101 protein-coding genes and 4 pseudogenes (2 of these 105 cut by a window edge) are annotated in these 115,343 nt (G+C 60.6%); 41 read left to right on the top strand and 64 right to left on the bottom strand.

From position 1 onward, the window contains the following. The 4 genes from mtnA to AXG89_RS41105 form a co-directional block, all read right to left on the bottom strand. A protein-coding gene (gene mtnA / locus AXG89_RS41090; RefSeq protein ID WP_075357432.1) for an S-methyl-5-thioribose-1-phosphate isomerase crosses the window boundary here: on the bottom strand, positions 1-1,024 show its 5' portion. The gene continues 56 nt to the left of window position 1, outside the view; 1,024 of the gene's 1,080 nt are visible here — the first part of the coding sequence; it begins with the start codon at positions 1,022-1,024; the stop codon falls past the left edge of the window. 15 nt (positions 1,025-1,039) lie between these two features. Beyond that, a complete protein-coding gene (gene mtnK, locus AXG89_RS41095; RefSeq protein WP_075357431.1) occupies positions 1,040-2,302 on the bottom strand; it encodes an S-methyl-5-thioribose kinase in 1,263 nt (420 codons plus the stop codon). Between the two features lie 36 nt (positions 2,303-2,338). Further along, positions 2,339-3,034, bottom strand: coding sequence for a GntR family transcriptional regulator (locus AXG89_RS41100; RefSeq protein ID WP_231941406.1), 696 nt, complete (start codon positions 3,032-3,034; stop codon positions 2,339-2,341). Between the two features lie 260 nt (positions 3,035-3,294). Continuing rightward, positions 3,295-4,209, bottom strand: coding sequence for a LysR family transcriptional regulator (locus AXG89_RS41105; protein ID WP_075357429.1), 915 nt, complete (start codon positions 4,207-4,209; stop codon positions 3,295-3,297). A 102-nt stretch (positions 4,210-4,311) separates the two neighbouring features. On the opposite strand from AXG89_RS41105, the gene AXG89_RS41110 reads away from it, so the two are divergent. From AXG89_RS41110 to AXG89_RS41120, 3 genes are all read left to right on the top strand, one after another. Next, a complete protein-coding gene (locus AXG89_RS41110; protein ID WP_075357428.1) occupies positions 4,312-5,193 on the top strand; it encodes an aldo/keto reductase family oxidoreductase in 882 nt (293 codons plus the stop codon). A 327-nt stretch (positions 5,194-5,520) separates the two neighbouring features. Beyond that, positions 5,521-6,687 (top strand): class C beta-lactamase, encoded by a 1,167-nt coding sequence (ampC, locus tag AXG89_RS41115; RefSeq protein WP_075357427.1) that lies wholly within the window; start codon positions 5,521-5,523, stop codon positions 6,685-6,687. Beyond that, positions 6,687-7,082: a cupin domain-containing protein gene (locus AXG89_RS41120; protein ID WP_075357426.1), complete on the top strand. Its 396-nt coding sequence runs from the start codon at positions 6,687-6,689 to the stop codon at positions 7,080-7,082. The genes ampC and AXG89_RS41120 overlap by 1 nt, the downstream gene beginning before the upstream one ends. Positions 7,083-7,300: 218 nt before the next feature. Here AXG89_RS41120 and AXG89_RS41125 read toward each other — a convergent pair whose 3' ends face one another. Beyond that, entirely contained in the window at positions 7,301-8,275 is a 975-nt protein-coding gene (locus AXG89_RS41125) for a PDR/VanB family oxidoreductase (protein ID WP_075357667.1), read from the bottom strand. A gap of 72 nt (positions 8,276-8,347) precedes the next feature. Then, entirely contained in the window at positions 8,348-9,889 is a 1,542-nt protein-coding gene (locus AXG89_RS41130; protein ID WP_075357425.1) for a Rieske 2Fe-2S domain-containing protein, read from the bottom strand. 220 nt (positions 9,890-10,109) lie between these two features. Between AXG89_RS41130 and AXG89_RS41135 the strand changes: the two genes are divergently transcribed. Then, positions 10,110-10,808 carry a GntR family transcriptional regulator gene (locus AXG89_RS41135; RefSeq protein WP_062001677.1) on the top strand — a complete coding sequence of 233 codons (699 nt, stop codon included), beginning with the start codon at positions 10,110-10,112 and terminating at the stop codon, positions 10,806-10,808. Here the strand turns inward: AXG89_RS41135 and AXG89_RS41140 are convergent. After that, complete coding sequence (locus tag AXG89_RS41140; RefSeq protein ID WP_075357424.1) at positions 10,793-12,154, bottom strand: MFS transporter; 1,362 nt, start codon at positions 12,152-12,154, stop codon at positions 10,793-10,795. The two genes, AXG89_RS41135 and AXG89_RS41140, sit on opposite strands and share 16 nt — an antisense overlap. A gap of 91 nt (positions 12,155-12,245) precedes the next feature. Next, a complete protein-coding gene (locus AXG89_RS41145) occupies positions 12,246-13,097 on the bottom strand; it encodes a class II aldolase/adducin family protein (protein WP_062001675.1) in 852 nt (283 codons plus the stop codon). A gap of 148 nt (positions 13,098-13,245) precedes the next feature. Between AXG89_RS41145 and AXG89_RS41150 the strand changes: the two genes are divergently transcribed. Next, on the top strand, positions 13,246-14,157 hold the full coding sequence (locus AXG89_RS41150; protein ID WP_075357423.1) for a LysR substrate-binding domain-containing protein: 912 nt from the start codon (positions 13,246-13,248) through the stop codon (positions 14,155-14,157). 19 nt (positions 14,158-14,176) lie between these two features. Here the strand turns inward: AXG89_RS41150 and AXG89_RS41155 are convergent, their stop codons facing one another. Then, positions 14,177-14,704: a GNAT family N-acetyltransferase gene (locus tag AXG89_RS41155; protein ID WP_075357422.1), complete on the bottom strand. Its 528-nt coding sequence runs from the start codon at positions 14,702-14,704 to the stop codon at positions 14,177-14,179. A 306-nt stretch (positions 14,705-15,010) separates the two neighbouring features. Here AXG89_RS41155 and AXG89_RS41160 point away from each other — a divergent pair, with 306 nt between their 5' ends. Beyond that, positions 15,011-15,982: an ABC transporter substrate-binding protein gene (locus tag AXG89_RS41160; RefSeq protein WP_075357421.1), complete on the top strand. Its 972-nt coding sequence runs from the start codon at positions 15,011-15,013 to the stop codon at positions 15,980-15,982. A gap of 48 nt (positions 15,983-16,030) precedes the next feature. On the opposite strand, the gene AXG89_RS41165 is transcribed toward AXG89_RS41160, so the two are convergent. The 6 genes from AXG89_RS41165 to uxuA all read right to left on the bottom strand — a co-directional run bounded on the left by AXG89_RS41165 (position 16,031) and on the right by uxuA (position 22,646). Further along, positions 16,031-16,939, bottom strand: a complete 909-nt coding sequence (locus AXG89_RS41165; RefSeq protein ID WP_075357420.1) for an SMP-30/gluconolactonase/LRE family protein — start codon at positions 16,937-16,939, stop codon at positions 16,031-16,033. A 27-nt stretch (positions 16,940-16,966) separates the two neighbouring features. Then, complete coding sequence (locus tag AXG89_RS41170; RefSeq protein WP_083637551.1) at positions 16,967-17,980, bottom strand: ABC transporter permease; 1,014 nt, start codon at positions 17,978-17,980, stop codon at positions 16,967-16,969. Next, positions 17,977-18,912, bottom strand: coding sequence for an ABC transporter permease (locus AXG89_RS41175; RefSeq protein WP_062001669.1), 936 nt, complete (start codon positions 18,910-18,912; stop codon positions 17,977-17,979). Before AXG89_RS41175 ends, AXG89_RS41170 begins: the two co-directional genes overlap by 4 nt. Beyond that, positions 18,909-20,411 carry a sugar ABC transporter ATP-binding protein gene (locus AXG89_RS41180; protein ID WP_075357419.1) on the bottom strand — a complete coding sequence of 501 codons (1,503 nt, stop codon included), beginning with the start codon at positions 20,409-20,411 and terminating at the stop codon, positions 18,909-18,911. The genes AXG89_RS41175 and AXG89_RS41180 overlap by 4 nt, the downstream gene beginning before the upstream one ends. Positions 20,412-20,472: 61 nt before the next feature. Continuing rightward, positions 20,473-21,519 (bottom strand): ABC transporter substrate-binding protein, encoded by a 1,047-nt coding sequence (locus AXG89_RS41185; protein ID WP_062001667.1) that lies wholly within the window; start codon positions 21,517-21,519, stop codon positions 20,473-20,475. A 77-nt stretch (positions 21,520-21,596) separates the two neighbouring features. Continuing rightward, positions 21,597-22,646, bottom strand: a complete 1,050-nt coding sequence (gene uxuA, locus AXG89_RS41190; RefSeq protein WP_062001666.1) for a mannonate dehydratase — start codon at positions 22,644-22,646, stop codon at positions 21,597-21,599. A 152-nt stretch (positions 22,647-22,798) separates the two neighbouring features. On the opposite strand from uxuA, the gene AXG89_RS41195 reads away from it, so the two are divergent. The 3 genes and pseudogenes from AXG89_RS41195 to AXG89_RS41205 all read left to right on the top strand — a co-directional run bounded on the left by AXG89_RS41195 (position 22,799) and on the right by AXG89_RS41205 (position 27,038). Next, entirely contained in the window at positions 22,799-23,509 is a 711-nt protein-coding gene (locus tag AXG89_RS41195; RefSeq protein WP_075357418.1) for a FadR/GntR family transcriptional regulator, read from the top strand. Positions 23,510-23,704: 195 nt separating this feature from the next. Next, positions 23,705-24,432: pseudogene (locus AXG89_RS41200) on the top strand (hypothetical protein). Between the two features lie 341 nt (positions 24,433-24,773). Further along, complete coding sequence (locus AXG89_RS41205) at positions 24,774-27,038, top strand: two-partner secretion domain-containing protein (protein ID WP_075357416.1); 2,265 nt, start codon at positions 24,774-24,776, stop codon at positions 27,036-27,038. A gap of 26 nt (positions 27,039-27,064) precedes the next feature. On the opposite strand, the gene yghU is transcribed toward AXG89_RS41205, so the two are convergent. Both yghU and gcvA read right to left on the bottom strand, forming a co-directional pair. Further along, the gene (gene yghU / locus AXG89_RS41210; protein WP_075357665.1) at positions 27,065-27,937 is read right to left on the bottom strand and encodes a glutathione-dependent disulfide-bond oxidoreductase; all 873 of its coding nucleotides are present in this window, start codon (positions 27,935-27,937) and stop codon (positions 27,065-27,067) included. Between the two features lie 87 nt (positions 27,938-28,024). Then, positions 28,025-28,933, bottom strand: coding sequence for a transcriptional regulator GcvA (gene gcvA, locus AXG89_RS41215; RefSeq protein ID WP_075357415.1), 909 nt, complete (start codon positions 28,931-28,933; stop codon positions 28,025-28,027). 103 nt (positions 28,934-29,036) lie between these two features. Between gcvA and AXG89_RS41220 the strand changes: the two genes are divergently transcribed. The 3 genes and pseudogenes from AXG89_RS41220 to AXG89_RS41230 all read left to right on the top strand — a co-directional run bounded on the left by AXG89_RS41220 (position 29,037) and on the right by AXG89_RS41230 (position 31,998). After that, entirely contained in the window at positions 29,037-29,879 is an 843-nt protein-coding gene (locus AXG89_RS41220; RefSeq protein ID WP_075357414.1) for a DMT family transporter, read from the top strand. A gap of 108 nt (positions 29,880-29,987) precedes the next feature. Continuing rightward, positions 29,988-30,880 (top strand): annotated as a pseudogene (locus AXG89_RS41225) (LysR family transcriptional regulator). 113 nt (positions 30,881-30,993) lie between these two features. Further along, positions 30,994-31,998, top strand: coding sequence for an aldo/keto reductase (locus AXG89_RS41230; RefSeq protein WP_075357413.1), 1,005 nt, complete (start codon positions 30,994-30,996; stop codon positions 31,996-31,998). Between the two features lie 82 nt (positions 31,999-32,080). Here AXG89_RS41230 and ilvD read toward each other — a convergent pair whose 3' ends face one another. The 4 genes from ilvD to AXG89_RS41250 all read right to left on the bottom strand — a co-directional run bounded on the left by ilvD (position 32,081) and on the right by AXG89_RS41250 (position 36,612). Further along, complete coding sequence (gene ilvD / locus AXG89_RS41235) at positions 32,081-33,943, bottom strand: dihydroxy-acid dehydratase (protein WP_075357412.1); 1,863 nt, start codon at positions 33,941-33,943, stop codon at positions 32,081-32,083. Positions 33,944-34,091: 148 nt separating this feature from the next. Continuing rightward, the gene (locus AXG89_RS41240; RefSeq protein ID WP_075357664.1) at positions 34,092-34,472 is read right to left on the bottom strand and encodes a VOC family protein; all 381 of its coding nucleotides are present in this window, start codon (positions 34,470-34,472) and stop codon (positions 34,092-34,094) included. 167 nt (positions 34,473-34,639) lie between these two features. Continuing rightward, a complete protein-coding gene (locus AXG89_RS41245; RefSeq protein ID WP_075357411.1) occupies positions 34,640-35,272 on the bottom strand; it encodes a TetR/AcrR family transcriptional regulator in 633 nt (210 codons plus the stop codon). Positions 35,273-35,358: 86 nt separating this feature from the next. Then, positions 35,359-36,612, bottom strand: coding sequence for a multidrug effflux MFS transporter (locus AXG89_RS41250; protein ID WP_075357410.1), 1,254 nt, complete (start codon positions 36,610-36,612; stop codon positions 35,359-35,361). Between the two features lie 148 nt (positions 36,613-36,760). On the opposite strand from AXG89_RS41250, the gene AXG89_RS41255 reads away from it, so the two are divergent. The 3 genes from AXG89_RS41255 to AXG89_RS41265 are packed head-to-tail and all read left to right on the top strand — an operon-like array spanning position 36,761 to position 38,068. Next, a complete protein-coding gene (locus AXG89_RS41255) occupies positions 36,761-37,105 on the top strand; it encodes an ArsR/SmtB family transcription factor (RefSeq protein WP_075357409.1) in 345 nt (114 codons plus the stop codon). Beyond that, positions 37,102-37,629, top strand: coding sequence for an SRPBCC family protein (locus AXG89_RS41260; RefSeq protein WP_075357408.1), 528 nt, complete (start codon positions 37,102-37,104; stop codon positions 37,627-37,629). The genes AXG89_RS41255 and AXG89_RS41260 overlap by 4 nt, the downstream gene beginning before the upstream one ends. Before the next feature lie 25 nt (positions 37,630-37,654). Next, positions 37,655-38,068, top strand: a complete 414-nt coding sequence (locus tag AXG89_RS41265) for a DUF1801 domain-containing protein (RefSeq protein ID WP_075357407.1) — start codon at positions 37,655-37,657, stop codon at positions 38,066-38,068. Between the two features lie 32 nt (positions 38,069-38,100). Here the strand turns inward: AXG89_RS41265 and AXG89_RS41270 are convergent, their stop codons facing one another. Further along, a complete protein-coding gene (locus tag AXG89_RS41270) occupies positions 38,101-38,949 on the bottom strand; it encodes a LysR family transcriptional regulator (protein ID WP_075357406.1) in 849 nt (282 codons plus the stop codon). A gap of 195 nt (positions 38,950-39,144) precedes the next feature. Here AXG89_RS41270 and AXG89_RS41275 point away from each other — a divergent pair, with 195 nt between their 5' ends. After that, positions 39,145-40,032, top strand: coding sequence for an NmrA family NAD(P)-binding protein (locus AXG89_RS41275; protein WP_075357663.1), 888 nt, complete (start codon positions 39,145-39,147; stop codon positions 40,030-40,032). Positions 40,033-40,061: 29 nt separating this feature from the next. Beyond that, the gene (locus tag AXG89_RS41280; protein ID WP_075357405.1) at positions 40,062-40,349 is read left to right on the top strand and encodes a hypothetical protein; all 288 of its coding nucleotides are present in this window, start codon (positions 40,062-40,064) and stop codon (positions 40,347-40,349) included. Between the two features lie 44 nt (positions 40,350-40,393). Here the strand turns inward: AXG89_RS41280 and AXG89_RS44240 are convergent, their stop codons facing one another. The 3 genes from AXG89_RS44240 to AXG89_RS41290 all read right to left on the bottom strand — a co-directional run bounded on the left by AXG89_RS44240 (position 40,394) and on the right by AXG89_RS41290 (position 43,311). Further along, entirely contained in the window at positions 40,394-40,525 is a 132-nt protein-coding gene (locus AXG89_RS44240; protein WP_256701002.1) for a hypothetical protein, read from the bottom strand. Positions 40,526-40,606: 81 nt separating this feature from the next. Beyond that, positions 40,607-41,815, bottom strand: a complete 1,209-nt coding sequence (locus tag AXG89_RS41285; protein WP_075357404.1) for a hypothetical protein — start codon at positions 41,813-41,815, stop codon at positions 40,607-40,609. A gap of 431 nt (positions 41,816-42,246) precedes the next feature. Continuing rightward, positions 42,247-43,311, bottom strand: coding sequence for a sugar-transfer associated ATP-grasp domain-containing protein (locus AXG89_RS41290; RefSeq protein ID WP_178391826.1), 1,065 nt, complete (start codon positions 43,309-43,311; stop codon positions 42,247-42,249). Between the two features lie 586 nt (positions 43,312-43,897). Here AXG89_RS41290 and AXG89_RS41295 point away from each other — a divergent pair. Continuing rightward, a complete protein-coding gene (locus tag AXG89_RS41295) occupies positions 43,898-44,908 on the top strand; it encodes a glycosyltransferase family 2 protein (protein ID WP_075357403.1) in 1,011 nt (336 codons plus the stop codon). A gap of 53 nt (positions 44,909-44,961) precedes the next feature. Continuing rightward, positions 44,962-46,269, top strand: coding sequence for a lipopolysaccharide biosynthesis protein (locus tag AXG89_RS41300; protein ID WP_075357402.1), 1,308 nt, complete (start codon positions 44,962-44,964; stop codon positions 46,267-46,269). Between the two features lie 5 nt (positions 46,270-46,274). Here the strand turns inward: AXG89_RS41300 and AXG89_RS41305 are convergent, their stop codons facing one another. The 7 genes from AXG89_RS41305 to AXG89_RS41335 form a co-directional block, all read right to left on the bottom strand. Beyond that, positions 46,275-46,943: an HAD-IA family hydrolase gene (locus AXG89_RS41305; RefSeq protein ID WP_075357401.1), complete on the bottom strand. Its 669-nt coding sequence runs from the start codon at positions 46,941-46,943 to the stop codon at positions 46,275-46,277. Between the two features lie 32 nt (positions 46,944-46,975). Further along, positions 46,976-47,947: a hypothetical protein gene (locus AXG89_RS41310; protein ID WP_119024853.1), complete on the bottom strand. Its 972-nt coding sequence runs from the start codon at positions 47,945-47,947 to the stop codon at positions 46,976-46,978. A gap of 3 nt (positions 47,948-47,950) precedes the next feature. Beyond that, positions 47,951-48,994: a hydroxyacid dehydrogenase gene (locus tag AXG89_RS41315; RefSeq protein WP_236873652.1), complete on the bottom strand. Its 1,044-nt coding sequence runs from the start codon at positions 48,992-48,994 to the stop codon at positions 47,951-47,953. Positions 48,995-49,079: 85 nt separating this feature from the next. Further along, complete coding sequence (gene alsC / locus AXG89_RS41320) at positions 49,080-50,069, bottom strand: D-allose ABC transporter permease (RefSeq protein ID WP_075357660.1); 990 nt, start codon at positions 50,067-50,069, stop codon at positions 49,080-49,082. A 20-nt stretch (positions 50,070-50,089) separates the two neighbouring features. Further along, on the bottom strand, positions 50,090-51,601 hold the full coding sequence (locus AXG89_RS41325; protein WP_075357399.1) for a sugar ABC transporter ATP-binding protein: 1,512 nt from the start codon (positions 51,599-51,601) through the stop codon (positions 50,090-50,092). Positions 51,602-51,620: 19 nt separating this feature from the next. Beyond that, positions 51,621-52,568: a D-allose transporter substrate-binding protein gene (gene alsB / locus AXG89_RS41330; RefSeq protein ID WP_075357398.1), complete on the bottom strand. Its 948-nt coding sequence runs from the start codon at positions 52,566-52,568 to the stop codon at positions 51,621-51,623. A 53-nt stretch (positions 52,569-52,621) separates the two neighbouring features. Next, positions 52,622-53,764: a Gfo/Idh/MocA family protein gene (locus AXG89_RS41335; RefSeq protein ID WP_119024854.1), complete on the bottom strand. Its 1,143-nt coding sequence runs from the start codon at positions 53,762-53,764 to the stop codon at positions 52,622-52,624. A 173-nt stretch (positions 53,765-53,937) separates the two neighbouring features. Here AXG89_RS41335 and AXG89_RS41340 point away from each other — a divergent pair, with 173 nt between their 5' ends. The 3 genes from AXG89_RS41340 (at position 53,938) to AXG89_RS42710 (ending at position 56,258) form a co-directional block, all read left to right on the top strand. Continuing rightward, positions 53,938-55,179: an ROK family transcriptional regulator gene (locus AXG89_RS41340; RefSeq protein WP_062001640.1), complete on the top strand. Its 1,242-nt coding sequence runs from the start codon at positions 53,938-53,940 to the stop codon at positions 55,177-55,179. A gap of 139 nt (positions 55,180-55,318) precedes the next feature. After that, a complete protein-coding gene (locus AXG89_RS41345) occupies positions 55,319-55,834 on the top strand; it encodes a metal-dependent hydrolase (protein ID WP_075357396.1) in 516 nt (171 codons plus the stop codon). 247 nt (positions 55,835-56,081) lie between these two features. Beyond that, on the top strand, positions 56,082-56,258 hold the full coding sequence (locus AXG89_RS42710; RefSeq protein ID WP_162916249.1) for a hypothetical protein: 177 nt from the start codon (positions 56,082-56,084) through the stop codon (positions 56,256-56,258). 100 nt (positions 56,259-56,358) lie between these two features. Here the strand turns inward: AXG89_RS42710 and AXG89_RS41355 are convergent, their stop codons facing one another. From AXG89_RS41355 to AXG89_RS41390, 8 genes are all read right to left on the bottom strand, one after another. Next, positions 56,359-57,351: an ester cyclase gene (locus tag AXG89_RS41355; protein ID WP_075357395.1), complete on the bottom strand. Its 993-nt coding sequence runs from the start codon at positions 57,349-57,351 to the stop codon at positions 56,359-56,361. A gap of 43 nt (positions 57,352-57,394) precedes the next feature. Then, positions 57,395-58,549, bottom strand: coding sequence for a porin (locus AXG89_RS41360; protein ID WP_062001637.1), 1,155 nt, complete (start codon positions 58,547-58,549; stop codon positions 57,395-57,397). A 173-nt stretch (positions 58,550-58,722) separates the two neighbouring features. Continuing rightward, positions 58,723-59,430, bottom strand: coding sequence for an alpha/beta fold hydrolase (locus tag AXG89_RS41365; RefSeq protein ID WP_075357394.1), 708 nt, complete (start codon positions 59,428-59,430; stop codon positions 58,723-58,725). Between the two features lie 22 nt (positions 59,431-59,452). Continuing rightward, on the bottom strand, positions 59,453-60,238 hold the full coding sequence (locus AXG89_RS41370; protein WP_075357393.1) for an HpcH/HpaI aldolase family protein: 786 nt from the start codon (positions 60,236-60,238) through the stop codon (positions 59,453-59,455). Positions 60,239-60,301: 63 nt separating this feature from the next. Then, positions 60,302-61,363, bottom strand: coding sequence for an ABC transporter ATP-binding protein (locus tag AXG89_RS41375; protein WP_119024856.1), 1,062 nt, complete (start codon positions 61,361-61,363; stop codon positions 60,302-60,304). Between the two features lie 34 nt (positions 61,364-61,397). After that, on the bottom strand, positions 61,398-62,291 hold the full coding sequence (locus AXG89_RS41380) for a carbohydrate ABC transporter permease (protein WP_197672672.1): 894 nt from the start codon (positions 62,289-62,291) through the stop codon (positions 61,398-61,400). Positions 62,292-62,299: 8 nt separating this feature from the next. After that, positions 62,300-63,196, bottom strand: coding sequence for a carbohydrate ABC transporter permease (locus tag AXG89_RS41385; RefSeq protein WP_075357391.1), 897 nt, complete (start codon positions 63,194-63,196; stop codon positions 62,300-62,302). A 38-nt stretch (positions 63,197-63,234) separates the two neighbouring features. Continuing rightward, complete coding sequence (locus AXG89_RS41390) at positions 63,235-64,578, bottom strand: ABC transporter substrate-binding protein (RefSeq protein WP_083637545.1); 1,344 nt, start codon at positions 64,576-64,578, stop codon at positions 63,235-63,237. A gap of 165 nt (positions 64,579-64,743) precedes the next feature. On the opposite strand from AXG89_RS41390, the gene AXG89_RS41395 reads away from it, so the two are divergent. The 3 genes from AXG89_RS41395 to AXG89_RS41405 all read left to right on the top strand — a co-directional run bounded on the left by AXG89_RS41395 (position 64,744) and on the right by AXG89_RS41405 (position 68,094). Further along, positions 64,744-65,658 (top strand): LysR substrate-binding domain-containing protein, encoded by a 915-nt coding sequence (locus tag AXG89_RS41395; protein WP_083637542.1) that lies wholly within the window; start codon positions 64,744-64,746, stop codon positions 65,656-65,658. 112 nt (positions 65,659-65,770) lie between these two features. Then, positions 65,771-66,940 (top strand): cupin domain-containing protein, encoded by a 1,170-nt coding sequence (locus tag AXG89_RS41400; protein WP_119024876.1) that lies wholly within the window; start codon positions 65,771-65,773, stop codon positions 66,938-66,940. Between the two features lie 113 nt (positions 66,941-67,053). Continuing rightward, a complete protein-coding gene (locus AXG89_RS41405) occupies positions 67,054-68,094 on the top strand; it encodes a LacI family DNA-binding transcriptional regulator (protein ID WP_162916250.1) in 1,041 nt (346 codons plus the stop codon). A gap of 18 nt (positions 68,095-68,112) precedes the next feature. Here AXG89_RS41405 and AXG89_RS41410 read toward each other — a convergent pair whose 3' ends face one another. The 6 genes and pseudogenes from AXG89_RS41410 to AXG89_RS41435 form a co-directional block, all read right to left on the bottom strand. Further along, positions 68,113-69,747, bottom strand: coding sequence for an FGGY-family carbohydrate kinase (locus AXG89_RS41410; RefSeq protein WP_075357389.1), 1,635 nt, complete (start codon positions 69,745-69,747; stop codon positions 68,113-68,115). Positions 69,748-69,834: 87 nt separating this feature from the next. After that, complete coding sequence (locus tag AXG89_RS41415) at positions 69,835-70,563, bottom strand: SDR family oxidoreductase (protein ID WP_062001629.1); 729 nt, start codon at positions 70,561-70,563, stop codon at positions 69,835-69,837. A gap of 36 nt (positions 70,564-70,599) precedes the next feature. Continuing rightward, positions 70,600-71,859, bottom strand: coding sequence for a sugar ABC transporter permease (locus AXG89_RS41420; protein WP_062001628.1), 1,260 nt, complete (start codon positions 71,857-71,859; stop codon positions 70,600-70,602). Positions 71,860-71,874: 15 nt separating this feature from the next. Beyond that, positions 71,875-72,678: an ATP-binding cassette domain-containing protein gene (locus AXG89_RS41425; RefSeq protein ID WP_075357388.1), complete on the bottom strand. Its 804-nt coding sequence runs from the start codon at positions 72,676-72,678 to the stop codon at positions 71,875-71,877. Between the two features lie 66 nt (positions 72,679-72,744). Continuing rightward, positions 72,745-73,815 carry an ABC transporter substrate-binding protein gene (locus AXG89_RS41430; RefSeq protein WP_062001626.1) on the bottom strand — a complete coding sequence of 357 codons (1,071 nt, stop codon included), beginning with the start codon at positions 73,813-73,815 and terminating at the stop codon, positions 72,745-72,747. Between the two features lie 191 nt (positions 73,816-74,006). Next, a pseudogene (locus tag AXG89_RS41435) lies at positions 74,007-74,923 on the bottom strand (AraC family transcriptional regulator). 535 nt (positions 74,924-75,458) lie between these two features. Between AXG89_RS41435 and AXG89_RS41440 the strand changes: the two are divergent. The 11 genes from AXG89_RS41440 (at position 75,459) to AXG89_RS41490 (ending at position 85,938) form a co-directional block, all read left to right on the top strand. After that, positions 75,459-76,346, top strand: coding sequence for an isocitrate lyase/PEP mutase family protein (locus AXG89_RS41440; protein WP_062002332.1), 888 nt, complete (start codon positions 75,459-75,461; stop codon positions 76,344-76,346). A gap of 40 nt (positions 76,347-76,386) precedes the next feature. Then, positions 76,387-77,715 (top strand): MFS transporter, encoded by a 1,329-nt coding sequence (locus AXG89_RS41445; protein WP_075357387.1) that lies wholly within the window; start codon positions 76,387-76,389, stop codon positions 77,713-77,715. Between the two features lie 256 nt (positions 77,716-77,971). After that, the gene (locus AXG89_RS41450; protein WP_305954585.1) at positions 77,972-78,370 is read left to right on the top strand and encodes an ArsR/SmtB family transcription factor; all 399 of its coding nucleotides are present in this window, start codon (positions 77,972-77,974) and stop codon (positions 78,368-78,370) included. Continuing rightward, positions 78,277-78,705: an SRPBCC family protein gene (locus AXG89_RS41455; RefSeq protein ID WP_075357386.1), complete on the top strand. Its 429-nt coding sequence runs from the start codon at positions 78,277-78,279 to the stop codon at positions 78,703-78,705. Before AXG89_RS41450 ends, AXG89_RS41455 begins: the two co-directional genes overlap by 94 nt. A gap of 20 nt (positions 78,706-78,725) precedes the next feature. Further along, on the top strand, positions 78,726-79,472 hold the full coding sequence (locus AXG89_RS41460; protein WP_062001622.1) for a DUF899 domain-containing protein: 747 nt from the start codon (positions 78,726-78,728) through the stop codon (positions 79,470-79,472). A 270-nt stretch (positions 79,473-79,742) separates the two neighbouring features. Then, the gene (locus AXG89_RS41465) at positions 79,743-80,825 is read left to right on the top strand and encodes an ABC transporter substrate-binding protein (protein WP_075357385.1); all 1,083 of its coding nucleotides are present in this window, start codon (positions 79,743-79,745) and stop codon (positions 80,823-80,825) included. Next, complete coding sequence (locus AXG89_RS41470) at positions 80,822-81,667, top strand: ABC transporter ATP-binding protein (RefSeq protein WP_075357384.1); 846 nt, start codon at positions 80,822-80,824, stop codon at positions 81,665-81,667. Before AXG89_RS41465 ends, AXG89_RS41470 begins: the two co-directional genes overlap by 4 nt. Continuing rightward, complete coding sequence (locus AXG89_RS41475; RefSeq protein ID WP_082778932.1) at positions 81,660-82,529, top strand: ABC transporter permease; 870 nt, start codon at positions 81,660-81,662, stop codon at positions 82,527-82,529. The genes AXG89_RS41470 and AXG89_RS41475 overlap by 8 nt, the downstream gene beginning before the upstream one ends. Beyond that, the gene (locus AXG89_RS41480; RefSeq protein WP_075357383.1) at positions 82,522-83,391 is read left to right on the top strand and encodes a transporter substrate-binding domain-containing protein; all 870 of its coding nucleotides are present in this window, start codon (positions 82,522-82,524) and stop codon (positions 83,389-83,391) included. The genes AXG89_RS41475 and AXG89_RS41480 overlap by 8 nt, the downstream gene beginning before the upstream one ends. A 127-nt stretch (positions 83,392-83,518) precedes the next feature. Next, entirely contained in the window at positions 83,519-84,559 is a 1,041-nt protein-coding gene (locus AXG89_RS41485; protein WP_075357382.1) for a LacI family DNA-binding transcriptional regulator, read from the top strand. Positions 84,560-84,603: 44 nt separating this feature from the next. Then, positions 84,604-85,938 (top strand): MFS transporter, encoded by a 1,335-nt coding sequence (locus AXG89_RS41490; RefSeq protein ID WP_062001617.1) that lies wholly within the window; start codon positions 84,604-84,606, stop codon positions 85,936-85,938. Between the two features lie 56 nt (positions 85,939-85,994). Here the strand turns inward: AXG89_RS41490 and AXG89_RS41495 are convergent, their stop codons facing one another. The 5 genes from AXG89_RS41495 to AXG89_RS41515 all read right to left on the bottom strand — a co-directional run bounded on the left by AXG89_RS41495 (position 85,995) and on the right by AXG89_RS41515 (position 92,164). Further along, positions 85,995-87,197, bottom strand: a complete 1,203-nt coding sequence (locus AXG89_RS41495; protein WP_062002330.1) for a phosphotransferase enzyme family protein — start codon at positions 87,195-87,197, stop codon at positions 85,995-85,997. 7 nt (positions 87,198-87,204) lie between these two features. Continuing rightward, positions 87,205-87,807: a nicotinamide riboside transporter PnuC gene (gene pnuC / locus AXG89_RS41500; RefSeq protein WP_062001616.1), complete on the bottom strand. Its 603-nt coding sequence runs from the start codon at positions 87,805-87,807 to the stop codon at positions 87,205-87,207. A gap of 38 nt (positions 87,808-87,845) precedes the next feature. After that, entirely contained in the window at positions 87,846-90,011 is a 2,166-nt protein-coding gene (locus AXG89_RS41505; protein ID WP_442857268.1) for a TonB-dependent siderophore receptor, read from the bottom strand. A gap of 266 nt (positions 90,012-90,277) precedes the next feature. Further along, complete coding sequence (locus AXG89_RS41510; RefSeq protein WP_119024857.1) at positions 90,278-91,318, bottom strand: alpha/beta hydrolase; 1,041 nt, start codon at positions 91,316-91,318, stop codon at positions 90,278-90,280. Positions 91,319-91,339: 21 nt separating this feature from the next. After that, entirely contained in the window at positions 91,340-92,164 is an 825-nt protein-coding gene (locus AXG89_RS41515) for a methyltransferase domain-containing protein (RefSeq protein ID WP_082778930.1), read from the bottom strand. Between the two features lie 381 nt (positions 92,165-92,545). On the opposite strand from AXG89_RS41515, the gene AXG89_RS41520 reads away from it, so the two are divergent. Next, complete coding sequence (locus AXG89_RS41520; protein WP_062001613.1) at positions 92,546-93,424, top strand: crotonase/enoyl-CoA hydratase family protein; 879 nt, start codon at positions 92,546-92,548, stop codon at positions 93,422-93,424. 41 nt (positions 93,425-93,465) lie between these two features. Here the strand turns inward: AXG89_RS41520 and pdeR are convergent, their stop codons facing one another. The 3 genes from pdeR to AXG89_RS41535 all read right to left on the bottom strand — a co-directional run bounded on the left by pdeR (position 93,466) and on the right by AXG89_RS41535 (position 98,717). Continuing rightward, positions 93,466-95,481, bottom strand: coding sequence for a cyclic di-GMP phosphodiesterase (gene pdeR, locus AXG89_RS41525; protein ID WP_062001612.1), 2,016 nt, complete (start codon positions 95,479-95,481; stop codon positions 93,466-93,468). A 486-nt stretch (positions 95,482-95,967) separates the two neighbouring features. Next, on the bottom strand, positions 95,968-97,788 hold the full coding sequence (locus tag AXG89_RS41530) for a diguanylate cyclase domain-containing protein (RefSeq protein ID WP_062001611.1): 1,821 nt from the start codon (positions 97,786-97,788) through the stop codon (positions 95,968-95,970). Next, the gene (locus AXG89_RS41535) at positions 97,788-98,717 is read right to left on the bottom strand and encodes an extracellular solute-binding protein (RefSeq protein WP_075357381.1); all 930 of its coding nucleotides are present in this window, start codon (positions 98,715-98,717) and stop codon (positions 97,788-97,790) included. The genes AXG89_RS41530 and AXG89_RS41535 overlap by 1 nt, the downstream gene beginning before the upstream one ends. A 170-nt stretch (positions 98,718-98,887) precedes the next feature. On the opposite strand from AXG89_RS41535, the gene AXG89_RS41540 reads away from it, so the two are divergent. The 3 genes and pseudogenes from AXG89_RS41540 to AXG89_RS41550 all read left to right on the top strand — a co-directional run bounded on the left by AXG89_RS41540 (position 98,888) and on the right by AXG89_RS41550 (position 103,129). Then, on the top strand, positions 98,888-99,991 hold the full coding sequence (locus tag AXG89_RS41540; RefSeq protein ID WP_062001609.1) for a hypothetical protein: 1,104 nt from the start codon (positions 98,888-98,890) through the stop codon (positions 99,989-99,991). A 177-nt stretch (positions 99,992-100,168) separates the two neighbouring features. Further along, a pseudogene (locus tag AXG89_RS44035) lies at positions 100,169-101,745 on the top strand (methyl-accepting chemotaxis protein). A 391-nt stretch (positions 101,746-102,136) separates the two neighbouring features. Next, on the top strand, positions 102,137-103,129 hold the full coding sequence (locus tag AXG89_RS41550) for an Abi family protein (RefSeq protein WP_086380380.1): 993 nt from the start codon (positions 102,137-102,139) through the stop codon (positions 103,127-103,129). A 5-nt stretch (positions 103,130-103,134) separates the two neighbouring features. Here AXG89_RS41550 and AXG89_RS41555 read toward each other — a convergent pair whose 3' ends face one another. From AXG89_RS41555 to AXG89_RS41600, 10 genes are all read right to left on the bottom strand, one after another. Then, positions 103,135-104,523 carry an FAD-binding oxidoreductase gene (locus tag AXG89_RS41555; RefSeq protein ID WP_075357380.1) on the bottom strand — a complete coding sequence of 463 codons (1,389 nt, stop codon included), beginning with the start codon at positions 104,521-104,523 and terminating at the stop codon, positions 103,135-103,137. A 24-nt stretch (positions 104,524-104,547) separates the two neighbouring features. Next, positions 104,548-105,321, bottom strand: a complete 774-nt coding sequence (locus tag AXG89_RS41560; RefSeq protein ID WP_075357379.1) for an SDR family oxidoreductase — start codon at positions 105,319-105,321, stop codon at positions 104,548-104,550. Next, positions 105,318-106,079, bottom strand: a complete 762-nt coding sequence (rpiA, locus tag AXG89_RS41565) for a ribose-5-phosphate isomerase RpiA (protein ID WP_236873653.1) — start codon at positions 106,077-106,079, stop codon at positions 105,318-105,320. Before rpiA ends, AXG89_RS41560 begins: the two co-directional genes overlap by 4 nt. Positions 106,080-106,097: 18 nt before the next feature. Continuing rightward, the gene (locus tag AXG89_RS41570; protein WP_062001605.1) at positions 106,098-106,943 is read right to left on the bottom strand and encodes a MurR/RpiR family transcriptional regulator; all 846 of its coding nucleotides are present in this window, start codon (positions 106,941-106,943) and stop codon (positions 106,098-106,100) included. Continuing rightward, positions 106,933-107,655 carry an HAD-IA family hydrolase gene (locus tag AXG89_RS41575; protein WP_075357378.1) on the bottom strand — a complete coding sequence of 241 codons (723 nt, stop codon included), beginning with the start codon at positions 107,653-107,655 and terminating at the stop codon, positions 106,933-106,935. The genes AXG89_RS41570 and AXG89_RS41575 overlap by 11 nt, the downstream gene beginning before the upstream one ends. After that, positions 107,652-109,220 carry a xylulokinase gene (xylB, locus tag AXG89_RS41580; protein WP_119024877.1) on the bottom strand — a complete coding sequence of 523 codons (1,569 nt, stop codon included), beginning with the start codon at positions 109,218-109,220 and terminating at the stop codon, positions 107,652-107,654. The genes AXG89_RS41575 and xylB overlap by 4 nt, the downstream gene beginning before the upstream one ends. Positions 109,221-109,231: 11 nt before the next feature. Then, complete coding sequence (locus AXG89_RS41585; RefSeq protein ID WP_062001603.1) at positions 109,232-110,677, bottom strand: aldehyde dehydrogenase family protein; 1,446 nt, start codon at positions 110,675-110,677, stop codon at positions 109,232-109,234. 34 nt (positions 110,678-110,711) lie between these two features. Next, positions 110,712-111,725, bottom strand: a complete 1,014-nt coding sequence (locus AXG89_RS41590; RefSeq protein WP_075357377.1) for an ABC transporter permease — start codon at positions 111,723-111,725, stop codon at positions 110,712-110,714. Between the two features lie 17 nt (positions 111,726-111,742). Continuing rightward, positions 111,743-113,287, bottom strand: a complete 1,545-nt coding sequence (locus AXG89_RS41595) for a sugar ABC transporter ATP-binding protein (protein ID WP_062001602.1) — start codon at positions 113,285-113,287, stop codon at positions 111,743-111,745. A gap of 76 nt (positions 113,288-113,363) precedes the next feature. Next, a complete protein-coding gene (locus AXG89_RS41600; protein WP_082778928.1) occupies positions 113,364-114,488 on the bottom strand; it encodes a sugar ABC transporter substrate-binding protein in 1,125 nt (374 codons plus the stop codon). A gap of 433 nt (positions 114,489-114,921) precedes the next feature. Between AXG89_RS41600 and AXG89_RS41605 the strand changes: the two genes are divergently transcribed. Then, on the top strand, positions 114,922-115,343 hold the 5' portion of the coding sequence (locus AXG89_RS41605) for an SDR family oxidoreductase (RefSeq protein WP_062001600.1). Its footprint extends 346 nt past the window's final position; only the first 422 of its 768 coding nucleotides appear in the window; it begins with the start codon at positions 114,922-114,924; the stop codon falls past the right edge of the window.

Below are 115,343 nucleotides of genomic sequence, written 5' to 3' on the forward strand. Positions count from 1 at the left end.
TTTGCACGATGCCCCGCTCCGTGATGAAACCCGTGACGAGATGGTTCGGCGTGACATCGAAAGCGGGGTTGCGGACCTTCACGTTGGCCGGCGCAACACGTTCGCCGTACAGATGCGTGATTTCGTCGTCGTGACGCTCTTCGATCACGATGTCACGCCCCGTCGCCGTGTGAAGGTCGAGCGTTGACGACGGACAGGCCACGTAGAACGGAATGTTGAAGTGCCGCGCGACGATCGCAAGCCCGAGTGTGCCGATCTTGTTCGCGAAGTCGCCGTTGGCCGCAACCCGGTCTGTACCGACGATCACCACGTCGACCAGTTCCTGCGCCATGATCGACGCCGCCATGCTGTCGGTGATCAGCGTGACATCGACGCCCGCCTGCTGCAACTCGTAGGCGGTCAGGCGCGCGCCCTGCAGAAGCGGACGGGTTTCATCGGCGTAGACGCGGAATGTCAGCCCCTCGCCATGTGCCTTGTATATGGGCGCGGTTGCGGTGCCAAGACCGGTGGTCGCGAGCGCGCCCGCATTGCAATGCGTCAGCACTCCGCAGCCAGGCGTGATCAGCGGCAGGCCATGCTCGCCGATACCATCACACAGCGCCTGATCTTCCGCGTGGATCGCAACGGCCTCTGCGATCAATGCGTTCAGAAGCGCGGCGGAATCATTGGCATCGCACGCCTGCGCCGCCTGCAACATCCGCTTAAGGCTCCAGCTCAGGTTGACCGCGGTGGGACGCGCGCTGTCTATATAAGCCGCCTGCTGCGCAAGCGCCGCGCGGAATTCATGTATCGGCAGATGAAGGGACGCGCGCATCGCGACGCATAGACCGTAGGCTGCGGCTACGCCTATTGCCGGTGCACCGCGAACCCGCAGTTCATGGATTGCACGCCAGACCTGTTCGGCCGTCGTCACGTTTTCGATGATGGTTTCGCGAGGCAAACGGGTCTGGTCGAGGATCGACAAGCTGCCGTTTTCCCACGTGATGGTCGCTGGAAGGCTCGAAAACAGCGGCGCCGATTTCATGCGTGCTCCGGTTGGTTATTGATTGTTGGTGGACTGAAGCGCCCGCGCCAGACGAACGACCTGTTCGATATCGGTCAGGGATTGCCTTTCGACCAGCAGCGTCTCGGCGCATTGCAGACAACGCACTTCGATCGCCGCGCGTGCCGTGTCGTCCGGAATGTGCGCGATCTCCGCAACCTTCGCCATGCCCACGATCCGGCGGATCATCTTGCAGCCAGCAAAGCCGAGGGTATCGGCGAGAAGCCGTTGCATGAAGCGCGCCTTGAATGCATCGGCGCAGGCGCGGTCCGGATCGTTACCAATGAACGAAGTCTTGCTGCGGCCTTCGTGTTCCCGCCATAGCTTCTGGAACTTGGCGGCGAACGCCGACCAGATCGTGCTGACCTGTTCCAGCAGCCACGCCTGATAGACTTCCGGCCGCCCGTCGTGAAGCCGGCCGTGCCAGTCGCGCGAGAAATAGGCCAGCAGAAGATTGGCGAGCACCGCGCCAATGTCGAACGCCATGGGACCGTAGAACGAGAACTCGGGATCGATCACATAGGTCTCGTCCGCGTTGACCATGATGGAACCCGTATGCAGGTCGCCATGCAGCAAGGTCTCGGCGTGGTTCATGAACGCCCATTTCATTTCGGCCGCGGCCACGCGCAATGCGGGCGTCTGCCTGAGGCGTTCCAGCGCCGCCCTTGGCAATTTAGCGCTATATACGTTCGATGGATGGTCCTCGAACGGATACGTGAAAACCAGGTCCTCGGTGATCCCGCACAACTCGCTGTTCACGGCCGCGCTCATCGCCTGTTTCTTGATGTCGGCGTTAAGAAAAAGATCCGAGCCGAAGAAAAGCGTGTTCGCAAGATACGTGGACAAGTGATCCGCAAGCCTCGGATAAACGACGCCATCCGTCAGCCCTTGCCGCAGGATCCGGTGAGTGGCAAGCCGCTGCATCACCATCAGGAAAAGCTGGCTGTCCGCGTGATAGACCTTGGGCACATGCTGCGGACATAGCGATCCAAAGCGCCTGAGCGCGGCGACTTCACGCTCCATGCGCTCGCGTCCAAGCGGCCATGTCTTGCCGACCAGCCGCAGAAACGGCGGTGCCTGCTTCACCACCACGCTTTTTTCAGCAGCCCCTGCGTTGCTCGCGAAGTAGACGTAGTTGAGATTGCCGTCGCCCACTTCCGCAATATCCAGTTCCGCCGGCTCGCCCAGCAACGCGTGCACAGCAGGAATGCCCCGCAGGTAAGCCGTCAGTTCCGAAGCATTCAACGCTTCGAATTCCATGATGTCTCCTCCGTGTCCCCCGGTTCTGCCCGCGTCTCAATGACGTTTGCGAACCAGGTCGAACTTGAAGATGCTCGTGTTGTAGTAGTCGTTGCTATAACAAAGCGGATCGCCGCTCTGATCGAAATCGACCTCATCCAGAAGCAGGAACAGGCCGAAGCCATCGCCCAGTTCAGGCAGGTCGCGCGGCGTCAGGATGGTCGGCTGGACGGACGTATGCGTGTGCGACAGCCTGCGGCCGGTCCTGCCGAGCATGGCGAAGAGCGATTCGCCGAGATCGTTGCCGACGGAATCGAACACCTCTTTCGAGACAATATCGATGCAATACGCCGCAATCGCATCGTTCGCCCGCCGGACCCGTTCTATGCGCACGCACGGATGGCCCACATCCAACGCCAGCTTTTCCGCCAGGCTTTCCGATGCCTCGATATTCTCGATCTGCAGCCTGCTTGTTGAGGGCACTGCGCCGACGCTCTTGATCATGTCGGTCACGGACATCAGATCATCCAGACCGCCCTTAAGCTTCAGCGAAATTTGTCTGATGAAGGTCCCGCGTCCCTGGACCCGCGACAGCAATCCATGCGAGATCATTTGCGCCACGGCTTCGCGCAAACTCGACCGCCCCACGCCCAGCAACTCGCACAACTCGATCTCGGTCGGAATCTGATCCCCTGGTTTAAGGCCTTTTTCGCGAATCATGGCCAGCAGCGATTCCTGGATCTTGTCGCTCATCGATTGTTCGACGCTCAAGCGCATGGGAGCCTTTCTCTCAAACTTTTTTGCAATATACATCAGACGTCTGATGTTTTTCTGGGATTTACCCTGATTTCACAGGGTCGAAGGCACCCCACTCGCGAGAAGGAAAACGCAATTCATGTGGCGCAACATGCGCGGTCGAAGCGAGAGCGGATGCGGTTACGAGACTGGCTGACCTACGGTCAGCAGGCTTGATCTTGTGCGATGCAATGTGCCTGTCTCCCGTCCGGAAACGGTCAGAAATCTGGAGCGGCCAGCGAACCTTCGGCCTTCACGAAGTCGATAAACGCCCGCAGCGGCGCCGGCAAGTGCCTGCGCCCCGGATAATAAAGAAACGGTCCAGAAAATTGTGGCCACCAAGGCTGCAAGATCGGCTCCAGCGCGCCGCTATCCAGATACGGCTGAAGCATCCCCTCGAAAAGATGGACCACTCCCACACCGGCTACAGCGGTGCTGATGGCGAGTTCGACCGCGGCGCTTGGCCTGACCAGAAGCGGTCCTGACGGGTCCAGCCGCACCACCTCACCGTCGCGTTCGAAGAACCACATTGGCATGGCGCCGCCCGCGAACTGGCCGCGCAGACACGCGTGCTCGAGCAGCTCGCGGGGATGCGTGGGCCTGCCGTGCGTGTCAAGATATTCCGGCGCTGCCGCGGTCGCGAAACGCTGCACGCGCGGCCCGATCGGGATGGCGATCATGTCCTGTTCCAGACGTTCGTCGTAGCGGATGCCGGCGTCGCAACCAATCGCCAGCACATCGACGAAACCATCCTCGACCACGACTTCCACCCGAATGTCCGGATAAGCCTTCAAAAACCGCGCGATGAGCGTCGGCAACACGATCCGCGCGGCGCTCGACGGCACGTTCAGCTTGAGCGTGCCCGTGGGTTTATCGCGAAAACCGTTCAGAACGTCCAGCGCCGCTTCCATTTCACTGAAGAGCGGCGACAGCTTTTCGATGAGACGCTCGCCCGCCTCGGTCGGCGCCACGCTGCGCGTGGTCCGGTTCAGCAGGCGCAGTCCGAGCTTGGCCTCGAGGCGCCGTACGGCAATGCTGAGGCTCGACGCCGATACGCCGCTGATGCGTGCGGCGTCCCGAAAGCCGCCGGCCCGCGCGACCGATACAAATGCGGCAAGATCATTGAATTCCATGGGGCATTGTTCAAAATAGTGCACGACCTGTGCAATCTAGACCCGATTATCGAACAGCGCAATCGGTCTCATACTGTCGTCATACCTTTCACGGAGATCATCATGTCGAACCTCAACACCACTGATACCTTTTCTCTCGCGGGCCACACGGTGCGGCGCATGGGCTACGGCGCCATGCAACTTGCCGGACCTGGCGTGTTCGGTCCGCCGAAGGACCGCGATGCGGCCGTGGCCGTGCTTCGCGAGGCTGTGGCGTCAGGCGTCAATCACATCGATACCAGCGATTTCTACGGCCCCCACGTCACCAACGAGATCATTCGCGAGGCGCTCCATCCGTATGCGGACGGCCTCGTGATCGTCACGAAGCTTGGCGCCGTTCGCGGCGCGGACGGTTCATGGAACGCGGCCCTCGAGCCGGAAGATCTGAAACGCGGCGTTCACGACAATCTTCGCAACCTCGGCCTCGATGCACTCGAGATCGTGAACATACGCAACATGGGCGACATCCACGCGCCGGCCGAGGGATCGATTGCGAAGCAGGTCGAGACGCTCGCCGAGCTTCAGCGCCAGGGGCTCGTGCGCCACATTGGTCTGAGCAACGTGACGCCGACGCAGATCAAGCAAGCGCAAGGGATTGCCGAGATTGTCTGCGTGCAGAACCATTACAACCTGATCCAGCGCAGCGACGACGCACTCGTCGATGACCTCGCAGCCCAGGGCATTGCGTACGTACCCTTCTTTCCGCTGGGCGGCTTCACACCGATCCAGTCATCGGCGCTTTCGACGATTGCGCAGGGCCTGGAAGCGACGCCCATGCAAGTCGCGCTTGCGTGGCTCTTGCATCGCGCGCCGAACATCTTGCTGATTCCGGGGACATCGTCGGTCACGCATCTGCGCGAAAACCTGCAGGCATCGCAATTGAAGCTGCCGGACGATGTGCTCGCGGAACTCAATACGCTCGGTGGGGTTCAGTCCGGGCATTGAAGGCGTTTGGCCGGCCGGCCCGCCGAATGACCGACAAAAAAAAGGCGCCTGAACAAAGGCGCCTTTTGTCTTGATCATCACTTCTGTCTGCTCTAGTTCGAAAACGTGCGCACTCCCCGACCGCGCCACGATATCCGAATCATGGCAATCACGGTGACAAGCTGAGCAACGGTGTCCTTGCAATGCATATCGGCGTGATCGGCGCATTCTTTAGCGATAGTTTTTCTATTGCCTTGGATAACTTATCGTAGATGGTCGGTCACTCAGAAAAACCGGATACTCCTGCCTCACAGCTTGACCCACCCAAACCCGCCAAGGATCAGGGACATGACATTGAGAGCAGGACGTCTGTTTGCAGCAATCGTTTTTTCGTGCATGGTTTCGAGCGTCGTTCAAGCCGCCGATAACACCATCCAGAGCGAAGTGGACGGCGTCATCCAGCCGCTGATGAAGCAATACGCAATCGCCGGCGTCGCGGTCGGGGTCATCGCCGACGGCAAGCCTCATGTATTCAACTATGGTCTTGCGTCGGTGCGGCCCAGGAGACTGGTGACGGGCAACACCTTGTTCGAGCTTGGATCGGTCAGCAAGACATTCACCGCGACGCTTGCCGCCAAGGCACAAATCGACGGTGACCTGTCCTTGTCCGACCGCACGAGCAAGTATCTCCCGTCCTTGCAGAACACCCCGTTCGGCGATGTGACCCTGCTCAATCTCGGCACGCACACGCCCGGCGGCCTTCCACTGCAAGTGCCCGACAACGTCAACAACATCGACGAACTGATGCAGTACTTCAGGCAGTGGAAACCTGCGTACGCGGCGGGGACGTATCGGACGTACACGAATCCAGGCATTGGAACGCTCGGCCTCATCACCGCGAAAAGCCTGGGTCAGGATTTCGATACGCTCATGACGCAGGGCCTGTTTCCCGCGCTGGGTCTGCAGCACAGTTACATCAACGTGCCAGCCGCAAGAATGAAGGACTACGCGCAGGGCTACACCAAGGACGACGCGCCCATCAGGATGAAGCCGGGTGTGCTCTCGTCCGAGGCTTACGGCATCAAAACCACCGCTGCCGACATGCTGCACTTCCTCCAGGCGAACATGAACCTGGTCAAACTCGACCCGAAGCTTCAGCGCGCAATAACCGATACCCACACTGGCTATTTCGACGCAGGGCCAATGACGCAAGACCTGATCTGGGAGCAATATCCCTATCCGGTCGCGCTTGAAAATCTGCTGGAAGGCAACGCGCCTGCGATGATCATGAACGCGACGCCGGTCACCCAGCTCAAACCGCCGCAACCGCCGCGCGACGATGTCTGGATCAACAAGACCGGCTCGACCAACGGCTTTGGCACGTATGTGGCGTTCATTCCGGAAAAACGTCTGGGGATCGTGATTCTCGCGAACAAGAACATCCCGAACGGCGCGCGTGTCACGGCGGCGTACCGGATCCTCGAGTCGCTGGCCGATAAGGCGCAGACGCAATAATGTTCCATCGATACATGGTGGTCGTCGTGAGCGCGGCGATTAGCGTGCCTTCATTCGCAGCCGGCTCGGCGGCTGCCGCCAAAGACACGGTCGTTCTGCAACGCGTGCCTGTTGCAGGCACTGATCGCGAGATGGGCATGGGGATTTCGGAGTTCCCGCCGAACGCATCCAAGCCGAGACATAAAGCCACGGGACCGGAACTCGCTTACGTGCTGGACGGTGAAGTCACGGTGCAGGTTGTTGGTCAGCCGGCGCACGTCGTCCGCGCCGGTGAGAGCTGGGCAATGCCGGCGAATGTCGCCCATGTCACGACCGCAGGGCCTGCGGGCGCGAAGGTTTTGGCGACGTGGGCATGGGTGCCGGGAAAGCCGTTCAACGTTTCGCATTCGAAATAAGCCTTGCCCAGCCCTCACCTCTCGGCACTCTCACTCTTACGACAAGGCAGCAGCAACGGCATCGAGATCATCTACGCCTGATCCCGATGCTCGTCATCAGACCTGACAAGCGACCAGCCGGAATCACCAATCAACTGGGCATTGCCGAACGACATTCGTCTGATCACCCGGCGAATCCAGCTCAAGAACATGATGTCTCCGCCGTGGCGAATTCGTTTCTATAGATCGAGCACAAGTTCCCTGCTCGTTGCCCTCGATACACACGCGGTCAGGTATACGCGCTTTTCGTCGTCGCCGAGAATGCAGTCGTTGTGCTCGACTTCGCCCGACAAGTACCGCACCTTGCACGTGCCGCACAAACCCGCGCGGCACGATGTCTCTATCGGCACGCCGGCTTCGTCAAGTGCGTCGGCAATGCTCTGGTCGGCTGTGACCGGAATCATCTGCCCGGTGCTCGCAATCTTCACGATGAACTCGCCCACCGCGCCCGCAACCTCCTGACTCAAGTCCCGCTCGGGCGCCTTGAAGTGTTCGAAGTGAACCGTGCCCGACGGCCAATGTTGCGCCGCGGCCGCGCACGCCTTCATGAATCCGGCAGGGCCGCAGTAATACAGGTGGGTATCGGCGGCAGGTTCGCGCAACAGTTCGCCGATGTTCAATCCCGCCGATGGGTCGCCGTTGTCGAAATGAAAATGCAACCGGCCTGCGGTCTTGATGCTTGCCAGTTCATCGGTGAATGCCGTGCAGCGCGCGTCCTTCGCGCAGTAATGCATCTCGTAGTCGATACCGGCTTCCTCTAGCCGGTGCGCCATCGCTTTGAGAGGCGTCACGCCGATACCACCGGCCAGCAGCACGACCTTCTTGGCGTCGGCGGCGAGTTCGAAGTTGTTGCGCGGCGCGCTGACCTTCACGCGATCCTGAACGCGCAGCGTGTCGTGCACGGCTTTTGATCCGCCGCGCCCGGCTTCATCGCGCAGCACGGCGATCACGTAGCGATGCCGCTCGCTCGGTGAATTGCTGAGCGAATACTGGCGGACGGTACCGCCTTTCAGATGGATATCGATATGGGCGCCTGCCGTGAATGGCGGCAACGTGGCGCCCTCCGGATCGACGAGCTCATACGAGTTGATGCCTTTGCCTTCGAAGCGAATCTGCCGCACCATCAGGTCAAGGGGGCTGTCTGGACTTGCCATGAACATTCCTATTGTTTTCCCGGGCCGCGCGTGCAGACAAACGCTCATCGAGCACGCGCGGTCCCTTTGCCTTCACGCCTTCATCGACGCCTCGAGCGACTCGAACTTCTCGCGCACGAATTGCGCACGCTCCTCGCCCTTGAGCGCCTCGCTATCCGTCAGGATCGCGACCAGCTTCTTCGTCAGCGCGCGCCGGTTGGCGACTTCCTGCTCGACAGTCTCCGCTTCCGGCAGATCGAACACGTTGCCCGAGCAGTAGCTATTGGGCGAGCCCGCGTTCGCTCTGAACCAGTCCGCGAAATTCTCGGCCGATGCTGCCGGGTTCGTCCCGCGAACCGCATCGCGCAGCATCTTGCGGAAGAGGAAAAGACCGGCGTCGAACTTGGTCGGATTCTCGAGCGAATGCACGGCGATCGGCCGCTGGCTGATGATGGCCTCGTAATCGCCGGGCGCGTATTGCGCGTCCTTGTAGTGCTCGCGTTCACGATGATTCGTCGGGATCGGCGGCAATTCTTCGAGCTTGTATTTGCCGAAGCGCTCCGGACGCCGCATCGCAACCTGTCCTTCGAGGAAGTCGATCGACTCGTAACCGACCAGCGATTTATCGCCGATGCCGCGTGTATCGATTCCCGGACCCATCACGCGCCAGCCGATCATCTTCGAATTTTCATCATCGACGGGAACGGTCCAGCGAATGATGTGAAAGCGGCTGAAGAGCTTCTTCTTCGCGCCATCTTCCGACGTGTACGCATGCAAGCTCAGATTCGGCAATACCTGATGCTGAACGCGCACGAACATGCGGTCCTTGTCGACGCGGCGAGCACCCGCGCACGCGAGGCTGCGTCCCTGTTGCACCGGCGCGAAATGCATGTCGGGAGCAACTTCCATGGACTTGGCGCCGACCTCGTCGAAAGTCGTGCCCTGATACTTGCCGTTGACCACGTTCTTGCCTGCGTGCAGCGCGGTCGGATGATAGTTGTCGGCGGCGTTGTCCTGCACTTGCAGCCAGTTGCAATGCTGGAAATTGCTGTAGGGCACGAGTTCATCGGTCGGGGCTACCGTGAAATCGCCTTCCCATTCCGGAAACGGCGGCTCGTTGTCGGGTGGTCCCATGTAGGCAAACACGAGTCCGTGACGCTCGACGGCTTTATATGCGCCCTGCTGGATCGAACACGCGTATTTCTCGGCTTCCTTTTCTTCGCCGTTCGGAAACGGCACGTGGAGACAGGAGCCGTCGACATCGAAGACCATGCCGTGGTAACAGCACTTGATGCCATGCTCCTGGATCGCGCCATATTCCAGCGATGCCCCGCGATGCACACAATGCGCATGCAGCACGCCTACGGCGCCGCTGCCATCGCGGAATGCGACCAGTTCTTCGCCGAGGATCTTCAGGAAGCGCGGGGTATCGGTGAGCTCGATGGCCATGCACACCGGATGCCAGAACGCGCGCATGTATTCGCCCATCGGCGTGCCGGGGCCGGTTTCGGTCAGTTCGGGATCGTGACCCGGAACCTTGTTGGTGTAGTAACCGCCGAAGGGCACCAGTTTCTTCTGGACCGCGCCGCCAGCGCTGCTTTTCTGCCCTTCCGCCTTTTCTGACTTGATGTTCATGTGTGCCTCTGCTGGGTGTATCGATAAGGGGAACTGCGTTTTTGTCATATTTTTAAGATCGGTTTCTGAACTCCGAACTCTGTATCCAAAGATTAGTTTCGCAATGCAGCCATGTCTCTACAGGTAAACGCTTGGGCGCAGAATTTTCCTTTCCGTTTGCACCTGCCCGACACTGCCTGTACGCTCTTGAACTCTGTATCCAGAAATTACGAGAGCAATCATGGCCGCCAAACTTCTGAAGCTCCAGGCACGCACCGACTATGTCGATGAAGTCTACAAAGTGCTGCTCGACGCCATCAGCGAAGGCTCCCTCGCGCCCGGCGCACGCATCACACAGGAAGAGATCGCGGAGCAACTGGCGGTATCGCGTTCACCGGTGCTGCAGGCGCTGCGCCTGCTGAAAAAAGACGGTCTCGTGCAGGACGCGCCAGGGCGCGGCCTGCTCGTCGCGCCGCTAGACGCCACCTGGATCGCGCATCTCTACGAGATCCGCGGCGCGCTCGACTCGCTCGCGGCGAGCCTTGCGGCGCAACGCGGCGCGGTGCTCGACAAGACGCTGATCTCGAAGGGCCGGCGTGCATCGAAAGGTGACGACGTCAAAGCCATGATCGATGCGGACTGGGCCTTCCACTCCGCCATCTACCGCGCTTCGGGCAATCCGCTGATCGAACAGACTGCGCATCTCCACTGGGTTCACTTGCGCCGCGTGATGGGCGCGGTGCTGCAGTCGTCGGCGCAACGCAAATCCATCTGGGACGAACACGCGGCGATCTTCGACGCGATCACCGCCGGCGACGCAGCCGCCGCCGTCGAACTGACCAATCTGCACACGCACCGCGCCCGCGAAAACCTCGTCAGGCGCCTGGGCGAAGTGCTGGCCGACGACGCCGGCAACGCGTCCGCTCATGTTCGCGTCTGAGGACTGGCATCGAGCACCGGTCGAGCGCTCGGCGGCGTTTCCCGCCGGCGAACGTTCACCAGTTTTGCGGGCACCGTGAAGACCAGCACACTGCCTATCACGAGACTCACCGCGAGTCCCAGCACGCCATTGCCGGTCGATCCCGTCGCGGTCTGGATCAGCCCGATCACATAGGGACTGACGACGCCCGAGATGCTGCCTACCGAGTTCGCAACGGCAAGTCCCGCCGCCGCTGCCGCGCCGCTGAGGATGGCCGGCGGCAGTACCCAGAATTGCGAGATCGTGGTCATGACGCCCATGGTCCCGATGGTCAGCGCGACCATCGCGATCGGCGTGGAATGGGCGTAGGACACGCTGAAGTACAAACCTGCCGCACCGATGATCCCCGGCAAAGCAAGATGCCAGCGGCGCTCGCCGCGCAGGTCGGATGAATGGCTGACCAGCACCATCGCGATTGCTGCCGCGGCGTAGGGGATGGCGCTCAACAATCCGATATCCAGCGTGTTCTGCACGCCGCTCGCCTTGATCAGCGTGGGCAACCAGAAGCTCACGCCGTAGAGGCCCATCGTGAAGAAGAAGTAGATGAGGCTTAGCAGCAGGACCTTCGGATGCATCAGGCCGTCTTTCACCGAATGCAGCAGATCAGGCGAGCGTTCTTCATTCAGCGCGCGTTCCAGAAATGCGCGTTGCGGCGCGCTGAGCCAGCGGGCGTCGCTGACTTTATCGTTGAGATAGAAGAGTGCGATGAGACCAAGCAAGGCCGTGGGGATGCCTTCGAGAACGAACAGCCATTGCCAGCCTGCAAGAGCGTGGAGGCCGCCCATGTGAGTCATGATCCAGCCCGAAAGCGGACCGCCGACAACGCCGGACATCGGAATGCCGGTCATGAACAGCGCGGTCACCTTGCTGCGCCGCGATGCCGGAAACCAGTAGGTCAGATAGAACAGGATGGCCGGAATGAACCCCGCTTCGGCCACGCCCAGCAGAAAGCGCATGATGTAGAAGCTCATGGGCGTGGTCACGAACATCATGCCCGCCGAGATGATGCCCCACGTGATCATGATCCGTGCGATCCATCGGCGCGCGCCGACGCGAAGCAAGAGCAGATTGCTCGGCACCTCGAACAGCAGATAACCCACGAAGAAAACACCCGCACCGGCGCCGTAGACGGCGTCGCTGAAATTCAGGTCCTTGAGCATCTGCAGCTTTGCAAAGGCAACGTTGATGCGGTCCAGATACGCGCAGAGATAGCAGAGAAACAGGAATGGCAATAGTCGCCACGTGATCTTCGCAAACGTGGCGGCTTCGTCGCGTTTGCTGAGGGAAACCTTACTGGCGGGAATCATGCTTGTCTCCTGGGGGCGGATTGGAGCGGGACGCCGGCCGTTCTAGGTGGCCGTGTCGTCCTGCACTTCTTGTGCTGAAGCTTGATACGGGTCAGTCGAACATGTCCGGCTGGGTTGCCACGAGGTCGTTCCAGATCGTCTGGAAATGCAGCCAGCCGATGTACTCGCTGCCCACGTGTTCGCGGCTATAGCGCGCCCGGTCCGGCGTGACGAGCTTCGGCGTGATGCCGGTTGCATCGATCAGAAGCTGCTGCTGGCAGCAGCGTTCCAGCGCGATAAACCAGAAGGCCGCAGCTTCTATGCTGTGCCGGCTTGCCGTCAGCAAACCGTGGTTCTGGTGAATTGCCGCCTTCACGCCCTTGAACGCGTTTGCCACCTTGTGGCCCGCCTTTTTCTCCACCGCGACTTGTCCGGCTTCATCGCCGATCACGACGTGGTCCTCGAAGAACGCAGCCGCGTCCTGCGTGATCGGCTCGAGCTTCTTGCCGAGAGAGGCGTAGGCCGTGCCGTAGACCGTGTGCGCATGGCACATTGCCACGATGTCCTGATGCATCTCGTGCACTGCTGCGTGCAGGACGAAGCCAGCACGGTTGATCGCATGATTGCCCTCCACCACGCGCCCTTCATGGTCCGCGCAGATCAGGTTCGAGACCTTCACTTGCGAGAAGTGGATGGCCATCGGATTGGTCCAGTACAGGCCTGGATTTTCCGGATCGCGCACCGTCAGATGCCCGGCGAACCCATAGTCGAAGCCCTGCAGCGCGAATGCCCTGCATGCGCCGACAAGTCGCTCCTTCAAATGTTGCCGATGCGCCGCCGGGTCCGAAAACACGGGCAAGTCCGGGAAGATCAGACCCTCTTGTTCCGGCTGATAGATCGATACCTTGCCGTCCTTCACGATCTTTTCCACGACTTCCGAACCCGCTTCCATGACTGCCGCCATTTGCTTTCTCCTGTTGAATCATCAAGTTGCTTTACAGGGTTCTACTGTCGGCTTTGCAGCAGTTGTTGACAAACGATGACTGTTCATACAAAGATGAACCCCATTCATGTATCGATTAAAACCATTACAAAATTGGAGACGCCCAGGCATGCGACGCATCCCCAATTTCGTGCTGCTGCGCGCGTTCGAAGCAGCGGCACGGCTTGAAAGCTTCACGCTTGCTGCAGAGGAATTGCATCTCACGCAATCGGCCATCAGCCATCAGGTGAAGGAACTGGAAGCCTATTTCGGCGTGCCGCTGTTTCACCGGCGAAACCGCCGGGTCGAGACGACGGCGGAAGGACGGCGTCTGTTCGACAGCCTCGGCCGCGTGTTCGATGTCATTGAAAACGCCTGCAGCGAAGTTGCGCTCGCGCCCCAGGCGCAGGTGCTCGCCGTGCATTGCGCACCGAGCCTTGCTGTGAAATGGCTGGGTCCGCGCTTGCCCATGTTCATGCAGGCGCACACGGACATCACGATCAGGCTTTCTTCGGGCGCGGAGCCGGTGGACCTCACACGTCTGCATGAAGTCGATGTCGCGATCTCCTACGGCGCGGCGATCGAGCGTCCGGGATTGCAGGTCGATGCGCTCGGGGCCGAACGCATTGTTCCGATGTGCTCGCCCGCCATGGTGCGCGACGACGTATTGCTCGAGGAGCAGGCCAGGGCTTTTACGCTGATCGATTCACAATTGAGCCGGGTCACGTGGCGCGACTGGTTCGTGCTCAACGGCATGGAGTTTCCGAACAAGCCGCGGCCATCGTTCGATCGCGGTGCGCTGGCGATTTCCGCAGCGGTCGATGGCATGGGCATGGCGCTCGAAACCACGCGCCTCGCCGAGCGCGAATTTGCGCGTGGAGAACTGGTGGAGTTCGGCGCCGGGTACTTCAAGCCGTTCATGCGCGAGACGCATTTTGTATCGTTCAGGACGAGCGACAGGAACGTCGAGAAGGTCAAGACGTTCCGGGCCTGGCTGGCGGAGAAAGCGGGGATGGATGGGCAGTCGGTGACAGGCGGTTGAGACGAATGAGCCCCTTCGCTCAAACGTGCTTGTAATAGAAGGTCGTGCTGCAAAACGCGCCGTCCGGCATCAGCGCGTACTTCGGCACAACGCCAACGCGCTGCCAGCCTGCCCGCGCGTAGAGCCGCTCGGCATCGCCGCCGGTGACCGTATCGAGCACGAGCACCGACTTGCCTTCCTCACGCGCGGTTTCTTCGACAGCCGTCATGAGCTGTTGCGCAATGCCTCTGCGGCGACCCATGCGATGCACCAGCATCTTGGCAATATCCGCGCGATGCGGCTGGTTGTCCGGCTGCGCCATGATGAGTTGCACGGTGCCGAGAATGCGTCCCTCGCGATCTTCTGCGACGAGCAGCGCTCGCTCTGCGCGCACTACGGCTTCGCCCACGCTGCGCCAAAATGCAACGGCCTTCTCGCGCGACAGCGGCAGCATGAAACTGACCGAGGCGCCCCCTTCCACGCAATCGATCAGCACGTCGGCCAATGCTTCCACACAGGACATTGCTTCATGGGCGCCGATGCGTCGTACGCTCACGTCCTCGAACATAGGTTTCTCCAGGTGTTGGTGAAGGGGAAATGTTGCCAGCGCCAAAAATTTTCCGGTAATGAACGTCCGTTGTTTTCTTAGGATACGGTCGTGCAGGCGAACACGCGTTGAAAGATCAGCGATTGCCCTGCAACAAGCCACTGCTGTGCACTCAATTCCGGCAAAATGACACGGTGGCGAGCGCAGCTCGAACCATTGGCGCGCTCGAATCACATCACTAACGATAGGAGACAGCACGTGCAATCAGGCAGACCAGCTTGGAGGGTTCTCAGCGGTGCGGTTTTTGCGGCGTTCGCATTCTCGGCAGTGTCGCCGGCATCGGCGCAAGTGGCAACGGGCGATACATCCGCGCAAAAAATCGCGTTATCGAACAACTATGCGGGCAACAGTTGGCGTCAGATGATGCTCAAGAGCTGGTCCAACGTCGCAGACGCAGCGGTCAAGCAAAAGGTCGTCGCGGCCGCCCCCACCTTCACCACGGCCGAAAGTCAGGCAACCGAACAAGTCCAGCAGATCCAGAACCTGATCCTCCAGGGCTTCAAGGCGATCGCGGTCGATGCCGTCTCGCCTACCGCGCTCAACGGCGTGATCAAGCAGGCATGCGCGGCGGGCGTGACGGTCGTGTCCTTCGATGGCATCGCTACCGAGCCTTGCGCATACCGGATCGCCGTCGACTTCCAGGGCATGGGCAAGATGCAAGTGGACTACTTGGCCAAACGTCTGAACGGCAAGGGCAACCTGCTCGAGATTCGCGGGCTCGCCGGCGTCTCGGTCGATGATGAAATTCACCGCGGCATGGTGGACGAGCTGAAGAAATATCCGAACCTGAAAATAGTCGGTTCGGTACATGGCGACTGGACACAAACCGTCGCTCAAAAACAGGTCGCCGGCATCCTGCCTACCTTGCCGCAAATCGACGGCGTGCTCACGCAAGGCGGGGATGGCTTCGGTACGGCACAGGCGCTGAAGGCCGCAGGCAGGCCGACGCCGATCATCATCCTCGGCAACCGTCAGGAAGAACTCGCGTGGTGGGCCGAACAGAAGAAGACCGGCTACGAGACGATGTCCGTCACCATTCCGCCGGGGGCATCCACGTTTGCGTTCTGGGTCACGCAGCAATTGCTGGCCGGCAAGAAAATGCCGCATGACATCCGCATGCCAGTGCTCGAAGTGAAGCCTGGAGAGCTTGACGCCGTGCTGGCAAAGACGCCGCCAGGATCGCTTGCGAACAAGGAATACACGCGCGAGGAAGTGGTGGCTGTCGTGGACGGGAAGTAGTGAACGGCAGCGCCGGCTTTGACGGGCCGGCGCTGACTTCATGCAGGCTTAGCGTGCAGCGCCCCGAACGCCTACGTGCAGCGCATAAACGGATGAAGTCGCAGTAATGAACAAGCGGTTCTTGTGCAAGCCGCCGAACGTCAGGTTCGCCACGACCTCGGGAATCAGGATCTTGCCGAGCAAGGTGCCATCCGGCGCGTAGCAATGCACCCCGTCGTCTGCGCTGGTCCAGACATTGCCGTGCTCGTCGGTTCTCAAGCCGTCGGGCACACCGGTTTCCATCGATACGAAAATGCTTCCGTTGCGCAATGCGCCGTCACTCGCGACATCGAAGACGCGGATGTGGCGTGGACCGTTCTCATCGTGGGACGCGCCGGAGTCGGCTATGTACAGACGTGACTCGTCGGGCGAAAACGCGAGTCCGTTGGGCTTGACGAAATCATCGGTGGCAAGCCGCACGTGGCCATCGTCCGGGGAGATGCAGTAGACATTGCATCGTCCAATATCGCTCGGCGCGCGGAACCCTTCGTAGTCGCTCATGATCCCGTAGTCGGGGTCCGTGAACCAGATCGCGCTGCGCGAATCCACGACCACATCGTTCGGCGAATTGAGGCGCTTGCCTTCGAAATGCGATGCGAGAACCACGACGCTGCCATCGTGTTCCGTGCGCGAGACCTGACGGCCGCCGTGTTCGCACGTCACGAGCCGCCCTTCCCGGTCACGTGTATTGCCATTGCTGTAGTTCGAATTCGAGCGATAAACCCCTACGCCCATGCCCGGCGCCCATCGCATCATGCGATTGTTCGGGATGTCGCTCCAGATCAGCAAATCGGTCGCCGGAAAATACACGGGTCCTTCGGCCCATAGGCACTCGCTGGTCAGCTTTTGCAGCGGCGCGTTGAGCTGGACCAGTGTGCGAAAGCGCGGATCGTGTACTTCAAGCTCGTCAGGTTTCATCTGCGTGTCCCTTATTGAAATGTTCGCTTAGCGCAGCGCCTTGCCGCCCGCCGCGACCGTCACGGCAATGATCAGCACTCCATACACGATCGAGCGGACACCCGCATCCGCGCCGACTGCGTTGAGCACTGCGTTCGTGAGGAACAGGAACATCGACGCGCCCCACACGCCAGCGATCGTCGGTTTTCCGCCCGTCACGAGCGTGCCGCCGATCACGACCACGGCGATCGATATCAGCATGTACTCCACGCCCATGTCGAGCGACGCGCCGCCGGACACCGCCGCAAGCAGCAGCGCCGTGAACGCCGCGATCACCGATGACAACACGTACGCAATGCAACGTGTCCAATGCACATCGACACCGGCGAGCCAGGCTGCGCGTGAGTTCTGCCCGATCGCAGACAACCTTCGTCCGTAGTTGGAACGATGCAGCAGCACGCCAAGCAAAAGCGACAACACCAGCGCCGCCAGCGCAATATACGGAACATGCGCGAAGCGACCATTCGCAAACGCGCCGAGCGCCGCGGGAGGTGGCGGAAGCTGTCGGCCTTGCGTGATCGCGAGCGACTGGATGATGAAGCTCGATGACAACGTTGCGATGATAGGCGGAATGCGCAGCAGCCGGATCAGCGCGTAGTTGGCAAGCCCGACGGCAATTCCCACGCCGACCACCGCCGCCAGACCAAGCGCAATCTGGTTGTTCGATCCGTTCATGACATGCATGCTGACCACGCCCGCAAGCGCGATGGTCGATGGCACCGACAAGTCGATGTTGCCCACGCCGGAGGTAATGACAAGCATCTGCCCGAGGCCGACCAGCACCATGAACACGCCGTAGATCAGCGCCGTCTGCGCGACGTTGCTTGCAATCGAGAAGCCGAAGATGGTGACGATCGCGAACCAGACGAGGATCGCGCCCGTGAACGACCACACCCAGGGCGCCTGGATGCCTTTGAGGCGAGTCAGTAGTCCGGCGTTCGCCGTCGAAGCCGACGGCGTTTCCTTGTCGTTATGCGCTTCGCTGGGTGTTTGCAGGCTCATTGGCGGTCTCCGCGTTGCAGCAACACACGCAGCGACAGCACCACGATCAGGATCGCGCCCTGCATGCCGACCTGCCAGTCCGAGGAGATGTTCAGGAATGCGAGGAATGATGCGGCAAGCGTCAGCGTGATGGCACCCAGCACCGCGCCGACCACCGACACGCGGCCGCCGACGAATTCGCCGCCGCCGAGGATCACAGCCGCTATGGACAACAGCGTGTATCGCAAGGCGAGATTGGCATCGGCGGAAGTGGTCAGGCCCAGGAGCGACAAGCCAGACAACACGCCGAAGAAACCCGCAATGCCGTAGAGCGTCGCCTTGCTGCGCACGAGCGACCAGCCAAACCGGCGCATTGCGCGTGGATTGCCGCCTGCGCCACGAATGCGCACGCCCGCCGACGAACGCATCAGCAACAGATGTCCGATCAACGCAATCAACGCCGACCAGACGATGGGCGCCGCAATCCACGGCGTCTGGTAGTTCATCGCCGCGCCGATCCACTCAGGGCTCGTGCCGCCCGGCGACGGCAGCAACACGATCGCGAGGCCGCTCCAGACGAACGCCAGCCCGAGCGTCACCACGATCGACGGAATCTGCCGCAACTCGATCAACGCGCCGACCGCGGCATAAGCCAGCACGCAGCCGGCCAAGGCCAGCACGCCGAGCCATGGCTGCTTGACCAGCAACGTCGCGCCGATGCAAGCGACGAGACTCACGAAGGGTCCTATCGACAAATCCAGGTCGTTGACCGTGATGATCGCGAGTTGCGCGAGCGTCGCAAGAACGATCGGTACGGCAAGGTTCAGCAGCAGGCTCGAACCGAAGTAGCTCAGCGTGGCTGGCTGCAGGAACAGGATGGGCACGAGCACGGCGACCAGCGAAATGGCCGGCAGCAGCGCGCGCAATCGCGCCTGGGTGATCGCAAACGTCATGCGGCTTGCTCCTCGAAACTGGCGGCCAGCAGCGCTTCTTCCGTGCATTCGTCGGCGTGGAGCACGCGTGTGACGGATGCCGAGCGAAACACGTAGGTCCGGTCGCAATGCGACAGTTCTTCGTTCTCGGTCGTGTACCAGATGAAGGTACGGCCTTTCGCGGCTTCGTCGCGTACGAGCTGGTAGATGTCGCGCTTGGTGCCGACGTCGACACCCCGGGTGGGATCGTCCATCAGGATCAGGTCGGCATCCGACGCCAGCGCCCGTGCGAACAGCACCTTTTGCTGGTTGCCGCCGGAGAGCGAGAGAATGCCGGCGTTCATGGATGCGCCCCGGATACCGATCTTCACGCGCCACGCTTCCACGACCGCGCGAGCGGCGGCAAAGTCGACCAGCCCGAAACCCGGCCGGCGTCTGGTTCCCGTTGCCGTGCCGCCGCTCAGCCAGCGCAAATCGAGATTCTGCGCGATCGACCAAACGGGGAATATGCCGTCGCGTCCTCGATCGCCGGCCACGAACGCCACCTTTGCGTGGCCCGCTCCGCGGCTCGTCGCCGCTTCGTAGATGGCAAGCAGCGCTTCAGTCTGTCCCTGCCCCGCGAGCCCGGCAAAACCAATCACCTCGCCGTGCGACGCATCGATCTTCGTGCGGCGTCCGGAGCCGAGCGTCCACTGATATTGCGGACCGGCCGCGCGTTCTACGCGTGCGCGCAAGGCGTCGGGCGTCTTATCGGCTTCGAGGTGCTGGCCCATGGCGGTGATGATCGTTTCGCGGCTGAGATTCTCACGCCCGAGCACGCTCACGATACTGCCGTCGCGCATCACCATCACGCGGTCTGCAACCCGCTGTATTTCGCCGAGCATGTGGGTGATCAGCAGGCACGTGATGCCGCGCTCCGCCGCCTTGCGCACGAAGGCGAGCAACTGTTCGGCGGTGTGTGCGTCGAGCGAGGACGTGGGTTCGTCGAGAATCACGAGGCGCACCGGGGCGTCGGTGACGGTAAAGGCGCGTGCAATCTCGACCATCTGCCGTTGCGTCAAGGTGAGATCGGACACGAGCTCTGTGCCGACCAGACCGTTGCCGGGAAAGATTTCTTCGAGCTTCTCGCGCATGAGCGCAGTCGCCTGACGCCGCCAGCCTCGCCCACGCAATTGCGGATGCACGATGCACATGTTCTCCGCAATGCTCAGGTTCGCGCACAGCGACAACTCCTGGAACACGCAGCGCACGCCCGCGTGGCGCGCGACGTTGGCGTCATAGCGCGGCGATGGCGCGCCATCGACTTCGATCTTCCCTTGCGTCGGCTCGAATACGCCGGCAAGCACGGCCATGAGCGTGGATTTTCCGGCGCCGTTATGCCCCGCTATCCCCACGCATTCGCCCTGCAAGAAGCTGAAATCGATGTCGGTCAGCGCGCGAACGCGGCCAAACGTCTTGCTGATTCCGTGAAAGCGGATCAGTGCCTGGCCGCCTGTCTCTGCCATTTTTATTTCGCCCATTCACATGCTCCGCGTGTCTGGTTACGACATGACGCGCCCGCCGCAGGCAGGCGCGTTCAGCTTACTTCTTGTCGAGCAGCGCGACGGTCTGCGGCAACGTGTAGGTCACGTCGCTGATGCCGCCTTGCGGTGTCGCCTGCAGCTTCGCCTGCAACTGTTCCTGGGAGATCTCGAGAAGCGGCACGTTGATGGTCACGTCCTTCGGGATCTTCTTGCCGGCCAGCACCTGCTGCGCCACCCAGAATGCAAACGATACGGCGCCCGGCGGATTGGACAGCGAACGCGACTGGTAGCCGTTTTTCGACTGTTCGTTCCACCAGTTGAGCTCTGCATACGTGCTGCCGATGATCATCGCTGGAACCGGACGGTTGGCGGCCTTGAAAGCCTGCGCAATGCCGAACGACATCTCACCTTCGGTCGCCACGCCATCGACTTGCGGCAGTGTAGGCAAAATGCCGGCCACGGCTTTCTGCGCGACGGATTGTGTCCAGTCGCCGTTCACAGATCCGACCAGCTTCAACCCCGGATACTTCTTCAGTCCCGCGAGCACGCCTTCGTGCATGAGGTTATCCACGGATATACCCGCCACACCCCGCACTTCCAGGATATTGCCCTTGCCGTTAAGCCGCTTCGCGAGATAGTCGACACCCGCTTCACCCCAGCCCTTGAAATCGAAGTTGACACGATAAGCGCAAGGTTCATCGACAATGCCATCGAACGACACCACGACCACGCCGGCCGCGCACGCTTTCTTGATGGTTCCGTTGAGCGCGGTGGGCGAGACCGCGTCGATCACGATCGCGTTATAGCCCTGGAGAATCAGGTTCTGAACCTGCTGGGCTTGTTCGGTAACCTGGTTCTCAGCGGTGGTGAAGGCCGGCGCGGCGGCAACCTTCTTGTCCTGCACCGCCGCCGTCGATACCGCGCCCCAGCTCTTGAGCATCGACTGCCGCCAGGCGTTGCCCGCGAAGCTGTTGGACAGCGCAATCTTTTTCTGCGATGTATCGCCGGTCGCCACTTGCGCGTGCGCCGCCGAGCTCATGCACGTCGCAACGGACGCGACCGCCAGCGCAACCGCGCCGAACCGCTGTTTTCCTGAACCGATCATCGATTTTGTCTCCTGTTATCACAGCGTTTTTGATTTTGATGCTGCGTGCGTCATGCGCTACGGTCTTGCGTGTTCTGCTAAGCCACTCCCTTCGCTCGGCGAATGCCTTCCCACAGTCCGTTCAGATAAACCGCGCCGAGCGCCCGGTCGTAGAGGCCGTAACCCGGCTTGCCCGTCTCGCCCCAGATCATGCGGCCGTGGTCAGGGCGGATATACCCGGTGTAATCGGCATCACTATAAGCCTGCATGATCGCCGCCATGTCGAGCGAACCATCCGCTGAACGATGCGCCGTCTCGTGGAAGTCGCCCTTGTCGTTCACCTTGACGTTGCGCATGTGCGCGAACGGAATGCGGCCGCGCGCCGTGAATTCCCGGACCATCGCGGCGACGTCGTTGGCGGTGTCCGCGCCAAGCGAGCCCGAGCATAACGTGAGCGCGTTCGCGGGACTATCGACAATAGCGAGCACGCGCTCCAGGTCTTCCCGATTCTTGACGATGCGCGGCAGGCCAAAGATGGGCCGCGGCGGATCATCGGGATGGATCGCCATCCGGATTCCCGCCTCTTCCGCCACCGGAATGATGCGCTGCAAGAAGTATTCGAGATTTTCCCAGAGACGGGCTTCGTCGCACGAGGCGTATTCGGCCAGCAGCGCGCGCAGCTGGCCCGCGTCGTAGCTCGTATCCCAGCCGGGCAACTGGATGCCATCGTCGGGATTGATGTTCGCGACTGTATCGACGTCGAAAGCAAGCGTGGTCGAGCCATCGGGCAGACGCTTTTCAAGCGTGGTCCGCGTCCAGTCGAACACCGGCATGAAGTTGTAGCAGACGACCTTGATGCCGGCCGCGCCGAGATGGCGCAGCGTCTGCGCGTAATTCGCTATCAATGCGTCGCGCGATGGCTTGCCGAGCTTGATGTCCTCGTGCACCGGCACGCTTTCGATCACATCGAGCGCCAGACCCGCAGCATGAACGGTGTCACGCAACTCGGTGATCTTCGCGAGTGGCCAGGTCTCGCCCACGGGCACGTCGTAGATGGCGGAAACAATGCCGTACATGCCGGGGATCTGGCGGATATAGGCAAGCGTCACCGGATCGTCAGGGCCGAACCACCGAAAAGTCATCTTCATGTCTGGTCTTCCGGGAATGCAACGTGAACACTCGAAATGCTATGCTCGCGGACGGTGCGTTGGTCAGGTGGTCAGGTGGTCAGGCCACTCGACCGCCGAGGCAGTATAGCGACTCGCTTTTGAGCGCGCAATTCAATTGATGGAGTGACGTGATGGACCTGCCGAATCTCAAAGCGGAGCGCTTGTACCAGAAGATTTCGGCGCTGCTGACCGGGCTGATCAAGGACGGCACATTCGCACAAGGAGTGGCCTTACCAGCGGAGCGCGAACTCGCGAAGCAGCTCGGCGTTGGCCGCTCGTCGGTGCGCGAGGCACTGATTGCGCTCGAGATAGCGGGCTGGGTCGAGATCCGCACGGGCACCGGCGTGTTCGTCCGCCAGCCCGATGCGACCCGCGCCGAACCCGCGGCGGCCGATGCAGAGTTCAGCGCGGCCGACCTGTTGGCGGCACGCGCGGTGATCGAAGGCGAGATCGCGGCGCTCGCGGCGAAGAACGGCACGGATGTGCAACGCGAGGCGCTGACGCGAAACATCAACATGCTGGAAGCGCAGTCAGTCAACAACGCCGCGTTCCTGGATGAAGACAAGCGTTTCCACCTGCTCATCAGCGAGATGACCGGCAACGCGGTGCTGACAGAAGTCATGACTGTCCTCTGGAACAAACGCTACAGCCCCATGTTCACGCACCTCGAAACCTTCTACGCCGACAAGCACATCCCCGCCGCCATGAACGCGGATCACAGGAAGATCGGCGAGGCAATCCTGAATCGCGATGCGCGCGCCGCTAAGAACGCAATGCGCGCGCATCTTCGCCACGTGCATCACAAACTTTTCGCGGACTCGCCGGATGGAGATGCCGCTTAGAGACTCAGGAACAGGCGACATCGATAACCGGAGCAGCGAACGCTTTCGGCGATGCTGACAACAGCAGCAACGATCATCGATCGAATGACTTTCATGATCTTCAATTATTCCAGCAACTGCGGCTTGTGAAACGCTGTATAACGCCCGGCGCGGCAGATGCAGTGGCATACAATTCGATGGATTTACAATGCCCGGATGAACCACATCACCCGAAAACAGCGGCTCACATCCTGGTTCTGGAGCGACGAGGTCATCCGCAGCCGGTATGTGAGTGACGTCGTGCTGACAAGCACCGTCGAGATACCCGCGCCGCCTCCGCGCCTTGTTGCCGATTGGGAAAGGGAGATAGCGACGCGCCTGATCCTGGAACCCGGGGACGTCGAGGAGATGCCGTTAGCGCGGGCCCGCGCAAGGTGGCCGGAGTACAGGCAGTGCGTGCAGGCAGTCGCCGACTGGACCGGCGTGCAAGGACTGCCTGGGGTGCTTGCTGCAAGCGACGTAGCCCTCATGGCCTGCCGCGGCGCACGCTACCACCACGATGGCGAGCAATATGGCAGCGCGGTCTTCTGCAATCTTTTCGTGAGCGACGACAAGGGTCTGGATCTGCATTTCCCGTCAGTGGATCTTCGAATCCCGCTGACCCAGGGCACGTCGTGATCTTTGATACGTGCCAGCCTCACGGCGTCATCCAGCGCCGTAGCAGCGGTTTCGACAACGCCGACTTCCCGGCAGAACAAGACTTCACCCAACTGTTCCTGACATGGGAGCTTCCTGTTGAAGACGAACACGTGACCCGTGCTCTCAACGTGGTATTCGACATCGCTCCATCGACTTCGAAGCATCCCGACGAAGAACAAGTCTGGCTGAACGGAGCAAGCGTTGCGCTGTGCCCCAATTCCGGCCAATGGGTCGAGGCTCAATAAATCGCCTCACGACGATCACAATCAGGTGATCAACCAAATCGGTCAAGATTTCAAGACTTTCGGCCCTTGCAAAATCGTCAGCCTGCTTTCGTTTACTCTTCGCGAGGGCTGCAGATCAACATCACGCAAGCCGTGAAACTTCGATCATTCGAGCCAATGCAGCGTGCAGCCGTGGATTACCGACGCCCGCACGACACAGCGCCTTTTGCAGCACAACACCAGATGCGTTCTCCGGGCTTTTCAGCCAGGCGGATGAGTGTGTCCGCGTGTTTGAAACATCGAATGAGCCACGCGTCCCGCGTTGCGGTCAGCGTGTTCCCGGCACTCTAATCGGAGACGTCATGGCGCGTCTTTTATCTTTGAAACTGGCTACCGCTCCCGGGCGCTTGCGGCCTTTGCCGCTCGCGCTGTGTGTATCCGCGGGACTGAGCGTTTTATATATTCCCGTGGCCTACGCGGCCGGACCGCTGCCGAACGGCGGCCAGTTCGTGGCGGGCAGCGGCACGATCAGCAGCAGCGCAAATGCGGTCACGATCACGCAGGCCGGCGGATCGCGCACAGTCATCGACTGGAACAGCTTTTCTATTGGCAACGGCAACAAGGTCAAATTCGATAACGGCAACGGCGCGACCCTGAACCGCGTGACTGGCGGCAACCAGTCGGTGATCCTCGGCACGCTCAGCGCAACCGGCAGCGTGTACCTGATCAACCCGCAAGGCATTCTTGTGGGCCAGAACGGCGTGATCAGTACGGGCGGCCGCTTTGTCGGGTCGACGCTGGACACGACTAACGCCGCGTTCATGCAAGGCGGCGCGCTGACGCTGTCAGGCACATCGAACGCAAGCGTGATCAACCTGGGCAAGATTGCATCGAGCGGCGGCGATGTCTTCCTGATCGCGCGAAGCGACGTGACGAACCAGGGCACGATAAGCGCGCCGGAAGGCACGGCCGAACTCGCCGCCGGCGCGCAGGTTCTGCTGCAGGATTCATCGACTGGCAAGCAGACGTTCGTGCAAACGGGCAGCGGCGGCACGGTCATCAACAGCGGCACGGTGCGCGCGGCCCAGGTGAATCTGGAAGCAGCGGACGGCAACGTCTATGCGCTCGCGGGCAACCATAGCGTGATCCGCGCGACCGGCACTGCCACGCGCGATGGCCATGTATGGCTCGTCGCCGATACCGGCACCGTGCGCCAGACCGGCACCGTTCGCGCGGCAAATGCAGACGGCACGGGCGGCACAGTCGACACAACTGCGCAAACGTTGTCCTTCGGCAATGCCGATTCAAGCAGTCCGGCCGTCGTGGCGGCCCAGTGGAATGTCACGACGCCGGCCTTCACCGCAGGCGATGCCGCCGCCGGCGCGCTGTCGCGCAGCCTGAACAAAGGGACATCGGTGAACGTAGGTTCAGCCGGCGATATCACCGTGAACTCGGACATCCGCTGGCAAGGTCCGGCGTCGCTGACGCTCGCCGCCTACCGGACGTTGACGATCGGGCAGAACACCACTGTGAAGAACAAGGGCAGCGGCAACCTGACGCTGCGCAGCGATGCATCGGCAATCGACAACGGCGGCAGCGTGATCAACCGCGGGGTCATCGACTGGTCGGGAAGCACCGGCATTGTCAGCGCGCTTTACGACATGAACGGCAGCTACACGCCCGGCACGCTGCGCAGCAATACCGCATGGAAGGCGCCGCAATACAGCGGCCTGCTCACGCAGATCACCGCGTACAAACTCGTCAATTCGATGGCCGATCTGCAGAACGTATCGCTCGATCTCGCAGGCATCTATGCGCTCGGCAAGGATATCGATGCAGGCGGCGTCGCCTCCGCGCCGATAGGCAATCACAACACACCGTTCACCGGTCAGTTCGATGGCATGTGGCACACCATCGCCAACCTCGCGCCGCAGGTCATGGATTTTTCGACCGACCTGAACGCGGGGCTGTTTGGTGTCATCGGGCCGGCGGGCGTCGTGCGTGATGTCGGCGTCGTCACGAGCAAGGTAGGGATTTCTTACGGCGGCAGCGGACTGCTCGCCGGTGACAATCAAGGCACGATCGTCAACTCGTACACGACCGGAAGCGTCTTTGATCCGTCTCAGGACGGCAATACGTTCGGCGGACTCGCTGGCAAGAACGAAGGTCTGATCGCTCGGTCCTGGAGTGGCGCGAGCGTCTCCGGCGACAGCATCAACGGCGGACTCGTCGGCTACAACACCGGGACGATCACCCAGTCGTATGCAACCGGCGATGTCACGCCGCAGTACTCGACCGGTTCCGGTGGCGGATTCGTCGGCTTCAACGAAGGGACGATCAGCCAGTCGTTCGCCACCGGGAAAGTGGGCTTCGGCTCGCAGGGATCGGCTGGCTTTGCGTTTGTCAACAACGGAACGATTGCGCCCGATTCGTACTGGAACACGGAGACGACAACGCAAACGCAAGGCGTTCGTGCCGGCACGCAACTGCCGGCATCGAATGGACTCACCACCGCGCAGATGAGCACGGAGGCGTCGTTCGTGTCGTATGACTTCAGTCCTACCGGCGTGTGGGCATTGCCAGCAGGCGCAACGCATCCGGTGTTGCGCTGGCAAGTTGCCAACTGAAGCTGAAGCTGAGTTGAGCCGGACGCCTACTTCGCGGCGAGCTTGTCCTGCGTCTTGGTATCGAAGTCGCTCGCGTCGTGACGCTCGTGAAGTTGGCTCGATGGTTCGCCGGAAACCCGGTTGACCATCCGGCCGCGCTGCACGGTCGGACGTTCGCCTATGGCGTTGGCCCATCGCTGCACGTGCGTGTATTCCTGCACCGATAAAAACTCGCCCGCGCCGTACTGCCAGCCCTTGACCAGTCCGCCGTACCACGGCCAGATGGCGATATCGGCGATCGTGTATTCGCTGCCCGCCATGTACTCGTTGTCCGCCAGCCGTTTGTCGAGCACGTCGAGCTGACGCTTGGTTTCCATGGCGAAACGGTTGATCGCGTATTCGATCTTCGTGGGCGCGTAAGCGTAGAAATGGCCGAAACCGCCGCCCAGATACGGCGCGCTGCCCATCTGCCAGAAAAGCCACGACAGACATTCGGCGCGCGCAGCCGGCTCTGTCGGAAGGAATGCCTTGAATTTCTCGGCGAGGTACAGGAGGATCGAGCCGGACTCGAACACACGAATCGGCTCGGCGCCGCTGTGGTCCACCAGGGCGGGGATTTTCGAATTGGGGTTCGCCGCCACGAAGCCGCTGCCGAACTGGTCACCTTCGCCGATCTTGATGAGCCACGCGTCATACTCCGCGCCGCCGTGACCCAGCGCCAGCAGTTCTTCCAGCATCACGGTGACCTTCACGCCGTTCGGCGTGCCCAGCGAATAAAGCTGGAGCGGGTGCTTGCCGACCGGCAGGTCCTTGTCGTGCGTCGGCCCGGAAATCGGCCGGTTGATATTCGCGAAGTGGCCACCATTGCCTTTATTCCAGGTCCAGACTTTTGGCGGCACGTAATCGGACGAATCGCTCATGTTCAAGGCTCCTTGCAGCTATTGGGATGTTTGTCTCGAAATATTGGACCGAGAATAACAAACCCATGCAGATGTTGCCGGGACCGCTCAAGGTGCCGGCTGTGAATCCGGACGCGCCCCTTCGCGCTCGAGCCATGAGCGAAACAGCATGACGAGACCGTCGGCGAATTTGTCATCGGGCACATAAGTGCAATAACTCCGCGATGGCAGACGCGGCCCCGCAAACGGCGTCACGAGCCGGCCCGAAGCAAGATCGTCGGATACAAGCGCCGTCGGCCCCATCGCAACCCCCATCCCGTCGATGGCAGCCTGCAACGTCAGGTAAAAGTGATCGAAGGTCACGATCGCCGCCGGCCGCAGCGCGGGAGTCTGCGCCTTTGCGAGCCAGTCCGGCCAGAGCCGCGGGAGGCTTGCCGTATGCAGCAGCGTATGCCGCGCCAGATCGTCCGGCGCCCGAAGCGGCAGACGCTGCAACAGCGCCGGACTGCAAACGGGGAGCCGCTCCTCGGACAGGAAAGCTTGCATGGAATAGCCATAGAACGTATCGGGACCGCCGCGGATCACGATGTCATGGACATCCTTGAGACTCTCCACCGACTCGTTCGATGTCACCACGCTCACGTCCACGTCGTGATGCCCGGCGTGAAACCGGGCCAGCCTCGGCACCAGCCAGCGCAACGTGAACGTGGCAGGCGCGTTCACTGTCAGTGTGCGTGAAACCGTGCCTGGGATGCCGTATCGCGTGGTGGCCTGCGATAGCTGCTCAAACAACGGGCCAATCTCCGCCAGATAGATGCTGGCTGCCGGCGTGAGCACCACGCGCCGGTTGTGCCGTTCGAACAGCGGCGCGCCAAGCCACTCTTCCAGCAGACGCACGTGCTGGCTCACGGCGCCGTGCGTCACGTGCAATTGCGCGGCGGCATCTTTAAAGCTGCCAAGCCGGCCTGCGGCCTCGAAGGCTCGCAAAGCATTGAGCGGAGGAAGGGTTCGTTTCATTCAAAAGAGTTTATCTAACGCGATGATCCAATTTATCTGGTTTGTTCGCCGGCAACAAGATAGATATCCTGCTTACTGAACCCTTTCTGGCGTCCAGTCCGCAATGCTCAGCTATACCGGTGGTCTTGTCCTCGTTGCTGCCGTGCTTCATGCGAGCTGGAACGCGATGCTTCACGGCAACCACGACCGCTTCCTGTCCATGACATGGATGAGCATCTCGATCGCGGTCGTCTCAAGCGTCGTCATCCTGTTCGTGCCCTGGCCGGTCCGGGCGGCTTGGCCCTACCTCGTGACGTCGGGGTTCCTGCATGTTGCCTACAACATGAGCCTCGTGCGCGCGTACCGGCGCAGCGACCTGGGCGAGGCGTATCCGATTGCGCGCGGCTCGTCGCCGTTGCTCGTGACGCTCGGCGCGGCGCTGTTCGCGCATGAGGCGATCGGGCCGCTGCACGTGTTCGGGGTCGTATTGATCTCAAGCGGGATCATCGCGCTTGCGCTGGAAGGCGGGAAAGTTTCGCGGGCGGGCGTGCTGGACGCGCTGATGACCGGCGCAACAATCGCGCTTTATACGGTGGTCGATGGTATCGGCGTGCGCTCGTCCAGCGGCGAGCCACTCACCTACACCGTGTGGATGTTCCTGTTCTACTGGCTGATGCCCGTGCTGTTCATCGCGATGCGCGGGATCACGGCACTCTGGGCACCAGTACGCGATGCGACAGCGGCGGTCGTGTCATCGATCGGGGGCGGCCTTGTGTCGATCGCGGCGTACGGCATCGTGATCTGGGCGATGCAGTCGGGCGCCATGGGCGCGGTATCGGCGTTGCGCGAGACCAGCGTGGTGTTCGCGGTGCTGATAGGGCGTGTGTTTCTGCGCGAAACGGTCAGTGCGAAGCGCTGGATGGCGTGCCTGGTCGTCGCGGCCGGGGCGGTTTGTTTGGGGCTTTGACGTATCTTTTCACCCGCCGCGTTTCCTATCGAACCTTCAAGTGATGCGGCCGCCGTCGATCATGACTAGCCGGTAGAATCAGCAGGCACCCATGAGCCGGATTCATCAATGCCTCGTGAAAATTTCAATGACCTGCTCGCCTTCATCACTGTCGCGCGCGCGCAGAGCTTCACTAAAGCGGCGGCTCAAATGAGCGTGTCGCAATCAGCGCTCAGCCATACGATCAGAGCGCTGGAAACGCGGCTCGGCGTCCGGCTGCTCACTCGGACGACCGCAGCGTTTCGCCGACCGAAGCGGGAGAACGGCTGCTCAATACCGTCGCGCCGCGATTCGACGAGATCGAGACCGAACTGAAAGCGGTCACGGAACTCAGAGACAAGCCGGCAGGAACCATCCGCATCACGGCGACCGATCACTCGACCCGCACGGTGCTCTGGCCGAAGCTGTCGAAGGTTCTGAAGAAGTATCCGGATATCAAGGTCGAGATCATCACCGACTACGGTCTGTCCGATATCGTCGCGGATCGTTACGACATTGGTATCCGCAACGGCAATCAGGTCGCCAAGGACATGATCGCCGTGCGCATTGCGCCGGACATGCGCATGGGGATCGTCGGTTCTCCCGCGTACCTGAAAAACCGCAAGCCGCCTGCAAAACCCCAGGACCTGACTGCGCATGACTGCATCAACCTGCGGTTGCCCACGCATGGTTCGTTCTACGCATGGGAGCTTAAAAAAGGGGCGCGCGAGGTCCAGGTGCGTGTTGAAGGTCAACTCGCGTTCAACGGAACCTATCAGATGCTCGACGCCGCGTTAGCCGGTTACGGCCTGGCGTACCTTCCAGCCGATATCGTGCAACCCCACATCGCAGCCGGCCGTCTTCAATGGGTGCTGGAGGACTGGAGTCCTACGTTCCCCGGCTTGCATGCTTATTACGCAAGCCGCCGCCAGTCCTCGCGTGCGATGTCGTTGATCATCGACGCCCTGCGTCACAGCAAATGAATGTCACCCGTTCATTCATGAACCACGTTCATGAGGGCATGCCGTTTATGGGCCTTTATCGATTAAATGTCTCTCTTTATCATCTGCAATGAACCACTCATTCGGAGAGACCCATGGACTATCGTTATCTGGGGCGAAGTGCCCTTAAAGTTTCACCGCTCTGCCTCGGAGCAATGATGTTCGGTGGCGAGACTGACGAACCGGCGTCCAAGCGCATCATCAGCAAAGCATTCGACCAGGGAATCAACTTCATCGATACCGCCGACGTCTATCATGCCGGACGCTCCGAAGAGGTGGTCGGTCGCGCGATAGCCGGCAAGCGCGACAATTGGGTCGTGGCGACGAAGTTCGGCTACCCGACACAGCAAGGTCCCAACGAACAAGGCCAGTCGCGCAAGTGGATCATCCAGTCCGTCGAGGCGAGCCTCAAGCGTCTCGACACGGACTACATCGATATCCTTTACTTTCATCGCGCCCTGCTCGACGCGCCGCTGGAAGAAGGCGTGCGCGCCATCGGCGACCTGATCCGCCAGGGGAAAGTGCGGTATTTCGGTTTATCGAATTTCAAGGGCTGGCGGATCGCCGAGATCGTTCGTCTCGCGGATCAGCTCGGCATCGACCGGCCGGTCGCGAGCGAGCCGCTGTACAACATGGTGGATCGCACGGCCGAGGTCGAACAATTTCCGGCCTCGGCGCATTACGGGGTGGGTGTCGTGCCATACAGCCCGCTCGCTCGCGGTGTGCTGACCGGCAAGTACAAGGCGGATTCCGCGCCGCCGGACGATTCCCGTGCCGGTCGCGGCGACAAGCGTATTCACCAGACCGAGTTCCGGCCGGAGTCGCTGGAAATTGCGCAGAAACTCGCTGCTCATGCGGCCGAGCGCGGCACGAATTCGATCGCCTTCGCGCTCGCCTGGGTGCTGAACAACAAGATCGTCAGTTCCACGATCGCGGGGCCGCGCACCGAAGCGCACTGGGACAGCTACATGGACGCGCTCACCCTGAAGCTCGATGCCCGGGATGAGGCGTTCGTGGACAGTCTTGTGCCGCCTGGACACACATCGACGCCGGGATACACCGATCCCGGCTATCCGGTCGAAGGACGGCGGGTGGATTAAACCGCCCTCGAATGTTTGCGCCGGGCTTCGGGCTCCGATTGCCGGGCTCCAATGTCTTCACGCAACGGAGCCCTGACGGCGCTTACTTGCGCTTGAGTTGCGACAGATCGCGCACGGCACCACGATCGGCCGATGTTGCAAGCGCCGCGTACGCCTGCAACGCGAGCGACACCACGCGCTCGCGATTCACCGGCATCCAAGCCTTGTCGCCGCGTGCTTCCATGACTTCGCGACGGCGCGCCAGTTCCGCATCCGGTACCGCCAGATGCATCTTGCGATTCGGGATATCGATCTCGATCACATCGCCCTCTTCCACCAGCCCGATCGTGCCGCCTTCGGCCGCTTCCGGCGATGCATGCCCGATCACGAGCCCCGACGAACCGCCGGAGAACCGGCCATCGGTGAAGAGCGCGCAGCTCTTGCCCAGGCCCTTCGACTTCAGGTACGACGTGGGGTAGAGCATTTCCTGCATGCCCGGACCGCCCTTCGGACCTTCGTAACGGATCACGACTACGTCACCCGCCACGACCTGGTCGCCCAGGATGGCTTCGACGGCGTCATCCTGGCTCTCGAACACGCGTGCGCGACCCGAGAACAGCCATTGCGATTCATCGACGCCCGCCGTCTTGACGATACACCCCTTCTCCGCCAGATTGCCGTACAGCACGGCGAGGCCGCCGTCCTTCGAATACGCGTCCTGCTTGCTGCGGATACAGCCGGTCTTGCGATCGGTATCGAGTGAGGCGAAGGTCGCTTCCTGGCTGAACGCTACGGTCGTCGGAATGCCGCCAGGCGCCGCGCGGAAAAACTTCTGCGCTTCTTCGCCCGCGCCGCCCGCGATGTCCCACTTCGCAATCGCGTCGCCAAGCGTCCCGCTATGCACGTTGCCGCACGAGAGGTCGAGCAGCCCGGCGCGTGCGAGCTCGCCGAGAATGCCGGGAATCCCGCCCGCGCGATGCACGTCCTCGATGTGGTACTTGTCGGTCGCGGGCGCCGCCTTGCAAAGACACGGCACGTTGCGCGAGATGCGGTCGATATCGGACATCGTGAAATCGACGCCGGCTTCCTGCGCGGCTGCCAGCAGATGCAGCACGGTGTTGGTCGAACCGCCCATGGCGACGTCGAGCGTCATGGCATTCTTGAACGCCTGCTTGGTCGCGATACTGCGCGGCAAAACCGATGCGTCCTCTTCCTGGTAATAACGGCGGCACAGGTCCACCACGAGACGCCCGGCCTGTTCGAACAGCCCCTTGCGCCATGCATGCGTGGCGACGATCGTGCCGTTGCCCGGCAACGCCAGACCGATTGCTTCGGTCAGGCAGTTCATCGAATTCGCGGTGAACATGCCCGAGCACGAACCGCACGTCGGGCACGCGTTGCGCTCGATCTCCGCCACTTCGGCGTCGCTCACCTTCGAGTCGGCGGCCTTGATCATTGCGTCGATCAAGTCGATCTTCGCGATCACCTGACCGTCGGTCGGCGATTTGACCTTGCCGGCTTCCATCGGACCGCCGGAGACGAACACGACCGGGATGTTCAGGCGCATGGCGGCCATCAGCATGCCCGGCGTGATCTTGTCGCAATTGGAGATGCAGACCATGGCGTCGGCGCAGTGCGCATTGACCATGTACTCCACCGAGTCGGCGATCAGTTCGCGCGACGGCAGCGAATACAGCATGCCGCCGTGACCCATGGCAATGCCGTCGTCCACCGCGATGGTGTTGAATTCCTTCGCGACGCCGCCGGCCGCTTCGATTTCCTTCGCGACCAGCGCGCCGAGATCGCGCAGATGCACATGGCCCGGCACAAACTGCGTGAACGAGTTCACGACCGCAATGATGGGCTTGCCGAAGTCGCCGTCCTTCATGCCGGTGGCGCGCCACAAGGCGCGGGCGCCGGCCATGTTGCGGCCATGAGTCGATGTGCGTGATCGATAGTGGGGCATCTGTACCTCTGTATTGTGGTTATCCGAATCTGTGTTACGCCCGGGCCGGTTCATCGGCCGCAGGGAAACCCGGATTTTGCGAGACCACCGGTAAGACGTCCAATATCTTTTTTCGGCGAAATTAGGTCGTGAAAAGTATCAATCCTGCCTAGAGGCCGAACGTCCCGCGATACTGCTCGTCGGCATCCGAGCGCGTGTTGATTTCGACCAACACACCGCCCGGCACTTCGCAGAAAAACCGCGAGCCGCGTTCGTACTTGAACACGCCGGTTTTCATCCCGACGCCCGCTGCGATCATCCGGTCGTGAAGCGCGCGAACTTCGTCGAGCGTCGCCAGTTCGAAGCCGATGTGAAAGTTGTGGGGCCACTCGACCGGATGGTCGCCGTCTTCGATCACGATGTCGAAGCCCGGGCGTTTCAGGATCCAGCTCGCCCCGCGACCGGCGACAGTGCAGCCCAGATGCGCTTCGAAGAAGGTTGCCGTGGCGCTGACATCGGACGAAGGGAAGCTCATGTGATTGAGCTTCATTGCCGTGCTGACAGAGGTGGTGGTATTTGCGTTGGTGGTAATGGTGCTCATGTCGATCTCCGTTGATGCGGAGCGCTCCTTGCGTTCCGTACGGAAATGTTACGAGTAAAAGCTCGCGTTTTATACTCGCGTCGCCGCCTGGGCCTTAGGAGCCGCCGAGGCCCGTACTACGGGCGTTTCGGGCCGCGCGGCGCTGGCTTGCGTGCAGGCTGCTCGCGTTTATCGGCGGGGTGCGGGTCTTCTTCGGCGGGCGTGGCGGCCGACATCATCGTCAGATAGCCCTGCACGGCCGCACACACGCGGCGAGTGAGGCCGGCCGTATCCGTCTCGCCGCGCTCGCCGGCGGCATCGACGAGACCACGGATCATCGCGAACACATCGCGTGCGGCGACATCCGTGTCTGCTTGCTGAGGCGAATCTTCCCGCGCGAGGATGTCCAGAAGCAAGGTGCGCATCGAACCGGTGCTCGGCAGCGCCGCGCGCAATTGCGGCCGGCTTTCTTCCACGTCGAGAAGCCGCGCGAGCGTCGGCCGCGCAAACTGCTGCCACACGGCGACGCGAATCAGATGATCGAGCGCGGCCGATCCGCTCGCGTGATCGAGGGACGCGAGCGCCTCCTTGTAAAACCGCGCGTTCTCGCGTTCCATCAACGCAATGGTTAGCGCATCCTTGCTCGGAAAGTACTGATAAAGCGAACCGATACTGACACCCGCGCGCTCGGCGACCGCGTTCGTATTGAACCCTTCGAGCCCCTTCGTTTCGAGCACTTGCGCGGCGGCTTCGAGCAGGGTCTCGACCATGCGCGCCGAGCGAGGCTGGCTGGGTGCCCTACGCGGTTTGAGCGGCGACGGATTCGGCTGTCGAGGCATTGGAACGTATCGAGCGGTTATGAACGAACTGCCGACGCCGCGACAGGCGGAAGTTGCGCCAGGTGCCGCAACAGTTTCGTCACCATCGCGACAACACCGAACGCGAGGATCACGAAAAACACCGCGAGCGGTGCAAGGATCTGCACGGAAAGGAAGCCGACAAGCCCCATCGTCGCCGATGAAACCAGCAGCAGCGCACAGCCAAGAATCGCGCTCGTCAGCCCCGCGATATGCGGAAACAGCGAGTTGCCCTTTGCCATCAAGGTCGGATACATCGCGCCTGCGCAGAATCCCATCACGAGCACGGGCGTCGCGAGCGTCCACACGCGCAGGCCGACGGTCAGCGCGAGCAGGAGCATCGCAATCGATGTCCCGGCCATCACCCGCGCGCCCAGCAGCAGCCGTTGTTCCGCGCTCGGCAGACGCGCGCCGTGAATGCGATTCGACAAGCCGCCGAGGAAATACATCATCCCGATACCCAGCGCCAGATAGCCGAAATACGTCGGCGGCTTGTGCAGCGTGTTCTGCACCATGAACGGCCCGACGATGTTGAATACAAGCAGGATGCTGTAACACAAGCCTTGCGCGAGGAAGCAACTCTGGAACACCGGGCTTGCCAGCACCTTGCCCGCGTTGGTGATCAGGGTGCGCGGCTCCAGATGCACCGGACGCCGCAACGTTTCACGATACCGCCACCACAATGCCCACATCACGAGCGAGTAGATGAGCAGGAACACGAGGCACGACTTCCAGCCGAACCACGTCTGCAAGTGGGCGCCAATCACTGGAGCCACGATCGGCGCGAGTCCCCACGCAATCGACATGTAGGTGAACGCGTGCAACAGCGCCTGGCCCGAAAACGAATCGGTGATGATCGCCTTCGCAAGAAGATTGGTCGTGGCGATGCCGAAACCCTGCAGGCATCGAGCGAGAAGAAAGGTCTCGAGATTCGGCGCGGCGAGCGACAGCAGGCAGCCTATCGTGAAGATCACCAGCCCGAACGCCAGGACGGGCTTGCGGCCGTAAGCGTCGGCTATGGGACCGAAGACGAGCTGGCCGAGCGCGTAGGCCACCATGTAGCCGGACACGCTCGACTGGATCGCCTGGGGCGACGTTGCGAAAAACGTCGCCATTGCGGGCAGCGCGGGCACGTAGATATCGATTGCAAGCTGTCCGGCCGATGCAAACAGGCAGATCACAAACAGCAAGAAACGCGGCGAATTCGGTACAAGCGCGGCGGGAACAGAGGGATCAGAGGTCGTTTGGGTCATGAAGGCCTGGAAGGGGCTGCGGCAGCATCGCCGCGTATTGTGCCTGTCGTCTCATAAATCGACACGATGCCCACTGCGAGTGCATGGTCTGACCAGGCCGTGCCATCCTTGCTTGACACGTATATTCCCCATCAGGTATATAAACACCATGGAATCGACCTTTGCCGTTATCGCCGAGCCAAGCCGCCGCGCAATCCTGAGTCTGCTGGCAACGTCCGAGCAGACCGTGGGGGATATCGAGGAGAAGCTGAAGCTCTCGCAACCCTCGGTCTCGAAGCACCTTCGAGTGCTTCGGGAAGCCGGATTCGTCGAGGCACGCGTGGACGCACAGCGGCGCGTGTACCGGATCAGGCCGGAACCGCTCGCGGAGATCGACGCGTGGCTCGAACCCTTCCGGCGCTTCTGGTCGGGCCACCTCGATGCGCTCGAATCCCATCTCGACCGCATCGACCAAACTGAAACTGCACTGGGCAAAAAGGAGAGAAAACGATGAGCAAACGCGACGAATACAGGCCGGGACCCGCTGCGGGCGCCGAAATCCAGAAGGATGGGGAGAAGTGGACGCTCGTTCTGGTGCGCGAACTGCGCCATGCGCCCGAGAAAGTCTGGACCGCGTTGACCGACCCGGTCAGCCTGCGTGAATGGGCGCCCTTCGATGCCGACCGGAGCCTCGCGTCTGTCGGCCCGGTCAAGCTCTCGACGGTCGGAATGCCCACGCCGATCATCTCGGAGACTGAAGTGACGCGCGCCGAGGCGCCCCGGTTGCTTGAATACCGCTGGGGCGACAACGACCTTCGGTGGCAACTCGAGCCGCTCGGCGACGGAACCCGTCTTACGCTCTGGCACAACATCGACCGCAATTTCATATCGATGGGCGCGGCCGGTTGGCATATCTGCCTCGATGTGCTGGCGCAGTTCGTGGCTGGCGATCCGGTCGGGCGCATTGTCGGCGGTGAAGCGATGAAGTTCGATTGGCCGCGTCTCAAGACCGAGTACGAAAGGCAATTCGGCATTTGAAGCATGAACGTTTCAGGAGGAGAAGATGAAGAAAACGAGTGCGGTAGATGATGTACTGGCGCCTGAACTCATCGATAAAAAAATCGCCGAGCTTGGCGGCTGGCGCGGCAAAACTTTGAGCAGGATGCGCAAGCTGATCAGGGACGCGGACCCGGAGGTCGTCGAGCAATGGAAGTGGATGGGCACGCCCGTCTGGTCGCACGACGGAATCATTTGCACTGGCGAGTCGTATAAGTCAGTGGTGAAGCTGACCTTTGCGAAAGGGGCTTCGCTGAAGGACCCCGCGAAACTTTTCAACTCGAGCCTGGATGGAAACACAAGGCGCGCAATCGATATCCACGAGGGTGAGGAAATCGATTCGGTTGCATTCAAGGCGCTTGTCGGCGAGGCGATTGCCCTCAATGTGTCGGGCGTGAAGGCAAAGAAAAAACCCGGTTAAGCCTTCCTGAGCTCTTCCGTAACAAAGTCGACTTACGCCCGCGCCACTTTTCGCGCGGAGCGCCCCAGTGGGAAATAAGCGTGGACGGGCAGCCCCGTCGTCTTCCAGTCGGCGAGGACAAGCACGAGCGACCCGCGCTCCAGTTCGTCCTGGCAACCCCATGACGGCGCCGATGTGATCCCGAGGCCGCCCGTCGCGCACGCGATGGCGCCGGCTATCGAGTTGGTCGAGATGTTCGGATGAAGCTCGACGTCCACCGTCTTGCCGTCGAGTTCGAATTGCCAGGAGGCCGCCCGCGTGGCGGCCGGCCCGCCGACGATCCTGTGCAGAGTCAGGTCTTCCGGCACAAGCGGCATCCCCGCACGTTCAAGATAAGAAGGCGCGGCAACGACAACGCGCGGAATCGTCGTGATGAATTTCGATGTCCCCGATGCATCCGGAAGATTGCCCACGCGCAACGCTACATCGACACCTTCGCGAACCACGTCCTGCCATTTATCGTCGAGCAGTAATTCGATGCTCAGGTTCGGATGACGCTCGGTGAACGGCGCAAGACGTGGCATCACCATACGCAAGCCCATGGTCGTAGTCATGCCGACCCGCAGCAAGCCCCGCAGTTCGCCGCTTTCACGCACGCTGTTTTCTGCGTCTTCGAGCGCCGCGAGGATGGGCTCGACGCGAGCCAGGAATTCCGCACCGGCCTCCGTCAGGACGACCGCGCGCGTACTTCGCGATAACAGCCTGGCGCCCAGCCCCGCCTCGAGGTCCGCAACCATTCGCGACACCTGTGACTGAGCCAGCCCGAACTCGCGCGCCGCAGCAGAAAAGCTGCCGAGATGCGCAACGCGCGAATAAAGCTTGAGGCTCAGGATGTCTTTCACGTTTTAAGCCCCTTACGTCTGATGTGACCCAGGCCGTCACTCATGCTGACCGAGCATAGATATTAGCGAAATCCAATGGCTACCGCCCTTTTGCGAGAGGCCGCATTCTTCACTCACCGGCAGCGACGCGCAAATCAACCAAGGCGCACCGCGAACCGACGAGCAAACCCTCTCTTACGCAAAAGGATGATGATCATGAACCGCAAAGTACTGATTACCGGCGCTACAGGTGACACGGGCCGCGCTGCTGTAAAGGAATCCATCGAAGCCGGTTTGACGGTGCGCGCGCTGGTGCGTCGTATCGATGAACGGTCCGCCGCACTCGAAGCGCTTGGCGCACAAGTCGTAGTCGGCGACCTGCAGAATATCGACGAGGTTCGCGCTGCAATGGAAGGCGTCGACGCAGCCTATCTCGTGTATCCGGTCGCGCCGGGATTGATTACGGCGACCGCTTATTTCGCACAGGCCGCGCGTGAAGCCGGCGTCGCCACCATCATCAACCTCTCGCAACGCTCGGCAAGCCGCACATCGAACAGTCCGTCATCGAAAGATCACTATGTTGCCGAGCAACTGCTCAGCGCGTCGGGTCTCGACGTGATCCATCTGCGCCCCACCTACTTTCTCGAATGGCTTCTCTACCCGTGGCAACTGCCGCTGTTCCGTGAGAAAGGCATCTTGCGCATGCCGGTCGGCAAAGGGCGGCACGCCGCAATCGGTACGGAAGATCAGGGCCGGGTGATCGCTGCATTGCTGAAAAATCCCGACGGGCACATCGGCCAGACGTACCCGCTCTTCGGACCGGTCGAAATGGATCACGAACAAATGGCGGCGGAACTCAGCGAAGCACTTGGCCGCAGGATCGTCTTCGAAGATGTCTCGATTGACGAATACCGCCGTTCGATGGAATCGGCCGGTGTACCGGAATACGTCGTCAAGCACCTGTCTGCCGCAATGGACGACTACCAGCACGGCGTGATGTCCGGCATGAACGACAACGTTGAAAAGCTGACCGGCCGCAAGCCGATGAGCGTCAGGGAATTTGCGCGCGCCAATGCGGATCGTTTGAATCCGAAAGTGTCCTGACCTTACCCGCTTTTCATACTGGAAATATCATGAAAGTCATGGCCGTTGGAACGCTGGTTCCCCTTTCCCCGGAACAGCTTGCGCACTACATGCCGACCGAAGTCCCCGCCACCTTGCAGTTGTACCTCGACGGCAAGATGGAACAATTCTGGATGCGGGATAACGGTGTTGGCGTGATCTTTCTGATGAGCGTCGATTCCGTCGAAGAAGCTGATAGCCTCTTGAAGGCACTGCCGCTTGGTGTCGATGATCTGCTGACCTTCGAGCTTTATCCGATCGTCCCGCTCGCACCGCTAGGTACTTTGATCGGGCGTTAGCACCATGACACGAGGTCTGGAGGCGGACCTCGCGTATTTCGTTTTCAAGCGTCTCGATCTTCCTGGTCGTCCGCTGCGGCGTCCAGGTTCGCGTGCACGCTAAGCAGCAGCACCTCCAACTGTTCGTTTTCCTCCTGACTGAAACCGGTCAGCGCCCGGCGGCTCGCTAAATCCATGATGGATTTGCCATGCGGTAGCTGCCCGATAGCGGTGTGGGTGAGAGATATCAGGCAGGAGCGAGCGTACGCAAGCCCCTATCAAGTGTCCGGATTAGCGAGGATGAAGTTGCGCATGGCGCTGTACTCAGGGTCGACGATCTTGCCGTCGATCAAGATGCCCCACGACGTATTGCCGCTGTCCAGGACGTAGTACATCACCGACTCGATGTTGTCCGTCTTGCGCGCCGCGTAGAAGCGGGTCAGCCGCTCGGTAATGTACGACGCGCGAAATGCCTGGCTGTCCTCGGGATTGGCGTTCCACTCCGTGATCATGAACGGCACGCCGTAGCGCTTCTTGCAGTACGCAGGAAGATCGAAATTCGGGCCGCCACCGTTCACGCCGATGTTGAAGATATCCCCGTAGACCTCGTAGTTGTGCCACGTCGTGATGTCCCAGCGCAGTTGCGGATGACCTGTGGTGCCATCGGGTTGGGTGCCGTCCCAGAGTGCATCGGACGCGCCGATATCCGCCACGCAAAAGTTGATGCCGCACTTCGCGCCCGGCTGCACCGACCTGACGCCATCCATCATGCCGCGCATCACGCCGCGCATTGCCGGCCAGTTCGTGTTATTGAAATCCGTGACCCTGTTGCCCGCCGACGATGAATCAATAACAGTCTGTGAGCGCCGTGTCAGTTCATTGCCGCATTCGTACATGGTGACGCCATATGGCATGAGCGCGGCGGCAATGGTCGATCCGGATTGAAAACCCTGGTTGTACGCGGCGGCCTCGCTGGTCCAGACCACGCCGGATGCATCAGTCAGGCTTTCATCGATACAGACAAACAGGCTGATGCCAGTACCGACAAACGCCTTCGCCATATTCACCAGCGCATTCAGCGACTTCGCGTCGAAGCATGTCAGTCGATACGACGTGCATCCCAGGGCTTGCAGGATCGCGACAGTTTGCGACGGCGTGTACAGGTAGTCGTAGTGCCCGTTCATGCCATAGAACATGCCCGATGCAGCCTTGACCGCCGAGTCATCGGGAACTTCGACCGGCTCCGACGCTGCGGCGTCGGGTACAGCGACTTCCGATGCAGCGCCGCTGGCGGCTGCGGGCGCGGCGGCAGCCGCCGGAGGCTGTGTAACGGTGACCGCGCTGCTCCCGGTGGGCGCTGCGGCAACACTTACGCCCTTAGAAGCCGCTGAGGAGTCCGAGCCGCCACCGCCGCCTCCGCATCCGGCGAGCGCATAGCTGCCGCCGAAGGCGCAAACACGACTCAAAAATGAACGGCGACTGAGCATGACGAGTTTCTCCAACGTCGGAGTGGTCGACGAAAAGTTTTTGTATGACGAATTACGAGCCAGACACAGCTTGGCTTCGATGGGGTGCCGACGAGCTCGCCTGCTGATAAATTGCATGGCGGTCAGCCGGGATGACGGCGATAATCCGCGCGCATCTTCAACCGCATTAACGGCAATGACGTCCGAATGTTTAGCGTCTGCTTAAATTTTTTTTAACGGACGCGCGAATGAATAACTGCGGGCGGCGTTTTGAAGAGGATTGGGAGAGGAGGATGCGGGCGAGTAATCTGCCTGCACTCCTCGCAGGCGAGCCCGGAAAACGGGCCGATTGCCCACAATGGTAGCAATCCTAACTAATTAAACAATGATCTTCGCCGCGCGGAGCGCGAAGATCAACAGATAAGATGAAGCCTGAAAGCGTGTGCTTTGATTCAGCTCTTCCGGGAGGGTTTCAACCGCTCCCATCGCAAGTCGGAGAAACAGGGACCTTGCGTGGCCTCGCTGAACTTGACGTCGTTATGTTCGGCGTTCCATTCCATGACCTGAACATTGCCGTTCATATCGACGGTCAAATCCCATCCGACGCATCGGGCAAAGGGAATTTTCTTGTGAAGTTCAAGCACGGTGCTGACGCATTTCGAAAAGGCCGGTACGCTCAGGCCATCGAACTTGATTCTGGAATCCGGATGCTCATCGAGCGCCATCCAGTTCGCCAGGTAACCTTGCGCGTACAGTTTGCCGTTAGCCAGATCCACGGGCACGCAAATCTCGCTGTCCGGTTGAATGTGAGTATCTGCAACCCGGCCAAGGCGTAAAAAGCATGCACGAATGGAAATCAGCCCGGCATCATCTACGACTGATGTAATCCTTAAAGTCGCCACAGCATTCGATGCGAAATCATTAAACAATTGATGTTGAACAATGAATCGCTGAATTACGCCATTTCCCAACGACTTTATGCTGCCGACACTGAAGGTTTCCCGGTCGAAAAAGAAAACGCCCTTTCCTTGGAACGAACTGTCGACTTTAAATACGATTTTTTCCGTGTTTCGGAAAACAAATGTTTCGACCTCCGCTTCAGGAACTGCAACATGATCAGAGGTAAAGAACAGCCCATTAACAAAGTAAGCGATATCCGGAAAAGTATCGCTGCTAAAAATAATGCCGGATAAGGGCTTGAGGCTGGATATCTTTCCGTACGATCCTTTCATTCGGGGTACGACGACGCTCCCATAATAATTATCGGGAATCCAGCCTTCCTTGAACGTTCCAGTGAACGCGGCATAGACGCGGAGCCAAGGTGCATAACGGGCATTGCCGAGTACCTCCTGCGCGTAAGCATCAGCCAGCCTCAAGTTGACCGGGTCGGTCTTGCCGTTTTTCTTCTCAAGCGTCTTGAATATGATTCGGGCCTGCGACTCATGATCCTTGTCGAACTTGTGGCGTGCCGCTTTTTTAATGGATTTTCTGACTAATGTCTCAACATCAACGCGCATCGTGCATTTCCAGAGTTTTGTATGGATTTATTTAGGACGCCAATACTACCCCGGGCGCCCCCTTCTTCCCAAGCATACCCGGAATCCTCCGTCGGCAGGCGCACGGTAAGTCACGAATTACCCGTATTGGTCAAGATACATAATGAAAATGTAAGGCAATATAATGTAGTTGTTAAGAATTACTGAGCATATGCGGATACCACCATTTCGTTACAAGCTTATTGCAGAAAAAGATAAGAAGCCGAACGCGAAAATCCACCGCTAATTCCTCAGCTTAATCGGCCAATAGCTCCGGACTTTGCGCCGGGCAAAGGCGTCTGACGTTCTCGGCGGTTTATGCTTCACTGCAGCATAGTCGTTCGCTCCAAGCACGAATTTCGGGTCCCAGGTCGGCTTGTTGCAAGGCTGGGCGCATCGCGCAAAATCGCGTCTCAAGTCCTGATCCTGACTTCCAACCACAGTCCTTCAATCACCTGCACTTTCGAGATCTGACGAAATTGCGACGTCGCATGGGCCGATTTTGTTGAATTGGCCTGACAGACTCTCTCGATTGCCGCATGGAATCTCTAGCCAGCACCGAGGCCCTATGGAACCCGTCACGATCGTCATCTGCAACTACAACTACGAGCGCTTTCTCACGCAGGCAATCGAGTCGGCGCTTGCCCAGGACTATCCGGCCACGCGGGTCGTGGTCGTCGACGACGGTTCGACCGATGGCTCGCGGGCGCTTATCGATGGATATGGATCGCGTATCTCAGCGGTCTTCAAGGAGAACGGAGGCCAGGTCTCGGCCTACAATCGCGCCGTGGATATCATTGAAACGGACCACGCGATCCTGCTGGATTCAGATGACCTTCTCTATCCCAGTGCCGTGTCTGACGTGATGCGCGTCTTCCAGAGCGGCGACTATGCGAAGGTCCAGTTCCGCCTGGACGTGATCGACTCCGCTGGCGGTCTGATGGGAGTACACGTACCGCATTCGGAGCCGCCGGCGGATTGCGGCACGTTGCTAAAGCGCGGCTGGCTGTACCCGTCGCCGCCGGCATCGGGCAATGCGTATCGCGTCAGTGCCTTGAAGCAGATTTTTCCGGTGCCCGAGTCAGCCATCAACCGCTACGGCGCTGATTTCTACGCCATATACGGTGTCGTGTTGCTGGGTTCCGTCGCAACGATTCCCAAGTCGCTCGGTGGATATCGGGTGCATCATACGAGTGCGCCCAGCGTGTCGTTTGCAAACGCAGAGAGCATGGTCAAGGGATCGAGCGCGCTCAGCATGCGATGGGCGACCTTGCAGAACATTGCACACTCGCGCCTGAAAGTCGATTTACCGGTATCGTTTCACGACTTCTCTCACGAGAAGGCGCATTTTTGCTCCCGCGTGTATCAGGCGCCGCTTGCAACTCGCTGGGGCTGGATGATGAGAGAGTCGCGCAGTTATTTGCATTCGATTATTGCAAACCCTTTCTGGAGCCTTAAAAAGAAAGTCGGGACGCTCGTGTTGTCGAGCATGTGCCTCGTACCTTATTCACCCTTGTCGGATTTCGCGGTCCGTTATATTGCCAACCCGCTAGGTCGCCGTCGCGCAGCAGCACGCTAAGCTTCGCAACAAGGCGATAAATTACGCCGCCTGGCGGGCTTAAACAAAGAAGTATGGATAAAAAAGAAAACGCCAAGATCCTAGTGTTCGTGTACGGCGGTTATGTGATGAGGTATCTCTATCTCATCATCGTCATTCCGTTTTATGGGCGGGTGCTTGGCGTGACGGAATATGGGCGCGTGCTTGCGGCCATGTCACTCATGAACGTGATCTGGATGCTTGCAAGCTACGGGTTCACTTTTGTCGGCATGCGCGATGTCGCGAAGTCTCCGGAGCGCAGCCACCATAACGATGTGTTCTCCCTGCATTCGAGCGCACGGATATTGACCGGCGCGGTCGGTCTGGCCGTAGGTGTCATCGCCACGCTGTGCTCGCCTACGCTCTCCGAGCGGCCTCTCATGGGGCTTTTGGCTACCATGCTCGGGCTTGTGTCCGCATTGAACCTGGGCTGGCTGTTTCAGGGACGCCAGCGTTTTCGCACGCCGATCATCATTGAGGTCATCGGCTTTGCGATCAGCCTCGTTCTCATTTTATCGATAGTCAGAGGACCGCAAGACTCGGTATGGGTCGTCGCGAGCCTGCTGATTGCGGGCGTGATTTCATCAGTGATTTCGTACGGTCTGACGTTTGCACATGTGGGCTTGCCGAAATTCCGGGTGAGCGGCGTGATGGACCTGATGCGCGGGTCCACCATGTTGTTCGCTTATTCAACGGGGTCGGCGGTGCTGACGGCGTCGTCGACTTATTTGCTTACGTTGCTGTCTTCGCCGGATCAGGTGGGATATTTCGGCGCCGCCGAACGTTTTGCGACCATTGGGTTGAGCTTGATGGGTCCGGCCGCCCAGGTATTTATCCCGACCATCTCGCGGCAACTCGCACAAGGCGACACCGATGGCGCCCGCGCCAGCAGCCGGCGCGGCGCGACGTTGTTGATGGGGTACGGCGTGCTTGCGCTGCTGGCCGCATTGAGCCTGTCGCCGTTCCTCATGCCGTTGATTCTCGGCAAGGCCTTCACTCCAAGCGCACACGTCTTGCAGTGTCTCGCCGTGATGTTTCCGTTCGCCGCGTTCAACGAGTTCGTCGCGTTCTATGTGTTCGTGCCGCGCCAGAAAGACCGCTTGCTTGCCATAGCCGGGATCACGTCGGGTCTTGCCAACCTGGCTGCGGCGCTGTTTCTCGCGCCTTTATATGGCGCCATGGGCATGGCCGTTGCGCGCGTGATCGGCGAAGCCACCCTCACCGTCATGCTGGTCGGCCTGATGATTCGATCGGACATGATCGGACTGCTTCCGGGCGTTGGCCGCGCGGCGGCAATGGCGCGCGGCGTCTTCCAGCATGCCGGAAGCGGCAAGGATAAATGACCCGATCAGGCTATCCGGAACAGCAACTGGCCCTGGTCTTCGAACACTTTGACGCCAAGGAAATCGTGAAGATAACCTGAAGGCCCGAGGGCATCGATCTGCGCCACGTCAAGCGTAGAAGTCAACGCGATCACCTTCGACGCAGCCGCGAGTCCCGATGCAATCCCGGCTGCCGAATCTTCGAACACGAGCGCTTGCTCCGGCTCGGCTCCCAGCGCCTTCGCACCCGCGATAAACCCATCCGGCGCAGGTTTGCCGCGCGCAATGTCGTCGGACGTAAAAAGGAAGCGGGGAATGGGCAGTCCTGCTGCCTGCATGCGGCGTATCGCAAGCGGCCGTTCAGCGGACGTCACGACCGCCCAGCGATCGTCCGGAAGCGATGCCAGCATAGCAAGTGCGCCCGGTATCTCGACAATGCCGTCCACGTCGTCGAGTTCACGCTGCTTCAGCGCGGCGGTATCGGCTTCCACATCCGTTCCCGGCGGCGCCAGTGCGCGAACCGTATCGATCACGCGCCGCCCCTGGCATTCGCGCAGGACCATGGCGGCGTCGAGCCCGTGGTGCGCCGCCCAGTCCGTGTACGCACGAATCACGGGCGCATGTGAATTGATCAGGGTTCCATCCATGTCGAAGAGAAGACAGGAGGTGCGGAATTCGACTTGAGTGAGCAGCATGAGGAAGATGAATGATGTCCAACCGGCAAACGCTAACGATGTTCCTCAACGCCGCCCGTGACCGCTTCGACCACGCTCAAAGTGGTCGACTCACGCGGCTGCAAGACGACCAGCGGTCCGTGCGATTCGATCTCGAAATAGGGCAGTCGCGGTGCGTTGAAGACTTCTAGCGGCGAGCCATGAGCATACCTTGCATCGGGGAACACCGGGAAGCGCCTGCTCAACGTATGCCTGCCCTCCGGCAAATCGAACACTACGTGCGCTACACCCGGCGAATTATCGATGCCCAGTTTGAACTCGATTGGCTCGGTGCACCGTGTCGTGACGTGCTTGCTCGAACCCGTCACGAAACCGGATTCACGGATATCGCCCAATGGGCCTTTAGCGAGAAACGGCGTCACCGATTCCCACCAGTCCCGCTGTGCGTTTTCGATAACAACGTCAACCCGGCCAGGCCGCCGCAACATCAGCACGTCCCAGATTGCACATGGCCGCGCCACCTCGCTGCGGTTGCTGAGTTCATGCAACGTTGTCCATGAGCCATCGCGTGCTGACAACACAATGCGGCGCCGGACCTGCAAGCCGCTTTGCCGGCATACAGGGCTCAGCAACTCGACGCCCATCGACCGGCTGTCGAACCACGTGCTCACGACTTCGTAGGAACCGCTGTCCAGATCGCGCTGTGGCGCGCGTTCGGGCCAGTCCGACTCCGGCGCAACCCAGGTCTTGCCGCCACCCCATAGTGGAAAATCCCATTCGCCGCACAGCGTGCGCCATTGTTCCGCACTCCAGTCGGGCACGTGGCCGGCAAGCGCGTCGTTGACGTAGGCCAGCTCGACGCCCTCATGCCGGATGCTCATCAGCCTTCCGCCAATGGCGGGCACAACAGTCAACTCGACCGCGCCCTGGCGCATCGATAACGCGTTCCACCCGCGATAAGCGGTCCATTTCAACTCGCGGCGAGTATCGGAGATTCCTGCAAAGTGCGATATGCGGCTCAGCATCGCTCAGCTCTTCGCCACCGGTTTGCTGCGCATCAGGCCGACTGTCTCGGGCTGTGCGATCTTGCACATCACGGGGGGCAAACCGCGCGCGATCAGTTCGATATCCGCCAGTGCACGACGGCCGATTTCACGCAGCACGGCACTCAGCGCGCCGGCCTGATGCGGCGAGAGCAACACGGTATCGATGGAACGCGCCCGATGTCCCGGCGCGAGCGGCTCTTCGGGAAAGACATCGGTCGCCACACGAATATGCCCTGACGCGGCTGCGTCGAGCATCGCATCGAAATCGACCACGCCGGCACGGCTCACGAGCACGAACGCGGCGCCTTGTTTCATCGATGCAAATTCATCGCGCGTGAGGAATCCCTGGTTCTGCGACGTCACGCCCGCCACCACGAACACGACCTGCGACTCGCGCAAGACCGTCTCAAGTGACGCCGCCTCGCAACCGAGCGACTCGAGGTACGCCGGCGGCAGCCACGGATCGAACGCCTTCACCACGCCACGAAACGGCGCGATGAGCGGCAGGATTGCACGCCCGAGATCGCCCATGCCAATAAACCCCACGGGCGCGCCATAAAGCGAAAACGCGTCCCGGTTGGCATCGAGTCCATATTGTTCGGTGCCGTTGCGAAAGCGCCGGTCCGCATGGCTGATCCCGCGAGCCAGATCGATTGCCATGCCAAGCGCGGCTTCCGCCACCGGTTCCGCGAACACCGGGCTCACATTCAGCATGCGCACGCCTTGTCTGAAGCACTGCGCATAGTCCACATTCGGAAGAAAGTTGCCCTCCACATTCACGATCGCGCGAAGATGCACGGCACGCGTCAGACGTTCGGACGGCATGTCGAGCTGCCCGACGATGATGTGCGCATCGGCTGCGTGCTGGTTGAAGATTTCATCGGTCACGGGGCCATCTGCGTGGATGAACACTTCGCCAAGCGCATGAAGACGTTCCAGATCGGCGGGGCTGAAAATGTCTTCGACGTTACGCGGGGAGGGCGCGATGAAAAGACGGATTTTCTCTGCGGCTTGAATCGAGGACACGGGATGCTCCAGGAAGGGAATGGCTGAAGCGGGAACGCGGTCAACGTCGACACGCGTCCACCGCAGATCTGATTGATTGGGAAACCTAGCGGAACTTCCGGGTGAACAGCTTGTCGGCCGTGACTGCCGCAATGATCAGCGCGCCCATCACGATCTGCTGATAATAGGTCTCGACGTTCATGATGTTCAGGATGTTGTTGATCACGCCGATGATCAGTCCGCCAATGACCACGCCCGTCACCTGCCCTCGCCCGCCAAAGAAGCTCGTCCCGCCGATGATCGCTGACGCAATGGCGAAGGTCTCGAACCCGACGCCCGCGTTCGGCTCGGCCGCAGCGGTCCGCGCGGTCGTGACAATGCCCGCGATACCCGCGCATGTCCCCGCGATGATGAACACCACCATGGTATGCAGCTTCACGCTGATGCCTGAATAAAACGCGGCTTGCGCATTGCCGCCGAGCGCGTAGATGTTGCGCCCGAGTTTCGTAAACTTGGTCAGGAACAACAGGAAACCCGCCACGACGACCGCAATGATGATGGGTACAGGTACGCCGAAAACACGCCCGGCGACGACATCGGTGAATGAACGGTCGAAGCCGAATACCGAACGCGAATCCGACACGATGAGCGTCACACCGCGATAAATCGCCGCCGTTCCCAGCGTGATGATGAAGGGATGCAACTGCGTGAGATTGACCAGGGCGCCGTTGATGGCGCCGAGCAACGCGCCCATGCCCACGCCGCCGATCAGCACCGCGAGCCAGACGGGCAAACCCGCCATCATCAGCTTGGCCATGACCATGCCGGACAGCGCCAGCACCGAACCAATCGACAAATCGATCCCTGCAATCAGAATGGTGAAGAACACGCCGCACGCGAGCAACACCATGACCGAGCTTTGCAACAGGACCTGCACGAGGTTGTCGCGGGTGAGGAAATATTGTGGCGATGCAATGCTGCACAGGATCAGCAACACCACCAGGATGCCGAAAGTGCCATACGTTTGCCAGATCGTCGCGAAATCGCGGCGCGGTGCGGCCGGCAACGGCGCACCCGAAGTATTCGATGGGTTCATTTTGCCTCCTTCGTGGTCGCTCATGAGGTGGCGACTTGCATGATCGATTCTTCCGTGGCGTCGGCGTTCGCAAGCGTGCTTGCCACCGTGCCGTCCTTGTACACCGCAATGCGATCGCACACCGCAATGAGTTCCGGCAACTCCGATGAAACCATCAGGATCGCCTTCCCCTCGTTCGCGAGGCCGCGCATGATCGAATAGATTTCAGCCTTCGCGCCTATGTCGATACCGCGGGTGGGTTCATCGAAGATGAAGAGGTCGCTTTGCGCAGCAAGCCACTTTGCGATGATCGCTTTTTGCTGATTGCCGCCCGACAGTTCGGTGATGTTCTGAGTCGACGAAGCACAGCGGATGCGCAGCCGCTCCTTGTAGCGCAGGCCGAATTCGCGCTGGCGTGCGCGGTCGATCAAACCTAGCGACAGCGCGCGCCGCGTGCTGCGCAAGGCAGGCGCCACGAAGATGTTTTCTTCTATGTTCAGGTTTTGGAAGAAGCCGGTCGCGCGCCGGTCTTCGGTCACGAATGCAAGCCCTTGCTTGACCGCCTGATACGGCGAGTCGATCGTGATCTCGCGCCCGTTCAGCGTCATGCGCCCCGCCGATTTTCGCCGCACACCGAAGATGGTTTCCATCAGTTCGCTGCGCCCGGAACCCATCAGGCCCGCAAAGCCGAAGATCTCGCCGCGATGCACGTTGAACGAAACATCGCGCACCCAGCCATCGCGGGAGGAAAGATGATCGACGGAAAATACGATGTCTCCGTGCGTGGCATCCTCGCCTTTCGGCCTGCCGTGAACGATCTCCCGGCCAACCATCAGCGCGACGAGGCGATCCGTCGAAGTCGATCTGGCATCGTACGTGCCCACGTACTTGCCGTCTTTCAGGACCGTGACACGGTCGCCGATCAGCGCAATCTCCTTCAACTTGTGCGAGATATACGCCACGCCCACGCCTTCGCGCTTCAGATCGCCGATCACGTTGAAGAGCTTCGCAACTTCGGTATCGGTCAGTGACGAAGTCGGCTCGTCCATGATGATGAGCCGCGCTTCGCTCGCGAGCGCCTTGGCAATCTCGACCTGCTGTTTCTCCGAGATGCCCAGATCGCCCACCAGCGTTCGCGGATCACGCGCGAGGCCGACACGGGCAAGCACCTCACGCGCCTTCGCGTTCATCTTCCGGCGATCGACCACGGGAATACCAAAGCGCTTGATGGTCGGAATGCGCCCGACAAACAGGTTCTCTTCAATACTCAAGTAGTCGATAACGCTCAGCTCCTGATAGATCAGGCAGATGCCGAGCTGGGCGGACAACGAGGGCGACAACCTGGCGTACTCGTTGCCGCCCGCGATGATCGCGCCCGAAGTCGGCTCATAGATGCCGCTCAGGATTTTCATCAGCGTCGATTTCCCGGCGCCGTTCTCGCCGAGCAGGACATGCACCTCGCCGGCGCGAACGTCGAAGCTCACGTCGCTTAGCGCTGTCGTACCGGGAAACAGCTTCGTGATGCCGCGTACGGCCACCAGTGCTTCGTTCATCTGATCCTCGCGAGGCGGTTTACTTCGTGATCAGATGCGACTCGATTGGCAGAAACTCCGGCGTCTTGTTCGGATCGATAGCAGGCTTGTTTTTCAGCGCATCGAGCAACAGGTCGACGGCCTTTGCGCCCATCGCCGCGGAGTCCTGCGCAACCGTTGCGGTCAGCTCACCGCGCTTGACGGAGTCGAGCGCTTCGGGAACGCCATCGGTGCCGACTACAACGACTTTGCCGAGCTTGTCCGCATTCTTCACAGCCTGGGCCGCGCCCAGCGCCATGGTGTCGTTCGCCGCGTAGATAGCTTTCAGATCGGGGTTGCGTTGCAAGATGTTGGTCGTGACGTCGAGTGCTTTCGAGCGATCCCAGTCACCGGGCTGGCTTGCAACCAGCTTGATGGACGGCACCTTTGCGAAGGCCTGCTTTGCGCCATCGCGGCGTGCATCGCCCGACACGTTCCCCGCCTTTCCTTCGATGATCGCGACCTTGCCGCCCGAGCTGCCAAGTTTCTGGGCAATGAAATCGCCCGCTTTATTTCCAAGCGCCACGTTGTCGCTCGAAATGAAAGCGATCACCGCACCGCCCGCCGCTTTCAACTGGCCCTGATCGATTTTTTCATCGATGTTGACCACGTAGATGCCTTTCTTCGTCGCCGCGCTCACGGCTTGAATCAGGCTCACGGGCGAGATCGGCGCAACACCGATCGCCTTGTAGTTCTTGTTCAGCACGTCTTCCACCAGACGTTGCTGCCCCTGGATATCTTCTTCGCTGTTGCCCGCAAGGATGTCGACCGTGACGCCCTTCGCCTTCGCCTCTTTCTGGATGCCGTCGCGCATTGCGACCCAATACGGGTTGGCGAGCGTCTTCAAGACGATCGCGATGTCTGCGGCTTGCGCCGGCGTCCACGCTGCCAGCGTCAATGCCGCTGCTGCAACGCCCGTTGTCGATTTGAGCCAGTTTTGTACGTTCATGCTTCGTCTCCTGTTTTTCCGCGCAAGCGGATTTTTATGTGATGACACACCCACTAGATTTGTTTCCACGCACCCGCTTTCGATGAACCCAGCACCGCATCGATGATCTGCGCCGAGCGATAACCATCGTCGAAAGTCGGCAGGCCTTCGCGGGTCTCGCCGCGAATCACCGCGTATGTATCGGCAACGAAGGCTTCGAAGCATTGCGCGTAGCCTTGGGCGTGACCCGCCGGCAAGGTCGCGAGACGCCTTTGCTCGGCGCTACCGCGCGATGGATCGCGCACGAGCAGGCGCGTCGAGTCGCGCTCGCCGAGCCATAATTTTTCGGGTTCTTCCTGGTCGAACACGAGGCTTGCGTTGGCGCCATCGATTTCGAACCACAAGCGGTTCTTGCGACCTGCCGACACCTGGCTTACGGTCAGCGTTGTCAGGACGCCTGTGCTCGTGCGGAACAACCCACCGGCTATGTCCTCGGTCGTCACCGCTGTTCTCGGCGCCGATGCATCTGGCGTCACCGCTGAAAAGGTCGTGACCGATCCCGCCGGCCTGTCCTTCATCGTGGTCTGGAGCGTCGCGACAACGGATTCAAAACGCTCGCCGCTGATCCATTCAACCAGGTCGCACCAATGCGAGCCGATATCGGCGAATGCGCGCGACGGGCCACCTAGCGTGGCGTCGACGCGCCAGTTGGTATCGTCGCGGCCGAGCAACCAATCCTGCAGATAACTCCCGTGCATCAGTTGCAGCGCGCCCACCGTGCCGTCCTGCACGAGCGCGCGCGCTTCTCGAACCATAGGGTGATATCGATAAACAAAGGGGATCGCCGCCACACGCTGCGCCGAGTGCGCAGCATCTGCCAATGCTTTTGCATCGGCGAGACTGGTGGCAAGCGGCTTTTCGCAGACCACGTGCTTGCCGGCAGCGAGCGCCGCCATGGCAATCGGGTAATGCGTAGAGTTGGGCGTACAGATATGAACGACGTCGACCGACGGATCAGCGATGGCTTCCTCGACACTCGAATAGGCGCGCTCGATTCCCAGTTGCGCCGCAGCCTCCTTTGCGCGCTCCGGGCTCGACGTTGCAATGCCCTTGATCTGAGCGCCGGCCAGACGGCTCGCCCTTGAATGAACGGCGCCCATCATGCCGGCGCCGACGATTGCCACACCCGGCGCGCGCGCCAGTTTTGTCTCAGCCATTTTTTTAAACTCCATTTGGTTGACTGGGACAATACCGAGGCGCGTCTTGGCCGGACATTTTGTATTATTTAATTCGATTTCCGACATAAATACTTTGCCTATCGGCTTGAGAATCTCGCTTGTGGCCAATGCTCGGATTAAAGTAAGCTCGGTTCCCCGAGGCCTCAGCCGCTATGCACACTCAAAGCAATCAACCCGCTCCCTCTCGCCTCGCCACGTTCGACCGCGCTTTCCGGCTCGAAGAGTTCGAGGTTCATAGCAAGCTCGCGAGGCTGATTGCGTCGTCGCAGGGCGTGAGCCGCGCGGACCTTGCGCGCAATACCGGGTTCGCGCGCTCGACCGTCTCTCAATTGATCCAGCCGCTGATCGAATGCGATCTCGTGAAGGAGCAGGCGCAAAGCGCATCGGCGAGAGGACGTCCCGGAACCATGCTCGTGCTCAATCCGCGCGCCGGCGTGATCCTCGTGGCGGACATGGGGGCGACGCACGGGCGTCTCGTGATCTCGGATCTTGCGCAACGGCGGCTTGCCGAGCGGGTCTTTGGCGTCGATGTTTCACTTGGACCGGAGCCGGTCCTCGAATCGATCATCGAGCAATTCCATCAATTGCTGCAGGAGCACAGGCTGCTCGATCAGTCCGTGCGCAGTGTCGTGGTCGGCTTGCCGAGTCCCGTGGATTTCAGCCGCGGCGTTTGCGTGAGGCCGCCGATCATGCCGGGTTGGGATGGCTTTCCGGTATCGGAATATTTGCAGGCGCGCCTCAAGACGCCGGTGCTGGTCGATAACGATGTGAACCTGATGGCCCTGGGCGAAGCACGCACGCGGCCTGCCAATCAATCGCCGCTGCTCTTCGCGAAGGTATCGACCGGAATCGGCTGCGGCATCATTACGTCCGAAGGCATGCTGCACCGCGGCGCCGATGGTTCTGCGGGTGACATCGGGCATATCAGGGTGCCAGGCCGCGACGATGTCGTTTGCCGTTGCGGCAATATCGGTTGCGTTGAAGCCGTTGCTTCGACCAATGCGGTGCTCGCCAACCTGCAGGCGCTGCCCGACTCCGACGCGCAAACCGTGGATGACCTCGTGCGTCTCGTTCGCTCCGGCGATCCGCAAGCGGTGCGCTTGATACGCGCGGCGGCAGAGGAAATCGGCGAGATCATCGCCATGCTCGTGCATATGTACAACCCTGCGGCCATCGTGCTTGGAGGGCGCATGGCGAGGATCAGCGACGATCTTCTCGCGGGGGTGCGTGCAGTGGTCTATCGAAGAGCGTTGCCGCTTGCCACGCGCAGCCTGCTGATCCAGAACACGGCGCTGAATCAATATGCCGGAGCGATTGGCGGCACTGTGCTCGGAATCGAAAGCGCGCTTTCGTCGAAGGGCATTGCTTCCATCCTGCATCCGCTGCACGGCTGAACGGCTGAAACGCTGAAAGGCGGCGCTCGGGTCTGACGCCCGCTCCCTTCACGGAAGTGAAAAAGACAGTAACAGCGACTGTCAATTTCCTCGCGGTTCTGCAAACATGGCGGCCCGTCTTCCAGGCAGTATCGTTCCAATGGCATCAAGCAAAGCACATCACGCCACCGGCTTCGCGGCGGGCGTCATGGCGGCGAGTATCGTCGCTCACAGCGGCACCGTCGGGCCGTTTCACGTGTGGGTCTTGCTGAGTTTCATGGCTGCGGTTGCGGGCGGCACTGCCCCCGACTGGCTGGAAGTGGCGTGGTGGTCACGCACGCGCCGCCTGTGGATCACGCACCGTACTGTGACCCATTGGGGTATCGGCTGGATTGCGCTGCTGGCGGTCTCGTACCATTGGCTCGGGCATGACCGGCTCGCCGCGCCGGCATTTGGATTCGCGTGCGGCGGCCTGATGCATCTGCTCGCCGACTGGCCCAATCCGCTCGGCGTTCCGTGGATCGCCTCGCGTCATTCGCTCAACTGGTGGAATAGCGGACACTGCGACCTGCTGGTGGTCGGCGCGTCGTGGACCGCAGCGTGGTTTATTGCAGGCCACGTCGGGCTGCACGACATTCACGGTCTCTCGCATCTGACGCACTGGCTCGCGCGCTAAAACAACTCCTGCTACGAAGCCTCGTTCTAAAACCGCCACATCGTCGTGTGGCTGATTCCGAGTTGCTTGGCCGCGGAACTGCACCACAAGTGGCACTGGAAAGTATCGTCCATGGGCTCGCCGCAAAGAGAAGATACAACCCGAGAAAAACCGCATCACATGTTCGCCCTCAGTAGCGGCCATTGTTCAACTGGCGCGCGATGGATATGGCGTCGGCGGCATTCCCGGCCTTTTCGTCGCGAACGAGATGCAAAGTGGCGAGTTCGTAGAGCTGCCGTCGAAGCCCGTTCCACCGCCGATCGTTATCTCCCTGTGCAAGCCGGTGAATGCAAGCGCGATGGTGAACGCTGCCGCCAACGCAGCCGATATCGCGTGCTCAGCTTATTCCCACTCGATCAAGAAAGATTTTTTGGAAAGCCTTTGAGTTTTGGATCCTGTGTGGATTTTCAAAAAGGCAAATCAAAAGCCCGAGCTAACTGCGATTCGGCACGAAGCAGGTTGGCGCATTGCTTATAAGTGGCACGCTACGCACCATTCTTGCCTTCCATGTGCGCAAAAATCTGCTTCCAGATCGACACCTCGTCGGTAACGAAAAATTCCGTCATTACCTTGTCTTTCGTGAGATTCGCGTGCGACATGCCCATGACGTAGACAGGCGCGCCGGTCGGTTCTCCAAAATGTCCGAAGCCGCAATGCGTGCCCGTGAGCGACCAGCGCACCGCAACCCTTACTGGCTGCTCAGGATCGCGGTTCACCCGTGCGCTTTCTACTTTGAGCACCGCATCGGGAAATGATGCGAGATAACCAAGCGCGAATGTATCGATATCGCCATGCCCGTAGAGTACGTCCCCGCCGGGTGCATGAAACGCGGCGCCGTGGAAATACATGTCGCGAATCACGGCCGTTTCCTTGTCGTGCCAAAGACGTTGCATGCCGCCGAGATAACGGTGAACGGTTTCGTCGTCGCTTTGCACGGTTGCCTTATAGCGGCTCGGCTTGTCGTGCTCAGGCGTGAAGAAGGAAATCGGCACGCCCTGCTGCAATTCCCGGTCGGTCATGCTGCGGGCGAGCGCGCGCGCACTTGTGCCCAGGCACCGCGCGAAAGCAGCCTGGTCCCGCACGAGCCACTCCTCGATCACGACTTGATCCCGTACCCAGCAATCCGCGATGATCCGGCTGCGAACCATGCGTCCCTCGGCGCGGCCGAGAACGCCGTCGCCGGTATGACGCATCACGGAGGTCAACCTATGCGACGAAAGAAAGGTGCCGTCGCCATACGGCGTCCAGATCACATCCTCGCCAACGAGCTGGCGGTCAGGGAACTGATGCAGCGTCTGCAGTGTCTGCGCCGTGACACCCTTGTTGCTTCCGGTGAATCCGGTCGCGGCGCGCAGCAGGATATCGGGCGCGTAATGCTTGTCGAGCTTCCCGCCGATTCCCCGGTCCTCCCAGATTTCACGCGTGATTCCATAAATGAAGTCCGGGACATCCTTGTACGACCCTAGGTCATAGCTCACCTTATGCTCCTCTCAATTGAAAACTCAAAAAGCTCGCCCACGCTCAGAAACGATGCCGGATGCCGGCTACCACGGCAAGTTGCTTGTCGGTGGAGGAAGCCGATGTAAAGGCAAGCTGCGCAACGGCCGGCCCACCCACGGAATTGGTCCCACTGGCGTTCTGACCATACGCCCACACATACACATCCGTGCGCTTCGAAAGACTATATGTCGTTCCGATATCGATCTGGCGATAAATCGCGCCGGGTGCGCCACCCGTCGAATTCACACGTGTGTAGATAAACGCAGTGCCCGCACTGAATGCCGGCGTGAAATGGTAAAGGTAGTTGATTTCGCCGGTATTCAAGACGCCGGTACCGGAATACCCTTCGGGATTCGGCCCCGAACCGCTGCCCAGCTTGCCAAAGTCGACGTTGCTGAAAGTCCCGCCAATCGTCGAGTTTCCGAACGTGTATGAGGCGCCGAGCGCGCTGATTTGCAGGCTTTTCGCCGATACGAAACCGGAGTAGCTCAGCCCCGACACGGTCACGCCGGTAGTGGTGTTCGTTCCGTCGTACACGGATGTATTTGGATGATCGATATGCGAATACGACGCCGCAGCCGCAAAGCCGCCGATTGTGTAAGTGATGCCGGCGCCGTACGTGCTGTTGTTGGTGACCGACCCGGGCGTGCCTCCGAATGAATACACCGCACCGACAGTCAATCCGTGATACGGATTGCTGACGAACTTGACGGCGTTGTTCAAGCGAAAGCTGGCGTTCATGTTGTTGTTGTCGCCGGGCTGCGTGCCGGGACCGCCCGACCATGCATAACCCGATTCGAACGGCCCCACGAAGGTCGTTTCGAAATCATATTGACGACCCAGCGTGACTGCGCCGTAAGGCGTCGAAATGCCCACCCACGACTGGCGGCCGAACAGACGGCCGTTCTGCCCGAGCTTGCCGGTGTTTGCGTTGAAGCCGTTCTCCAGCTGGAAGATGGCCGCATATCCGCTGCCAAGGTCCTCACGCCCCCTGAAGCCAAAACGCGAAGCGCTCAATGTTCCGCTGGCCAGTTGATAAGCGTGGCCGCCCGCCTGGTTCGTCGTGTACTGGAAGGCTTCGTCGATAATGCCGTACAACGTCACATTGCTTTGTGCATGAGCGCTGATAGCAGCGCAACAGCAGGCAATAGATAAAAGCGCGCGGGTCGGTTTCATTTCACGTGGCTCGTAAAGGTCGTGTTGACGTGCGGAATGTCTTGCGTGGGTTCGGGTATCGGCGCCAAAAAGACACTGACGCCTCAACAGTTGATCTCTCAGCGTATTTTTTATATCGGTTTCCTAACTAATAAGTAATCTATTACTTTCGGCGATCAATCTCCATCAAACGGCTAGGGAATCATTCTCAGCAGCCATTGCTGCATGGCTTGATTACATGCATCAGATGACTCGAGCGTTGCAAAATGGCCGCATCGTGCAATGAACACCGTGCTCGCTTGCGCAAGCTCTTGCGCCATTTCGTCCTGCCGGTCGCGCGGCGTCAACACGTCCGAATCACCGCAAATCAATAGAACGGGCACGGTTATCGATTTCAGCATCGGCCTTGAATCCGGACGATCGCTTGCATAGCGCGACTGGTTCGCAAAGTTCGCCGCGCTCGAATACGCCATCGCCCTGATCAGAGCGGTCAATTCACCACGGTGCCCACATTCAGGCGAAAAGTAATAGGGCAACAGAGACTCATCCAGAACACTTTCCAGCTCGCCTGCATCGACCCGTTCAACCAGTTTCCGGCGTTTCTCTTGGCTTGATTCCGGATCGGGTCGTGCATTGGTCGACACAAGGATCAAGCCGGCCACACGATCCGGCGCCTGTCTGTAAAGCTCCAGCGCAACAATTCCGCCGAGTGAGAATCCGCCCAGCACGAACCGCGGCGGGAGTATCGCAAGATACGAGGCCACCTCGGCCTCCATGGTTCGCTCGCTGCCCAACTCGCATACGACGACTGGCCGCTGCACCGACAACGCGTCGACCTGTGCACGCCAGACACGCGCGTCGCACAGTGTTCCCGGTAGCAAGACAAGCGGAATGGCGGCCACTGCCCTGTTCCTTCAGCGAGTTTCAGTAGCCGCCGCGGGCTGTCGTACCGCCCGCGCCGCGCGCTGCCAGAAGGCGCGACGTGCTTGCGACTGCAAGCGCGTTGGCATCATTGCCAGGTGTCACTAGATGAAACCCCTCCTCCAGCCGGCTGTGCGCCGCGGCGCCGTCGCTGCAGAATATGCCGGCAAGCAGGCCGCGATCACGAGCGCCGCGGAGGATCTGCCCGATCACCTCTTCCAGCCTCGCGTTCGTTTGCATGCCGGGTTTCATGCCAAGGCTCAACGCAAGATCGTTCGGGCCGATGTAGATACCGTCGAGGCCGGGTGTATCGAGGATTGCATCGAGTTGATCGAGCGCTTGCTGCGATTCGATCATGGCAAGCGTCACGACAGTGTCGTTAGCGCAACTGAAATAATCAGGTCCGCCATAAAGCAGTCCGCGCGCCGGACCAAACGAGCGCTGCCCGGCGTCCGGATAGCGGCATGCAGAAACGAATTGGCGCGCCATCTCGGGGGTATCGATGGAAGGACAGATCACGCCGTAAGCGCCTGCGTCGAGCAGCTTCATGATCTCCGGCGGATTGAGCGAAGGACAGCGGACCAGAGGTGTTGCAGGCGTGATGCTGACCGCTTGCAACATGGTCAACGCAGATTCGAAACCCATCATCCCGTGCTGCAGGTCGACTGTCACCGAATCGAATCCTTGGGACGCCACGACTTCCGCCGCATAACTGCTCGGGATGGAAAGCCATGCATTGACGATGGGTTCGCCTGCGAGGAACTTCTGTTTGATTAAGTTGGGACGCATGGTGACTCGTTCTCCTGGTTCAAGCTTCAAGCTTGTGCAACTGAATTGGGGCAGCCCCGACCGTCAGCCGGTTTTGATGCGCTCGCCGGTCGTGCCGTCGAACCAGAACATCTTCGATGGCTCTGGCCGCACGATGATCCGGTCGCCGTCGGTGTATCGAATGGATTTGTCGCCTTTGACCACAAAGTGCTGGCCGGCAAGTTTCAGCGTGATGAGGGTGACGTCGCCGAGCAGTTCGAACGCGAAGATATCTGCTGAAAAAGCGCCTGGCTGATCGCCCGTGCCGACCACCACGTCTTCCGGGCGCACGCCCAGATAAAGCGGCCCGTTGCGTGGAGGCGCGATGGGAAAAGCAAGCCCGTCCGACATGACAAACTGACCACCCCTGCCTTCCCCTCGCAGCAAATTCATGGCCGGCGAGCCGATAAAACCCGCGACGAACGCATTGGCCGGTTCGTTGTAGATCTTCTCGGGCGCGTCGATCTGCTGAAGCACGCCCTCCTTCATGATCGCGACGCGCGAGGCGAGTGTCATCGCTTCGACCTGATCGTGCGTGACGTACACCGTCGTGACGGCAAGCTCGCGTGCGAGGTGCTTGAGCTCCGCGCGCATCGACCCGCGCAGCTTGGCATCCAGATTCGACAGCGGTTCGTCCATCAGGAAAACGCGCGGCCGCCGCACGATGGAACGCGCAAGCGCCACACGTTGACGCTGACCGCCGGATAACGCCGCGGGGCGGCGCGTGAGCAACTGGCCGAGTTCGACCCGGTCCGCCGCACGCCTGACTTCGCGATCGCGCTGCTCGCCGGTCACACCCCGCAGCTTGAGCGGATACCCAATATTGTCGTACACGCTCATGTGCGGATACAGACCGTAGTTCTGAAATACCATCGATACATTGCGTTGCCGTGGCGGCACGCCGTTCATGCGCTCGCCGTCGAACATCAGTTCGCCGCCGGTGGGATCTTCGAGGCCCGCGATCATGCGCATGGTCGTGGTCTTGCCGCAGCCGGACGGTCCGAGCAGCACGAGGAACTCCCCTTCGGCAATACTCAGGTTCAAGTCCTTGACGGCGTGAAAGCCACCCCAGTTCTTGTTGATGCGATTCAATGTGACCGTAGTCATGAACGTCGCCTTAAATAAAGAGTTGGAGCACGGATCAGCGGACAGCGCCGGCCGTCGTACCGCGAATCAGATAGCGCTGCATGAACGAAGCGAACAGGAACATCGGCAGCATGATCAGAATGCCGGTGGCGGAAAGCAGCTGCCACAGATCGCCCTCTTCGCGGTTGAACAGGCTCATGGCGACTGGCAGCGTGACTGCATCTTCCGAAGTCAGGATCACGGCGATGATGAAATCGTTCCACGACAAGATGAAGCAGAAGATGCCCGCTGTGACAATGCCCGGCAGCGCGATCGGCATGATCATCTGGTAGAGGACCTGGAGACGGGTCGCACCGTCTATCAGCGCGGACTCTTCAATATCGATCGGAATCTGATCGATGAAACCCTTGATCATCCAGATTGCGAACGGCATGACGAGCGCGGTTTGCACCACGATCAACGCCAAGCGCGTGTCGTAGAGTCCGAGATCGCGGAACATGAGGAAGAACGGCAACACGATCACCACTGGCGGCAGGAACTGCGTGGCGAGCACGGCAACCAGCATCGACTTGTGCGCGAAGAGCCTGAAGCGCGAGAACGAGTACGCGGCGGCAGTCGCGATCGGCAGCGTGATGACGACCGTGCTCATGGAAACAATGATCGAGTTGATCAGTTTGTCCTGCACGCGAAACGGCTCGCGCATGATCTCGAAGAAATTGCCGATGGTCGGCGTAAACGTCACGCGCAACTTGTAGATATCCACGTAGTGCTTGAACGCGGCGGACAAGATCCAGAGCAGCGGCAACACGATCACCACGAACAGCAGGGCCATTGCAACGCCGCGTCCAAACCAGCCCAGCGAAGCGCGAAACCTGTGCGGTGCGGTGTAGCCGGCGGGGGATGCGGATTGCGTATGCGGCAACATGTCGGGAATGGATTTCGAGTTCATGTCGTTCCTTATTTCCCACGCTGTGAAAGACGGACATACAGCACGGTCAACGCCATCATCGGTATGACGAGGAGCCAGCCGAGCGCCGACGCATAACCCATGTTCAGGTACTTGAAGCCCTGGAAATAGATGAAGTGCGTGAGTGTCTGCGTTGCCTGCCCGGGACCGCCATTCGTGATCATCACGACCTGGTCGAATACTTTCATTGCGAAGATGGCCTTGAGGACCATGGCAACCGCCAGAACCGGCCACAACTGCGGCAGCGTAATCGAGAAAAACACTTGATGCGGGGTTGCGCCGTCTATCTCGGCCGCTTCCTGGCTTTCCTTCGGCACCGACGCGAGCGCGCCAATGAAGATGAGCGCAAAGTACGGCGTCCAGTGCCACACATCGCTGGATAAAACCAGCCAGAACGCCGCGGTTGCGTTGCCAAGAATGTCGATATCTTTCAGATGCAATGCGCGGCTGATTGCGCCGGCCACGCCGAAGTCGGCGTTTGCCATGAAACGCCAGAGCGCGCCGATCAACGCGGGGCTCATGGCGAACGGCAGGATCAGCATGGAGCGCAAGACCGCGCGAACCAGACCGCCGCGAAACAGCAGTACGGCGATTGCGAGCGCGAACCCGACGGTCAGCACCACGGAGGCCACCGTGAAACGCGCGGTGACCCACGCCGAATTCCACATTGACGGGTCGGTGAGAGCACGCGTGTAGTTATCGAAGAGATAACCTATTTGCGAGAAGCCGTCTGAGGGCAACCATAAGGACTTCGATTCATTCGCGCGGCCGAGATTCCAGTCGCGAAAGCTGAGATAGAAGGTCGTGACCAGCGGATAAAGCGCCGTGCCGAGCACGATCAGCAATCCCGGCGCAACCATTCCATACTTGGCGATACGTTCAGACATGACACATGTTCCTCAAGTGGACCCGTTCTGCTCGAGCTCTAGCGAAGCGCGCGCTGCACGACATGATTCGCGCGCTGCGCTGCCGTATTCATGAGTGCATCGACGTCGCCTCCCGACGCCGCCTGGTTGATCGCCACCGAAGCAAGATCTGCGACCTCCGGCCAGTAGACGACTTCGGGCATCGGCGCGGCATTGCCTTCGAGCGCCGCTTTGGCCGCCAGCAAGATGTGATCGTTTGCTGCATTGACCTGGGGGTCGCCCATGCTCGACCAGCGGTTCACCACACTGTTCACAACGGCAAATCCATTGACGTTGCGCTCGATCGCATTGCGTTTGTCCAGATCGGAATTCGTGACCCATTTGAGGAACTCCCACGACGCGTCCTTGTGCTTCGAGTAAGCCGAGATGGAAACCGGCATCACGTTGATGACCGTGCTCGGCGGATCGCCTGCTTTGTAGGCCGGCATGGGCGCAAAGCCAACCTGATCCTTCGTGAGCGTCGAGTCTTTAGGATTGGTGGCGGCTGAATAAGCCCATTGCCAAATTGGCAGCACCGCGCTTCTGCCCTGCTGGAAGGCGACGCGGCTGTCTTGTTCCACATTCGACGTCGCGCCCGCCCCGCACAGGTTGTTCTTGGTCATCAGGCCGACGTACTCGCGCGTGGCTTCCATGGCTTTTGGCGAGGTCCATGCCGGATAGCCCCTGTCATCGAGAATCCGGCCACCCGCGCCGCGCACGAAATCGGCCCATGCAAACAGGTTCTGGCGGTTGCCATCCGCGCCGTAGTAACAACCGAGCGGCGCAACGTCCGGGAAGGCTGCACGAATCTTCGGGCCCGCATCGATCAGGTCTTGCCAGGTCTTTGGCGGCTTCAACCCGAGCTTCGCAAAGATGTCCTTGCGGTACAGCATCATTTGCACGTTGCTGCGTAACGGCAGTCCGTTGAGTTTGCCGTTGATGGTGAGGGCTTCGAGAAATGCGGGCGGATAGTCGTTGAGGTCGAGCTTGTCGCGCGCAATGTAATCGTTGAGGGGCATCAACCAGTATGCGTAGGACGCGCCCCACTGATCCAGATAGTTCACCACGTCGAAGTTGCCGTTCGCGGCTACGCCCACGCTCGTGACTTTTTCCTGCAGCGCCTTGAACGGCACGAAGGACCACTTCACTTCTATGCCGGTCAAGTCGGTGAATTCCTGTGTGCGTTTTTGCAGCGCAGTGAACTGCGGAGTCGATACCGCCATGACCTTGATCGACTGCCCTGCGTACGGTTTGCCGGCTTTTAGTGCGTAGGGTGCGGGCTCACCGGCTGCCACGGCCGTCGTCACGACACCGGTGACGGTCATCGCGACATAAAAGGCAGCACAGGCAAATCGATGAAACATGATCGTCGCTCCATTGATGCGTTCGAGGCTTTAACCAGACATCGGCCGGGCGTTGACCGCGCTTTGATTTACTGCTTGTCCTTGCATGGGAACAAATTTGCGCCGGTCAATTTGTTCTGTCTAATATATTATTCATTGGAGTTTCATACGTTTTAGGAATGAAACATGATCGACTTGCGCCAGCTTCGTTATTTCGTCGTGCTCTCGGAAGAGCTCAATTTTGGGCGCGCGGCCGCGCGCCTCCACATCACGCAGCCGCCTCTTAGCCAGCAGATCATGCAGTTGGAGGCGAGCCTGGATACGGCGCTCTTCATTCGCGGCAAACGCCCGCTCAGGCTGACTCACGCAGGTGTCGAGCTGCTCTCGGGCGCGCGCCGGCTGCTGGCTCAGGCAGACGTCGTTATCGAGCATGCGAAGCTTGCCGGCCGGGGCGAACGAGGCCGCCTCGGGATCGCTTTCGTGGCAGGCGCACTGCCTCAGCTCTTGCCTCAATGCATTGGCGCCTATCGCACACGGCATCCCGACATACGCCTCGAACTGCGGGAAGGCGTGACGCAAAGGCAGCGCGAAGCGATCCTCGCGGGGGAGATGGACATAGGGTTCGTGCGGCCGATCGGCAATGACAGCGGCGAACTCTCCACGCGCACGCTGATCCGCGAACCCATGATGCTGGCGCTCGGCGAATACCATCCGCTGGCGCACCTCGAACGCGTGCCGGTCGAAGCACTGGCAGCCGAACCGTTCATTCTTTTCAGCCGCAAGGACGCGTTCTACTTCCACAAGATCGTCTCGGACATTCTTCACGAAGCCGGGGTCGTGCCCGAGATCGTGCAGGACGCAACCCAGCTCTACACGGTCGTGGCGCTGGTATCGAGCGGCGTGGGGCTTGCGATCGTTCCGGCGTCCGCGAGGCACATGCGGTTCCCGGGCGTCGCCTTCCGGCCACTCGATATTGACAAACCCGTCAGCGCCGTCCTGGACCTGATCTGGCGATCCGACGACGATCATCCTGCGTTGATAAATTTCATCGACATTGCGGTGGCGCAGGCTGCGCATTATCTCGAAACCGATATCTCCTGACGATCGGGCCAGCACGCCGGTTTTTCAATGAACTTGCCCTTTCCGCCTGTTTTGCATTAGCCTATGCATTCGAATGCATAAAATCGCAAAAAACGGGAACGGAGAAGTGAACATGAGTGAAGCAGAGACGCTCGACCAGGCCGCGGCGAAGAGCCGGCTGGTTCTCAGATCGAACATGGTGGCGTGCAAGGTCGCGTTCATCGACTGCAAGATGAAGGGGTCCGAGCGCAAGGAAAATTATTCGCTGATCGGGGCAGGTGTGTCGCAAAGCGAAGACCAAGTGGTCAATCTGCGCGAACCACATGGCTTCAGTCTTGGCGTTGCGGCCATGCCGCCCGGTGTCGTGAACAATCTCCATGTGCATTACACGGCAGAGGTCTTCATGATTTTCAGCGGCCGCTGGCTATTCCGGTGGGGTGCGAATGGAGACGAAGGCACCGTGATCGGCGAGCCCGGCGACGTACTGAGCATCCCTACCTGGATCTTTCGCGGCTTCAGCAATATTGGCAATGACGACGGCTGGATTTTTTCGGCGCTTGGCGGCGATGACACCGGAGGCATCATCTGGCATCCATCGATCCTCGAACAGGCGGCGCGACACGGGCTTTACCTGACCAAGGAAAATCTCCTTGTCGACACCAGCAACGGCACAGCGAAGCCTGCAGACGATGCGCTGCTCGAGCCCATCGACCAGGAGACAGCCGAGAGCCTGCGTCACTATTCGCCCGATGAAATGCGCAAGCGCATGGTCACGGTCGCCGACCGGAAATGGTCGCGGCATGCCCTTCTCGGCAGTGTGCTGCCGGGCCATCGCGCAGAGGTCGCAAGTATCGTGGGCTTCGGCATCACGCAGGACCGCAACCAGCAGGCCGACATTCTCTATCCACACGGGTTTTCCATCGACTGGTTGCGGATCGATCCGGGGCAGGAGATCGGGACTCATCGCGTGGATGCCAAGCAGGTCCTGATCGTATTCGACGGTGAAGCCGAATTGATCCTGAACGAGGGCGCCGACAAGACGCCCGTTACCGTGCCGCGCCAGGCCTTGTACTCGGTGCCGGCGAACGTCTGGCGCTCCGTCAGATCTGTTGGCGACACACCGCTGCTTGTGGCGGTCACGACGACGGGCGACCAGAAGAAGCACATCGTATGGTCTCCGGCGATCGTCGCGGCGGCGGCCCAAGAGGGGTTCGGCGTCGACCATAACGGCTATGTGGCGCCGCTGCGCCTGTTACCGTACGAGACTCAGCAAGCTGTCGCTGCAATCAGCCTGACGGCCTGAGCGGGGCGGCCCGGTTAGAATCGCACTTTTGACCGCGAAGTCATTCGGTATCTCGCCAGGTCAGTGATTCAGCTCCGTCCAACACCCACGCCATGCCGCCAATAGACACCGCCTTGCCCCGCCCTGCCCGCGCGACGTCCTACGACGTTGCGCTCGCTGCGGGCGTGGCGCAATCGACCGTATCGCGGTGCTTCCAGAAAGACAGTCCTATCTCCCCGGACACACGTGCGCACGTGCTCGCTATCGCGGAAGAGCTCAACTATCGGCCAAACGCGCTGGCGCGATCGCTCATTCTCGGGCGCTCCGAGGCGGTTGGCGTCATCGTCACAAAATACACACTGCGATACAACCCCGATGTCTTGTTTGCACTAGGCGAGGCGTTGGCTGCGGCAAACTCGAAGTTGCTGCTTATCACGGTCGAGAGCGACCAGGCGGTTCATGACACGCTCGGCCGTGCGCTGGATTTTCCACTCGATGGACTCATCTCCTGCGCCGACCTTTCGGCCGCCGACATCAGGGCCTTCCAGCGACACGACGTGCCTGTCGTGCTCTTCAACAGGCATTCCACGGCGCGGCGCGTGGATAGTGTCGCAACAGACAATGCGAACGCGTCGAAGCGCATCGCCGCAGCATTGCGTAAAGCGGGACACAGCCGCTTTCTATGCATTGGCGGTCCGGAAGATGCGCCCGTGAGCCGTGCGCGAATCGATGCTTTTGTTGAAGAAGCACAGCGTCTGGGCGCAAGGCAGATCGTTTCGCTGCATACCGACTTCTCTTATGAGGAGGGAAGCGCAGCGACGGCCGCCGCTTTCAAAAGAGCGAATGGAAACATCGACGCGGTCTTTTGCGCGAACGACCAGATTGCCCTCGGCGCGCTCGATGCATGCCGATTCGATCTCGGCCTGAGTGTTCCCAAGGACATATCGATCGTCGGCTTCGACGACGTGCCCGATGCGTCGCGTCCCACTTATATGCTGACCACGGTTCGTCAAGACGTTCGGCAACTCGCGAGCGAGGCCGTCCGCATGCTGGCGCTCCGGCTCGCAGCTCCATCGCGGCGCGCCTGCACGGTCATCGTACCCAGCAAGTTGATCGAACGTGGATCCGCGAATCTCTTCAGCGCAGATCGGATCAGCAGCGCGGATGTCCGCTGAAACGGCACAAACCGCGCCCTATCGAATTGCCCGCGCCACCGTCTGCAACTGCGTGAAGGCCTGGAATCTGGTCTCGTGCAGGGCGGCGAGATCTCCCGCCGCCGGCTCATAGGTCGTGCTGATCTGCGACATGCTTCTCATCGCCGAGCGCACATTGGCGAACTGGCCGCCAGCCACACCGCCCAGAATCGCGGCGCCCAGCAAAACAGGTTCGTCCGCCTCCGTGGCAAGCACAGGCTTGCCGGTGGTGTCAGCAAGCAGTTGCCGGACGAGGTCGAGGCGCCCCGCGCCACCGCTGATGGTCACTCGCTCGATCGGCGCACCGGCCGCAGCCTGAACTTCGATGATCTGGCGAAGACCGTATCCAATGCTGCAAATCCCTGCTATGTACAGCGCGACCAGGCTGTCCAGATCGTGGTCCATGCCGAGGCCCGCGATCACCGCTCTGGCGTTCGGGTCGGCAAAGGGCGCCCGATTTCCCAGGAACTCGGGAACGATATGCAACCCCTTCGCCAGCATCACCGTAGCGGATGAACTGGCCGATGCCGCCACCGCAAGACCTGCCAGCATGACCGGCAAGGATTGGCCCGCCTGCTCCGCGCGCTTGCGTGCGTCGGGTGTTGCGGGGTGCATCGACAGCAATTGTTCGATGGCCGCCCCGGCTACCGACTGGCCGCCTTCGTTGAGCCACGTTTCGGGCACCATTGCCGAGAAATAGGGGCCCCACACGCCGGGCACGAAGACCGGCTCGCGGGTCGTGGTCATCGTGCACGACGACGTACCGAAGACGTAGGCCAGGCACGACTCGATTTCACCTTCGGCGCCGACCGTGCCAATTCCACCGGCATGGGCATCGATCACTCCAGTCGCAACCGGCGTTCCTGTGCGCAAGCCGAGCTCCGCCGCGGCGGCGTCCGTCAGCCCGCTTCCCAGCGGCGTTCCCGGATCGACCACCGTCTGGCCGATGCGCGCAAACGCTTCGTCGGCCAGCACGCCCAGACCCACGGCTTGAAAATAATTTTCATCCCAGCGCCGCTCGTGCGCCAGATAAGTCCATTTGCAAGTGACCGTGCAAGTGGATCGCGACAGATCTCCGGTCGCGCGCCAGGTCAGGAAGTCGGTCAGGTCGAAGAACTGCCACGCCGCTGCAAAGATGTGCGGCCTGTTCTCGAGCAGCCACAGCAGCTTCGGCGTTTCCATTTCCGGCGAGATCTTTCCGCCGACATACTTCAGCACCTCGTGACCGCCGGCGTTGATGCGCTCCGCCTGATCCAGGGCACGGTGATCCATCCACACGATGATGTCGCGCTCTGCCTGCTCCGATGGCCCCACGGGCAGCGGCCGGCCGCCTTCTCCCAGGACGACGAGCGAGCACGTGGCGTCGAAGCCGATGCCGGCGATCTCATCGGCGGATAGTGCCGACTGCGACAGCGCCTCTCTCACGGAGGTACAGACGGCCTGCCAGATCTCGCTGCTCGACTGCTCGACGATAGAACCGCTTGCATGGAACAACGAGATGTCGTGCTTCGCAGAAGCAACCATGCGCCCGGCAAGATCGAAGATGCCAGCGCGGGCACTGCCCGTACCTACATCCACGCCAATGACATAGCGCGCATTGTCTGCTGCGCCGGATTTCGGGTCTTCTGAAGTCATAGCTTACGGCCTGTCTGGGAAGCGCTGCAGATGGTCAGGCGGACACGAGCCATACACGGCCCGCGTCCTTCACAAGTCACTCGCGCGTCAAAGATCGACGCTGTTCGGAAGGATAACAAGATCGCGGATGGTCACGTTGCGCGGCCGTGTCAGCATGAACAGCACGGCGTCGGCGACTTCCCTGGGCTGCATCAGGCTGCCTGAGGCCAGCGCGTCGTCCATCTTGGCCTTCGGCCAGTCATCGAGGAGCGCCGTAACGACCGGACCCGGCGCTACTGCGCCTACGCGTATGCCGTGTTTGGAAAGCTGTCGCCGGATGGTGTGCACGAACGCCTGCACCGCGAATTTGGAGGCCGTGTAGATGGGCTCCCACACGACCGGAACGATCCCCGCAATCGAGCTCGTGAAAATGATGTCGCCGGATTGCTGCGCAACCATGTGCGGCAGCACCGCGTGGACCGACCGGAACGCCGCGTTGATATTCAGGTTGAGCATGCGGTCCCACTCGTCGGGGTCTCCGTCCACCACTTCACCGCCGACATACGCACCCGCGTTGGCATGGAACACATCGAGGCCGCCTGCGCGCTCGAGAATTTGTGGCAATAGCGTAGAGACCTCAGCCGGACGCAGCAGGTCCATCGGCAGGGGCAACGCGTTCGGCCCGAGTTCTGCGCAGAGTTGTGTGAGCCGGTCGGCAGCACGGTCGACCAACACGACCTTCGCACCTTCGGCGAGCAGCACGCGCGCACATTCCAGACCAATACCCGATGCCGCTCCGGTGATGGCGGCAACCTTTCCCTTCATCATGTCAGTCATTGACTGCTCTCCTAAATTGCGTGATTCCTTCGTGCTTCAGGCGCGTCCATGCGAAACGCGGGACTGCCGTGCAAGCGAATCGACGACGACTGCAATAGCCAGCACCGCGCCGGTGATCATGAAGCGCAGCGAGGACGACAGGTTCAGCAATGTCAGGCCGCTCGCGATCGACTGGATCACGATGATGCCGAGCACCGCCGAGTAAGCGCTGCCGCGGCCGCCGAACAGGCTGGTGCCGCCAATCACCGCCGCTGCGATGGCGTTCAGGTTGACGTCGCCGGTACCGGCCTGCTGGCTGGCCGAGGCGAGCCGCGCGGCAGTCAGCACGCCGCCGAGCGCCGCTAAGCCGGCACACAGTACGAAGGCGCTGGTATAGATCCGGCCGACGTTGATCCCGGCACGCCGCGCCGCCTCGTGATTGCCGCCGACGGCGTTCATCGAGCGGCCCCATTGGGTGCGCTTGAGCGCGTAGTCCATGGCGACCGCGAGGCCAAGGAAGACGCCGAACATCAGCGGCACGCCGCGTCCCTGATTGAGGTACGCGACCACGACTTCAAGCAGCACCGTGACGATCACACTGCGCACGAGAAGGCTGCCTGTCGAGGATGCCGACAGATTCGATGCACGGCGGCGCTCGCGCGTGCGCAGGCCGATGAACAGGATCACCGCGCCCGGGACCAGCGCAAGAAGGTAGGAAATGACCGCAGGGATGATGATCAACTGTCCGAGGTTCACCATCGCGGAGCCGTAAGGCAGGTTGATCGAGCCGGTCGCGCCGAGCACATACAACTGCATGCCGAGGATGGCGAGCAGCCCGGCCAGCGTCGCGACGAAACTGGGCATGCCGAGACGGTTCAGCAGCAGCGCGTAAAGCGCGCCGACCGCGGCGCCCACCACTATCGCAGCCGCGATCGCCAGAAGCACCGGCCAGCCATGATTGACCCAGAGCGTGCCGACGAGCGCGGAAGCGAAACCGCTCATCGAGCCAACCGACAAGTCAATCTGGCCGACCATCAGCACACAGACAATACCCAGCGAAATCACGCCGACCGTCGAACAGTCGAACAGCAGGTTCACGAGGTTATCGGCGGAGAGGAAGACCGGGTTCAGGCTCGTGAACACCGTCCAGATGATGATCAGCCCTGCAACGACGGGCAGCGATCCCAGGTCGCCCGAGCGCACCCGGTCGACAAAAGCGCTGAGCGTGCCGCCGACACCGGTGGCGTGCTTGACGCGAACATCACTGCGATCAAGCAGCGTGGGCGGGGTCGAACCGCCTTGCGTTTCGTTAATCATGATCGTTCCTTGGATTTAGACGCTCTGCCCGGCCTGCTGCCGGCCGGCGCGCCGTGATACGGCATTTTCAGTGGCGCCCGTGATCGCGGCCACCAGTTCCTGGTTCGACGAGTCGGGGTAGAAAACCCCGTTGTTGCGCCCGAGACGCAGCACGACGATCCGGTCCGCCACCGCGCGGACATCCTCCATGTTGTGGCTGATCATGATCACGGCGTGTCCGCGATCGCGCACCCGCTCGATCAGGTTCAGCACTTCGGCTGTCTGGGCGACACCCAGCGCAGCCGTGGGTTCATCGAGCATGATCAGTTTCGGGTCCAGCAGCAGCGATCGGGCAATCGCCACCGTCTGCCGCTGGCCGCCCGAAAGAGACGCAACCACATCGCGCACGCTGGGGATGCGCGCAGAGAGTTCGTTGAGGAGCGTCCACGCGCGTACTTCCATTGCCACTTCGTCAAGGTGCAGCGGGTTCAGTTCGCGCCCCAGGTAGATGTTGGCGACGACATCGAGGTTCTCGCACAGCGCGAGATCCTGGAAGACCGTCGCGATGCCGAGATCGAGCGCTGCGCCCGGATCGGGCAGCGTGACCGGCTGGCCATCGAAGGTGATGGTGCCGGAACTCGGCTGATGGACGCCCGCCAGCACTTTCACCAGCGTCGATTTTCCGGCGCCGTTGTCGCCGACCAGCGCGACCACTTCGCCCGCGTGCACATCGAGTTCAATGTCGGTCAGTGCGGAGACCGCCCCGAAGTTTTTCGAAACGCCGCGCAGGCTGAGCACCAGCTTGCCGGGCTTGGATCGTGTCGTGGAATTGTCAGTCATGGAACGGGTACCTCGATTTAGGTGGAGGGATCCGGTTCGAGCCGGACCCCGTCCTGTACGCGCCGGTCAGTTCGAGATGCCCAGGGCCTTGCAGCCTTCGGCATAGCGGTCCGTGCACAGATCCTTGGCGCTGACGATGCCCTTGTCGACCACGTCGGCCTTGATGTTTTTCGCGGTGATGACGGTCGGCGTGAAGAGCTGCGACGGGGTATTGAAGAGCGTCGTCTGAGCCTTCGGAGCCTGGCCGGAGAGGAAGCCGACAGCCACCTTGGCCGCTGCCGCCGCGACAATCTCGCTCGGCTTCAGGATCGTGTTGTACTCGTCGCCCGCGACGATCAGTTGAAGGCCTGCAAGTGTCGCGTCGTTGCCGGTTACCGGCGGCACCGGGTTCACGCCGGCCGCCTTGAACGCCGCGACGGCGCCGCCACCCGTGCCGTCATTCGCGGCGACCACACCCACGATCTGTGATCCGAAGCGCGTGACCTGGCCGCTGACCCATTGCTGCGCCTTCGGCGGCGCCCAGTCAGGCGTGTCGTACTCGGCGAGGGTCTTGTAGCCGCTGCCCTGCAAGCCGGAATGAATGCCGTTCTTGATCAGTCCGGCGGCCGCGTCGGTAGGCGAGCCGTTGACCTGCAGCACGCCGCCTTTATTAGTCGGAACGCCCTTCTCCTTCAGGTGCGCAACGAGCGACTGCGCAATAGCCCGGCCGATGCCTTCGTTATCGAACGAAACGTAATAGTCGGCTGGCGTCGACGGGACCGGCCGGTCATACGCGATCACCTTGATACCCTGGCTTTGCGCCATATGAACGAGCGACGCCGCGGCCGTCGAATCGACCGGATCCAGGACGATGACCTTTGCGCCCTGCGAGATCACCGAGTTGAATTGCTGTTGCTGGGTCGCCACGTCCGCGTTGGCGTTCTGGTAAAGCACCTTGCAGTTGGGACAAAGCTTGGCCATTTCCGCCTTGAAGCCGGGGAAGTCGTGCTGTTCGTAACGCGTCGATGCCTGGTCCGGCATCAGGAAAGCCACCGTCCCGCTGGGCGCGGCCTGCGCCGCCGTGCTGCAGATCAGGCTCAGGCCGAGGCTCAGGGTCAGCGCGCTCGCGCCGATCGTTTTTGTCGAAAGTCGGGTCATCGATTGTCTCCGTTTATTAGAAAAAGCCGGCGCGGTTGGCGCCGTGAGTGCGCTGCGGATAAAACTGGATTCATGCGTTGTTTTCAGTCGCCGGATCGAGCTCATGAAAAAACCGCTAAAGCGTGAAGACCAACGTGTCCCTCCCGATGCCTTCATGCATCCGGTGCCGGGTCCTGCCGGGAATGAATGTGCTACCTGAGCGCTTCCAGCGCGTGCGTGAGCTCAGGCTCTTCGATCGCGCTGGCCGCATTGAGCTGTTGATACGCGCGCCATCGAGACGGTGACATCTCTTTGATCATCAGGAATTGCCGGTTGAAGTTCGACATGTTGTTGAAGCCGACCTGATAGCAGATATCGGTGATGCTCAGTTCGCCCGACATCAGCAACTGGCACGCGAGGTTGATGCGCAGCCGGTTCACATACTGGACGAACGGCACGCCTGTGTGCCGCCGGAAATAGCGTGAGAACGCGCTGGCGCTTTGCCCGCGAGTTCGGCCAACTCCGTCTCGCGCAACTCTTGCGACAGGTTTTTGCCAATATAAGACAGCACATGATTGATGCGGGTCTCCGCGTAGTGCGCAGGGTCGGAGCAATAGGCAGCGCTCGCCAGTTTGATCGGCTCAGGGCTTTGCACGAGCAAGTCGAGCAAGCCGACGAACAGGTTGATGCGTCGCATGCCTTGAGCGCCCAGCATTTCGCGCATGATCGGTTCGGCTGCCGCGCCGGTTTTCGGGGTAAAAAGCACGCCCCACTGGGCTGCATTGAGCAAGGGCTGCACGCGCCTGAGTTCCGGGAATATTTCGATGCCCCGTTCGACCAGGCCTGCGTCGAATTGCAGGATCAGGCAGCGCTCATCCACGCGGTCACCGGCAGGCACGCTGCTCACCCAGTTGTGCGGGAGATTGGGGCCCGTCATCACAAGGTTTCCCGGCTCGAATGTGCCGATGTAATCCCCGACAAAGTATTTTCCTGTCGTCGATGTAATGACCTGGATTTCGTACTCAGGGTGAAAGTGCCAGCGTACCGTGCGATACGGATAGCCATGCGACCAGACCTTGAAGGACTCGTCGCGCGGAACGGCGACCAGTTCGAGATCCGGCTGGACGATGTTGCCACGGCGAGCGCCCAGGCGCGCCGCACGGCAATAGCCGCAGGTTCCGCATTGGCACGCCGTCGTACTCGGAGTGGTGGGCATCGTCTTCCTCCTGAACCGCTTTTGTTTTTTGGACGCTTTTTGGACGTTTGCACGAAATGCAGTTGATGTGCATTGAGCGCCGCCATGCACGAACAATATGCTTCTCGCGCCTCCCGCACTACCGAAATTGAGACCGTCGGCTGATACTATTTTGCATTCGGGTAAGCCCGGATGCCCTCAAAGGTCAACTTTTGTGCAATGCAAAAGCGTAATGAAGGTCGCGGGGTATCGATGCCTGAGTTCAGCGGCCACGACCCGTCTCCCGCGTTTCAACAGCGTTTCATGTGTGTTTCATTTAAATTCATTGAAACACAGTGATAAGACGGTGAAACACTGACAGCTCATTCCTCGATTCCGTACGTCGTTGTTTTGAAAGCGCATTCAGGCTTTCAAGAAGACTGGCATGGATGCTGCAAACAGACTGGCAAACTTTCAAAAGGAAACAGCCATGTCGCAGTCATCAGCCGCACGCCGCGCCGCCTTTCGCGCAGCCATTCAACAACGCCAGGCCTTGCTCATGCCCGGCGCCTTTAACGCAATGAGCGCCCGCGTCGTCGCGGACGCGGGGTTCAAGGCGCTTTACATCACGGGCGCGGGCGTGACGAACATGTCGCTTGGCTTGCCCGACCTCGGTTTTGTCGGCTTGAGCGAGATTGCGGAGCACACGTCGCGCATTCGCGATGCCGTGGATCTCCCGCTTCTCGTCGATGCCGATACCGGTTTCGGCAACGCCCTCAATGTTCGCCATACCGTGCGCACGCTCGAACGTGCAGGCGCCGATGCGATCCAGCTTGAAGATCAGGTCAGTCCGAAGAAATGCGGCCACTTCGCAGGCAAGGCCGTCATCTCCACCAGCGAAATGGTCGGCAAGCTGCACGCCGCCGTCGATGCACGCGAGGACGCCAACTTCCAGATCATCGCCCGCACTGACGCGTGTGCCGTGCATGGTTTCGAGGCGGCCATCGAACGCGCGCACCGCTTTGCCGAGGCGGGCGCGGACGTCCTCTTCATTGAAGCAGTCGAAACGTTCGATGAAATCAAAAGACTGCCGTCGCTTTTCGACACGCCCCAGTTGATCAATATCGTGGTGGGCGGCAAGACGCCGGTCGTCCCGCAGAGCGAGCTTGCGGCGATGGGTTTTGGCATCGTCCTGTATGCGAACGCTGCGCTGCAGGGAGCGCTGCTCGGCATGCAGAAGGCGCTCGGCGCACTGCGCGATGCAGGCAAGCTCGACGAAGATCCCACGCTCCTCGCGCCGTTCAACGAACGCCAGCGGCTGGTCGACAAGCCGCTCTACGACCGTCTCGACAAGCAATACGCAGCGGACAGCGAATAACCCCGCCACGCCAGTACGAAGAAAGCAAGGAGACTTCAGCGTGACGAAAACCAGTGCAGCGTCCTTCCCCGACACCGAACCGCAGGTACGCGCAAGTCCGGTGCGGCTTCGCTCGATCATCGGCGGCCTGATGGGCAATGTGATCGAGTGGTACGACTTCCTCGCCTACAGCATCTTTTCGATCTACTTCGCCAAGGCTTTTTTTCCCGCCGATAACCCGACGGTCCAGCTCATGAACGCGGCGGCGATTGCGGCGGTCGGGTACATCGCGCGGCCTCTGGGTAGTTGGCTGATCGGGCTGTATGCCGACAAACGCGGCCGCAAGGCTGCGCTCATGTGGTCGGTCATGGGCATGTGCGTCGGCTCGCTGATGATCGCCTTGACTCCGGGATATGCCACGATCGGCGCGCTTGCACCGATCATCCTGATCCTTGCGCGTTTGCTGCAAGGCCTGTGCATGGGAGGCGAATACGGCACGAGCGCCACGTATCTCAGCGAGATCGCGCCTGAAAACCGGCGTGGCTTTTACCTCGGCTTCCTGCAAGTGAGCGTGGTGGCTGGCCAGTTGCTGGCGCTCGGTCTTCTGCTTGTCATGCAGCACTTGTTGCTTACATCCGAGCAGATCGACCGCTGGGGCTGGCGCATTCCGTTCGTGATCGGCGGCCTGCTTGCACTGTTTGCGCTCTACATGCGTCGCAACGTGATGGAATCAGAAGCGTTCGCCGAGAGCGCAAATAAAACGGGGCCGCCGATCAGCCGTGAGATGCTGGCGCACTGGCGACAACTCCTGCTCGCCGTTGGCATAACCGTAGGCGGCACTGTCGGCTTCTATACATACACGGTGTACATGCAGAAATACCTGGTCAATTCGGTCGGACTCAGCAAGGAAACGTCGACGTTCATCTCTTCCCTCGCGTTGCTGCTTTACATGCCGCTGCAGCCCCTGTTCGGTCTGGCCTCCGACGTGTTCGGCCGCCGCCCGGTGCTGATCTGTTTCGGCGTGTGCTGTACGCTTTTCTCCGTGCCGCTGTTCACTGCGCTGAGTCACACGAAAGATCCGCTCGTCGCATTCCTGCTGTCGTTCGCCGGGCTCGCCATGTTGAGCGGCTTTACATCGGTTCACATGCTTGCCAAGACAGAACTGTTCCCGGCGCGCATCCGTGCGCTCGCGGTCGGCTTGCCTTATGCGCTGACGACAGCAATCCTCGGCGGCACGACCGAGTTTGTCGCCTTGCGTTTCAAGGCGAGCGGACACGAACAGTATTTCTACTGGTATGTGAGTGCGTGGGCGGCGGTGTCGCTTATCGTTTATATCCGAATGCCCGAGACGCGTTTTCGAACCGTTACGCGCACCGAAGCCAGAGCATGAGCGTGCCCGATGCAGCGGCGGCTCGCCGCTGCATTTGTTGATCGCTGATCAGAACCGGTGGATTATCGCGACGCGATAAACCATCTGGTTTCCAGCCGTCGATACCCCTGCAACTCGACCCGCCCTGCCGCCGCGTCCACTGAAACAACGCGTGCTACGTGTTAACGCTTAAACCCACAAAAATTGCTGTGCCGTGCTTGACTTCCTTCGACTGCCGCATAAACTTAACTTTATGGTTAAGTATCAGGAAGCGGCCTTGAACCGCACATTCACCGCCCTGGCCGACCCGACGCGTCGTGCTCTCCTCGCCCGCCTGTCCGCCGGCGCGGACCTGTCCGTCAGCGAACTCGCGCAGCCGTTTGCCATGTCGTTACCCGCCGTGATGAAGCATCTCGATGTGTTGTCGGATGCCGGTCTCATCACGCGGACCAAGACGGGCCGCACCGTCGCATGCCGGCTTGCCGCCGGACCGATGGAGGAAGCCATGCAATGGCTTGCCCGTTACGAGCGCTTCTGGACTGACACACTCGATCGCCTTGCCGCCTTTGTGGAGGAAGACCCATGTCCGCCAAACCCAGTCTCACGCTCCAGCGCCGAATCAACGCAAGCCCCGCCAAAATCTTCGCCGCGTGGACGGAACCGTCGCAACTCGTGAAGTGGATGCATCCGAACAAAAACGACGTGATTCACGCGGAGATGGACGTGCGCGTCGGCGGGCGCTTCCGGATCGTCATGCGCACGCCGGCCGGCGAGGAGCATGACGTAAGCGGCGTGTTCAGGGAGGTCGTACAGGACGAGAAACTCGTCTACACCTGGGCATGGCGCAGCACGCCCGAACGGGAATCGCTCGTCACGTTCACGCTGCGGCGCGACGGCGAGCTCACTCTGCTCACGCTGACGCACGAGCAGTTCTTCGATGAAACCGCGCGCGATAACCATGAGTCCGGCTGGAACGAAATCCTCGATGGACTCATGCGGGAATTCGCCTGATCACTGGAGGAGGACGCAAGATGGAACAGCATCGGATTGTTTCGCAAGATGAATGGCTTGCTGCGCAAAAGGCGCACTTGGCCGAGGAAAAGGCGTTGACGCACGCACGCGATGCGCTTGCCGAAAAGCGCCGCGCGCTGCCATGGGTAAAAGTCGAAAAGCGCTATTCGTTCGATACTCCAGACGGCCGCAAGACGCTCGCCGATCTCTTCAACGGACGCAGCCAGTTGATCGTGTATCACTTCATGCTGGGGCCGGACTGGGAAGCGGGATGCATCGGCTGCTCGTTCGTATCGGATCACATGGACGGAGCGTTGATGCATGTCGAGCAACGCGACGTTGCTTATGTCGCGGTATCGCGTGCGCCGCTCGGCAAGATCGAAGCCTTCAAGAAACGCATGGGCTGGCACTTCAAATGGGTATCGTCGTTCGGCAGCGACTTCAATTTCGACCATCATGTATCGTTCACGCCCGAGCAGCGTGCCACGGGCAGGATCGACTACAACTTCCAGATACACGAGACAAAGGAGCCCGGTTTCGATAGCGATGAAATGCCCGGCGTCAGCGTGTTCTACAAGGACGAAGCCGGCGATGTATTCCGCACGTTCTCCGCATATGGACGCGGAGTCGAACCGCTGATCGGCGCGTATGACCTGCTCGACATCACGCCCAAGGGACGCGATGAAGAACATGGCATGACGGACTGGATGCGGCATCACGATCGTTACGACAACCCAAAACATGAGTCGGGAGGATGTTGTCACTAGCGCCAGTTGACCGCGTAAGTGAGTTGGCCTGAAGGGCGAAAACAGGCCGACTCATTCATAGGCGCGCCCCTTCCCGCTAACGTTCAGTTCCCGCTCAGTCAACGTCTCCTTTCAACTTTCCTGATATCGAAAGCATTTTTAATTGGTTAAGCGCGTGACCGGCTAACGCGAAAATCGCATTAGCGTCAGGCTGCAAACGCGCGCTTGCCATGTCAGGCCGTCTTCGCGTCTGCCATTGAAAATTCCGCTTTCTTTCTGCCAGGTATTCCGATGCCCACCTCCCCGACCCGGTCCCGTCTGCGCGGCCGTACACTGTACGTTGCCATAGCATCGATAGCGGCGTCATTGCTGCTTCTGCAGAGCGGTTGCAATTCCCGCGACGCGGCCGCGAACGCCGCCACGAGCGCGGCGTCGACCAGCACCGCAGAAGCGACGAAAGTCACCTATTTCAAGTACCCCGACAATCCTGCGTTCGATCTCGTTTATCTGGCGGACAAGCTCGGCTACTTCGATGGTACGAGCACGCGTCCGAAGTATGTCGGCAAGGTATCGGCGCCGCAGATCATTCCTCTGGTCGGCACAGGCGAGATTGACTTCGGCACGCGCATGGTGCCCCTGGTCATTTCCGCGATCGCAAGCGGCGCCGACATCAAGGTCGTTTCCGCCGGCGGCGAGACCTTGCCCGACGCGCCCCATATGAAATATTTCTCGCGCAAGGATTCCGGCATCAGGCAGCCCAAGGACTTCGAAGGCAAGACCGTCGCATTCAATAGTTTTGGCGCGTGCGCGGAGTTCGTCACGAAGAAATATCTCTCGCAGCATGGCGTCGATGTGTCGAAGGTGAACTGGCTGGTCGTGCCCGACAACCAGTCGCAACAGGCGCTGGTCACGAAGAACGTCGACGTTGCGATCATTCATCCGCCGTTTTCGGGCGCAGCGGAACATGACCCGCAGCTTCACAAGCTCTGGAGCGACTGGGACGAAGATCACGGCCTCGGCGGCATGGCGCCGTATAGCGTCAACGGCGCATTCGCGCGCGCCCATCCACAAGCGGTGCGCGATTTCGTGACCGCGATCGCCAAAGCCGGGAACTGGGTCAATGCCCATCCGGATGAAGCACGCAAGCTGACCGCCGAGCGGCTGGGGATCGACGTGGACGTAGTCGAGCGTTACGCCTACGTGAAGGACCTCGTGGTGACAACGCCGCCAATCCAGTACTACATCGATATCCTCGAACAGGCAGGCAAGATTCCCAAAGGCAAGGTGAAGGTGGAAGACGTGTACACCAACGAATTCAACCCTTACGCGCAGCAAAAGTCTGCAAAGAACGCGGCGGCGGAAGCGGCATCGTGAGCGGCACGCCTCTATCTCGCGACAAGATCGTCGCCGAGCATCTTGGACTGACCTACGTCGATCAGGGGACGCCGGGGCACGCGCGCAGCAACGCCGTGCTTCAGGATTTCAGCCTGTCGGTGCGGGAAGGCGAATTCCTCTCAGTGCTTGGACCAAGCGGTTGTGGCAAGTCGAGCTTTCTCAACATACTCGCCGGGCTCGTTCCACAGACAAAAGGCGATGTGCGCATCGACGGGCAGATCCTGACAGGCGTCAGCCGCAAGCTCGGTGTCGTGTTCCAGGGATACGCGCTGTTTCCGTGGCGTACGGTCATCGAGAATATCGAAATCGGTCTCGAGATCCGCGATGTCAAGCGCGCCGAACGCCGTGCAGAAGCCACGCGCTTCCTGGCGCTGGTCGGCTTGCAGGCGTACGGCAATCATTACCCGCACCAGCTTTCTGGCGGCATGCGCCAGCGCGTGGCCATTGCCCGCGCGCTGGCTTACGGACCCGAAGTCCTGTTGATGGACGAACCCTTCGGCGCGCTAGACGCACAAACGCGCGAGTCCTTGCAAAGCGAACTACTTGGCATTTGGGAGAAAAGCGCCAAGACAGTGGTCTTCATCACCCATAGCATCGATGAAGCGATCTTCTTGTCCGACCGCGTGGCGATCATGACGCGTGGTCCAGGCCGTGTGAAGGAAATCATCGACATACCGCTGCCGCGCCCGCGCGACGACTCCGTGCGCAACTCAACGGAATTCCTTGCGTTGCGGCAGCGCGCCTGGGCCCCGCTCAAGACCGAAGTCGCCGAAGCGCGCGACGTGCCTGCTCAAGAGCAAACGAGGACTGTCGATGCGTAATCGATTCACCGCTACCGTCCTCTTTCCTGCCCGCGAACAACACGCATCCGACGATTCGAAGGCAGCGGCACTGAAAGAGCCTTCGCGATGGCGCGCTCACGCAGTGCGCGTATTCGAACGCAGCATCGCACTGGCCGGATTTCTCGTGTTGTGGGAATTGCTGCCGCGCCTCGGCATTGTCAGCTCGGCGTATCTGAGCCCGCCATCCGCAGTCATGGTCGCAATTGCGCATCTTTTCGACAGCGGCGAAGTCTGGAAGCATATTGGCGCCAGTGCCTTCCGTTCTCTTGCGGGCTTGTTGCTTGCCGTGGCGGCCGGGATCATAGGCGGCTTCCTGCTTGGCTGGTTCCGGCGCGCCGAACGCATTGCCGATCCGCTGTATCAATTGCTGCGGCAAGTCTCCGCGTTCGCGTTGTTCCCCGTGTTCATGCTGTTCCTCGGTATCGGGGAATCGTCGAAGATCGCAATCATCGTATGGGCCGCCTTCTGGCCCGTCTTGCTCAACACCATTTCGGGCGTGAAGCAGGTCGAGCGAATCTTTATCGATTGCGCACGCTCCATGGGCGCAACACAAGGCTTTATTTTCGCGAAAGTCATCTTGCCGGCCGCCTTGCCGCAAATCCTGACAGGCGTCCGGCTCGCCGGCGCGTACAGCATCACTGCACTGGTCGCCGCAGAAATGATCGGCGCGCGCTCAGGGCTCGGCTTTTATACGCTCAACTCGCAGGAAACATTTCAGATTCCCGATATGTACGCAGGCATCGTGCTGCTTGCATTGTTTGGTTTGCTGATCAATTACGGCCTGTCTTTGCTTGAGCGCAAACTGCTGCGCTGGCGTGTCGGCATCGCACAAAATGGCTAGCCACGGTGTTGGCGTCTCCGCTTCCTCGCGAGGGCTGAGCATACGCACTCGGGGTTCCCTCTTTCTGCTGGCGCTCGTATTCATGGGCGTGATGTTGAGTCAGTTCGTCAGCCTTGAGAAGCCATTCGCCGCTGCCGCTCTGCGCGGCAAGCTGATCGTCGCAGTGCCGCCCCGCCCTGCGCCCGTGCTGACCGTCGGCCATGTGGATCGCGCGCTGCGCTCGCCCGACTCTTTTTCAGCGGCATTGGCTGCAGACCTGGGAGAACGTCTGGGACTGCCAGTGGAGTTGTTGCTCAGCGAGCCCGGGGCGGCGGCAACGGCCGTGGCAAGCGGCAAGGCGGATGTAGCAATCGACGGTTTGCCCTTCAGCCCGAATCCGGCCGTGTCTTTCTCGCCCGCCTCGTATGCGAGTGGCCGGGGCCAGGGACTGGTGCTTCGCCATGGACAGGTTCGCGACTGGGAAGGCTTGCGCGCAGGATCGATCTGCACATCGACAGGCAATGCGTACGGCACGCGCGCAGCGAAGCAATACGGTGCGCACCTGCTGACGTTCGACCGTCCGCTTGACGCGCTGCTGGCTTTCCAGGCCGGCGAATGTACCGCGCTGGTCGACGACGAACTCGTCATCAAAGCGTTACTGAAGCAACCCGACTGGAGCTACTACAGCGTCCTGCCGGGCGAAATCGCACCCGCGCCGTCATTTATCGCGACGCCCGGCGCCGATGCCGCAAGCATGCGTTTTGTGGATACCACCATCCGCGACTGGCGCCGGAGCCGATGGCTCACAACCGCGCGCGAGACGGTCGCCAAGCAACTTGCATTCGACATGTTTATCGCTGAGAACGACTTGTACTGTCACTGACAAGCGCGACCCCGCATGCCTCCGCATTAACCCGTCCCGCCGTAAACCCTGAGCGGGGAATTCTTGTAACCGCTCCATTCATCGCCTATCCTCTGAAACGTTTCAGTCGATGGCGAATGGATGATCCATGAGCATGCCTGACAGAACTCCCCCTACGCTGCGCGATGTCGCGATTACGGCGAAGGTGTCTGTCGGCACAGCGTCGAAGGTGTTGTCCGGTGCTTCCGGAGTCAGCGCCGAGCGGGCGCGACGCGTCTGGGATGCGGCACGTCTGATCGGATACCGGCGCAACGAGATCGCCGCCGACCTGCGCCGCGGCCGTCCGACTTCCATTGGTCTGGTTCTTCCCGACCTCACCAACCAGTTCTTCGTCGACATTGCGCGCGCCCTCGAAAACCATGCGCTGCAGCATGGTTATCAGCTCATCCTCGCCCATGCCAACGAAAACCCCGAACGTGAAACCGAGCGTATCCGCTTTGTGATGTCGCGTCAGGTCGCGGGCATGATCATCATTCCATGCCGCGGGTACCAGCATGCAATAGCCGAGGCGCGGGAATGCAATGTGCCGCTTGTCATGGCCGATCGCGTAGACGATACCTTCCCGGCGAACACGGTGACGACCAACAGTCGCAGCGCATCCACCGACGGAACCGCCCACTTGATCGCGCTCGGCCATCAGCGCATCGCGTTCCTCGTCAACACCCTGGAACTGGTGAACTCGCGAGAACGCGCGGAAGCTTATATGGATGCAATGCGCGAAGCGCATCTCGCCCGGCACATTGCAGTGATCGAATGCGGCATGACGGCCATGCAAAGCCATGCCACCACGCTCAAGGTATTGAGCGGTTCCACGCGCCCGACCGCCCTCTTCACGGGTTGCAACGTCACGACGCTCGGCGCGCTGCGCGCCATCCGCGATGCCGACTTGCAAATCCCATTAGACGTGTCGCTGCTTTCCTTCGATGACGCCCCCTGGATGTCCGTGCTGCGCCCGTATCTGACATCGATAAGTCAGCCCGTGGAGGCTATCGGCCATGCAATCTGGCAATTGATGCTCAAGCTGTTGAACGGCGAGCAAGACGAATTTGTTCACTTGCGCTTCAAAGCCGAATTGCTGGTGCGTGAAAGCACAACGTATGTATCAGCCGAAACAGCCGTAACCGGATGAAACGTTTCAGACGAATCACAACTTGAAAACAGGAGACATGGCAAATGGACCTCGAAAAAAGCACACTGACGCGCGTGACGGCGCGGCTAGTCCCCTTCCTGATGCTTTGTTATTTCATCGCTTATCTGGACCGCGTGAACGTGGGTTTTGCCGCGTTGCAGATGAACAAGGACCTCGGTTTTTCGCCCAGCGCGTTCGGCTTTGGCGCGGGGATTTTCTTCATCGCCTATTTCTTTTTCGAAGTGCCGTCCAATTTGTTGCTGGAAAAATTCGGTGCACGCAAATGGATCGCGCGGATCATGTTCACGTGGGGCATCCTCGCGGCCGCGATGGCTTTCATTCCGCATATCGCGCAATACACCGGGATGTCGTCCGCGCACGTCTTTTATACGCTGCGAGTGCTGCTCGGGATTGCTGAAGCGGGCTTCTTCCCCGGCATCATCTTCTTGCTGACGCTCTGGTTTCCGGCGGCGTATCGCGGGCGTGTGGTCGGTTATTTCATGGTCGCGATCCCGCTCTCAACGGTCATCGGCGCGCCTATCTCCGGTGCGCTGCTGAATCTCGACAAACTCGGGGGCCTCGCGGGCTGGCAGTGGGTTTACCTGATCGAGGCATTGCCGGCGCTCTTCCTCGCGTTCGTAGTGTTTTTCTATCTCACCGACAAACCCGCCGACGCAAAGTGGCTCACCGACGACCAGCGTAACTGGCTCGTCAACCGGCAGGCCGAAGAGCGCCGCCAACGTGAAGCCGTGCGCAGCTTCAGCGTGAAGGAAGCCTTGTTCAATCCGCGCGTGCTCGCGGTGGCGCTGATTTACTTCGGTGCAAACGCAACGAACTACGGCCTGAGCTTTTTCCTGCCGCAGATCGTGAAAGGCTTCGGCCTGACGAATGTGCAGACGGGATTCGTCACGTCGCTGCCCTACATTGTCGGCGCAATCAGCATGGTGTACTGGGGCCGTCACTCGGATCGCAAGCTCGAACGCAAATGGCATGTGGCGATTGCGCTGCTGGTCGCGGCGGGCGGGATTGCGGCATCCACTGCGCTGGATAATCCGGTGCTGAAGATGCTTGCGCTTTCCATTGCCGGGTTCGGCATCTTCGGTTGCCTGCCGGTGATCTGGACCTTGCCTGCCGCGTTTCTCTCAGGAGCGGCGGCCGCCGGTGGTATTGCAGCGGTGAACTCGCTGGGCAACCTGGCGGGATTCTTCGGGCCTTATGCGATGGGCTGGATCAAGGACAGTACTGGCAGCTTCGCCGCCGGCTTGTTGTGTCTGTCGGGCGCGGGGCTGGTCGGTGTTGCGGCCGTGTTGCTACTTAAACACGATACCGCCCTGGAGAACGCGCCGCGCGGGACGTTTGTCGAGGAACGCCACACGTGAAGGGTGTGATGTAGCTTTCGCTTGCGATGGTCGGCCATCGCAAGCGACCGGAACCTTTAATCCGGCGATCTGGAGACGCGCCCGCGGCTCTCAAGATGATCGAGCAACGCCCTTCCCGCCGGCTCGGAGAACCATCGCGCGTGTCCGAGCAGATAACCATCGTACGCAACCTCCGCGTTCTCCGGCGACCCTAGCGTAGCGTGAAAATAAGCAACCTCGGAAAGCGCGAACTCCGCATGTACGATTGGCAATAAAGCCACCAGCGCCGCGTATTCATCACCGGACAAGGGCGTGATCGACTCATACCCGTTCAGCAACGCGTCGATATGATCGAGATGCACGCGCCGTGTGTCTTGCGCGGATAACCACTCGATGGCATTTCGCTCGATCGCAACCGCGAGATCGTAGACCGCGCACGTCCGGTCGGATAGACCAAAATCCAGGATGGTGCTGACTTGCGCGCCGGGTGTGCTACCGGTCCAGAGAAGGTTAGAAGCGTGCCAGTCGCCATGTGTCCACAGCGGGCGCAATCCGGGCAGGAAAGGCGCCAGCCGCGCATGCCAGGGCAAGATAACCTCTGACACGTCCGAACGCCAGTCACGCGCTCCCAGGGCGCGAACCAGCAAGGGCTGTGCGTCGATCCACCTGTCGAGTGCGCCGATCAGATCGGATTCATTGAGCGCCCGAAAACTCGAGAGCAGCGGACGAATGGCGCGCGCCGGTGCGGCGTAATCGCGCGCAGCAATGTGCAAGCGCGCGAGCATATGGCCCGCCGCAAACGCATGGGAAGTATCGGCGAAGGGCGTCCATGACATCGCTTTCCGATACACATCCGCCCCACCCGCCGCACGATGAACCTCGTATGTCCATTCGCCTTGAGTCACTGCCGTGGCGCCGTCAGGCATCGCGATGATGTCGGCAACGGGCAGCCCACGTGACGCGAGATGTGCGATGAAAGCATGCTCTTCGGCGAGCCCTTCCACGTCGCGGATTTTCACATGATGCCGTTTCACGAAAAACTCGTTGCCGTTCGCCGTCGTGATCAGCACGGCCGCCGAGAACGGCCGGGGGCTGTGCCACGTTAAGCCGGCCAAGGGACCAATCGAAGGAAACCTGCCAAGCACCGCCTCGACTTCTTCGCGCGTGATCAACGGCCAGTCGCGCTCGGCCTGCTCGCCATCGACACCGAATTGCAGGGGCGCGATATCGGCGGATGGTGCATCCGAAGCGATTGATTTCAACGGCTTTCCTGTCGACATGACCGGCTCAGGCTGCGTGCGGCGTCTGCGCCGGTTCGACACGCGCCGCCGCACGGCTCCAGTCGCGCAATCCGATCACGGCCAATGCGACGAACAGTGCATAGAGACCTGAGGTCGGATAAAGACCCTTGAAAAGAAACATCCCGACGTACACAACGTCCACTGCGATCCAGAGCCACCATGACGCGATATAACGCCGCGCCGTCCAGTATTGTGCGACGAGGCTGAACGCCGTCAACGACGCATCCACGTACGGCAACGCGGCGTCCGTGAACCGCGCCATCAACGACCCGAGCACCGCGCTTCCAATGACCGCAAGCAGCAGGCCCATCAGTAGCGCCTTTGGCGTAACCGCCTGCACGCGCACCTCGCCGGAATCCACTTGCGTGTTCCGTTTTCCCTGCTCGAGCCAGACCCACCACCCATAGACCTGCAGGACCGCGAAAGCGCCTTGCAGAAGCATGTCGGAGTAAAGCTTTGCATCGAAAAAAATCCAGCCGTACAGCGCCACCGACGCCAGTCCCACCGGCCAGCAAAGCATCCGGCGTCGCGCAGTCAGCCAGATTGCAAGCGCGCTCACAATCACACCGATGATTTCAAGCACGGACATTGTGTTGGCCTCGGTCCAAGGATGCGTGGAAGACGTTTCTAGAAATCATAAGTCAACGACAAACGTGCAGTGCGGGGCGCGCCAAGGAAGAGATATGCGTCGCCCTGAAGCTCGCCGCTATCCTGCCAGTAATACTTGTTGAAGAGGTTATCGACGGAGAGCCGCACCACCGTCTTGTGGCCGCCAAGCTTCGTGGTGTAGCGCGCGCCGAGATTGAAGACGAAATAAGACGGGACGCTTGCCGTGCCCTCTTCGTTTGCGGCCTTGCTGCCGCTGTAGTTGACGCCGCCGAGCAGATCGAGTCCCGCAACATGCGGCACGGCATAGTCCGCATAAAGCGCGGCGCTCAAGCGCGGCACGTTGATCACCTGATGACCCTCGTATGCGGGCGTGCCTGAGTCGTACGCACGCGCCCTGATCGCCGCGATGCTGGCCGTCAGCGTCAGCCGGTCCGTCGCCCGTCCCGCTGCGCTCAGCTCGATGCCCTGATGACGCTCCGTTCCCTGTTGCGTGAACGTGTAGCCTGCATCGGTGGAATCGGGCTTTGCGTATTCGAACGGCTTGTTGATCGCGAACACTGCCGCCGTGAGATTCAACCGGTCGAGCCAGTCGTACTTGGCGCCCACTTCAACCTGATTGGACACGACCGGCGGAAGGAATGCATACGCATTGCTCGCACGAACGGGAGCCTGATCGCCAAGCGAAAGTGCCTTGCTATAAGATGCATAAAACGAAAGTGGCGCGACTGGTTTGTACACGACCGCCACTTGCGGCAGGAAGATGGAACGGTCCGTGTCGGTAGCCGGGCCATCCATTTCGGTCCAGCTTCGCTGACGCAGCAGGACGCCGCGCCCTCCGGCGAGAACCTGCCAGTGATCGTTGAACGTGATCCGGTCTGTGCCGAATACGGAATACTGGCGAGAATCAAGTTGCGGAAAAGACGCGCTCGGCGAATTCGGCGACGGATCGAATGTCAGGTTCGGCCCGTAGATATTCTCGCTGCCAACATAGTCATACACCGCGTTCGACAAATCGACCACGCGCCGCTGCACGCTGGTGCCGAAGGTCACGTCATGCTGGAGCCAGCCGGTTGAAAAATTGCCAGTGAGCACGGCACGAACTTCATCGTTTCGCCGATATTCCCCCGGACTCCGGTAGTCGTAGACATCGAAATCTCCGTTCGATGCAAAGAAAAACGGCGACGTGCCGCCCGCGCCACAACTCGGGACGTAGCCGCAACCATAGGCGAATGCGACGTTGTCGTCGATCATGGTGTGGCTGCGGCTGGCGGCTATGTAACCCTGCCACTTGTCGTTGAAGCTGTAGTCGAACCGCGTGTTGAGATTGAGCGCGTCGGTGGTGACGGGCTTGGTCCACGGCTGCAAGCCAAGCAGCTTCGATGCCGACGCAGCCGACGGCACCGCCGTCCCGCCCAGCAATTGATACCCCGATGCCGAGCGCTGGATCAGTTGCTGGAACTCGGCATCGAATTGAAGGCTCGCGCGCGGGCTGATGATCCAGTCGGCTGCAATCGAGCCGAATGTGCGGCGGCCATCGGCGCCATCCACATAAGAGTGGATGTTTTCTTTCGCCGCATTGATTCGCAACCCGAACTGATTCTGATCACCAAAGCGCCGCCCCAGGTCGACGGCGGCGGACGTGGACCCGCGGCTGTCGACATCGGTCGTGATGCTCGCGACATTCCGCGGGCGCTTGGTCACGAAGTTGATGATGCCGCCCGGCGCGACCACCCCGCTTTCTATGCCCGCAAGCCCCTTCAATATCTCGACCCGGTCCTTGTTTTCCAGCGCGACATTCTGCTCGCCGGAAATGGTCAGACCGTTGATCTTGATGGCGCTGGCAAGGTCGATCGGGAAACCGCGAATCGTGAAACCCTGGTAATAACCTACCGGCGCATAATCGTTGTTCACCGATGCGTCGTTGCGCACCACGTCGCTGAGCAACTTTGCGTGCTGGTCATCGAGTTGCGCGCGAGTGACGACCGACACAGACGCGGGCGTGTCCTGCAGCGGCGTTTCGTCGAACCCGGCAACAGAGGCGGAGCGCGCGCGATAGTCATTGTCATGCATGGCCGTCACGCTTACCGCCGGAAGCACCGCTACGCCGTCAGGCGCGGCTGGCGATGGCGATCCTGCCTGCGCAAATGCTGCCTGCATGCCAAACAGCGTGGTAACGGCAACCATGACGACCGATGTTCGATGCGCAACGAATTGCGAATGATGCAAGGACGGCGCCTGAGTAAGTCTCTTGTTATTCATTGTTCTTGGATAATGCTGACAGGCGTCCGCCAGCCCACATCGATAAATGGAGAAAAGCGGATCTCTTTGATCAACAAAAATAATCAGAATGGGAGTTAAGCGTCAGGCGCCCGGCTGTTTCCGGAGCCGCCTGTTTCGCTGCAGGCGACATGTTACAGAATTAAGCAGCGTGGAAAGATTTTCGGGCGAATTCAATAAGTCGATGCCTTGACAACCTGGGGCACGCCCATGGGTTTCATGTCTTGCCGTCCTAACCAGCGTTCCACGGCGCCAAGCATCGCGGGATCGGCAAGCAGGTCCCAATGGCCGATTGCGCCCATGCTGCAAATCTCCGCGTGCGGCGCGACGATCTTGAATGCCGCAGGATAAAGCGATACATGGAAACACTCGTCGTTGTCTCCCGACAAGACCAGTACCGGCACGTCGGGACCAATAGGTGGTTTTTTCTCGACCCAAAGCCCGGGACCGAATGCGAGCGTCGTATTGAACGACCAGCTTTGGATATAACGCTTGTCGATCGCACGCGCCGCGGGCGCAAACTCGACTACCGTGCTCCCGTTGAAACGCGTAATGCCTAATGCGCTAAGCAGGCTCAGTAGCCGCAGGCGCACACCGCGAAGACGCACCCATCCTCCAAAGTAAGGACGATTCACAGGCGAGCCGAGCCCGAGGAACGGAGCAAGAAACAAATAACCCGTCACCAGCCGATGAAGCGGACTGCGCGAGATGGCAAGAACGAGACCGCCTCCGGCAGAATGACCGCCCAATACGATCGACGATCCTCTGTGACGGCGCGCAGCGAACGTAATGAAGTCGGCGACATCCGAGATCATCTGACGCGGTTCATCGACTGCATGACCGGGACGTCCCGGCGAGAGTCCGTGGCCACGCATATCGAGCGTGTACACGTCGGCAATATCACGCTGCGACAAGTGCTGCGCCAGCGCGTGCAACTGGTCGCCGAAGCATCCCGCACCGTGCACCAGGATCACAACGCGGTGCGTGCTCCGCGATTCATAATGGCGATAAGCCAACGGGTAGTTGTCGCACGTCGCGAACGCTTCGTGCGGCGGCAAGGCGGCCTGCATTGCACCGGGCGTAGCAGCGCCTCCTGCTGACGCAAGCCGCTCGAAGCTCGAGCGCGTCAGGTCCGGAAGCACGGACTTGCTAAAGGCGCTTACGGCACGCGCATAGCCGTAAAGTGTGCGCCAACTGAGTTGAGTATCACGCATCTTGGTTGCCGTTCCCGAGACTCAGTCCTGGGTGGTGCCGCTCACGATCATCACGGGGAGACCCGCGACGAAACGCCCGGTCCGGCCGCGTTCTTCGAACTCCGTAATCCATCGCGTCACCTCGTCGTCCGTGAACAGTTTGCGCGCGTGCATGCCGGCAAGGACGCTCCTGAAATCGAGGATCTTGTTGACCGACTGGGGATCGAACGCGCTCACGCTGCGCATGCTGAACGTGATGTCGCGCAGGCCTGCATCGTGGAACATGGCGTACAGATCGCGAGCAAGGTAAGGGTTGACGCATGACTGCGCAATTGACTGCATGATGCGTCCGGTCAAAACATAGTCGCTGCTTGCGACCCAGCAGCCGGGCATATCAGGCTCGCTTACCACAATGCGCCCACCCGGGCGCGTCACGCGAATCATCTCCTTGAGCGCTTCTTGCGGCCTTGGAACGTGGATCAGCACGCGGTCGGCGCGCACCGCGTCGAAGCTGCGCGCCGGGACGCCCAGCTCGTTAGCCGGCGCATTCCTGAAACTCAGCGACAGCACATCCGCGTGACGACGGCGTGCTTCTTCCAGCATGGCTTCGCTCAAGTCGAATCCCACCGCGCTGCCACCGGGAACAACCTGCAATGCCAGCTTGCCGAGATCGTCGCCCGGTCCGCAGCCTATGTCGGCGATATGCATGCCGGGCTTGAGACCCATTAATTCAAACGTCTCCTGCTTGTAGACCCGGAACGAATCGAGCGCCTGCATGACGTCGAGCCGCGCGACAAAAGTGTCCGCATCCACAGAATCGACACGCGAAAAATCACCAAGCTGGGAAGGGGATCGTGAGTTGGTCATCGTGGGGCCTGATGGTCGAAGTGTGGTTGAACGAACTGAGCTGCCTTTGATTCTTGTATGTGCCCGCAATAGCTTTCCATGTCTTGTCTCCAACTCATCAACTTGTTGGCTCGCATCCGAGTGAATGACGCTCGGCTCGTGCTCGCTCTACAGGAACTATAACTCGACGATTCGCCGTTGCTAAGCGAACACTTTATCAACCTCAGATGGTTCGCTTAGCAACGTTATTTCACCGCGTTTTTTGAGCCGTTTTACGTGTTTCATAAATGCTTTGCGGGAGTGTGGGCTGCCCCTCGTATACCCCCGCCGATATGAAATTCTGTGCTTTACCCTCTCATGGCTTTACCCAAGTTCAACCCTATTTTTAATTGGATCATCGCCATGAACCTCAAAAACAACCCTGCTTGCCGTCCCTTTCTCGAAGCCGGCGACCTCTCGCAAATCTCCGCCTATTACGAGGAAGAACGCCACACAATGTGGATGATGCTTCGTTCACGTCCGCGTCCGTGTTTCACACAGGACCTCGTGAATGACATCATCGATCTCGCTCGTGCAGCCAGAGAATCAGGCTTGCGTTTTGACTTCTGGGTCACGGGTTCTCTCGTACCGGACATCTTCAACGTAGGTGGTGATCTGGACTTCTTTGTCGATGCCATTCGATCAGGCCGGCGTGAATTGCTCATGGCTTATGCGCGTTCGTGCATAGACGGGCTGCACGAAATCTATAGCGGATTTGGTACCGGTGCCATTTCGATTGCAATGGTAGAAGGCACTGCGCTGGGGGGTGGATTCGAGTCCGCATTGGCACATCACTTTCTCCTCGCGCAGAACGACGCAAAAATGGGTTTCCCCGAAATCGCCTTTAACCTGTTTCCAGGCATGGGCGGTTACTCACTGGTCGAACGCAAGGCGGGCATGCGGCTCGCCGAAGAATTGATCAGCACCGGAGAAGCGCATACCGGCGAGTGGTACGCAGAGAAGGGAATTGTCGACCAGACTTTCCAGCCTGGCGATGCATTCCTTGCGACGCGGACTTTCATAGATGGCATTCGACCCAAGCTCAACGGCATTCGCGCGATGGTCAAGGCGCGGCAACGTGTATTGGCGTTGCCGCGCGCTGAACTGATCGAGATTACGGAGGACTGGGTACGGGCCGCCTTCACGATTGAAGAGAAGGATCTGGCCTTCATGGAGCGGCTGGTCATGTTGCAGAACCGCCGTGTCTCCAAACTGAAGATGGCAAGCCTTGACCAGCACTAAGCAGTTTTAAGCCTTACCAACACTCCTTAACCTGGAGACGCTCAGGCGATGAGCCTGAGCTTTCTTTTCTCCGCGAGCCACGCTTCGAAGGCTCTTGCAGGCATGGGCCGCGCGTAAAGGAAGCCTTGCACGAGATCCACGCCCAGGCCGCGCAGGAAATCCGCTTCAGCTTCGCTTTCCACGCCTTCGGCGACCACCGACAAACGCAGCTCATGCGCAATCGCGACCATCGCGCGCACGAGGGCTTGCGGTTTGCTGTTGACATCGATTCCCTTGATGAAGCTTCGATCCAGCTTGATGGCGTCGAGCGGAATACGCGACAACTGCGACAACGACGAATAACCCGTGCCAAAGTCATCGAGATGCACACGCACGCCCATCTTGCGGAATTGCGTGATCAGCACGAGCGCCGCCGCTTCGTCTTCAATGAAACAGCTTTCGGTCAATTCCACGTCGAGCATGCACGAACGCGAGCGCGTCTCTGCAAGCACCTCGGTGAAATGCTTGACGATATCCGTATCGCGCAACTGGCGCGCCGACACGTTGATGGATATGCGCAGGTCGAGGCCCTGCTTCTGCCAGTTCGACGCCTGCGTGGCAGCCGCTTGCATGACCCATCGTCCAAGCGGCCCGATCAACCCGGACTCCTCCGCATAGGGGATGAAGTCGAGCGGCGAGACAACGCCGCGCTCCGGCGAATTCCAGCGCACGAGCGCTTCGACGCTGTCGACGTCGCCGCTCCTGAGATTCACCTTCGGCTGGTAATAAAGCTCGAGCTGATTCTCTTCAAGCGCCCGGCGCAGGTTCGTGTCGAGCCACACATATTCCGCAACCTTGCGGTTCATTTCCGGCGTAAACACGCGATACGTATGCTTGCCGCCATCTTTAGCGACGTACATGGCGGTGTCCGCGCTGCGAATCAGGCTTTCGAGCCTGTCGCCATGCTCGGGATACAGCGCTATACCGATAGAGCAACCGGTGTAAAGCTTGATCAGTCCGAAGTCAAAAGGCAGATGCAGGCTGCCCAGGATGGTTTCAGCGGTCTTGGTCAGCAGCGGGATGGTCGACTTCCTGACGACCACGACGAACTCGTCACCGCCGAGCCGCGCAAGCGTGTCACCGGGAGCGAGACAACTCTTGATCTTCGCCGATACCTCGCGGATCAGCCGGTCGCCGACCACGTGTCCGTAGTGGTCGTTCACCTTCTTGAAGTTGTCGAGGTCTAGAAACAGGATGCCGAGATGCTCTTCGCCAATGCTGTCACCCGCCTCTCTCTCGGCCGCGATCGCGTTCTCGATTTCTTCCTGAATGGCCTTGCGGTTCAGCAGCCCCGTCAGCTCGTCGGTCGTCGCCTGCTTGAGCAGCAGCTTCTGGGCCTTGCGCTCTTCGGTAATGTCGGTGCCCGAGCAGATCAGGAAGCGCTCGTCCACGCCGCTGCCGCTCTGCACGAACTTGTTGCGAAACAGAAAGAGCCGCGGTCCCGTGACCGTATTGATGTAACGCTCGACCTGGTACGGCTGGCCACTTGCAAAGAAGCCGTTGATGTTGGTCCTGGACGCCGCGCCTTCGTCATCCGACATGAAAAGCACATAGGCGCTTTTGCCAATGACGTCTTCCTCACGCATGCCGGTCACTTCTTCGCACATGCGATTGAAGCGTTGAATAAGGCCACGCCCGTCGAGAATGACGACGAGCGAATTGACTTCGGAAACAACTTGTTCGGCAAATGCGAGACCATGCACGAGATCGCGGGCGACCGACGAGGTGTCCGTGTAATCCGATGCCGTTCCGGCCCATTCGCGAATGTTGATCTTTTTACCGACCAGGTGGAGCCGGTAGGGATAACCGAATATCTTCAGGTCGAGCGCCAGATGCGACGTCACCCCCGTCAGCGCCCGGATCTGCCCTGCCTGAGACGCGTCGAGCGGAATGCTGACGTTCGCGGGTCCCCGCACGGTCGCAAGCTCGAGCGCATTACTGTCGCTCGACAGCCGCCAGCACGGGCTGGTCGTGCCAAACCACGTAAACAGGTCTAGGCCGTCTTCTTCACCCATCATCAGCAACTCCAGAAAAAATTCTCTGACTGCCGCCCCGTCAGCGCGTCTCGTCAGATCTACCCAGTGCCGGCGTCATGCGCCCTGCTGGAGATAATCTCAAACCTGCGAGTCCGCTTCACGGCACCACGAAGCTCCAGGCTTTCGTGTGCCGGCCCAAACAGTAAGTCGCTTAAATTTAATTATTTGATCATATCTTACGCGGACTGCAGAATCACCGCCCGACTTCGAAACAAATAACGATGCAATGCTGCAAAACCCCAACATGGTAAATCGAATGGCATTACACCAAAATAGACTATATTTTGTCTAATCAATGCAAAAGCACCATCGTTTCATTATCCAGCCTTCATCACTGAAAAGCCGGACAGAGCGTGACGACGCCCGACGCTCCCTGTTTCGTCGAAAGATGTAAACGGCATAACGGCTTTCCAGCCAAAAACCTTAATGAGGCCGCACGCCGCTGTCTGAACGTACATGCTTTTTGGGTCAGAACACCGTGTCGGCGTCATCCTGCGCGGCGGCAAGGTCGTCGGCCTGCGCCTGCGGTACCACGCCCTTGGCGGTGCGGTTGCGCTGGGAGTCCGGCAAATCCTGGTATCGCTGATAAGAGCAGTTTCCGTCGGACTTCGCGGCGTACATGGCGGCGTCGGCATTGAGCAACAGCGCGCCGGCGGAATCGCCGTCCACCGGATACTGGCTGATCCCGATGCTCGCGCCCACCGTCATGCGCCGTTCGTTGACGAGCAGCACCTCATCCAGCGTCTGCTTGATACGCGAGGCAATTCCCGGCGCCGGGCCGGCCGAGCGCGGGCCGTTGATCAACACCACGAACTCGTCGCCGCCGAGCCGCGCGACCATGTCGGCGCCGGTCAACAATTCCTGCAGGCGGCGCGCGACCTCGACGAGTACATCGTCGCCGGCCGAGTGCCCGAACTGATCGTTGATCTGCTTGAAGCGATCGAGATCGACGAACAATACGGCAAGCGGTTCGCCGCTCGATGCAGCGTCGCGGATCGCTTCCTCCAGCCGTTCCATGAAGAGCATCCGGTTCGGGAGACCCGTCAGCGCATCGTGGCGCGCAAGATGCACCAACTCGTGTTGCCTGCTATGCAGCCCGTCGATCTGCGAGCGGATCTCGCGGCGCATGCGGTCGAAGCAGCGCGCCAGCACGCCGATTTCATCGGTGCGTCGGACGGGCAGCGCTTCCATGGTGTGATCGGCGAAGAAATGCGTCGCCGCATGTGCGAGCGTTTGCAGTGGCTGGACCAGCGCGCGGGCGAACATGGCCGCCAGGATGATCGCGAGCAGGCTCGAAATCAGCACGATTCGCACGATACTGCCGCCCAGCATGCTCGCGCCGTTAAGGGCATCGGAAAGTGGGCGGGACAAGCCCAGCACCACAAAACGGTTGCCTTCGGACGAGCCAAACGGACGGCGTATGAAGGCGAGAATCCGCGACGACGCCTCGTCGGGCTGTGTCAGACCGTTGAGCATCACGGCTGATCTTCCGTCTTCGAATAGCGGTCGCGTCGTGGGAAAGTTTTCCTGCATGAATATCCGCCGGCCTTTATCGAAACCGAACGTCTGCGATACATCCGGATGCACGAGGAAATCGCCCCATTCGTTGGCAAGGAACACCTCGTAATTGCCCGGCAGATCGACCTGCAAACGTTCCAGCAGCCGCGCAAGGTCGACATCGATTACAACCACGCCGACCACCGTGCCGCGGTTGTCCGCGACCGGCGTTGCCAGGCGCAGGGTCGGGCGCCCTTGTGCCGAATGCGCGCCTTGCTCATGATTAATCGTGATCGGCGATACATAGATGTGACCGCGCGCAAGCGCCAGCGTATCGAACACGTAGGCTAACTGGCCCTTCTCCTGCAGTCCGCTTTGCTCCACTCGCACCGCGTGGCTCGCGTCACGATCAAAACGGATCAGCTCGAGGCCGTGATGCTCGCGCGCGATCAGCCGGATCTGCAGATATTCCCGGTGATGCGTCATGAAACTGAAGAAGACCTGGGCCAGCCGCTCGCGGGCAGCGTTCTTGCCGGAGCCGTCGTCGGCCTGGGCGACCGTCGCCGATGACGGCAGCGAAGCGAGCACCTGCGCGTCGGCGGCAATATCGTCGATGGCAACCGATGAGCGCCGCGCAAGCAGTTCCGTCGAAGTCATCAGGCTGCGCCCGGCTTCCCTCACGAGCAACGTGCGGTTCGCGCGATACGCGTAGTAACCCGTCGCGCCCGACGTAAGCACGCCGATGCACGCCAGCAGGACTGACAGCTTGAACGTCAGCCCGGGGCGCCACATCAAAATCGCTCCGGCCGGTCGCCCGAGACAATCCGGCTCCACAGCGCTTCGCGCCGCCGGCCGTCCTCGACCGGTTCGATCCACACAATGTGCGCGTGTTCGCTGCTTTCCGGGTCCGCGTTCAAGGTGTTGGCGAGCCCCTGGCGCTGCGTGAGCTGTTCGCTCACGTGCGGCTCTAGCATGTAGTTGATCCATGCGAGCGCGAGCGGCTGATTGGCTGCCGACTTCGTCATCGCCCAGCAATCCAGCCAGGCGAGCGCGCCCTCGTCGGGAATGACGTAACCCACATCCGCGCCCGCGCGACGCAGCATCGCGACCTGCTGCGTCCCGTAGTTGCCGAACATCAACGCCGCCTTGTGTTCGATAAAAACCGCAGCCGCCTCTTCCGGCAGCGTGTAATAAGCGAGCAGGTTGCGGCGCAGATCGATCAGCTTGCGAGTAATGGTCCGCATTTGCGATGCATTGAGCTGGAAGGGATCGGCATACCCCAGCGCCAGTGCCGCGAAAGAATAGTTATGCTGGCCGCTGTTGAAATCGAGCACCTTGCCGCGATAACGGGGGTTCCACAACTCGTTCATGGAGCGCGGCGCGACGGGAATCTGCTTGCGATCGTAGATGAGTCCCATCGACGAATAGGTGAACGGGATCGCGTACACGTTGCCATCGCGGATCAAACCGCCAATGGATGCCAAATCGCGAAAGCGCGGTAATTGCCGCTTCGTGTTGGGAATACTTGCGAGATCGAGCGGCGCCAGCAGGTTTTCGCGCGAGTATCGTTCGATCTCCGCGGTGTTGGCGGCGAAGACATCGAATTGGGGCCCAGCGCCCGCTTGCATTCTGTCGTGCAGCGACTCGTCCGAATCGATCAGCGTGACTTCCACCTTTGCGTGATAACGCGACTTCCGGATACTAAATTTGGAAGCGGTCATTAAGCTAGTCTGAAATTCTTACCCGGAATTTCAGCATTGTTGAGGCGCCACACAACACAACGATGAAGACTGAATCGAATCGAAAACAAAGCACCGATCAGGCGGAGCGTGATCGGCCCTCGCCTATAATGCCGGCTCTGATCAGAATCTATGGTGGAGAGCCTTACCTCATGAGTCAAGCGCATGGCCGAAACTCGGGATCTCGAGAGAACGGTCCACGTCAACCGCGCCGCCCTTCGAAAACGACGTCCCGCCACGAAAACAAACCCTTCGCGAAAGGTCAGCCGTCTCGCGATGCCGCAAACGCGCAAGTTACCGCGTCCATCTTCAAGACGCGGTCATTCAAGTTGCTGGTCGATGCCGTCGGCGCCGAGAATATTGCGCTGGGCCTCGACTCGAATCTCACGCGCGTGGCTGAACTCGTGAACGGCGTCGGGTTCACGCCCGAAACTGCTTTTCATATCGAAACAACGCTTGGTCTGCCCGATGGTTTTTTCGATCAGCCGAACCCTGTGCTTGCCCCGGAGATCGTCACGCGGTTGAAGTCGCCGCTGGATTTCATGCAGGCCAATGCGGAAAACACATCGAGCGAGCACTTGCCCAAGGAAGCAGAAATGCGAAAGAAGAACCCTGTTCACGCGCAGGCCGGGAAAGTTGGCGAGAAGCCCGCAATGAACCCATCGCCCAAGAAAACACAGGCGCCCTCGAAGCCTGGCCTTCAACAGTCGTTGCTGCCGGCCGAGGACGCTTCGGTCGAAAAGATCCGCCGCGCGAATCTTCATGTGCTGACATCGCGCAATGGATCGAAAGCGCGGCTGAGCGCGCTGATGGAGTTGAGCGGATCGAACATGGCGCATCGGCTGCACGGCCAGAAACGCCTTGACGACAACGAGGTCAACCGCTTCACCGAACGGCTCGGATTGCCAGCGGGCTGGCTGGATGTGGCGCGCACGGCGGCGGAAATTCCGGCATCGGTAACGGCGTTGCTGCTGCCGTCGCGTCGCTCCGCCGGAGAACACGACGAGGCGAAGCATGCCGCACGCGTACAACACGTAACGCCTGCCGAACCGGTCAACGAGCCGGTGCAGGCCGAATTGGCGGTCGACGTTCCTCCGATGCAACCGGCACCAGCATCGACCACGCGCCTTGATCATCTGCAGGGCATTCAACCGATAGCCGAAGCGCTGCTCAAGACGCTGGCGGGCAAGGCGCGGGCCGGTCTTCTCGACGAAGCCAAGGCGCTGGAAATGCTGCAACAGGCAGTGCTGCTCTGAGCGGCTGACCTGCTTGCATTTACGAAGGCACGGCGTGCAATGCGCCGTGCTCGCCGATGCTCTTTCTCATTTTTTAAGCATAAGAACCCTGAAGCATTCGTGGGTACATGCCATTACCTACGGGTAACGTAAAAAAGAGAACTGCGGATACGTTCCAGCAGAGAGAAAGGACATTGAATGCGAAACAACCAGCCTGTCACGCAGCACGAATATGAATCCCACAAACTGAAATGCTGGTCTCCGCGACCGACCTCTCCGGCAACATCAAATATTGCAACCCGGCTTTTATCGACGTTTCCGGCTATCCGCGCGAAGAACTCATCGGCCAGCCGCACAATCTGATCCGCCATCCCGACATGCCGCGCGATGCATTCGCCGACATGTGGACGACCATCCGCCGCGGCCGGCCATGGACGGCGCTCGTCAAGAATCGCCGCAAGAATGGCGACTTCTACTGGGTTCGTGCGAACGTCACGCCGGTGATCGAACATGGCACGGCAGTGGGTTTTCTGAGCGTGCGCGTGAAGCCCGGCCGCGATGAAGTGGCACGTGCCGAAGCGCTGTATGCGCGCATGCGCACCGGCGCAATGGGCTCCCTGCGTCTCGAACATGGCACGCTCGTGCGCAGTGGGATCGCGGGCAAGATCGGCTCGCTGATGCGCATGCCGGTGACGACGCGCGTGGCGCTGGGTTATGCGAGCACGCCGCTCGCGTTGCTCGTGACCGGGCTGATCGCGTACAGGGGCGCGCCGCCGCTGCCCTTGTGGATCGCGTTTGGCGTGAGCGCATTGGTGGGCGCATTTGGCTGGGCGAGCGTAGCACGCCAGATCGGCACGCGCGTGAGCGCCATGTCGGGTTATGCATCGCGCATGGCGGCGGGTGACCTGACCGTGTCGATGGAAGCCGGCAAACGCGACGACCTCGGCGAAGTCCAGCATGCGCTCAATCAGTTGAAGGCTAACATCTCGGCCATCGTGCTCGATGTACGCGGACAGATCGGCGGCATGATGGACGCCGCGCGCGAAATCTCCAGCGGCAACATGGACTTGTCGCGGCGCACGGAGTTGCAGGCGGCATCGCTCTAACAAACGGCCGCGACCATGGACCAGTTGACCAGCACCGTGACCGGCAACGCCGATGCCAGCGTGCGCGCGCTCGAACTTGTGAAAGAAGCGCAGACGGCAGCAAGCGATGGCGGCAAGATCGCGGTGCGTGTTTAGGAAACCATGGCCGGGATCAACACGGCGTCGCAGCGGATCGCGGACATTACGGGCGTGATCGATGGCATTGCGTTTCAGACCAACATTCTCGCGTTGAACGCAGCCGTCGAAGCGGCGCGTGCGGGCGAGGCGGCCCGCTCGTTCGCGGTGGTCGCGACCGAAGTGCGCAACCTCGCGCAGCGCTGCGCCGCATCGGCGAGAGAGATCAAGGTGGTGGTCGAGACGAGCGTTGCGCAGATCGCGGAAGGCACGGATCTCGTCTCGCGCACGACCAGCCAGATGCGTGCAATCGATGCCGCTGTGCATCGGGTATCGGCGATCATTTCCGAAGTGGCCAATGCAAGCAGCGAACAGGCCGAGGGCATCCGCCAGGTCAATCAGGCGGTCGCGCACCTGGATGGATCGACGCAGGAGAATGCCGCGCTGGTCGAGCAAGCGGCGGCGACCGCGCTGCGGCTGGCGGAGCGCGCGGATGTGCTCGATGAAGCGGTGAGGTTGTTTACCGTCGAGGGGGCAGCGAAGGTTGTGGCTTGAGAAACGCAGTGCGGGACATCACGGCTTGAATCAATTCGACTGCGCATCGGCAATGCCGGTGCGCATGTCTTCTGGCAGTTCGATTCGACATGCGGGCTTTCGGACTTGCAGGTTAGCCGTTCGGCCGACTCGTCCCTGCAGCGGAAAGTTCCTACACTCGATAAGCCGTCCATGAGCCAGCGGTATGGGACGTGGTGAAGCTGACGGCCACGATCATGCGACGGATATGGACAAGAATGTGCAACGCTACGCGATGTTCAAGTCTGGAAAAGGCAAAAGGCCGCACATGGCGGCCTTCTGTCTCTTTGGCGTCTTGGGATCCTGAGGTCTGTCGGGTAACCGAGAGCGCAACAAGACTTGTTCCCAGCGCGTACATAGGAACTATACCGCGATGAGTAGTTTGAAGCAAATACATGTTGTGAGTGCAGTGAAGGCACTGTCGCGGGCGCGCCTCAGTAACTACCGCACGTTCTTTGGAGTCGACGAGGACCGGGCCGCTTATGGCCTGTATTGCTGGAACGACGCGATCTCGGCGGCCTTGTCGCGCGCACTTGGATTTACCGAAGTCGCGCTTCGCAACCAATTCCATACCGCGTTGAGCGCGCGTTATGGCGTTGGCGGAACTATCTCGCGCGACTGGTACGCACACTTGCGTCTCAATCCGAAGTCCACTGATTTGATAAGAAAAATTACACATGAACGGCGTCGATTGAGTGGCGTCTATCAATTGGTCCCGCGTTCACCCGCACCCTCGCCGGACGACGTCGTATCGAAATTAAGTTTTGGCTTCTGGCCGCACGTGCTCGATATCAGTCACGATTGCGCGCATCGACCGCTCGACTGGGCAGAGATGCTCACGGAAATCATGCCGGGCCATAGGAACAATTCCGTCGGTTTCTGGAACCGGCCGAAAAACCGCGACATGCTGTTTGCGCGCATCGATTTTTGCAAAGATCTGCGAAACCGGATTGCGCACCTGGAACCGGTCTGGAAGGCGGGACCTCTGATGACCGAGGGTCGCGCGCGGATTGAACGAAAGATCCGGGTGGAGCGCTTCGCGCCCGCAAATCCAGCAGAGGCACTGACGCGCTTACAAATCGCCTATGACCGGGTGCTCGAGTTGCTGAAGTGGCTATCGCCCGGGCTGCACGACGTATATATGGCCGGCGAGGCTCATCATCGTTTTGAGTCGCTCAACCGGATCGCGGCACTGGACGCCTACAAACGGCATGGCGGGCATCGACGCATGGCGTCGGTGAATTTGAACGCGTATCGTTCGTTACGGCGCTTGAAGAAAGAGCTTAGAGGCATTGGCCGCCGCCATGGCGCAGCAGAAGTCCGCCACGGCGGACTTCCACTCGCCCGATGGATTCCCGTCGTCTAGCTACCCTAAAAAACCTTCCCCGGATTCAGCAGTCCGTGCGGATCCAGCGCAGACTTGATCGCGCGCATCGACTCGATATCGTTGTCCGAACGCGTGAAGTGCAGGAAATGTTTTTTCTTCGTGCCGATCCCGTGTTCCGCCGATATCGATCCTTGGAGATCGCGTGTGACATCGTAGATGACGTCGTCGATTTCATCGTGATCGTGCTTGCCCATGCCCGGCACGTCGACCACGACATGGATGTTGCCGTCGCCGAGATGCCCGTAGATCATCACAATCGCGTCAGGCCAGCGTTCGCGCAAGCGCACATCGCAACGCTGCGCCGCCTCGCCGACTTGCGCTATCGAAAAGCTGACATCGTAGGCCGCGTGGTTCGGAATGAAGCGCTGGTATTCGCCCGGCGCATCGCGGATCGCCCAGAACGCGAGAGCCTGCGAATCCGACGATGCCAGCGCCGCGTCGCTCACCACGCCCGCCTCCAGCATCTCGCCCAGGAACTCTTCGAAGGCATCCGCGTGGCGCACCGGATCGGTCCCGACGCTCTCAAGCAGGACATAGAACGGATGCGCTTCATCGAGCGGCGCGCGCAGTGTGTCGAGGTTGGCGAGCACCGCGTCGTAGTACCCCTTCCACATGACTTCGAACGCCGATACCCCCGGCGCCAGCCGGGCCTGAGCGCGCGAGAGCAGCGTGGTGACGGCCTCGTATGACGGCAGTCCGCACCATGCCGTGGCCGTTGCAGTCGGCTTCGGACGCAGTCTCAAAACCGCACGGGTAATGATGGCAAGCGTGCCTTCACTGCCGATCAACAGATGCCGCAAATCGTAGCCGCTGTTGTCCTTGATCATCTTGTTGAGGCCGCCGATCACCTTGCCGCTTGCGAGCACGGCTTCAAGCCCCAGAACCTGATCGCGCATCATGCCGTACTTGATCACGCGATTTCCACCGGCGTTCGTCGCCAGATTCCCGCCGATGGAACAACTGCCCCGCGCGCCCAGATCCAGCGGAAAATAGAACCCCGCAGCCGTCGCGGCTTCCTGCACGACCTGCAGCGGCGTGCCGGCCTCCACGGTCATCGTGCTGGAAACCGGATCGATTTCAACGATCTTGTTCATGCGGTCGAGGCTGATCGCGACTTCCCCGCCCTGCACGTTGGCGCCGCCCACGAGCCCGGTCAGTCCGCCTTGCGTCACGACCGGCTGTCCATGTTCCGAGCAGATATGCAGCGCTTTTGCGACCTCGGCGGTATCGCGCGGACGGATCACCGCAAGCGGCACGCCGCCCGGCAGTCCGCTCCAGTCCACCACGCGCCGGTCCCCGAACTCCTCCGGCAATTGCACCACTTGCGAACCCAAAGCCTCGCGCAGCGCGTGAACCGCTTCTTGTGCCGCCATTTCTGTCTCCATTGATTTTGACGCCTACCAGATCGTATATCCGCCATCCATCACGAGATCCGATCCTGTCATGAAAGCGCTCGCATTCGATGCCAGGAAGATCACGCCCGGCGCAATCTCCTCGGGCTTTGCGAGCCGCGCAAGCGGTGTGCCGTCGATCCATGCATCGCGCCACGCTTCGTTTTCGAGTCCGCGCTTGGTCAGCTCGGTCGCCACATACCCCGGCGAGATGGAATTGACCCGCACGCCAAACGGCGCCCATTCGGCGGCGAGCGAACGCGTGAGATGAATCACGCCTGCCTTCGATGCGTTGTAAGACGCCTGGGGCTGCGGCTTGTTTGCAATCGACCCGCTCATGCTCGCCACGTTCACGATACTCCCCGCACGCATTTCCGTCATGAACCGCGCGGCGCTGCGGCAGCAATAGAATACCCCGTCCAGGTTGACGGCCATGACGGTGCGCCACGCATGGTCATCGGTATCGAGCGCGGAGGTATTGCGCACGATGCCCGCGTTGTTCACCAGTACATCGAGCGTGCCGTACCGGGCGACGACCTTGTTGAAGGCGTCGTCGACGGAAGCGGAGTTCGTCACGTCCATTTGCACGAACATGCCGCCGACTTTATCCGCCGCGGCCTGTCCACGTTCTGCGTCCAGATCCGCGATCACGAGACGCGCGCCGGCATCGCGCAGACCGTTGGCGATCGCAAAGCCGATCCCCTGCGCGCCGCCCGTCACCACGCAGAGCTTGCCGTCGAGCTTGAATGCGTCGAGCGTGTTTTCCGTGGCCAAGGTCATGGCAGTGCCCGGATAACGACGACTTCGGCGCTGCCATCGGCATGGCCGACGATCATCTCGCTTGCGATACCCACGAACAAACCGTTCTCGACCACGCCGGGAATGGCATTGAAGCGCGGCGCCAGCGAGATCGGATCGGCGATGGCTTCGAGGTGGCAATCGAGGATCAGATTGCCGCTGTCGGTCAGGAGACGTTCGCCGTTTTTCATGCGCGTGGTGATGCGCACGCTTTTATCGAAACCGGCGCTGACGAACAATTCGCGCAGCAGGCGTTCCGTGCTTTGCCATCCGAACGGGATCACTTCGATAGGCAATGGAAAGCGGCCGAGGCGCTCGAAGACTTTTTTATCGTCCACGACGGCGACCATTTTCTTCGATGCCGCCGCCACGATCTTCTCCCACAGCAGGCACGCGCCGCCGCCCTTGATCATGCTGCCCTGATGATCGATTTCATCGGCGCCGTCAATGGTGACATCGAGTTGATCGATCGTGCCGAGATCCGTCAACGGCACGCCGAGTTCAAGCGCGAGTTCACGCGTTGCAGTCGATGTTGGCACGCCCACGACCTCGAAGCCCCGCTCGACGCGCGCAGCCAGCGCCCGCACGAACCAGTGCGATGTCGTGCCCGAGCCAAGCCCGACCTTCATGCCCGGACGCAGATAATGATCGATCGCCTTGATGCCCGAAGCCAGTTTCGCTTCGTCCTGTGCCGATGCCGGTTTCATCGTTGCGTAACCCGGTTCGATATGCGTGCCCATATGTGTCTCCTTTATCAATCAATCCATGAATTTGTCGGTGAACCACGGGTCGAGCGCCGCGAGGTTATCGGGTAGCTTGCGGCCCTGGCGCAGGCCGAGCATTGCAACGAGCATGTTGACCACCAGCAAATGGTTGATGCGCGCGGTGAGCGGCGTGTAGAGCTCGGTGTTCTCGTAAGCAGGCACGCCGATGGCGAGGTCACAGGTCTGCGCAAGACGCGATCCGGGCGCGCAAATGGCAATGGTGACGGCGCCGTTGCGGCGCGCCATGCCCGCGGCCATCACGAGCGCCTTGGTCGATCCGGAATGCGAGAAGAACACGGCGACTTCATCGTTTCGCAACGTAGGCGCAAGCAGCAATTGCTTCTGCGAATCGAGCACCACGCGGCAATGAAGCCCCAGCCGAAAGAACTTGTGCTCGGCATCGAACGCAATGGTTTCGGAGATGCCGAGGCCGAAGAGAAAGATCCCCTTTGCATCGATAAGACGGCTCGCCGCTTCATCGATAGCTGCTGCCTGCACATCCGAGTTGAAGCGCTGGATTGCATGCAGGGAGTTCGTGATGATCTTGCTGCAGACGCTTTCAGGGGTATCGGCGTCAGTGATCGACTCGTATTCGAACGGCGCTTGCGGAATCAGCCCCTGGCCGAGCTGCACCTTGAAGTCCTGGTAATCGGCGCAATCGAGCCTGCGAAAAAAACGCACGACCGTCGGGTCACTCGTTTGCGCCGCCAGCGACAACTCCGCCATGCTCATCTTGAGCACGGCTTCGGGCGAGCTCAGCAGCACGTCGGCTATGCGCGAACTCGCGCCCGTCAGTTCGGGACGTTCAAGCGCGATCCGGCGCAAGAGGTCATTTCTCATTGGGTTCCCGGACGATCGCGCCGGCGGACGCGGCGCTGATGGCAAGCAGGTCGACAAACGCGGCGAGCCTCGACGAAGCAGGCACGTCCACCGCCGGCCCGGTTCCCCAGTTGACGATGAAACACCGCACGTTGGCATCGCGCGCGCATTGCGCGTCGATGGTCGTATCGCCGATGTAAAGCGCCCGATCCGGCGCAACGTTCATGCGCTCCAGCGTGGTCAGCAAATGCTGCGGGTGCGGCTTGCGTTCGGGCAAGGTATCGCCGCCGACGATCGACGTGAAGTAGCGTTCAAGATCGAAATGCTTCAGCACGGCTTCGGCCAGGAATTGCGCCTTGTTCGTGCACACGCCGAGCACAATACCCGCTGCATGAAGCGCGGGAATGGCGTGCAGCGCGTCCTGGTACACCGTCGAATATTCGACCGGATGCTGCTTGTAGAGCGTGAGATAGGTCTCGACATCAGCGGCGACTCGCGCCTGGTCGAGCGTCAGCCCAAGCCCTTTATAAAGCTTGTCGATCAGGCCATACGACCCTTCGCCAATGAACTGTTCGACGAAGTGAACCTCTTGCGGCGGCAAGCCGCGCGTCGCAAGCATGCGATTGACGGCGCTCGTGATGTCCGGCGCGGTATCGACGAGCGTGCCGTCGAGATCGAAGACGATCCCGGCGACCCGCGTGCCGGCAGAAATGGCGGCGTCAGTTGTTGTCATGTTGCCTCGATCGGAGAAGTCGGTTGCAAGGGGACATTTTTATTCGTCGGGGCGGCCTCTGCCGCAATCTGTGCCATGACGGGTTGCAGCGCGTCGTAGAGGCCGCGGAACGTGCTGAAGCGCGACGCATAGAGCGGATCGAGCGCGCGATCCGGCGCCGTGCGGCTCGTCACTTCGAGCGTTGCGACGGCTTCATCGAGCGTTGTCCACCAGCCCCTGCCCACGCCCGCCGCGAGCACCGCGCCATATGCGCCGCCCTCGGCTGCGCCCGTGACGGTCGTCACTTCGCGCTGCAGCACGTCGGCGAGAAGCTGCGACCAGAACGGCTCGCTCATCGCACCACCGGATGCGCGGATTTCATCGCAAGCCAGTCCCGACGATACACACAGCGCAGCGATTGTACGGATGTTCAGCAGCACGCCTTCCATGACGCTGCGCACGAGGTGCGGACCGCCGTGCATCGATGTCAAACCGATCCAGGCGGCGCGGCCGTCAGCGGCGACGTGCGGGCAGCGCTCGCCGAGCAGGTATGGCAGGAACAACAGGCCGCCGGAGCCGGCCGGCGCTTCACGCGCCATCGATATCATGCGCTCGAAGCTCAATGCGCCGGTTGCTGGCGAGACGCTTGCCAGCGCCTGTTTCAGCCATTCGAACGCGCCGCCGGCAGTTAACGTCACGCCCATCACATGCCATCGGCCCGGCGCGTTGCCGCACGAGATCTGCAACTGGCCGGTCGGGACCGGGCACGAGCGCATCCCGCCCGCGACGATCCCTGCCGTGCCGAGCGTCACGCCAAGCGGCCCGCTGTCGATGACGCCCATCGACGTGGTCTGGATCACCGAATCGCCGCCGCCGCCGAAGACCGGCGTCGCGGGCGGCAAGCCCCATCGCGCGGCAAGGTCGGGCAACAAGACACCGGTCCTGTCCGATGACTCCACGACCTCAGGCAAGATGCTTTCCGGCAAGTCGAGCAAACGCATCAGCGGCCGGGACCACCTGCGGTTGCGGACATCGAAAAGTCCCGTGCCCGATGCATCCGATACATCCGTTACATGCTCGCCCGTCAGCCGCAGGCGCAGGTAATCCTTCGGGTTCAACATGCGACGCAAGCGCGCGAACAGCTCGGGTTCGTGCTCGCGCATCCATAGCAGCTTGCCCGCCGTGAAACCCGGCAGCATGCGGTTCTGTACGAGCTCGAGCAAGCCCTGCAGGCCGCCCGCCTTCGCGGTGATTTCGTCGCAATGGGGCGCCGCGCGCTGGTCGCACCAGAGGATCGCGGGACGCAGCACGTGGTCGTGTTTGTCGAGCGCGATCAGGCCGTGCATCTGGCCGCTCAACCCGATGCCTTGCACCGCGCGCCGGTCAGGCAAGCGCGCGAGCACTTCCGTCACGGCCTTGTCCGCCGCGCGCCACCAGTACTCGGGGTCCTGCTCGGCCCAGCCGGGCCGCAGGCTCATTACCGGGTAATCGCCGACCGCTTTCGCGGCCACCTGCCCGCGGCTGTCGACTGCGATCACCTTGCACGCCGAGGTGCCGATATCGATACCGAGAAGATAGCGTTCCATCGACGTCCCCGTCATGCGCCGTGCCGAAGCCGCACGTGCTTGAGATGCAAGTAGCTTTCCATGCCTTCGTGGCCGTGTTCGTAGCCTGTGCCGCTTTGCTTGCGGCCACCGTAAGGCGCGTTCATGATGCCGGCATCGACATGATTGATCGATACGTTGCCGAAGTCGAGCCGCTTGCTCAGCGTGAAACTTTCCTTGATGTTTTCCGTGTATGCGTAGGCCGCAAGACCCGACGGCGTACCGTTGGCCTCGGCAATGGCGTCATCGAGCGAACGATACTGCGCCACGCCGATCACCGGCCCGAACGTTTCCTCGTGCATCACGAGCATCCCGGGCGTGCAGTCGGCAATGACCGTGGGCGCGTAGTACAAACCGCGCGTTGCGCCATCGGGACGTCCGCCGCCACAGAGAATTTGCGCACCATGCTCGCGCGCATCGGCGACGTGACGTTCGACCTTGGCCACGCCTGCGCGGGTTGTCATGGGACCGACATCGGCGTTCTCACGCAGGAGCCCGTCTGCGACCACGAGGCTGCGTGCGCCCGACGCCAGTTGATCGACAAAGCGTCCGTAGACCGACTCATGCACGTACGCACGATTGATCGAAATGCAGATCTGCCCGGCGTTGCGAAACGCGCGGCGCAAGGTGCCCGCAACCGCACGTTCTATATCAGCGTTCCCCGTCACGATCAGCGGACAGCTCCCGCCCAGTTCCAGCGAAAGCGGCGTGATCCCACGCACCGTCCGGTAGATGTCTTCTCCTGCAGCTTGCGAACCGGTGAACGCGACTTTATCGATGTCAGGATGGCCGACTAGCAAACGCCCCGTCTCGCGGGCGCCCATGACAAGGTTCGCCACGCCCGGCGGCAGACCCGCCTCGTCCAGGCATCGAAACAATTCCTGCGCGCTCGACGGTGTGTATTCCGACGGTTTCACGACAATCGTGCACCCCGCCGCCAGTGCCGCTGCGAGTTTCCATCCGATCAGCTCGACCGGATAATTCCACGGCGCGATCGCCCCGACCACGCCCACGGGTTCCTTCTCTACGATGCTGATGAAGCCGTCGTCTTCGTTCGGAATCGTGCTGCCGAAGACGCGTACCGCTTCTTCCGCGTAGTAGTGAAACGCCTTCGCGAGTTTCTTCGCTTCGCCGCGCGCCTCGCCGAGCGGCTTGCCCATCTCTTCGGTAATCGCAGTGGCGATAAGGCGCTCGGCCAGCGTGACTTTATCGCCGATGGCATGCAGCAACTGCGAGCGCTCGAACGGGTTGGTCCATCGCCATGTTTGCCATGCTTCTTTGGCTGCGGCCACGGCTGCATCGACGACCGGAGCACGCGCGTCCGGGGCGCGGGCAATGATCTGTTCCGTACCCGGGTTCATCACGTCGAGCCATTCGGTCTCGCCGCCATTGCCGAAGCGGCCGTCGATATACATCTCGCACTGTCTTGGATCGGTCATGTCTTTGAATGCCTGAAAAGTACTTTGAGCCGGCTCATTGCGCGACGAAGTTCACGCGAATGGCATCGACCGCCACGGCGATAAAGATCAGCACGCCGCCGATCATCTGCACATAAAACGACGGCACCGACGTGATCGCAAGCCCGACGTGGATCACCGTCAGCAGCAAGACGCCGCCAAGAATCCCCGCTGCGCCGCCGCGTCCGCCGAACACGCTGACCCCGCCGATGATCGGCGCCGCGATTGCATAGAGCAGGAATCCTTCGCCCTGATCGGACGTGATCGCCATTTGCCACGCAGCCAGCAAGTAACCCGCGACGCCGGAAAGAAATCCCGACAACGTGAACGCGATGACCTTCACCCGGTTCACGCGGATACCGGCCGAGTTTGCCGCGAGCGCATTCCCGCCGGTCGCATAAAGGCTTCGGCCGAGCACGGTCTTGCGCAACAGGAAGCCCATGCCGATCAGCGCGACGAGAAACACAACCGGCATCACCGGCCAGTTGCCAATGGTGTACTGCCCGATCCAGATAAAGCTGTTGGGCATGTCCGAGATGGTATTGCCTTGCGTGACCGCCAAGAGCGAGCCTTGCAGCACGATCATCACGGCGAGCGTCTGGATCAGCGAGACCATCCGCAAGCGCGTGACACACAGGCCATTGAAGAAGCCGATCGCCGTCGCCGCCGCAATGCCGAGCGGGACGCCGATCGCCGGCGACATGCCGAGCCGCGTGCTGATGATCGCGCCGATTGCCGCTGAAAATCCCATATTGCTCGCTATCGACAGGTCGATCTCGGCGACCATCAGCGGCAGCGATACCGCCAGCGCAAGAAGGCCGAGCACGGTCGCCTGCACCAGCACGTTCTGCAGGTTCGAGACCGTGAAGAAGAACGGATTGAGCACGCCGAACACAATCACGAGCGCGGCAAGCCACAGCCACACCACGTTCTGGAACAGCCATTGCACGCTGTGTTTTGCGGGCCGCTTTGCCGTGGCGGGGGGCGCCGCCGGCGGAACGCTCGCGGAGATATTGCTCCTGGGTTGCATGATCCGTCTCCTGAGTTTTAGTGTGTAAGTGCGCTGCTGGCGGCGCCGAATGCCGACTGCAGGATGGAGTCTTTATCGATGTCCGCGCCGGTGTATTCCTGGCTCACCTCGCCATCCACGAACACGCAGACGCGATCGACCATCCGCACCATTTCGTCCAGGTCGCTCGTTATCACGATCACGCTCAGGCCCTCGCGCGTAAGGGCATCGATGATGCGATGAACCTCTTCCTTCACGCCTACGTCAATGCCGCGCGTGGGTTCGTCGAGGATCAGCAGTTTGGGTTCCGTGGCGAGCACGCGGCCCAGACACACCTTCTGCTGGTTGCCGCCGCTCAATGTGCCGAGCAGCACCTTTGGCGTCGCCGCCTTGACCCTGAGGTGTTCGAAGTAGCGCTTGACCACGGAGCGCTCGGCGGGGGCATCTATGACGCCAGCCTTGGAAACTTTCGCAAGACTCGACATGGTGATGTTCTGCGCGATGCTTTGCAGGCCGACGAGTCCATCGCGATGCCGGTCGTCGGACAGATACGCAATGCCGTTCGCGAACGCCGCTTGCGGATGATCGGGGAAATCCATCTCCCGATTGCCATGTCTGATGCGGCCGCGGCTCGCGCGATTGAGCCCGAACAGCGCGAGGCCAAACTCCTTCGCCCCTGAACCCGGCAAGCCCGCAAACCCCACGATCTCCCCAGGCTTGATGCTGAATGACTCTATATTGATGTTGCGTGCCTGAAGTCCGCTGACCTGCCACGCGGCTTCGCCTTGAATATGACGTTCGTCATCACCTTCGCCGTGCGCCCGGTGGAACAACGGCACATCGCGGCCGATTACCAGCTCCGACAACGCATCCGAATCGATCCCGTCAAGATTGTCCATCTCTCCAGCAAGCCGCCCGTTGCGCAGCACGGTCACGCCGTCGCAGATGCTCAGGATCTCTTCGTTGTAGTGCGAGATGAACACAAAGCTCACGCCCTGCGCCTTGAGGCTTTGCATGAAACCGAACAGATGATCGCGGTCCGCGAGCGTGAGCGCGGCGGTCGGTTCATCGAGGATCAGCAGCTTGCCGCCGCTGTACAGAGCACGAAGGATGTTCAGCTTGCGCTTGGCGACTGCCGAGAGTTCGCGCGCCGACATGCGCGGGTCGAGCCCCGTGCCTTCCAGCGCCTTGACCGCGTTCGCCATCAGCGCGCGCTGATCGACGGTCTTCGTGAAACCGCGCTTCACGGGCCAGTGGCCAAGCATGAGGTTGTCGGCGACCGACATGGACTCGACGATCATCGGCTCCTGCGTGACGAGGAACACGCCGCGCGCTTCCATCTGCTTGACGTCAAAGCCCTGCACCTCTTCACCCGCAAATTCGATGCTGCCTTCCGTCGGCGATATCAAGCCTGAAATCAGCCCGACAAGCGTGGACTTCCCCGCGCCGTTTTCGCCGAGCAGGCCGTGAATCGTGCCGCGCCGGATGTTGACCGACACGTGATCGAGCGCGACGACCGCCTTGTAGCGCTTGACGATATCGCGGGTCCTGAGAATATATTCCGTGCTGCTGGTATCTGCCATGTCCGACCATCCGGTTGCTGTTACCGGTCCGCGCCGTGACGCGGACCGGAAGACTCAACGTGCGCCAAGCGGCGGCCTAGCTGTAGCGCAGGCCCCATTCGTTGTAAGCGATGTTGCCCCACTGGCGCTTGTCCTTGACCGAGTTGCCATCGACTACGAAGGGCTGGATCACGAGGCTCGGACCTGTCACGGACTTCGTGATTTCCGCCTTCTCCCAGAAGTACTGGCTGTTCTGATATGGCCCGAGCGGCACGGGTTGGCCCTTCAATGAATACTTGTCGAGCATCTCGACCGTGATCTGCGCATAGGCGATCGGATCCTGCGATACGACCGCGTCCATGTAACCGTCGCCGATCCACTGGAGCGCAGCCGGTTCACCGTCGATATTCACGAAAATCACGTGGCCCTGCTCGCCGACTTTCTTCCACTTACCCTTTTGCTGCAGCGCGGTCACAATGCCGCGCGCGGGTGAATCGCTGGGCGCATGCACGGCGTCGAGATCAGGATATTCCGAGAGCGTGGCGAGCGTCACTGACAGCATGTTCTTGAGCAGCCCTTCAGTCGGGCGGCTGATCAGCTTGATGTCCGGATACTTCTTGAAGGTCGCCTCGAGCCCTTCCTTGCGAAGACGCCATGCCACCGATTGCAGCGCGCCGTAGCAGTTGAGCACCGTGCCCTTGGTCGAACCGTTCTTCTTCTTGAGCGCCGCGACGATGGCTTCGGCCGCCATCACGCCGCCGGCGTAATTGTCGAAGTCGACGGTGATCGATACATCGCCGGCGAGCGCGGGGGTATCGATGATGCCGACCGGAATCTTCTTCATGTTGTACTTCTTGATCACGCTCGCGATAGCCTGGCTGTCGATCGGGTCCGCGATGATCGCAGCCGGGTTCTTCAGCAACAGGCTCTGCCATTGCTCGAGCTGGGTCGTGGTGCTGAAGTTTGCGTTGACCGCCTGGAACGTCCAGCCCTTCGCCTCGACCGCGCGCTTTACCGCCTCCTGTTGCGTCGCGAAGAAGTAGTAATCGAGGCTCTTGTTGCTGAAAGGCACGAGCGGCTTTTGCTGCGCGAGCGCCAGTGGCGAAAGGGAAAGCGCGCCTGCGGTCGCGGCCATGTCGACCAGAAACTTGCGGCGGGACACCGGTTTTGAAGCAGATTGTGAAGCTGACTCTGATGCGAAGGCCTTTGAATCATCATCCATGGTTTGTCTCCTCTCATGGCAATACAGGCGATTTCTGCTTTTCGACAGTCTGCGTCGGTCGCCGAAGTTGTAGTGAACAACAATTTGAACCGTAGTATTACGACGCAATGTAAAGGACTGAACGGTGGATCACAATCTAGGGTTTACGTGATTCAAATACTTGTTTCAGCGCAATAAATTTGCTGCGGCGCGGCGATTTACTTACTCAAAGCGTAAAAATTACGATATCAATACACGCATTACCGGTTGGAAAATGCGTTGTTCACGTAGCAACACTACTTTTTGATACGAAATTAACAAAAATCGCACTGTTAGATTGGTCACCCGCTCCGCATGCCCGCAGCCTGCCGCGTAGCGCCATCCCACTACAATGTTTTCCTGCGCTTCGGCTCACTTAAAGCCGATATGACAAAACAGGTACGAGGACAAACGCATGACACAGCTTTTCGATCTGAGTAACCGCACCGCGCTTGTCACCGGTTCGGCGCGTGGCATTGGCTTCGCGCTCGCTGAAGGACTCGCGAATGCGGGCGCTGCGGTGATCATCAACGGAACGAGACCCGATACCGTCGACGAAGCGGTCTCGCGCCTCGTGAGCAACGGCTTGAAAGCGCAAGGCCGTGCGTTCGATGTCACGAACGAACAAGCCGTCAAGGATGCGTTCACGCACTGGGACGAACATGGCGTGCAGATCGATATCGTCATCAACAATGCAGGCATTCAATTTCGAAAGCCGCTTATCGAGCTTGAGCTGGGCGACTGGCAACGCGTGATCGACACCAACCTCACGAGCGCGTTCATCGTGTCCAAGGAAGCGGCGAAGCGCATGATCGCGCGCGGGAATGGCGGCAAGAT

Origin of the sequence: Burkholderia sp. PAMC 26561 (genome assembly GCF_001557535.2) — a bacterium.
Lineage (GTDB): Bacteria > Pseudomonadota > Gammaproteobacteria > Burkholderiales > Burkholderiaceae > Caballeronia.

What these genes read in the sequence shown, in the direction of transcription:
- AXG89_RS41555 (WP_075357380.1), bottom strand. Translation starts at nt 104,523, where the DNA reads ATGGCGGCACAAGAAGCGGTTCACGCGCTGCGCGAGGCTTTGGGTTCG.
- AXG89_RS41600 (WP_082778928.1), bottom strand. Translation starts at nt 114,488, where the DNA reads ATGGATGATGATTCAAAGGCCTTCGCATCAGAGTCAGCTTCACAATCT.
- AXG89_RS41540 (WP_062001609.1), top strand. Translation starts at nt 98,888, where the DNA reads ATGAGTCAAGCGCATGGCCGAAACTCGGGATCTCGAGAGAACGGTCCA.
- AXG89_RS41165 (WP_075357420.1), bottom strand. Translation starts at nt 16,939, where the DNA reads ATGAAACCTGACGAGCTTGAAGTACACGATCCGCGCTTTCGCACACTG.
- ampC (WP_075357427.1), top strand. Translation starts at nt 5,521, where the DNA reads ATGACATTGAGAGCAGGACGTCTGTTTGCAGCAATCGTTTTTTCGTGC.
- AXG89_RS41290 (WP_178391826.1), bottom strand. Translation starts at nt 43,311, where the DNA reads ATGCGCGTTGATGTTGAGACATTAGTCAGAAAATCCATTAAAAAAGCG.
- AXG89_RS41535 (WP_075357381.1), bottom strand. Translation starts at nt 98,717, where the DNA reads ATGACCGCTTCCAAATTTAGTATCCGGAAGTCGCGTTATCACGCAAAG.
- AXG89_RS41275 (WP_075357663.1), top strand. Translation starts at nt 39,145, where the DNA reads ATGAACCGCAAAGTACTGATTACCGGCGCTACAGGTGACACGGGCCGC.
- AXG89_RS41430 (WP_062001626.1), bottom strand. Translation starts at nt 73,815, where the DNA reads ATGACCCGACTTTCGACAAAAACGATCGGCGCGAGCGCGCTGACCCTG.
- AXG89_RS41410 (WP_075357389.1), bottom strand. Translation starts at nt 69,747, where the DNA reads ATGACTTCAGAAGACCCGAAATCCGGCGCAGCAGACAATGCGCGCTAT.
- AXG89_RS42710 (WP_162916249.1), top strand. Translation starts at nt 56,082, where the DNA reads ATGCAAAGTGGCGAGTTCGTAGAGCTGCCGTCGAAGCCCGTTCCACCG.
- AXG89_RS41135 (WP_062001677.1), top strand. Translation starts at nt 10,110, where the DNA reads ATGGCCGCCAAACTTCTGAAGCTCCAGGCACGCACCGACTATGTCGAT.
- AXG89_RS41530 (WP_062001611.1), bottom strand. Translation starts at nt 97,788, where the DNA reads ATGTGGCGCCCCGGGCTGACGTTCAAGCTGTCAGTCCTGCTGGCGTGC.
- AXG89_RS41490 (WP_062001617.1), top strand. Translation starts at nt 84,604, where the DNA reads ATGGACCTCGAAAAAAGCACACTGACGCGCGTGACGGCGCGGCTAGTC.
- AXG89_RS41585 (WP_062001603.1), bottom strand. Translation starts at nt 110,677, where the DNA reads ATGACCGATCCAAGACAGTGCGAGATGTATATCGACGGCCGCTTCGGC.
- AXG89_RS41420 (WP_062001628.1), bottom strand. Translation starts at nt 71,859, where the DNA reads ATGATTAACGAAACGCAAGGCGGTTCGACCCCGCCCACGCTGCTTGAT.
- AXG89_RS41195 (WP_075357418.1), top strand. Translation starts at nt 22,799, where the DNA reads ATGGACCTGCCGAATCTCAAAGCGGAGCGCTTGTACCAGAAGATTTCG.
- AXG89_RS41440 (WP_062002332.1), top strand. Translation starts at nt 75,459, where the DNA reads ATGTCGCAGTCATCAGCCGCACGCCGCGCCGCCTTTCGCGCAGCCATT.
- xylB (WP_119024877.1), bottom strand. Translation starts at nt 109,220, where the DNA reads ATGGAACGCTATCTTCTCGGTATCGATATCGGCACCTCGGCGTGCAAG.
- AXG89_RS41390 (WP_083637545.1), bottom strand. Translation starts at nt 64,578, where the DNA reads ATGTTTCATCGATTTGCCTGTGCTGCCTTTTATGTCGCGATGACCGTC.
- AXG89_RS41380 (WP_197672672.1), bottom strand. Translation starts at nt 62,291, where the DNA reads ATGAACTCGAAATCCATTCCCGACATGTTGCCGCATACGCAATCCGCA.
- AXG89_RS41575 (WP_075357378.1), bottom strand. Translation starts at nt 107,655, where the DNA reads ATGACAACAACTGACGCCGCCATTTCTGCCGGCACGCGGGTCGCCGGG.
- AXG89_RS41485 (WP_075357382.1), top strand. Translation starts at nt 83,519, where the DNA reads ATGAGCATGCCTGACAGAACTCCCCCTACGCTGCGCGATGTCGCGATT.
- AXG89_RS41110 (WP_075357428.1), top strand. Translation starts at nt 4,312, where the DNA reads ATGTCGAACCTCAACACCACTGATACCTTTTCTCTCGCGGGCCACACG.
- AXG89_RS41455 (WP_075357386.1), top strand. Translation starts at nt 78,277, where the DNA reads ATGTCCGCCAAACCCAGTCTCACGCTCCAGCGCCGAATCAACGCAAGC.
- gcvA (WP_075357415.1), bottom strand. Translation starts at nt 28,933, where the DNA reads ATGAAACGAACCCTTCCTCCGCTCAATGCTTTGCGAGCCTTCGAGGCC.
- AXG89_RS41130 (WP_075357425.1), bottom strand. Translation starts at nt 9,889, where the DNA reads ATGAACATCAAGTCAGAAAAGGCGGAAGGGCAGAAAAGCAGCGCTGGC.
- AXG89_RS41265 (WP_075357407.1), top strand. Translation starts at nt 37,655, where the DNA reads ATGAAGAAAACGAGTGCGGTAGATGATGTACTGGCGCCTGAACTCATC.
- AXG89_RS41400 (WP_119024876.1), top strand. Translation starts at nt 65,771, where the DNA reads ATGAGTGAAGCAGAGACGCTCGACCAGGCCGCGGCGAAGAGCCGGCTG.
- AXG89_RS41475 (WP_082778932.1), top strand. Translation starts at nt 81,660, where the DNA reads ATGCGTAATCGATTCACCGCTACCGTCCTCTTTCCTGCCCGCGAACAA.
- AXG89_RS41560 (WP_075357379.1), bottom strand. Translation starts at nt 105,321, where the DNA reads ATGACCTTGGCCACGGAAAACACGCTCGACGCATTCAAGCTCGACGGC.
- AXG89_RS41120 (WP_075357426.1), top strand. Translation starts at nt 6,687, where the DNA reads ATGTTCCATCGATACATGGTGGTCGTCGTGAGCGCGGCGATTAGCGTG.
- AXG89_RS41520 (WP_062001613.1), top strand. Translation starts at nt 92,546, where the DNA reads ATGAACCTCAAAAACAACCCTGCTTGCCGTCCCTTTCTCGAAGCCGGC.
- AXG89_RS41255 (WP_075357409.1), top strand. Translation starts at nt 36,761, where the DNA reads ATGGAATCGACCTTTGCCGTTATCGCCGAGCCAAGCCGCCGCGCAATC.
- AXG89_RS41595 (WP_062001602.1), bottom strand. Translation starts at nt 113,287, where the DNA reads ATGGCAGATACCAGCAGCACGGAATATATTCTCAGGACCCGCGATATC.
- AXG89_RS41250 (WP_075357410.1), bottom strand. Translation starts at nt 36,612, where the DNA reads ATGACCCAAACGACCTCTGATCCCTCTGTTCCCGCCGCGCTTGTACCG.
- mtnK (WP_075357431.1), bottom strand. Translation starts at nt 2,302, where the DNA reads ATGGAATTCGAAGCGTTGAATGCTTCGGAACTGACGGCTTACCTGCGG.
- pnuC (WP_062001616.1), bottom strand. Translation starts at nt 87,807, where the DNA reads ATGTCCGTGCTTGAAATCATCGGTGTGATTGTGAGCGCGCTTGCAATC.
- AXG89_RS41550 (WP_086380380.1), top strand. Translation starts at nt 102,137, where the DNA reads ATGAGTAGTTTGAAGCAAATACATGTTGTGAGTGCAGTGAAGGCACTG.
- AXG89_RS41285 (WP_075357404.1), bottom strand. Translation starts at nt 41,815, where the DNA reads ATGCTCAGTCGCCGTTCATTTTTGAGTCGTGTTTGCGCCTTCGGCGGC.
- AXG89_RS41570 (WP_062001605.1), bottom strand. Translation starts at nt 106,943, where the DNA reads ATGAGAAATGACCTCTTGCGCCGGATCGCGCTTGAACGTCCCGAACTG.
- AXG89_RS41105 (WP_075357429.1), bottom strand. Translation starts at nt 4,209, where the DNA reads ATGGAATTCAATGATCTTGCCGCATTTGTATCGGTCGCGCGGGCCGGC.
- AXG89_RS44240 (WP_256701002.1), bottom strand. Translation starts at nt 40,525, where the DNA reads ATGGATTTAGCGAGCCGCCGGGCGCTGACCGGTTTCAGTCAGGAGGAA.
- AXG89_RS41180 (WP_075357419.1), bottom strand. Translation starts at nt 20,411, where the DNA reads ATGGGCGAAATAAAAATGGCAGAGACAGGCGGCCAGGCACTGATCCGC.
- AXG89_RS41375 (WP_119024856.1), bottom strand. Translation starts at nt 61,363, where the DNA reads ATGACTACGGTCACATTGAATCGCATCAACAAGAACTGGGGTGGCTTT.
- AXG89_RS41370 (WP_075357393.1), bottom strand. Translation starts at nt 60,238, where the DNA reads ATGCGTCCCAACTTAATCAAACAGAAGTTCCTCGCAGGCGAACCCATC.
- AXG89_RS41590 (WP_075357377.1), bottom strand. Translation starts at nt 111,725, where the DNA reads ATGCAACCCAGGAGCAATATCTCCGCGAGCGTTCCGCCGGCGGCGCCC.
- uxuA (WP_062001666.1), bottom strand. Translation starts at nt 22,646, where the DNA reads ATGAAGATGACTTTTCGGTGGTTCGGCCCTGACGATCCGGTGACGCTT.
- pdeR (WP_062001612.1), bottom strand. Translation starts at nt 95,481, where the DNA reads ATGATGGGTGAAGAAGACGGCCTAGACCTGTTTACGTGGTTTGGCACG.
- AXG89_RS41465 (WP_075357385.1), top strand. Translation starts at nt 79,743, where the DNA reads ATGCCCACCTCCCCGACCCGGTCCCGTCTGCGCGGCCGTACACTGTAC.
- AXG89_RS41340 (WP_062001640.1), top strand. Translation starts at nt 53,938, where the DNA reads ATGCACACTCAAAGCAATCAACCCGCTCCCTCTCGCCTCGCCACGTTC.
- AXG89_RS41220 (WP_075357414.1), top strand. Translation starts at nt 29,037, where the DNA reads ATGCTCAGCTATACCGGTGGTCTTGTCCTCGTTGCTGCCGTGCTTCAT.
- AXG89_RS41100 (WP_231941406.1), bottom strand. Translation starts at nt 3,034, where the DNA reads ATGAGCGACAAGATCCAGGAATCGCTGCTGGCCATGATTCGCGAAAAA.
- AXG89_RS41425 (WP_075357388.1), bottom strand. Translation starts at nt 72,678, where the DNA reads ATGACTGACAATTCCACGACACGATCCAAGCCCGGCAAGCTGGTGCTC.
- AXG89_RS41175 (WP_062001669.1), bottom strand. Translation starts at nt 18,912, where the DNA reads ATGACGTTTGCGATCACCCAGGCGCGATTGCGCGCGCTGCTGCCGGCC.
- AXG89_RS41335 (WP_119024854.1), bottom strand. Translation starts at nt 53,764, where the DNA reads ATGGCTGAGACAAAACTGGCGCGCGCGCCGGGTGTGGCAATCGTCGGC.
- alsB (WP_075357398.1), bottom strand. Translation starts at nt 52,568, where the DNA reads ATGAACGTACAAAACTGGCTCAAATCGACAACGGGCGTTGCAGCAGCG.
- AXG89_RS41125 (WP_075357667.1), bottom strand. Translation starts at nt 8,275, where the DNA reads ATGGCAAGTCCAGACAGCCCCCTTGACCTGATGGTGCGGCAGATTCGC.
- AXG89_RS41140 (WP_075357424.1), bottom strand. Translation starts at nt 12,154, where the DNA reads ATGATTCCCGCCAGTAAGGTTTCCCTCAGCAAACGCGACGAAGCCGCC.
- AXG89_RS41260 (WP_075357408.1), top strand. Translation starts at nt 37,102, where the DNA reads ATGAGCAAACGCGACGAATACAGGCCGGGACCCGCTGCGGGCGCCGAA.
- AXG89_RS41325 (WP_075357399.1), bottom strand. Translation starts at nt 51,601, where the DNA reads ATGAACGAAGCACTGGTGGCCGTACGCGGCATCACGAAGCTGTTTCCC.
- AXG89_RS41150 (WP_075357423.1), top strand. Translation starts at nt 13,246, where the DNA reads ATGCGACGCATCCCCAATTTCGTGCTGCTGCGCGCGTTCGAAGCAGCG.
- AXG89_RS41170 (WP_083637551.1), bottom strand. Translation starts at nt 17,980, where the DNA reads ATGAGCCTGCAAACACCCAGCGAAGCGCATAACGACAAGGAAACGCCG.
- rpiA (WP_236873653.1), bottom strand. Translation starts at nt 106,079, where the DNA reads ATGGGCACGCATATCGAACCGGGTTACGCAACGATGAAACCGGCATCG.
- AXG89_RS41205 (WP_075357416.1), top strand. Translation starts at nt 24,774, where the DNA reads ATGGCGCGTCTTTTATCTTTGAAACTGGCTACCGCTCCCGGGCGCTTG.
- AXG89_RS41495 (WP_062002330.1), bottom strand. Translation starts at nt 87,197, where the DNA reads ATGTCGACAGGAAAGCCGTTGAAATCAATCGCTTCGGATGCACCATCC.
- AXG89_RS41415 (WP_062001629.1), bottom strand. Translation starts at nt 70,563, where the DNA reads ATGACTGACATGATGAAGGGAAAGGTTGCCGCCATCACCGGAGCGGCA.
- AXG89_RS41395 (WP_083637542.1), top strand. Translation starts at nt 64,744, where the DNA reads ATGATCGACTTGCGCCAGCTTCGTTATTTCGTCGTGCTCTCGGAAGAG.
- AXG89_RS41360 (WP_062001637.1), bottom strand. Translation starts at nt 58,549, where the DNA reads ATGAAACCGACCCGCGCGCTTTTATCTATTGCCTGCTGTTGCGCTGCT.
- AXG89_RS41295 (WP_075357403.1), top strand. Translation starts at nt 43,898, where the DNA reads ATGGAACCCGTCACGATCGTCATCTGCAACTACAACTACGAGCGCTTT.
- AXG89_RS41480 (WP_075357383.1), top strand. Translation starts at nt 82,522, where the DNA reads ATGGCTAGCCACGGTGTTGGCGTCTCCGCTTCCTCGCGAGGGCTGAGC.
- AXG89_RS41280 (WP_075357405.1), top strand. Translation starts at nt 40,062, where the DNA reads ATGAAAGTCATGGCCGTTGGAACGCTGGTTCCCCTTTCCCCGGAACAG.
- AXG89_RS41305 (WP_075357401.1), bottom strand. Translation starts at nt 46,943, where the DNA reads ATGCTGCTCACTCAAGTCGAATTCCGCACCTCCTGTCTTCTCTTCGAC.
- AXG89_RS41460 (WP_062001622.1), top strand. Translation starts at nt 78,726, where the DNA reads ATGGAACAGCATCGGATTGTTTCGCAAGATGAATGGCTTGCTGCGCAA.
- AXG89_RS41185 (WP_062001667.1), bottom strand. Translation starts at nt 21,519, where the DNA reads ATGATCGGTTCAGGAAAACAGCGGTTCGGCGCGGTTGCGCTGGCGGTC.
- AXG89_RS41240 (WP_075357664.1), bottom strand. Translation starts at nt 34,472, where the DNA reads ATGAAGCTCAATCACATGAGCTTCCCTTCGTCCGATGTCAGCGCCACG.
- AXG89_RS41230 (WP_075357413.1), top strand. Translation starts at nt 30,994, where the DNA reads ATGGACTATCGTTATCTGGGGCGAAGTGCCCTTAAAGTTTCACCGCTC.
- AXG89_RS41145 (WP_062001675.1), bottom strand. Translation starts at nt 13,097, where the DNA reads ATGGCGGCAGTCATGGAAGCGGGTTCGGAAGTCGTGGAAAAGATCGTG.
- AXG89_RS41385 (WP_075357391.1), bottom strand. Translation starts at nt 63,196, where the DNA reads ATGTCTGAACGTATCGCCAAGTATGGAATGGTTGCGCCGGGATTGCTG.
- ilvD (WP_075357412.1), bottom strand. Translation starts at nt 33,943, where the DNA reads ATGCCCCACTATCGATCACGCACATCGACTCATGGCCGCAACATGGCC.
- alsC (WP_075357660.1), bottom strand. Translation starts at nt 50,069, where the DNA reads ATGAACCCATCGAATACTTCGGGTGCGCCGTTGCCGGCCGCACCGCGC.
- AXG89_RS41510 (WP_119024857.1), bottom strand. Translation starts at nt 91,318, where the DNA reads ATGCGTGATACTCAACTCAGTTGGCGCACACTTTACGGCTATGCGCGT.
- AXG89_RS41310 (WP_119024853.1), bottom strand. Translation starts at nt 47,947, where the DNA reads ATGCTGAGCCGCATATCGCACTTTGCAGGAATCTCCGATACTCGCCGC.
- AXG89_RS41155 (WP_075357422.1), bottom strand. Translation starts at nt 14,704, where the DNA reads ATGTTCGAGGACGTGAGCGTACGACGCATCGGCGCCCATGAAGCAATG.
- AXG89_RS41505 (WP_442857268.1), bottom strand. Translation starts at nt 90,011, where the DNA reads ATGGTTGCCGTTACCACGCTGTTTGGCATGCAGGCAGCATTTGCGCAG.
- AXG89_RS41345 (WP_075357396.1), top strand. Translation starts at nt 55,319, where the DNA reads ATGGCATCAAGCAAAGCACATCACGCCACCGGCTTCGCGGCGGGCGTC.
- AXG89_RS41300 (WP_075357402.1), top strand. Translation starts at nt 44,962, where the DNA reads ATGGATAAAAAAGAAAACGCCAAGATCCTAGTGTTCGTGTACGGCGGT.
- AXG89_RS41245 (WP_075357411.1), bottom strand. Translation starts at nt 35,272, where the DNA reads ATGGTCGAGACCCTGCTCGAAGCCGCCGCGCAAGTGCTCGAAACGAAG.
- AXG89_RS41515 (WP_082778930.1), bottom strand. Translation starts at nt 92,164, where the DNA reads ATGACCAACTCACGATCCCCTTCCCAGCTTGGTGATTTTTCGCGTGTC.
- yghU (WP_075357665.1), bottom strand. Translation starts at nt 27,937, where the DNA reads ATGAGCGATTCGTCCGATTACGTGCCGCCAAAAGTCTGGACCTGGAAT.